Origin of the sequence: Streptomyces sp. NPDC058001 (assembly GCF_042886315.1) — a bacterium.
Classification (GTDB): domain Bacteria; phylum Actinomycetota; class Actinomycetes; order Streptomycetales; family Streptomycetaceae; genus Streptomyces.
This window is the reverse complement of the sequence record NZ_JBHVQT010000004.1, coordinates 423,463-536,166: the sequence shown is the minus strand read 5'-3', so window position 1 is coordinate 536,166 and position 112,704 is coordinate 423,463. Positions and strand designations below refer to the sequence as shown.

At 70.9% G+C, this 112,704-nt stretch carries 103 protein-coding genes, 1 tRNA gene and 2 riboswitches (2 of these 106 cut by a window edge); of the genes, 55 read left to right on the top strand and 49 right to left on the bottom strand.

The window, feature by feature from the left end:
* The 7 genes from ACFVT5_RS12205 to ACFVT5_RS12175 form a co-directional block, all read left to right on the top strand.
* On the top strand, positions 1-46 hold the final stretch of the coding sequence (locus ACFVT5_RS12205) for a CarD family transcriptional regulator (RefSeq protein ID WP_003953493.1). 437 nt of this gene lie to the left of the window's left edge; the window shows 46 of its 483 coding nt (coding positions 438-483); its start codon lies off the left edge, out of view; the stop codon is at positions 44-46.
* A gap of 366 nt (positions 47-412) precedes the next feature.
* The gene (gene ispD, locus ACFVT5_RS12200) at positions 413-1,171 is read left to right on the top strand and encodes a 2-C-methyl-D-erythritol 4-phosphate cytidylyltransferase (RefSeq protein ID WP_389884903.1); all 759 of its coding nucleotides are present in this window, start codon (positions 413-415) and stop codon (positions 1,169-1,171) included.
* The gene (gene ispF / locus ACFVT5_RS12195; protein WP_389884900.1) at positions 1,161-1,673 is read left to right on the top strand and encodes a 2-C-methyl-D-erythritol 2,4-cyclodiphosphate synthase; all 513 of its coding nucleotides are present in this window, start codon (positions 1,161-1,163) and stop codon (positions 1,671-1,673) included. The genes ispD and ispF overlap by 11 nt, the downstream gene beginning before the upstream one ends.
* Positions 1,674-1,792: 119 nt before the next feature.
* Positions 1,793-2,197 carry a PPOX class F420-dependent oxidoreductase gene (locus tag ACFVT5_RS12190; RefSeq protein WP_389884897.1) on the top strand — a complete coding sequence of 135 codons (405 nt, stop codon included), beginning with the start codon at positions 1,793-1,795 and terminating at the stop codon, positions 2,195-2,197.
* Positions 2,198-2,279: 82 nt separating this feature from the next.
* Positions 2,280-3,680 (top strand): cysteine--tRNA ligase, encoded by a 1,401-nt coding sequence (gene cysS / locus ACFVT5_RS12185; protein ID WP_389884894.1) that lies wholly within the window; start codon positions 2,280-2,282, stop codon positions 3,678-3,680.
* A 55-nt stretch (positions 3,681-3,735) separates the two neighbouring features.
* A complete protein-coding gene (gene rlmB, locus ACFVT5_RS12180; protein WP_389884892.1) occupies positions 3,736-4,680 on the top strand; it encodes a 23S rRNA (guanosine(2251)-2'-O)-methyltransferase RlmB in 945 nt (314 codons plus the stop codon).
* Positions 4,681-4,796: 116 nt separating this feature from the next.
* Positions 4,797-6,458 (top strand): DoxX family membrane protein, encoded by a 1,662-nt coding sequence (locus ACFVT5_RS12175; protein WP_389884889.1) that lies wholly within the window; start codon positions 4,797-4,799, stop codon positions 6,456-6,458.
* A 129-nt stretch (positions 6,459-6,587) separates the two neighbouring features.
* Here ACFVT5_RS12175 and ACFVT5_RS12170 read toward each other — a convergent pair whose 3' ends face one another.
* The 3 genes from ACFVT5_RS12170 to ACFVT5_RS12160 all read right to left on the bottom strand — a co-directional run bounded on the left by ACFVT5_RS12170 (position 6,588) and on the right by ACFVT5_RS12160 (position 9,161).
* Positions 6,588-7,319: an NDP-sugar synthase gene (locus ACFVT5_RS12170; protein WP_389884886.1), complete on the bottom strand. Its 732-nt coding sequence runs from the start codon at positions 7,317-7,319 to the stop codon at positions 6,588-6,590.
* A gap of 50 nt (positions 7,320-7,369) precedes the next feature.
* The gene (locus ACFVT5_RS12165) at positions 7,370-7,813 is read right to left on the bottom strand and encodes a hypothetical protein (RefSeq protein WP_389884883.1); all 444 of its coding nucleotides are present in this window, start codon (positions 7,811-7,813) and stop codon (positions 7,370-7,372) included.
* 211 nt (positions 7,814-8,024) lie between these two features.
* Positions 8,025-9,161: an ABC transporter ATP-binding protein gene (locus ACFVT5_RS12160; RefSeq protein WP_389884880.1), complete on the bottom strand. Its 1,137-nt coding sequence runs from the start codon at positions 9,159-9,161 to the stop codon at positions 8,025-8,027.
* 218 nt (positions 9,162-9,379) lie between these two features.
* Between ACFVT5_RS12160 and ACFVT5_RS12155 the strand changes: the two genes are divergently transcribed.
* Both ACFVT5_RS12155 and ACFVT5_RS12150 read left to right on the top strand, forming a co-directional pair.
* Positions 9,380-9,456: transfer RNA gene (locus ACFVT5_RS12155), tRNA-Thr, on the top strand.
* Between the two features lie 173 nt (positions 9,457-9,629).
* Positions 9,630-10,106: a DUF2637 domain-containing protein gene (locus ACFVT5_RS12150; RefSeq protein ID WP_389884877.1), complete on the top strand. Its 477-nt coding sequence runs from the start codon at positions 9,630-9,632 to the stop codon at positions 10,104-10,106.
* A gap of 58 nt (positions 10,107-10,164) precedes the next feature.
* On the opposite strand, the gene ACFVT5_RS12145 is transcribed toward ACFVT5_RS12150, so the two are convergent.
* Positions 10,165-10,329 (bottom strand): hypothetical protein, encoded by a 165-nt coding sequence (locus ACFVT5_RS12145; RefSeq protein WP_389884875.1) that lies wholly within the window; start codon positions 10,327-10,329, stop codon positions 10,165-10,167.
* A gap of 322 nt (positions 10,330-10,651) precedes the next feature.
* On the opposite strand from ACFVT5_RS12145, the gene ACFVT5_RS12140 reads away from it, so the two are divergent.
* On the top strand, positions 10,652-11,221 hold the full coding sequence (locus ACFVT5_RS12140; RefSeq protein WP_389884872.1) for a hypothetical protein: 570 nt from the start codon (positions 10,652-10,654) through the stop codon (positions 11,219-11,221).
* Here the strand turns inward: ACFVT5_RS12140 and ACFVT5_RS12135 are convergent.
* Both ACFVT5_RS12135 and ACFVT5_RS12130 read right to left on the bottom strand, forming a co-directional pair.
* Positions 11,122-12,192: a GlxA family transcriptional regulator gene (locus ACFVT5_RS12135; protein WP_389884869.1), complete on the bottom strand. Its 1,071-nt coding sequence runs from the start codon at positions 12,190-12,192 to the stop codon at positions 11,122-11,124. The genes ACFVT5_RS12140 and ACFVT5_RS12135 overlap by 100 nt on opposite strands.
* Positions 12,193-12,642: 450 nt before the next feature.
* A complete protein-coding gene (locus ACFVT5_RS12130; RefSeq protein WP_389884866.1) occupies positions 12,643-14,892 on the bottom strand; it encodes an APC family permease in 2,250 nt (749 codons plus the stop codon).
* 177 nt (positions 14,893-15,069) lie between these two features.
* Positions 15,070-15,197, top strand: a riboswitch (cobalamin riboswitch).
* 256 nt (positions 15,198-15,453) lie between these two features.
* Between ACFVT5_RS12130 and ACFVT5_RS12125 the strand changes: the two genes are divergently transcribed.
* The 3 genes from ACFVT5_RS12125 to ACFVT5_RS12115 are packed head-to-tail and all read left to right on the top strand — an operon-like array spanning position 15,454 to position 18,379.
* A complete protein-coding gene (locus ACFVT5_RS12125) occupies positions 15,454-16,470 on the top strand; it encodes an ABC transporter substrate-binding protein (RefSeq protein WP_389884863.1) in 1,017 nt (338 codons plus the stop codon).
* A 59-nt stretch (positions 16,471-16,529) separates the two neighbouring features.
* The gene (locus ACFVT5_RS12120) at positions 16,530-17,597 is read left to right on the top strand and encodes a FecCD family ABC transporter permease (protein WP_389885290.1); all 1,068 of its coding nucleotides are present in this window, start codon (positions 16,530-16,532) and stop codon (positions 17,595-17,597) included.
* The gene (locus tag ACFVT5_RS12115; RefSeq protein WP_389884860.1) at positions 17,594-18,379 is read left to right on the top strand and encodes an ABC transporter ATP-binding protein; all 786 of its coding nucleotides are present in this window, start codon (positions 17,594-17,596) and stop codon (positions 18,377-18,379) included. Before ACFVT5_RS12120 ends, ACFVT5_RS12115 begins: the two co-directional genes overlap by 4 nt.
* Here the strand turns inward: ACFVT5_RS12115 and ACFVT5_RS12110 are convergent.
* Positions 18,376-18,660 (bottom strand): GNAT family N-acetyltransferase, encoded by a 285-nt coding sequence (locus ACFVT5_RS12110; protein WP_389884857.1) that lies wholly within the window; start codon positions 18,658-18,660, stop codon positions 18,376-18,378. The two genes, ACFVT5_RS12115 and ACFVT5_RS12110, sit on opposite strands and share 4 nt — an antisense overlap.
* A gap of 29 nt (positions 18,661-18,689) precedes the next feature.
* On the opposite strand from ACFVT5_RS12110, the gene ACFVT5_RS12105 reads away from it, so the two are divergent.
* The 5 genes from ACFVT5_RS12105 to ACFVT5_RS12085 all read left to right on the top strand — a co-directional run bounded on the left by ACFVT5_RS12105 (position 18,690) and on the right by ACFVT5_RS12085 (position 22,092).
* Positions 18,690-19,124, top strand: a complete 435-nt coding sequence (locus ACFVT5_RS12105) for a DNA-binding protein (RefSeq protein WP_389884855.1) — start codon at positions 18,690-18,692, stop codon at positions 19,122-19,124.
* 26 nt (positions 19,125-19,150) lie between these two features.
* Entirely contained in the window at positions 19,151-19,516 is a 366-nt protein-coding gene (locus ACFVT5_RS12100; RefSeq protein ID WP_389884852.1) for a hypothetical protein, read from the top strand.
* 129 nt (positions 19,517-19,645) lie between these two features.
* Complete coding sequence (locus ACFVT5_RS12095; RefSeq protein ID WP_389884850.1) at positions 19,646-20,170, top strand: Asp23/Gls24 family envelope stress response protein; 525 nt, start codon at positions 19,646-19,648, stop codon at positions 20,168-20,170.
* A gap of 106 nt (positions 20,171-20,276) precedes the next feature.
* Positions 20,277-21,071 carry a YihY/virulence factor BrkB family protein gene (locus ACFVT5_RS12090; RefSeq protein WP_389885287.1) on the top strand — a complete coding sequence of 265 codons (795 nt, stop codon included), beginning with the start codon at positions 20,277-20,279 and terminating at the stop codon, positions 21,069-21,071.
* 103 nt (positions 21,072-21,174) lie between these two features.
* Positions 21,175-22,092, top strand: a complete 918-nt coding sequence (locus ACFVT5_RS12085; protein WP_389884848.1) for an NADP-dependent oxidoreductase — start codon at positions 21,175-21,177, stop codon at positions 22,090-22,092.
* Here ACFVT5_RS12085 and ACFVT5_RS12080 read toward each other — a convergent pair.
* Positions 22,082-23,041 carry a LysR family transcriptional regulator gene (locus tag ACFVT5_RS12080; protein WP_389884846.1) on the bottom strand — a complete coding sequence of 320 codons (960 nt, stop codon included), beginning with the start codon at positions 23,039-23,041 and terminating at the stop codon, positions 22,082-22,084. The genes ACFVT5_RS12085 and ACFVT5_RS12080 overlap by 11 nt on opposite strands.
* A 70-nt stretch (positions 23,042-23,111) precedes the next feature.
* Between ACFVT5_RS12080 and ACFVT5_RS12075 the strand changes: the two genes are divergently transcribed.
* Positions 23,112-24,062, top strand: a complete 951-nt coding sequence (locus ACFVT5_RS12075) for a DMT family transporter (RefSeq protein ID WP_389884843.1) — start codon at positions 23,112-23,114, stop codon at positions 24,060-24,062.
* 17 nt (positions 24,063-24,079) lie between these two features.
* Here ACFVT5_RS12075 and dnaN read toward each other — a convergent pair whose 3' ends face one another.
* The 3 genes from dnaN to sigJ all read right to left on the bottom strand — a co-directional run bounded on the left by dnaN (position 24,080) and on the right by sigJ (position 28,914).
* Complete coding sequence (gene dnaN / locus ACFVT5_RS12070; protein ID WP_389884840.1) at positions 24,080-25,270, bottom strand: DNA polymerase III subunit beta; 1,191 nt, start codon at positions 25,268-25,270, stop codon at positions 24,080-24,082.
* A 473-nt stretch (positions 25,271-25,743) separates the two neighbouring features.
* Complete coding sequence (locus ACFVT5_RS12065; protein ID WP_389885284.1) at positions 25,744-27,903, bottom strand: MMPL family transporter; 2,160 nt, start codon at positions 27,901-27,903, stop codon at positions 25,744-25,746.
* Between the two features lie 27 nt (positions 27,904-27,930).
* Entirely contained in the window at positions 27,931-28,914 is a 984-nt protein-coding gene (sigJ, locus tag ACFVT5_RS12060) for an RNA polymerase sigma factor SigJ (RefSeq protein WP_389884837.1), read from the bottom strand.
* Between the two features lie 284 nt (positions 28,915-29,198).
* On the opposite strand from sigJ, the gene ACFVT5_RS12055 reads away from it, so the two are divergent.
* Positions 29,199-29,654 (top strand): hypothetical protein, encoded by a 456-nt coding sequence (locus ACFVT5_RS12055; RefSeq protein WP_389884834.1) that lies wholly within the window; start codon positions 29,199-29,201, stop codon positions 29,652-29,654.
* Between the two features lie 131 nt (positions 29,655-29,785).
* Here ACFVT5_RS12055 and ACFVT5_RS12050 read toward each other — a convergent pair whose 3' ends face one another.
* Positions 29,786-30,676, bottom strand: a complete 891-nt coding sequence (locus tag ACFVT5_RS12050) for an aminoglycoside phosphotransferase family protein (protein ID WP_389884831.1) — start codon at positions 30,674-30,676, stop codon at positions 29,786-29,788.
* Positions 30,677-30,683: 7 nt separating this feature from the next.
* Positions 30,684-33,233: a tetratricopeptide repeat protein gene (locus ACFVT5_RS12045; protein ID WP_389884829.1), complete on the bottom strand. Its 2,550-nt coding sequence runs from the start codon at positions 33,231-33,233 to the stop codon at positions 30,684-30,686.
* 150 nt (positions 33,234-33,383) lie between these two features.
* Here ACFVT5_RS12045 and ACFVT5_RS12040 point away from each other — a divergent pair, with 150 nt between their 5' ends.
* Positions 33,384-33,986 (top strand): hypothetical protein, encoded by a 603-nt coding sequence (locus ACFVT5_RS12040; protein WP_389884826.1) that lies wholly within the window; start codon positions 33,384-33,386, stop codon positions 33,984-33,986.
* Here ACFVT5_RS12040 and ACFVT5_RS12035 read toward each other — a convergent pair.
* On the bottom strand, positions 33,983-35,389 hold the full coding sequence (locus ACFVT5_RS12035) for an NAD(P)/FAD-dependent oxidoreductase (protein ID WP_389884823.1): 1,407 nt from the start codon (positions 35,387-35,389) through the stop codon (positions 33,983-33,985). The two genes, ACFVT5_RS12040 and ACFVT5_RS12035, sit on opposite strands and share 4 nt — an antisense overlap.
* Complete coding sequence (locus ACFVT5_RS12030; protein ID WP_389884820.1) at positions 35,386-36,129, bottom strand: rhomboid-like protein; 744 nt, start codon at positions 36,127-36,129, stop codon at positions 35,386-35,388. The genes ACFVT5_RS12035 and ACFVT5_RS12030 overlap by 4 nt, the downstream gene beginning before the upstream one ends.
* A gap of 125 nt (positions 36,130-36,254) precedes the next feature.
* On the opposite strand from ACFVT5_RS12030, the gene ACFVT5_RS12025 reads away from it, so the two are divergent.
* Positions 36,255-37,157: an aminoglycoside phosphotransferase family protein gene (locus ACFVT5_RS12025; protein WP_389884817.1), complete on the top strand. Its 903-nt coding sequence runs from the start codon at positions 36,255-36,257 to the stop codon at positions 37,155-37,157.
* A 37-nt stretch (positions 37,158-37,194) separates the two neighbouring features.
* Here the strand turns inward: ACFVT5_RS12025 and ACFVT5_RS12020 are convergent, their stop codons facing one another.
* The gene (locus ACFVT5_RS12020) at positions 37,195-37,800 is read right to left on the bottom strand and encodes a TetR/AcrR family transcriptional regulator (RefSeq protein ID WP_389884814.1); all 606 of its coding nucleotides are present in this window, start codon (positions 37,798-37,800) and stop codon (positions 37,195-37,197) included.
* A gap of 77 nt (positions 37,801-37,877) precedes the next feature.
* On the opposite strand from ACFVT5_RS12020, the gene ACFVT5_RS12015 reads away from it, so the two are divergent.
* Together ACFVT5_RS12015 and ACFVT5_RS12010 are read left to right on the top strand one after the other, a co-directional pair.
* Entirely contained in the window at positions 37,878-38,678 is an 801-nt protein-coding gene (locus ACFVT5_RS12015; RefSeq protein WP_389885281.1) for an epimerase, read from the top strand.
* A gap of 28 nt (positions 38,679-38,706) precedes the next feature.
* Positions 38,707-39,204, top strand: coding sequence for a GNAT family N-acetyltransferase (locus ACFVT5_RS12010; RefSeq protein ID WP_389884811.1), 498 nt, complete (start codon positions 38,707-38,709; stop codon positions 39,202-39,204).
* Here ACFVT5_RS12010 and ACFVT5_RS12005 read toward each other — a convergent pair.
* The 3 genes from ACFVT5_RS12005 to ACFVT5_RS11995 form a co-directional block, all read right to left on the bottom strand.
* Positions 39,185-40,681, bottom strand: a complete 1,497-nt coding sequence (locus ACFVT5_RS12005) for an MFS transporter (protein ID WP_389884808.1) — start codon at positions 40,679-40,681, stop codon at positions 39,185-39,187. The genes ACFVT5_RS12010 and ACFVT5_RS12005 overlap by 20 nt on opposite strands.
* Before the next feature lie 174 nt (positions 40,682-40,855).
* Positions 40,856-41,887, bottom strand: coding sequence for a zinc-binding dehydrogenase (locus ACFVT5_RS12000; RefSeq protein WP_389884805.1), 1,032 nt, complete (start codon positions 41,885-41,887; stop codon positions 40,856-40,858).
* 74 nt (positions 41,888-41,961) lie between these two features.
* A complete protein-coding gene (locus ACFVT5_RS11995) occupies positions 41,962-43,236 on the bottom strand; it encodes an FAD-dependent oxidoreductase (protein WP_389884802.1) in 1,275 nt (424 codons plus the stop codon).
* 315 nt (positions 43,237-43,551) lie between these two features.
* On the opposite strand from ACFVT5_RS11995, the gene ACFVT5_RS11990 reads away from it, so the two are divergent.
* Positions 43,552-44,220: a pentapeptide repeat-containing protein gene (locus ACFVT5_RS11990; RefSeq protein ID WP_389884799.1), complete on the top strand. Its 669-nt coding sequence runs from the start codon at positions 43,552-43,554 to the stop codon at positions 44,218-44,220.
* A 545-nt stretch (positions 44,221-44,765) separates the two neighbouring features.
* Here ACFVT5_RS11990 and ACFVT5_RS11985 read toward each other — a convergent pair.
* A complete protein-coding gene (locus ACFVT5_RS11985; protein ID WP_389884796.1) occupies positions 44,766-45,269 on the bottom strand; it encodes a hypothetical protein in 504 nt (167 codons plus the stop codon).
* A gap of 744 nt (positions 45,270-46,013) precedes the next feature.
* On the opposite strand from ACFVT5_RS11985, the gene ACFVT5_RS11980 reads away from it, so the two are divergent.
* The gene (locus ACFVT5_RS11980; protein ID WP_389884793.1) at positions 46,014-47,333 is read left to right on the top strand and encodes a M1 family metallopeptidase; all 1,320 of its coding nucleotides are present in this window, start codon (positions 46,014-46,016) and stop codon (positions 47,331-47,333) included.
* 137 nt (positions 47,334-47,470) lie between these two features.
* Here ACFVT5_RS11980 and ACFVT5_RS11975 read toward each other — a convergent pair whose 3' ends face one another.
* Positions 47,471-48,046: a TerD family protein gene (locus ACFVT5_RS11975; RefSeq protein WP_389884790.1), complete on the bottom strand. Its 576-nt coding sequence runs from the start codon at positions 48,044-48,046 to the stop codon at positions 47,471-47,473.
* 228 nt (positions 48,047-48,274) lie between these two features.
* Here ACFVT5_RS11975 and arfB point away from each other — a divergent pair, with 228 nt between their 5' ends.
* The 4 genes from arfB (at position 48,275) to ACFVT5_RS11955 (ending at position 52,609) form a co-directional block, all read left to right on the top strand.
* On the top strand, positions 48,275-48,706 hold the full coding sequence (arfB, locus tag ACFVT5_RS11970) for an alternative ribosome rescue aminoacyl-tRNA hydrolase ArfB (protein WP_389884787.1): 432 nt from the start codon (positions 48,275-48,277) through the stop codon (positions 48,704-48,706).
* A gap of 105 nt (positions 48,707-48,811) precedes the next feature.
* Positions 48,812-49,396 (top strand): flavin reductase family protein, encoded by a 585-nt coding sequence (locus ACFVT5_RS11965; RefSeq protein WP_389884784.1) that lies wholly within the window; start codon positions 48,812-48,814, stop codon positions 49,394-49,396.
* 331 nt (positions 49,397-49,727) lie between these two features.
* Positions 49,728-51,392, top strand: a complete 1,665-nt coding sequence (gene cdgB, locus ACFVT5_RS11960; protein ID WP_389884781.1) for a diguanylate cyclase CdgB — start codon at positions 49,728-49,730, stop codon at positions 51,390-51,392.
* 206 nt (positions 51,393-51,598) lie between these two features.
* Positions 51,599-52,609 (top strand): CBM35 domain-containing protein, encoded by a 1,011-nt coding sequence (locus tag ACFVT5_RS11955; RefSeq protein ID WP_389884778.1) that lies wholly within the window; start codon positions 51,599-51,601, stop codon positions 52,607-52,609.
* Between the two features lie 52 nt (positions 52,610-52,661).
* Here the strand turns inward: ACFVT5_RS11955 and ACFVT5_RS11950 are convergent, their stop codons facing one another.
* From ACFVT5_RS11950 to ACFVT5_RS11940, 3 genes are all read right to left on the bottom strand, one after another.
* Positions 52,662-53,603, bottom strand: a complete 942-nt coding sequence (locus ACFVT5_RS11950) for a 1-phosphofructokinase family hexose kinase (RefSeq protein ID WP_389884775.1) — start codon at positions 53,601-53,603, stop codon at positions 52,662-52,664.
* A gap of 168 nt (positions 53,604-53,771) precedes the next feature.
* Positions 53,772-54,929 carry an N-acetylglucosamine-6-phosphate deacetylase gene (nagA, locus tag ACFVT5_RS11945; RefSeq protein ID WP_389884772.1) on the bottom strand — a complete coding sequence of 386 codons (1,158 nt, stop codon included), beginning with the start codon at positions 54,927-54,929 and terminating at the stop codon, positions 53,772-53,774.
* A complete protein-coding gene (locus ACFVT5_RS11940) occupies positions 54,929-55,948 on the bottom strand; it encodes an ROK family protein (RefSeq protein WP_389884769.1) in 1,020 nt (339 codons plus the stop codon). The genes nagA and ACFVT5_RS11940 overlap by 1 nt, the downstream gene beginning before the upstream one ends.
* A gap of 203 nt (positions 55,949-56,151) precedes the next feature.
* Here ACFVT5_RS11940 and ACFVT5_RS11935 point away from each other — a divergent pair, with 203 nt between their 5' ends.
* The 3 genes from ACFVT5_RS11935 to otsB all read left to right on the top strand — a co-directional run bounded on the left by ACFVT5_RS11935 (position 56,152) and on the right by otsB (position 58,689).
* On the top strand, positions 56,152-57,408 hold the full coding sequence (locus ACFVT5_RS11935) for an ABC transporter substrate-binding protein (protein WP_389884766.1): 1,257 nt from the start codon (positions 56,152-56,154) through the stop codon (positions 57,406-57,408).
* Between the two features lie 59 nt (positions 57,409-57,467).
* A complete protein-coding gene (locus ACFVT5_RS11930) occupies positions 57,468-57,719 on the top strand; it encodes a DUF3263 domain-containing protein (RefSeq protein WP_389884763.1) in 252 nt (83 codons plus the stop codon).
* Positions 57,720-57,819: 100 nt separating this feature from the next.
* Positions 57,820-58,689 carry a trehalose-phosphatase gene (gene otsB, locus ACFVT5_RS11925; RefSeq protein WP_389884760.1) on the top strand — a complete coding sequence of 290 codons (870 nt, stop codon included), beginning with the start codon at positions 57,820-57,822 and terminating at the stop codon, positions 58,687-58,689.
* 18 nt (positions 58,690-58,707) lie between these two features.
* Here the strand turns inward: otsB and ACFVT5_RS11920 are convergent, their stop codons facing one another.
* Both ACFVT5_RS11920 and ACFVT5_RS11915 read right to left on the bottom strand, forming a co-directional pair.
* Complete coding sequence (locus ACFVT5_RS11920) at positions 58,708-60,132, bottom strand: trehalose-6-phosphate synthase (protein ID WP_389884757.1); 1,425 nt, start codon at positions 60,130-60,132, stop codon at positions 58,708-58,710.
* 148 nt (positions 60,133-60,280) lie between these two features.
* Positions 60,281-61,228 carry a glucosyl-3-phosphoglycerate synthase gene (locus ACFVT5_RS11915; protein ID WP_389884754.1) on the bottom strand — a complete coding sequence of 316 codons (948 nt, stop codon included), beginning with the start codon at positions 61,226-61,228 and terminating at the stop codon, positions 60,281-60,283.
* Positions 61,229-61,407: 179 nt separating this feature from the next.
* Positions 61,408-61,572: riboswitch (SAM riboswitch) on the top strand.
* A 17-nt stretch (positions 61,573-61,589) separates the two neighbouring features.
* Between ACFVT5_RS11915 and thrC the strand changes: the two genes are divergently transcribed.
* From thrC to groL, 4 genes are all read left to right on the top strand, one after another.
* Entirely contained in the window at positions 61,590-62,879 is a 1,290-nt protein-coding gene (gene thrC / locus ACFVT5_RS11910; protein WP_389884751.1) for a threonine synthase, read from the top strand.
* 34 nt (positions 62,880-62,913) lie between these two features.
* On the top strand, positions 62,914-63,189 hold the full coding sequence (locus tag ACFVT5_RS11905) for a MoaD/ThiS family protein (RefSeq protein ID WP_389884748.1): 276 nt from the start codon (positions 62,914-62,916) through the stop codon (positions 63,187-63,189).
* 456 nt (positions 63,190-63,645) lie between these two features.
* Entirely contained in the window at positions 63,646-63,849 is a 204-nt protein-coding gene (locus tag ACFVT5_RS11900) for a cold-shock protein (protein WP_005315736.1), read from the top strand.
* A gap of 394 nt (positions 63,850-64,243) precedes the next feature.
* Positions 64,244-65,866 (top strand): chaperonin GroEL, encoded by a 1,623-nt coding sequence (gene groL / locus ACFVT5_RS11895; RefSeq protein ID WP_389884745.1) that lies wholly within the window; start codon positions 64,244-64,246, stop codon positions 65,864-65,866.
* A gap of 133 nt (positions 65,867-65,999) precedes the next feature.
* Here the strand turns inward: groL and ACFVT5_RS11890 are convergent, their stop codons facing one another.
* From ACFVT5_RS11890 to ACFVT5_RS11870, 5 genes are all read right to left on the bottom strand, one after another.
* Positions 66,000-67,544, bottom strand: coding sequence for an MFS transporter (locus ACFVT5_RS11890; RefSeq protein WP_389884742.1), 1,545 nt, complete (start codon positions 67,542-67,544; stop codon positions 66,000-66,002).
* On the bottom strand, positions 67,541-68,107 hold the full coding sequence (locus ACFVT5_RS11885) for a TetR/AcrR family transcriptional regulator (RefSeq protein ID WP_389884739.1): 567 nt from the start codon (positions 68,105-68,107) through the stop codon (positions 67,541-67,543). The genes ACFVT5_RS11890 and ACFVT5_RS11885 overlap by 4 nt, the downstream gene beginning before the upstream one ends.
* 93 nt (positions 68,108-68,200) lie before the next feature.
* On the bottom strand, positions 68,201-69,694 hold the full coding sequence (locus ACFVT5_RS11880) for a PTS transporter subunit EIIC (protein ID WP_389884736.1): 1,494 nt from the start codon (positions 69,692-69,694) through the stop codon (positions 68,201-68,203).
* Positions 69,695-69,740: 46 nt separating this feature from the next.
* Complete coding sequence (murQ, locus tag ACFVT5_RS11875; protein ID WP_389884733.1) at positions 69,741-70,691, bottom strand: N-acetylmuramic acid 6-phosphate etherase; 951 nt, start codon at positions 70,689-70,691, stop codon at positions 69,741-69,743.
* Positions 70,692-70,840: 149 nt separating this feature from the next.
* Positions 70,841-71,764 (bottom strand): MurR/RpiR family transcriptional regulator, encoded by a 924-nt coding sequence (locus ACFVT5_RS11870; protein ID WP_389884730.1) that lies wholly within the window; start codon positions 71,762-71,764, stop codon positions 70,841-70,843.
* Positions 71,765-71,850: 86 nt separating this feature from the next.
* On the opposite strand from ACFVT5_RS11870, the gene ACFVT5_RS11865 reads away from it, so the two are divergent.
* The 5 genes from ACFVT5_RS11865 to ACFVT5_RS11845 all read left to right on the top strand — a co-directional run bounded on the left by ACFVT5_RS11865 (position 71,851) and on the right by ACFVT5_RS11845 (position 75,197).
* Positions 71,851-72,228: a hypothetical protein gene (locus tag ACFVT5_RS11865; protein ID WP_389884727.1), complete on the top strand. Its 378-nt coding sequence runs from the start codon at positions 71,851-71,853 to the stop codon at positions 72,226-72,228.
* Positions 72,225-72,491, top strand: coding sequence for a DUF4031 domain-containing protein (locus ACFVT5_RS11860; protein WP_389884724.1), 267 nt, complete (start codon positions 72,225-72,227; stop codon positions 72,489-72,491). The genes ACFVT5_RS11865 and ACFVT5_RS11860 overlap by 4 nt, the downstream gene beginning before the upstream one ends.
* Positions 72,492-72,705: 214 nt before the next feature.
* Positions 72,706-73,008 (top strand): hypothetical protein, encoded by a 303-nt coding sequence (locus ACFVT5_RS11855; protein WP_389884721.1) that lies wholly within the window; start codon positions 72,706-72,708, stop codon positions 73,006-73,008.
* 1 nt (position 73,009) lies between these two features.
* Positions 73,010-74,287 (top strand): enoyl-CoA hydratase/isomerase family protein, encoded by a 1,278-nt coding sequence (locus tag ACFVT5_RS11850; protein WP_389884719.1) that lies wholly within the window; start codon positions 73,010-73,012, stop codon positions 74,285-74,287.
* Positions 74,280-75,197: a hypothetical protein gene (locus ACFVT5_RS11845; protein ID WP_389884716.1), complete on the top strand. Its 918-nt coding sequence runs from the start codon at positions 74,280-74,282 to the stop codon at positions 75,195-75,197. Before ACFVT5_RS11850 ends, ACFVT5_RS11845 begins: the two co-directional genes overlap by 8 nt.
* Positions 75,198-75,778: 581 nt before the next feature.
* Here ACFVT5_RS11845 and ACFVT5_RS11840 read toward each other — a convergent pair.
* Together ACFVT5_RS11840 and ACFVT5_RS11835 are read right to left on the bottom strand one after the other, a co-directional pair.
* A complete protein-coding gene (locus tag ACFVT5_RS11840; protein WP_389885278.1) occupies positions 75,779-77,062 on the bottom strand; it encodes a Cmx/CmrA family chloramphenicol efflux MFS transporter in 1,284 nt (427 codons plus the stop codon).
* A 126-nt stretch (positions 77,063-77,188) separates the two neighbouring features.
* Positions 77,189-77,845, bottom strand: a complete 657-nt coding sequence (locus tag ACFVT5_RS11835; protein WP_389884712.1) for a hypothetical protein — start codon at positions 77,843-77,845, stop codon at positions 77,189-77,191.
* A 204-nt stretch (positions 77,846-78,049) separates the two neighbouring features.
* Between ACFVT5_RS11835 and ACFVT5_RS11830 the strand changes: the two genes are divergently transcribed.
* Complete coding sequence (locus tag ACFVT5_RS11830; protein ID WP_389884709.1) at positions 78,050-78,718, top strand: maleylpyruvate isomerase family mycothiol-dependent enzyme; 669 nt, start codon at positions 78,050-78,052, stop codon at positions 78,716-78,718.
* 157 nt (positions 78,719-78,875) lie between these two features.
* The gene (locus ACFVT5_RS11825) at positions 78,876-79,565 is read left to right on the top strand and encodes a copper homeostasis protein CutC (protein WP_389884706.1); all 690 of its coding nucleotides are present in this window, start codon (positions 78,876-78,878) and stop codon (positions 79,563-79,565) included.
* Positions 79,566-79,893: 328 nt separating this feature from the next.
* On the opposite strand, the gene ACFVT5_RS11820 is transcribed toward ACFVT5_RS11825, so the two are convergent.
* Complete coding sequence (locus tag ACFVT5_RS11820; protein ID WP_389884703.1) at positions 79,894-81,945, bottom strand: HelD family protein; 2,052 nt, start codon at positions 81,943-81,945, stop codon at positions 79,894-79,896.
* 427 nt (positions 81,946-82,372) lie between these two features.
* On the opposite strand from ACFVT5_RS11820, the gene ACFVT5_RS11815 reads away from it, so the two are divergent.
* The gene (locus tag ACFVT5_RS11815; protein ID WP_389884701.1) at positions 82,373-82,780 is read left to right on the top strand and encodes an ArsR/SmtB family transcription factor; all 408 of its coding nucleotides are present in this window, start codon (positions 82,373-82,375) and stop codon (positions 82,778-82,780) included.
* Complete coding sequence (locus tag ACFVT5_RS11810; protein ID WP_389884698.1) at positions 82,777-83,295, top strand: SRPBCC family protein; 519 nt, start codon at positions 82,777-82,779, stop codon at positions 83,293-83,295. Before ACFVT5_RS11815 ends, ACFVT5_RS11810 begins: the two co-directional genes overlap by 4 nt.
* 9 nt (positions 83,296-83,304) lie before the next feature.
* On the opposite strand, the gene ACFVT5_RS11805 is transcribed toward ACFVT5_RS11810, so the two are convergent.
* Entirely contained in the window at positions 83,305-84,285 is a 981-nt protein-coding gene (locus ACFVT5_RS11805) for an NAD(P)/FAD-dependent oxidoreductase (RefSeq protein ID WP_389884695.1), read from the bottom strand.
* Between the two features lie 91 nt (positions 84,286-84,376).
* Between ACFVT5_RS11805 and ACFVT5_RS11800 the strand changes: the two genes are divergently transcribed.
* Together ACFVT5_RS11800 and ACFVT5_RS11795 are read left to right on the top strand one after the other, a co-directional pair.
* Complete coding sequence (locus tag ACFVT5_RS11800) at positions 84,377-84,967, top strand: helix-turn-helix domain-containing protein (RefSeq protein WP_389884692.1); 591 nt, start codon at positions 84,377-84,379, stop codon at positions 84,965-84,967.
* A 123-nt stretch (positions 84,968-85,090) separates the two neighbouring features.
* Positions 85,091-85,279 (top strand): hypothetical protein, encoded by a 189-nt coding sequence (locus tag ACFVT5_RS11795; protein ID WP_389884689.1) that lies wholly within the window; start codon positions 85,091-85,093, stop codon positions 85,277-85,279.
* 279 nt (positions 85,280-85,558) lie between these two features.
* Here the strand turns inward: ACFVT5_RS11795 and ACFVT5_RS11790 are convergent, their stop codons facing one another.
* Both ACFVT5_RS11790 and ACFVT5_RS11785 read right to left on the bottom strand, forming a co-directional pair.
* Positions 85,559-86,932: an MFS transporter gene (locus tag ACFVT5_RS11790; RefSeq protein WP_389885275.1), complete on the bottom strand. Its 1,374-nt coding sequence runs from the start codon at positions 86,930-86,932 to the stop codon at positions 85,559-85,561.
* A 93-nt stretch (positions 86,933-87,025) separates the two neighbouring features.
* Positions 87,026-88,885 carry a glycoside hydrolase family 15 protein gene (locus tag ACFVT5_RS11785; RefSeq protein WP_389884686.1) on the bottom strand — a complete coding sequence of 620 codons (1,860 nt, stop codon included), beginning with the start codon at positions 88,883-88,885 and terminating at the stop codon, positions 87,026-87,028.
* A 324-nt stretch (positions 88,886-89,209) separates the two neighbouring features.
* Here ACFVT5_RS11785 and ACFVT5_RS11780 point away from each other — a divergent pair, with 324 nt between their 5' ends.
* On the top strand, positions 89,210-90,478 hold the full coding sequence (locus ACFVT5_RS11780) for a glycosyltransferase 87 family protein (protein WP_389884683.1): 1,269 nt from the start codon (positions 89,210-89,212) through the stop codon (positions 90,476-90,478).
* Here the strand turns inward: ACFVT5_RS11780 and ACFVT5_RS11775 are convergent.
* Together ACFVT5_RS11775 and ACFVT5_RS11770 are read right to left on the bottom strand one after the other, a co-directional pair.
* Entirely contained in the window at positions 90,444-92,108 is a 1,665-nt protein-coding gene (locus ACFVT5_RS11775) for a DNA repair helicase XPB (RefSeq protein ID WP_389884680.1), read from the bottom strand. The two genes, ACFVT5_RS11780 and ACFVT5_RS11775, sit on opposite strands and share 35 nt — an antisense overlap.
* A gap of 162 nt (positions 92,109-92,270) precedes the next feature.
* Positions 92,271-94,838 (bottom strand): helicase-associated domain-containing protein, encoded by a 2,568-nt coding sequence (locus ACFVT5_RS11770; protein WP_389884677.1) that lies wholly within the window; start codon positions 94,836-94,838, stop codon positions 92,271-92,273.
* 208 nt (positions 94,839-95,046) lie between these two features.
* Here ACFVT5_RS11770 and ACFVT5_RS11765 point away from each other — a divergent pair, with 208 nt between their 5' ends.
* Complete coding sequence (locus tag ACFVT5_RS11765; protein ID WP_389884674.1) at positions 95,047-96,045, top strand: hypothetical protein; 999 nt, start codon at positions 95,047-95,049, stop codon at positions 96,043-96,045.
* A gap of 7 nt (positions 96,046-96,052) precedes the next feature.
* On the opposite strand, the gene ACFVT5_RS11760 is transcribed toward ACFVT5_RS11765, so the two are convergent.
* Genes ACFVT5_RS11760 through ACFVT5_RS11745 form a run of 4 tightly spaced genes read right to left on the bottom strand, consistent with a single transcriptional unit; the run spans position 96,053 to position 100,027 of the window.
* Entirely contained in the window at positions 96,053-97,030 is a 978-nt protein-coding gene (locus tag ACFVT5_RS11760; protein WP_389884672.1) for an ABC transporter substrate-binding protein, read from the bottom strand.
* Between the two features lie 50 nt (positions 97,031-97,080).
* Positions 97,081-97,926, bottom strand: a complete 846-nt coding sequence (locus ACFVT5_RS11755; RefSeq protein WP_389885272.1) for an ABC transporter ATP-binding protein — start codon at positions 97,924-97,926, stop codon at positions 97,081-97,083.
* A 20-nt stretch (positions 97,927-97,946) separates the two neighbouring features.
* Positions 97,947-99,038, bottom strand: a complete 1,092-nt coding sequence (locus tag ACFVT5_RS11750; protein ID WP_389884669.1) for a FecCD family ABC transporter permease — start codon at positions 99,036-99,038, stop codon at positions 97,947-97,949.
* Positions 99,035-100,027: a FecCD family ABC transporter permease gene (locus ACFVT5_RS11745; protein ID WP_389884666.1), complete on the bottom strand. Its 993-nt coding sequence runs from the start codon at positions 100,025-100,027 to the stop codon at positions 99,035-99,037. The genes ACFVT5_RS11750 and ACFVT5_RS11745 overlap by 4 nt, the downstream gene beginning before the upstream one ends.
* A 105-nt stretch (positions 100,028-100,132) precedes the next feature.
* On the opposite strand from ACFVT5_RS11745, the gene ACFVT5_RS11740 reads away from it, so the two are divergent.
* Positions 100,133-100,744 carry an HAD family hydrolase gene (locus ACFVT5_RS11740; RefSeq protein WP_389884663.1) on the top strand — a complete coding sequence of 204 codons (612 nt, stop codon included), beginning with the start codon at positions 100,133-100,135 and terminating at the stop codon, positions 100,742-100,744.
* Between the two features lie 79 nt (positions 100,745-100,823).
* On the opposite strand, the gene ACFVT5_RS11735 is transcribed toward ACFVT5_RS11740, so the two are convergent.
* Complete coding sequence (locus ACFVT5_RS11735; RefSeq protein ID WP_389884660.1) at positions 100,824-101,054, bottom strand: hypothetical protein; 231 nt, start codon at positions 101,052-101,054, stop codon at positions 100,824-100,826.
* A 207-nt stretch (positions 101,055-101,261) separates the two neighbouring features.
* Here ACFVT5_RS11735 and ACFVT5_RS11730 point away from each other — a divergent pair, with 207 nt between their 5' ends.
* Positions 101,262-101,645 (top strand): cold-shock protein, encoded by a 384-nt coding sequence (locus tag ACFVT5_RS11730; protein ID WP_190034300.1) that lies wholly within the window; start codon positions 101,262-101,264, stop codon positions 101,643-101,645.
* A 27-nt stretch (positions 101,646-101,672) separates the two neighbouring features.
* Here the strand turns inward: ACFVT5_RS11730 and ACFVT5_RS11725 are convergent, their stop codons facing one another.
* The 4 genes from ACFVT5_RS11725 to ACFVT5_RS11710 all read right to left on the bottom strand — a co-directional run bounded on the left by ACFVT5_RS11725 (position 101,673) and on the right by ACFVT5_RS11710 (position 105,425).
* Positions 101,673-102,584, bottom strand: coding sequence for a 1,4-dihydroxy-6-naphthoate synthase (locus ACFVT5_RS11725; protein ID WP_389884656.1), 912 nt, complete (start codon positions 102,582-102,584; stop codon positions 101,673-101,675).
* Positions 102,556-103,314 carry a futalosine hydrolase gene (locus tag ACFVT5_RS11720; RefSeq protein ID WP_389884654.1) on the bottom strand — a complete coding sequence of 253 codons (759 nt, stop codon included), beginning with the start codon at positions 103,312-103,314 and terminating at the stop codon, positions 102,556-102,558. The genes ACFVT5_RS11725 and ACFVT5_RS11720 overlap by 29 nt, the downstream gene beginning before the upstream one ends.
* Complete coding sequence (locus ACFVT5_RS11715; protein ID WP_389884651.1) at positions 103,311-103,811, bottom strand: DUF2771 domain-containing protein; 501 nt, start codon at positions 103,809-103,811, stop codon at positions 103,311-103,313. Before ACFVT5_RS11715 ends, ACFVT5_RS11720 begins: the two co-directional genes overlap by 4 nt.
* Before the next feature lie 213 nt (positions 103,812-104,024).
* On the bottom strand, positions 104,025-105,425 hold the full coding sequence (locus ACFVT5_RS11710) for an MFS transporter (protein ID WP_389884648.1): 1,401 nt from the start codon (positions 105,423-105,425) through the stop codon (positions 104,025-104,027).
* A gap of 436 nt (positions 105,426-105,861) precedes the next feature.
* Between ACFVT5_RS11710 and ACFVT5_RS11705 the strand changes: the two genes are divergently transcribed.
* The 3 genes from ACFVT5_RS11705 to ACFVT5_RS11695 all read left to right on the top strand — a co-directional run bounded on the left by ACFVT5_RS11705 (position 105,862) and on the right by ACFVT5_RS11695 (position 111,071).
* Positions 105,862-106,782, top strand: a complete 921-nt coding sequence (locus ACFVT5_RS11705) for a DUF3027 domain-containing protein (protein WP_389884645.1) — start codon at positions 105,862-105,864, stop codon at positions 106,780-106,782.
* A gap of 102 nt (positions 106,783-106,884) precedes the next feature.
* Complete coding sequence (locus tag ACFVT5_RS11700) at positions 106,885-110,097, top strand: sacsin N-terminal ATP-binding-like domain-containing protein (RefSeq protein ID WP_389884642.1); 3,213 nt, start codon at positions 106,885-106,887, stop codon at positions 110,095-110,097.
* A gap of 140 nt (positions 110,098-110,237) precedes the next feature.
* The gene (locus tag ACFVT5_RS11695) at positions 110,238-111,071 is read left to right on the top strand and encodes a DUF5707 domain-containing protein (protein WP_389884639.1); all 834 of its coding nucleotides are present in this window, start codon (positions 110,238-110,240) and stop codon (positions 111,069-111,071) included.
* A gap of 28 nt (positions 111,072-111,099) precedes the next feature.
* On the opposite strand, the gene ACFVT5_RS11690 is transcribed toward ACFVT5_RS11695, so the two are convergent.
* On the bottom strand, positions 111,100-112,704 hold the 3' portion of the coding sequence (locus ACFVT5_RS11690; RefSeq protein ID WP_389884636.1) for an HAD-IC family P-type ATPase. It continues 801 nt past the right edge of the window; the window shows 1,605 of its 2,406 coding nt (coding positions 802-2,406); its start codon lies beyond the right edge, outside the window; the stop codon is at positions 111,100-111,102.

Below are 112,704 nucleotides of genomic sequence, written 5' to 3'. Positions count from 1 at the left end.
CGAGGACAAGGCCGAGGCACTTCTCGACGAGGTCCTCGCGTCCTGACGCAGCGGATCCGCTGCCCGGATCCGATACGCCCCGACGCATAGCGATGCCGCGGTGCCCGATGACGCCTGTGCTGGGAAGCACGGTCTGTCGCCGGGCGCTGCGGCATGTTCGTACACCCGCCACGGCCCTGATCTGCTACGGGTCACGGTGCTGAGTCGTGACCCCGCGTGCCGGCCCCGCCCCTTGTGCCATGACCTGTGTCATGTGTTCTGACTGTGCCCTTGCCCTGACACTTGCGTGCCGGGCCCGGACGCTCACTCGACCGTGTCACGGAAGGGTTCGGTCGAGGTGTCGCGCCCGGCACGCTGTGGCCATACCCATGTCGGCCGAGCAAACAAACCTGAACGGAACCGATGTCTGCCGATGTCTGACGATTCGCGCCCGTCACCGCCGCTCCCGCGTACCGCGGCCGTGATTCCCGCCGCCGGCCGGGGCGTGCGCCTCGGCCCCGGCGCCCCCAAAGCGCTCCGCACCCTGGGCGGCACTCCGATGCTGGTCCACGCGGTGCGCGCGATGGCCGCGTCGCGGTCCGTGTCCCTGGTCGTCGTGGTCGCACCGTCCGACGGCGCGCCCGAGGTCAAGGCCCTGCTCGACGCGAACGCGCTGCCGGACCGCACCGATTTTCTCGTCGTGCCCGGCGGTGAGACCCGCCAGGAGTCCGTCCGGCTCGGTCTGGACGCGCTGCCGCCCGGTATCGGCATCGTCCTCGTCCATGACGCGGCCCGCCCGCTGGTGCCGGTCGACACGGTCGACGCGGTCATCGAGGCGGTACGGGACGGCGCCCCCGCCGTCGTACCGGCGCTGCCGCTCGCCGACACCGTCAAGGAGGTCGAGCCGCGTCCGTACGGTGAGCCCGAGCCGGTCGTCGCGACGCCGGAGCGGGCCCGGCTGCGGGCCGTGCAGACCCCGCAGGGCTTCGACCACGACACACTCGTACGCGCGCACGCCGGCGTCACCGTCGACGGTGAGGGCGCGACGGACTGCGCGGGGCTGGTGGAGCGCATGGGCGAGCCGGTGGTCCTGGTTCCCGGCCACGAGGAGGCGTTCAAGGTGACCCGGCCGCTGGACCTCGTCCTCGCCGAGGCGGTCCTGGCTCGCAGGAGGGCGAACGATGGCTACTGAGACCTCCGGGACCGCGGGCATCCCGCTGCCACGGATCGGCGTCGGCACCGATGTGCACGCCTTCGAGCGGGGCCGCGAACTGTGGTGCGCGGGCCTGCTCTGGCCCGACGAGGAGTACGGGCTCGCCGGGCACTCCGACGGGGACGTCGCCGCGCACGCCGCCTGCGACGCCCTGTTCTCGGCCGCGGGCGTCGGCGACCTCGGCGCCCACTTCGGTACGTCGCGGCCCGAGTGGTCCGGTGCGTCGGGCGTGACGCTGCTCGCCGAGGCCGCCCGGATCGTCCGTGCCGAAGGCTTCGAGATCGGCAACATCGCCGTCCAGGTCATCGGCGTACGCCCCAAGATCGGCAAGCGGCGCGACGAGGCCCAGCAGGCCCTGACCAAGGCCGCCGGCGCCCCCGTCTCCGTCTCGGGCACCACAACGGACGGCCTCGGCCTGACCGGCCGGGAAGAGGGACTGGCAGCCATCGCAACGGCCTTGGTCGTCCCCGCGACGCCCTGACCGATCGGGTGCCCGGCACGCGATGACCCGCCGGAACCCGCCGGGAGCCAATGCGGTGCCGGGATTCGGGGGCGCGGCAGGATCGGGGGCCGGAACTCCGTACCCGTGGAAAGGTCGTCATGTCCGCCCAGTTGTCCGCCCAGCTCAAGGAACTCCTCGACACCCCCGTGTTCCTCACGGTCGCCACCATCCAGCCCGACGGGAGCCCGCAGGTGTCCCCGGTCTGGGTGAAGCGTGACGGTGACGACGTGCTGTTCTCCACCATCGTCGGGCGTCGCAAGGAGCAGAACCTCCGACGTGACCCCCGGCTCACGGTCGTCGTCCAGCCCGTCGACGCCCCGTACAGCTACGCCGAGATCCGTGGCACCGCCGATCTCACCACCGAGGGCGGCCAGGAGCTGATCGATGAGCTGTCGGTGAAGTACACGGGTAAGCCGTACGGTGAGTTCAACCCGGACTCCCCCGAGGACGAGGTCCGTGTCGTCGTCCGGATCACGCCCCGCAAGGTCGTCGGCCGGATCTGACCCCTCCAAGGCGCGGTCACGAATCGGTGCCCCTCGGCCCAAGGGTCGCGGGGCACTGCCCTGCGCCCACTACCCTGGAGGGGTGACCATTCGCCTGTACGACACCAGCGCCCGGCAGATCCGTGACTTCGTCCCGCTCACCCCGGGCTGTGTCTCGATCTACCTCTGTGGCGCCACCGTGCAGGCCGCCCCGCACATCGGGCACATCAGGTCCGGGCTGAATTTCGACATCATGCGCCGCTGGTTCGAGTACCGCGGGTACGACGTGACGTTCATCCGCAATGTGACCGACATCGACGACAAGATCATCCGGAAGTCGGCCGAACAGCACCGCCCCTGGTGGTCGATCGGGTACAAGAACGAGCGCGCGTTCAACGACGGCTATGCCGCGCTCGGCTGCCTCCCGCCCAGCTATGAGCCCCGCGCCACCGGCCACATCACCGAGATGGTCGAGATGATGCGCGGCCTCATCGAGCGCGGCCACGCCTATGAGTCCGAGGGCAACGTCTACTTCGACGTGAAGTCCTTCCCCGGCTATCTCCAGCTGTCGAACCAGGAACTCGACAATCTGCTTCAGCCGGAGAGCGAGGGCGAGACCGGCAAGCGCGACTCCCGCGACTTCGCGATGTGGAAGGCCGCCAAGCCGGGCGAGCCGTCCTGGGAGACCCCGTGGGGCCGTGGCCGCCCCGGCTGGCACCTGGAGTGCTCGGCCATGGCGCACAAGTACCTGGGCACCGCCTTCGACATCCACGGCGGCGGCATCGACCTGATCTTCCCGCACCACGAGAACGAGATCGCGCAGGCCAAGGCGTACGGCGACGAGTTCGCGCGGTACTGGGTGCACAACTCGTGGGTCACCATGAGCGGCGAGAAGATGTCCAAGTCGCTCGGCAATTCGGTGCTCGTGAGCGAGATGGTCAAGCACTGGCGGCCCATCGTCCTGCGGTACTACCTGGGCACCCCGCACTACCGCTCGACCATCGAGTACAGCGAGGAAGCCCTGCGCGAGGCCGAGTCGGCGTTCGCCCGGATCGAGGGGTTCATCCAGCGCGTCAGCGAGAAGGCCGGGGAGACCGTTCCGGCCGCCGCCGAGGTGCCGCCCGCGTTCGCCGAGGCGATGGACGACGACCTCGGGGTGCCGCAGGCGCTCGCCGTGGTGCACACCACGGTCCGGCAGGGCAACAGCGCGCTGGCCGCCGACGACAAGGAAGCCGCCGTCGCCCGGCTCGCCGAGGTCCGTGCGATGCTCGGTGTCCTCGGGCTCGACCCGCTCGACCCGCACTGGTCAGGGGAGACGGACCGGGGCGAGGACCTGCACGGCGTGGTCGACACCCTCGTACGCCTGGTGCTCCAGCAGCGCGAGTCCGCCAGGACCCGTAAGGACTGGACGACCGCCGACGCCATCCGCGACCAGCTCAACCAGACGGGACTCGTCATCGAGGACTCCCCGCAGGGCCCGCGCTGGACCCTCGGCCCGCGCTGACGCACACCGACAGCTGTTCCATCAGTTGTTCCATCATCCAGAGAACAGGTAGGTCATGGCCGCTCACAACCGCCGCATGTCCGGCAAGAAGGGCGCGCAGGTCGGCAGTGGCGGCCAGCGGCGCAGGGGACTCGAAGGCAAGGGCCCCACTCCGCCCGCGGAGATGCGTAAGGGGCACGCCAAGCAGCGCGCCGCGAATGCCAAGGTCCGCCGCGCGACCGGCCGTCCCGCGACCCCCCGGGGCCGGGGCGGCAAGGGCACGTCCGAGTTCGTCGTCGGCCGCAACCCGGTGGTCGAGGCGCTGCGCGAGGGCGTGCCCGCCACGATGCTCTACGTCCAGCAGTTCGTGGACAACGACGAGCGGGTCCGCGAAGCGCTCCAGCTCGCCGCTGAGCGCGGCGGCATCCACCTCATGGAAGCCCCCCGCGCCGAACTCGACCGGATGACCAACGGCCTCAACCACCAGGGCCTCGTCCTCCAGGTCCCGCCGTACGAGTACGCGCACCCGGAGGACCTCGCGTCCGCCGCGTACGACGAGGGCGCCGACCCGCTGATCGTCGCCCTCGACGGCGTCACCGACCCGCGCAACCTCGGTGCCGTGGTCCGGTCCGTCTCCGCGTTCGGCGGCCACGGTGTCGTCGTACCCGAGCGGCGCGCCGCCGGGATGACCGCCGGTGCCTGGAAGACCTCGGCCGGCGCCGCGGCCCGTACGCCGGTGGCGCGGGCGACGAATCTGACGCGGGCCCTGGAGGCGTACAAGAAGGCGGGCATCGTCGTCGTCGGACTCGCCGCCGACGGGGACACCGAGGTCGGTGAACTCGACGCGCTCGGTGGGCCGGTCGTCATCGTCGTCGGCAGCGAGGGCAAGGGCCTGTCCCGACTCGTGGGCGAGACCTGTGACTACCGGGTCCGGATCCCGATGCCGGGCGGCGCCGAGTCGCTGAACGCCGGTGTGGCGGCGGGAGTTGTGCTGTACGAGGCCGCCCGACGCCGGGCCTGAAGGTCCTTTCCCGAGTCCGGATCAACCGGTCCGGAGGGGGTGTAACTGATCTTTGACGCGGCCCGGACATTTGGGCCGGGTCAAGGCAGTGTCCAAACCTCGCGTCACTCGGTTAGATGAGTGTGGACACCAGAACACCCCGCACACCCACGGGGGACCGCTCGTCGGGATTCGACGACGCTCCCGCGCTGAGCATGGTGAAGGTGCCGAGCGATCCGGCGCAGGTCATCGTCAATCATGCGAGTTTCCGCGTGCAGCTCCCCACCGCGCCGCAGACGCGGTCCCCGCGCATCGCGCGGCACCAGAGCGCCGCCCAGGAGAGCGCGCGTATCCCCGCCGCCGGCGCGGGCCGCGCGCGCCGTCGCGCCCCCGTCGTCTGGAGCGGCCGGTCCGCCCCTGGCGACCCCGGCGCCACCGGACTGCTCCAGGCCGTACGGGGCAGCAGCGTGCGCCACGCCGACGGCGAGCCGGTCGGCGACGGCGGAGCCACGCAGGTCATCCCGCGGATCGCCTTCGACGACACCGTCGAGACCCCCGGCCTCACCGAGCCCTACCGCGCGGCCTCACCCGAGACCCGGCTGCTCCCCGCGCAGATGCGCAGCGCGGGCAGCGCCTACGACGAACTCCCTTACGAGACCGACCAGTTCGACGAGTTCGAGGACTCCTACGGACTCGACCAGGTGGGCGAGGAGCCCACCAGCCGCAGGCACGGCGCCGACCCGGTACGGCACGCCTACTACCCGGGCCGCCGGATGAACCTGGGCGTGGTGCTGCTTCCGCTCCGCGTCTTCCTCGGCTTCATCTCCATCTACGCGGGCATGGGCAAGCTGTGCGACCCCGTCTACTTCGACGGCGGCGAACGCGGCTCCATGGTCAAGTGGCTGAACTCGCTGCACCCTTGGGCGCTCGCCGAGCCGCTGCGCGACTTCGCGCTCCAGCACCCGGTCGGCGCCGGACTGTGCATCGCGTTCTTCCAGGTCATCGTCGGCGTACTGACGGTGCTCGGGCTCTGGCAGCGGGTCGCGGCCGTCGTGGGCGCGCTGCTCTCGGCCGCGCTCATCCTCACCGTGAGCTGGAAGACCGTACCGGCGTACGACGCGCCCGACATCATCTACCTGGCCGCCTGGTCCCCTCTGATCATCGCGGGTGCCCCGGTGTACTCGGTCGACGGAAGGCTCGCGTCCGAGGCATGGCGCACGCTCGGGCCGCGGGCCGAACTGTGGGAGCTGCGACGGCGCGTACTGCGGCGCGGCGGGCTCGTCGCGGCCGTCGTTGTCGGCGTGACGCTGCTCATCGGCTCGCTGCTCGGCGGCGCCGTACGGGACGCGGACCGGGTCACGGTGCCGGGTCCCGGCGAGTCCCCGCGCAACCAACTCCCCGGCTCCCCGCTGCCGCAGGAGCCCGGTCGGCCGGACGAGGGCAGTCAGAGCCCGTCCGCGTCCGGTACGCCGACGCAGGGCCAGCAGGGCGGCGCGTCCGCCCCTCCCTCCAAGTCCGCGTCCGCGCCCGGCGATACGGCGCGCGAGACGGCGGGCGCGACGACTGCCGGGCAGCCCAGCCAGACACAGGGCACCGCGGGCCAGGCGCCGCCCCAGCAGACGGCCCCGCCGCAGCAGGCCCCGGCGACCAGTGCCGGGCCCGATACGGGCGGCGGCAGCGACGGCGGTACGGGATCGGGCGGCTCCACCGGGGGCGGCACCGGCGGATCGGGCGGTTCCGGGGGCGACTCCGGGCGTAAGCCGGGTCTGGTGGGCGGTCTGATCGGCGGAGGCGGCTGACGGTCCCGACGACGGACGGCGAGAAGGGCCCGGCACGGGTGTGCCGGGCCCTTCTCGGTGTTCAGGTTCTCGGTGTTCAGCTCTCGATGTTCGGATCGCGGTGTTCGGCTCTCGGTGTGCGGAGAGTGCTCAGGAGCGGGCGGCGGCCAGTTCCTTCGACGCCTCGGTGAGGTCCTTGGCGGTGTCGATGGCCCGCCAGTACGCGCCCTGCGGCAGCGGGAAGCCGGCCAGGCGCTTCTCCCGGGCCAGGCGGGGGAAGGTGGTCCGCTCATGGTCGCCGCGGTCGGGCAGCAACTCGGTGAAGGCGGCGGAGAACACGTACACACCGGCGTTGATCAGATACGGGGACGGCGGGGCCTCTACGAAGTCCGTGATGTGACCGAAGGTGTCGGTCTCGACGGCGCCCCACGGAATGCGGGGGCGGGCCAGGGCCAGGGTCGCGGTCGCGTCACGCTCGGTGTGGAAGGCGGCCATCTCGCGCAGTGAGAAACGCGTCCAGATGTCGCCGTTCGTCGCGTACCACGGCTCGTCGGTGTGCGGCAGGTGGGCGGCGGCGTACTTGAGTCCGCCGCCGCGGCCCAGCGGCTCCGTCTCGACCACCGTGGTGACGCGCAGGGGGAGGTCCGCCGAGTCCAGCCACTTCTGGAGCACCTCGGCGAGGTGGCCGCACGAGACGACCGCGTCCGTCACCCCCTCCTCGGCGAGCCAGGCGAGCTGATGGCCGATGATCGGGGTCCCGGTGCCGGGAATCTCGACCATCGGCTTCGGCCGGTCGTCGGTGTACGGGCGCAGCCGTGAGCCCTGGCCGCCTGCCAGGACCACGGCTTGCGTCGGACGCGCGTGGGCGTTCGGATCGGTCATGCCCGAACTGTACGGGGGGACTGATACCGGGGGACTGTTACCGGTGCGGGTCAGGTCTGGGCGGCGACGCCCGAGGCGAAGGAGGTGTCGCAGACCGGGCGGGCGTACGACTGGGCGCGGGACGGTCCGTAGGTGCGGACGGCGGCGCGGCCCAGCGCGCGGGCGATGGAGACGCAGTGCTCGGCCAGCGAGGGCTTGCGGTTGATCTCCTCCTGGAGGTGCGTCAGGGCCACGCCCGGGTCCTTCTCCTGGAGTTCCAGGAGAAGCCGGTCGCGCAGAACGTCCTGCGGCGCGCGGGACTTGGCCCGGCTCGATACATTCTCCGCGGAGGCGGTGAGCACCGAGTCCGATGAGTTGCCCGACCAGTTGACACTGGTGACCGCGAGGGTGCCCGAGAGCACCAGAACGACGGGCAGGACGAAGGCGAGGGAGCGGCCGATACGGCGGGCGGGGCCGCGCCGAGGCTGCGTCTTGTAGGAGTGCGAAGGCGTCACGCGTGTGAGCGTAGCGGCCAGTGATGATTTGGCGACATTTAGTCACTCGGTAGAGGGACGGCAACGCGTCCTTTTCTTCGCGGGTGTTGACGCACGGTACTCGAAATGTCCCCTGTGCCGGGGTATTTGTCGACAACGCAAGGGAGCCCCGCGCGGTGTGCGCGGGGCTCCTGAGGGCTGCGTGGCCCTGAGTTACGTGTTTCTGCGGGGCTCAGTCGGAGAGGCGCTCGCCCGTCGACGTCGAGAACACATGGGTCTCACCGGGCCGCGGCACGACGTGCAGCTCGACACCCTTGTCCGGGACCTCACGGCCGCCGACGCGGACGACGAGGTCCTTCTGCTCGCCGTTCACCTCGGCGGTGCCGTAGACGTAGCCGTCGGCGCCGAGTTCCTCGACGACGTTCACGCGGACGGCGAGGCCGGCCGGGGCGTCGTCGGCCTCCTTGGTGAGGGCCTTGGCGGCGGCGCCGTTGTGCTCGACCACGTCGAAGTGCTCGGGGCGGATGCCGACCGTGACGGTGGTGTCACCCTTGTCGGCCGCGGCGGCGAGGGCCTCGCGGTTGACCGGCACGACCGAGTTGCCGAACTTCACGCCGCCGTCGGTGATCGGGACCTCGACCAGGTTCATCGCGGGGGAGCCGATGAAGCCGGCGACGAAGAGGTTGGCGGGCTTGTCGTACATGTTGCGCGGCGACTCGACCTGCTGGAGCAGCCCGTCCTTGAGTACGGCGACCCGGTCGCCCATGGTCAGGGCCTCGACCTGGTCGTGGGTGACGTACACGGTGGTGACGCCGAGGCGGCGCTGGAGCGACGCGATCTGCGTACGGGTCGAGACACGGAGCTTGGCGTCGAGGTTCGACAGCGGCTCGTCCATGAGGAACACCTGCGGCTCACGGACGATCGCGCGGCCCATCGCGACGCGCTGGCGCTGACCGCCGGAGAGCGCCTTCGGCTTGCGGCCGAGGTACTCGGTGAGGTCGAGGATCTTCGCGGCGTCCTCGACCTTCTGGCGGATCTCGGCCTTGTTGACGCCGGCGATCTTCAGGGCGAAGCCCATGTTGTCGGCGACGGTCATGTGCGGGTACAGCGCGTAGTTCTGGAACACCATCGCGATGTCCCGGTCCTTCGGCGGGAGGTGCGTGACGTCGCGCTCACCGATGCGGATGGCGCCGGCGTTGACGTCCTCCAGGCCGGCCAGCATGCGGAGCGAGGTCGACTTGCCGCAACCGGACGGGCCGACCAGGACGAGGAACTCGCCGTCCTCGATCTCGATTTCCAGGCCGTCGACGGCGGGCTTTTCGGAGCCCGGGTAGATCCGGGTCGCCTTGTCGAACGAGACAGTTGCCATGGCTGTGAAGCCCCCTTCACCGGCAGGAACGTGCCGGACGATCCGAGTAAAGAAGGTGAGCCACCGCGGGGTGTTCCGCAGTGGTGTAGTCCACCTGGGTGGACCGACTCTGGACGCTACCTGGCGTTCACCCGATCTGTCAGTAGCCGGGACCCTGTGAACTTCGACGTAATTCCCGTCGGGACCGCTCCCGGCTCTGGGTACACTGCTCGGGCAACGCCTCCTTAGCTCAGCTGGTCAGAGCGCCGCTCTTGTAAAGCGAAGGTCGTCGGTTCGAATCCGACAGGGGGCTCCAACTGCGTGGACAACTCGTGGGCAGGCCCGTGAGCTGGTGGTTTCGGCGACGGTTCGGCTGCCGAAGCCCCGCCGCAGGGGCGGTGATCCACAGTGACCGCGCCCAGAAAGTCCGATGTGGGCGTTTTTCGGGCTGTTGGTCTTGAGCAATGGGTGCGGCGAGGCTGTGCCCTGGTGGTCGCGTCTGTGGCCGCGTACGCCTCCTACATCCATCAGCGAGCCTTCGCCTTTCAGGGCGGGGCCGACGGCACCAGCGCCACGCTGTGGCCGCTGTCCGTCGACGGTCTGCTGCTGCTCGCGACGGTCGGCCTGCTGAAGCCCGCCCATCAGACCGGCCGCCGGACGCGGAGCATGGTCTGGATGGCGTTCTTGCTGGGCATCCAGCGGCGGCGGGCCGAGGGAGGTACGCCGACGGGTGCGGAACTCGACCGGGCGGCGGGCACCAATAACTACGGGCGCGGTCCTTGCTCGCTGGCGACGGACAGGTCGAATCCAGCCCTCCCGGAGCTAGTTGCGATGACCTCTCCGCCACGCCTTCAACGCCGTGGTCTGCCATTCGAGGAACGGCCATGGCCCTTCCATGCCCGTTGTCCCCTCGCCACCGGGAGTACCCCGTCCGGGCAGCTACGCGGGGTGGCACCGTGCAGTTGATGTCCGCCACCAGCGTCCTGAGCGGGCGGCGCGAGGCGTTCCGTGAAGGGGTGCGGAGTCAGACCAGAGTGTCCGTGCGGCCTACGCATGCGAGCGCGTACGCGGCGTCGAGCAGTTCGACCATGAGGTCGTGCTGACCGAACGTCCCTGAGATACCGAGGATATCGGGGGTGTCGTCGGTGATCCGTCCGATCAGGCTGGACAAGGTCGTGCCGAGCTGCATGTCGGCGAGGGAGACCTCCCCCCAGGGGTTCCAAGACAGCTGTCGCGCTGTCGTTGGGGTGGAGCGACGGGGCCACGAGTTGCCGCACTGGTCCGCGTGGCGACGCCAACACCAGCACCGGGCGACCGACGCACACCGCCACTGGAACAACGTCGCCTCCGCCGCGACGACGTGACGAGACCAGCGTGATCAAGAACCGCAACTGCTGTGTCCGTGCGGCTGGACGCCGCGTACGGGTCTGGCTGACAGCTTTCCCAGGATTCCGGACCGCTGATCGGTGTGGACTCGACGCGGCGGCCGCGTGGCGGGCACGGTCGTCGGCATGACAACTGCGAAACCCGTGGCCGCGACTGCTGAAGCACGCGGCCGACACGCTGTCCTGTACCGCTGGCCGAGTGCGCTCGGGCTGGCGGCCGCTGTCTTCCAGCTCGCCACCGGCGTTCAGCGGGAATCGGTGGCGATCGTGCTGTGCGTGGCCACGCTCTGCTACCTCGGCGCGGCGGCGTTGAACCGGCCGTGGATGGCCTGGGCCGGAGTCGCCGGCGGCTCTGCAGTGGTCGTCGTCAGCGAACTGGCCGGCCTGGTGTGGTGGGGCGGTGTCGGGATCGCGGCCCTGACGCTCGTTGTCGTCGGCCTGGTCACACGCGTGTCCCGCCCTGCTCTCACCGCGCAGACCGTCGCCCTGCTCGGGTACGGCTGCCTAGCGGTGGCCGCGCTCTTCCTTGCGCCACGGCTCGGACTGGCGCTGGCCGGGCTGGTGCTGGTGGCGCACGCCGCATGGGATCTGCTCCACTACCTGCGCAATGAGGTGGTGCCCAAGTCGTTGGCCGAGTTCTGCATGCTGCTGGACGTGCCGTTGGGGTTTGGCGCCGTTGTGGTGGCGGTGGCCTGACCGACCGGCTTGCTCACCTGGGAGGCCCGATAGTGCGAGGGCGTGACGCCGTACCGGGCCACGAAAGCCTGGCGCAGCGTCTCGGCGGACGTGAAGCCGCAGCGGGCGGCGATCCGAGCCAGGGACAGCCGGCTCGACGCGAGGAGACGCGCGGCGGCTTCGGTCCGCGCGAGACGCACATAGCGGGCCGGGGTCTGCCCCGTGTGGGCGAGGAAGAGACGGGTGAGGTGGCGTTCGCTCACGCCGACGCGGGTGGCGAGCGCGGTGATCCGCAGGTCGGCGTCCGGCGCGTTGCGTATCATCGCCGCCACCTCGCGTATCAGGTCGTTGGCTGGGGCCGGAGCGGCGACAAACATACTCATCTGTGCCTGGTTTCCCGGTCGTTGGAGGTATGTGACCAGGCCACGTGCCACTTGGCGGGCCAGCTCCCCGCCGTGGTCCTCCTCGATGAACGCCAACGCCAGGTCCAGCGCGCTGCTGACCCCGGCCGCCGTTGTCACGCGGCCGTCGCGGATGTAAATGGGCGCCGGGTCCACGCGGACCGCGGGATAGCTGGCGGCAAGCAGGTCGGCGAACAGCCAGTGCGTGGTGGCGCGACGACCGTCGAGCAGTCCGGCCGCGGCGAGTACCGAGGCGCCCGTGCACACCGACGCGACACGTCGGGCCACATGCGCCAGCCGGCGGACATGCGCGACCAGTCCGCTGTTCGCAGCGGCCGCCTCGTGCCCCTCACCGCCCGACACGACGACCGTGTCCACCGGTCCGCGAAGCCGCTCAAGGGCGCCTTGCGCCTGCAGTGTCAGTCCGGACTGGCAGCCGATCGGCCGACCTGCCGGTGTCACCACACGCACCCGATAGGCCGGCGTGGCTCCAGCTCGGTTCGCATAGTCGAACGCCGTGGTCAGGCAGGCGATGTCGAGCAGCTCTGCGCCGGGATAGCCGACGACGACCACGGCTGTGTGCTCGTCCATGCGATGACCGTACTGCGACCGACCAAGCCGCGACCACGGAGTCGGGAGATGTTGCTGCGGCTGGTTGACCACCGCGGTCGGATGATCACCGAACCGTAAGATCACGAACTACAGCTGCCGTGACTGTAAAGCCCAGAAGTTCAGGCCCGGTGCCGAATGCCGTCCGCAGCGCCGCTACGCAGTCCTGCCGTGGCCACCCCGGGATTGCGGACTCCCACCCGCGGTACGTGCGCTCGGAGACCTCGAAACGACCGTCACCCGGGGCTGCGCGGCCGGCGCGGCTTACTTCCGCGGCGCCTTTCCCCTGGGTCAGCCATCCCCGTTCAAGCCCGGCCGCCCGTATCCGCTCATTGATCATCACGCCGCCTTCCCCGGTATGCGAAGAGTCCACAGCTAGTAGCGACGGGGATGGGATCACCCATCAGCTACGCACGCCTACTCACCGAACGCCTACACATGGAACGGCACCGTCGTGATCACGATTTTCGGGACCGGGCGCAGGGACCGGCGCAGGCGGGTGGCGGTGCGGCTGTGGAGGAGTTGGTGGCGGCGGTGGCGGGTGACGAGTTCCGGGAGGATCACCGTGAGGGTGAGGTCGGGGTGCTGGCGGTGCAGGGCCTCGATGTAGTGGACGAGGGGGGCGACGGTCGCCCGGTAGGGGGAGACCACGATCTCCAGGGGGAGGTGGTCGCCCCACAACGTCCAGTACGCGCGCACCCGTTCGGCCTCCTCGGGCGTGAGGCTGATGTGGAGGGCGAGTACCGGTTGCCGGAGTGACGCCGCGTAGGCGAGGGCGCGCATGCCCGCCAGGTCGAGGGTCGCGAGGGCGACGACCGACAGGTTCCGGATCTCCTCGGGCGACTCCTCGTTCTCACCGTTGTCCCCCTTGTCTCCCTTGTCCCCGCCCTTCTCGGTTCCCTCCGGAGGCTCGTCATGGCGCACCGGTACGCAAGGCGGGCCCTCCGCGCCGGGTGCCGGCAGTTCCACCGTGTGCGGGCGCAGCCGCAACGCCTCCCGGACCGTCGCGTAATGGTGGCGGATCCGCAGCGTCACCAGCAGGAAGAGGCCGACGGCGACGATCGCCACCCACGCGCCCGAGGTGAACTTGCTGATACCCGCGGTGATGAACACCACGGCCGACAGGAGACCCCCCACCGCGTTGAAGCACATGCTCTTGCGCCAGTGCCGGTCCCGCAGCCGCCACCAGTGCACGACCATCCCGGCCTGCGAGAGCGTGAAGGCGAGGAAGACGCCGACCGCGTACAGCGGGATCAGCGCCCCCGTCTGCCCGTTGAACGCCACGAAGACCAGGGCGGCGGCCAGCGACAGGACGATGATGCCGTTGCTGTAGGCGAGGCGGTCGCCCAGGCGCATGAAGGTCCGGGGCGCGTAGTCGTCCCGCGCCAGGAGGGACAGTACGCGCGGGAAGTCGTTGTACGCCGTGTTCGCGGCGAGGAGCAGCACGGCCGCGGTGGCCGCCTGCACGAAGACGTACATCCAGCCGGATCCGAAGCTGAGGTGCGCCAGTTGGGAGAGGATCGTCTCCTTGCCGCTGGGCACCACACCGGTGAGATGGATGACGACGATGATCCCGGCGAACATCGCGATGAGCAGCCCGACCATCCAGGTCAGCGTCGTACGGGCCTGCCGCCACTCGACGGGCTTGAACGCCGGTACCGCGTTGGAGATCGCCTCGATACCGGTCATCGCGGTGGCGCCGGACGAGAAGGCCCGCATGATCAGGAACAGCGTCGCGCCCTCGGTGGCTGTGACCGCCGGGGTCGGCTGCGGCCGGAAGTCAGTCCCCGCCGAGTCGACGAGCCCGGCCACGATGAGCGCGAACATCGCGACGATGAACGCGTACGTCGGCGCGGCGAACAGCGCGCCCGCCTGCCGGATACCGCGCAGATTGCCCGCGAGCAGAACGACGATCACGACGACGCCGATGAGCACCGTGTCCGAGGCCAGCGAGGGAATCGCCGAGGTGATGGCCGCCACGCCCGAGGCGATCGACACCGCGACGGTCAGCACGTAGTCGGTCATCAGACCCGCCGCGGCGACCAGACCGGCCACCGGGCCCAGATTGTCGCCGGCCACGATGTACGAGCCACCGCCGTGCGGGTACGCGCGGATCGTCTGCCGGTACGACAGGCCGACCGCCAGCATCAGGAACACGATCGCGGCGGAGATCGGGAACGAGTACGCGAGCCCCGCCGTGCCCGCGAGCACGAGGACCGCGAGCATCGCCTCGGGACCGTACGCGACCGACGACAGCGCGTCGGCGGACAGCACGGGCAGCGCGACGAGCTTGCGCATCCGCTCGGACACCAGGGCGGAACTCTTCAGCGGTGTACCGAGGAGGATCCGCCGGCTCCACGCCCCGGCGCGCCCCAGCCGCCCGGCGGGCGGCTCCTCCTCCTCGTCGATCTGCTCGCCCGGCATACGCGCCCCCAAGGGCGTCAGGGCCACCAGACGTCCGAACCGGGCGGGTTGGAGCTGCGCCCGCGGCGGGAACTTCCCCAGGTCGGGGTCCACGGGCAGCGCGCGACGCCATGTCTCGGGCGGCGCGGACACCTCACCCCACTCGCGGCCCACCTGGCGCAGGGCGCGTTGCTGTTCCTCGTCCAGTTCCAGCAGTCGCGCGGCGGGTCCGGGCGGCCCCGCCGACGCCGCGTCCCGACCTCCGGATGTTTCGGTCACGAGCGGCAGTGTGGTCGATCAAGGTCACGCGGGCGTCCTGACATGCCGTAGGCCGGACCGGGAGCCGGGAGCCGGGAGCCGGGAGCCGGGAGCCGGGAGCCGGGAGCCGGGAGCCATGGCCGGATGACGGGGCGTGTGCGCCGGGTGCGATGATGCTCGGCGACAAGGCGACGGCGGACGAGGAAGCCGGTGTGAATCCGGCGCGGTCCCGCCACTGTGATCGGCGAGCGAGTCCCATACGAGGCCACTGCCCGGAAACGGGTGGGAAGGCCGGGACGAGCCTCGACCCGAGAGCCAGGAGACTCACGCGGTCGCCACCTCGATGAACCCAGGGCGGATTTCCCTGGAGGAGGGTGGTTCGGCATGCCTGCTAGGCAACCCGGGGACGGGACCGCCGACAGACCGATCGCCGCGAAACCGATCGCCGCGAAACCGCCGGGGCCATTGGTGCCCGTGCCCGTGCCAGTGCCCCTGCTTGTGCCCGTGCCGTGTGGCCCGCCCTTCGTCCAGGGACGCGCGATGACCGCCGGAACCCCCCTCCGCCCTGAGAGGAACCGTCCCATGACGACGGGCATACGCTCGCTCTCCCTGCCCCGGCGCCTGCGCCTGCCGCTCCCCCTGCTCCTGGCCTCGGTCCTGCTGGCATCCGGCTGCGGCGGAAGCGCCGGGGAGAAATCCGGCGACGCGGAGGGACCGGCCGTGAAGGGCTTCCCGGTCACCGTCTCCAACTGCGGTGTGAAGACGACGTACGAGCGACCGCCCCGGCGCGCGGTCTCGCTGAACCAGCACGCGACCGAGGTGATGCTCGCCCTCGGTCTGGAGAAGTCGGTGATCGGTACGGGCTATCTCGACGACGCGGTCCTCCCCGCGTACCGACCCGCGTACGACAAGATCAAGGTGCTCGCCAAGGAGTACCCGTCCTACGAGGCGCTGCTCGCCGCCGAACCCGACTTCGTGTACGGCGGTTTCGCGTCCACCTTCGACGAGAAGGAGGGGCGCAGCCGGGACACGTTCACCAAGGCGGGGATCAACACCCGGCTGAATGGGGAGAGTTGTGCGTCCGGGGCCGTGACGATGTCCATGGTGGACAAGGAGATCCGGGATGTCGCCAAGGTTTTCGGCGTCCCGGAGCGGGCCGAGCGGCAGGTGAAGGCGCTGCACACCACGCTGGACGGAGTCGACGGCCGCCTCGACGGCGTGGATCCGGTCAAGCTCTTCGTGTACGACAGCGGCGACAAGACCGCCTTCACCGCGGGCGGTACGGGCATCGGCAACGCCATGATCGAGCGGGCCGGCGCGACGAACCTCTTCGCCGACGTCGACAAGGCGTTCGGTGATGTGTCGTTCGAGCAGGTGGCCGATCGGGCGCCGGACGTCATCCTCATCTATGACTACGGTGACCAGACCGTCGAGCAGAAGAAGAAGTTCCTGCTCACCAACCCGGCGTTGCGGGATGTGCCCGCGATCAAGAACGAGCGGTTCGCGGTGCTGCCCCTGTCGTCCACCGTGCTGGGCGTACGGGTACCCGCGGCGGTGGAGTCGCTGGCCCGGCAACTCCATCCGGAACGCTTCCGGTGACCGGAGCGAGCGAGACGACCGGAGTGGGGGAGACGACCGGGGCGGCCGGGACGACCGAGGTGCCGGTACCCATACCCGTACCGGCTTCGGCACCCACGTACCGCCGTCGTCGGATTCCCTACCCCCTGGTCCTGGCCGGGCTCGGTGCCCTCGTGCTGGTCGCGGCGACCTTCGGTATCGCGGCCGGTTCGATCGGCATTCCGGCGGGGGACGTCTGGGGCATCCTGCTCCACCAGGTCCATCCCGGTCTGGTCGAACCGACCTGGTCGGCGGCGCGCGAGACCATCGTCACGGATGTCCGGCTGCCCCGCGTGCTGCTCTGCGCGGTGGTCGGGGCGGGTCTTTCGGTGGCCGGTATGGCGTTGCAGGCGCTGGTCCGCAATCCGCTCGCCGACCCGATGCTGCTTGGCGTGTCCTCCGGCGCGAGCGTCGGCGCGGTTCTCGTCCTGGTCTTCAACCTGACGCTGTTCGGTGCGTTCTCGCTGCCGATCGCCGCCTTCTGCGGTGCGCTGGCGGCGCTGATCGCGGTGTACTTCCTCGCCCGTTCCGGCGGCCGGATGACCACCGTACGGCTTGTGTTGGCGGGCGTGGCCATGGCCGAGGTGCTGTCGGCGGTGGCCAGCTTCCTCATCGTCACCTCGAACGATCCGCACAAGACGCAGTCGGCGCTCCGCTGGATGCTCGGCGGGGTGGCCGGCACCACCTGGACGATGGTGTGGATTCCGGCGGGCGCGGTGCTGCTCGGCACCGCCGTACTGCTGGGTGTCTGCCGCCCGTTGAATCTGCTGCTCGCGGGGGAGGAGGCGGCCACGGCGCTGGGCCTGGACGTGCACCGCTTCCGGGCCGCGCTGTTCACGCTGGTCGCGCTGATGATCGGCACGATCGTCGCGGTCAGCGGCCAGATCGGTTTCGTCGGCCTGATCATGCCGCATGTCGTACGGCTCCTGGTGGGCGCCGACCATCGCCGTGCGCTGCCGGCCGCCGCACTGCTGGGCGCCGCGTTCCTGATCGCCGCCGATCTGGCCGCGCGCACGCTGATGAGGCCCGAGGAGATTCCCGTAGGCATTCTCACGGCGCTGGTCGGCGGCCCGTTCTTCCTCTGGCTGATGCGCGGGAGGTCGGTATGACGGACTCACTCGAACCCGGCACGCTGGACATCGACGCCGTCTCGGTGGTCGTCGACGGCCGGCCCCTCGTCCACGAGGTGTCCTTGGCGGTGGCTCCGGGCGAGGTGGTCGGTCTGGTCGGTCCGAACGGCGCCGGCAAATCCACCCTCCTGCGGACGGTGTACCGCGCGCTGCGCCCCACGTACGGGCGGGTCCTCGTGGACGGCGCCGATGTCTGGCGGACGCCCGGCAAACGCCTGGCCCGGCGACTGGCCGCCGTACCGCAGGACCACGCGGGCGACTTCGAACTCACCGTGTACGAGGTGGTCGCCATGGGCCGTACCCCGCACAAACGCCCCTTCGAGGGCGACGACTCCGACGACCGCGCCCTCGTCACGGCCGCGCTGACGGAACTCGACGCCGCCCACCTCGCGGACGCGCCCTTCGACCGGCTGTCGGGCGGTGAGAAGCAACGCGTCCTGATCGCCCGCGCGCTTGCCCAGCGGGCCGGGACGATGGTCCTTGACGAGCCGACCAACCACCTTGATCTGCGGCACCAGTTGGACGCGCTCCGGCTCGTCCGCCGCCTCGGTGTCACGGCCGTCGTCGCGCTGCACGACCTCAATCTCGCCGCGACGTTCTGCGACCGGCTCTGTGTCCTGGACGCCGGCCGGGTGGTCACCATGGGCACTCCCGCGGAGGTCCTGACCCCCGCGCTGCTGTCGGAGGTGTACCGGGTCGAGGCGGACATCACCGCGCACCCGCGCACGGGTGTGCCCCAGGTGACGCTGCTCTCCGGCTAGCGATCCGTCCGGAGCGGGCGGCGGTAGCGGAGTTTGTTGAGGGGGGCTCCGCCGGTGGTGTCGATGACGGCCGTGCCGTCCGCGTGCCAGCCGGCGGCCTCGTAGAAGCGCCGGGCGCGTTCATTGCGTTCCAGGACCCAGAGGGTGGCGTGCGGGTACGCGGCCTCTTCGAGCGCCGTCAACACGGCTCCCATCAGCTGCCGTCCGACGCCGGTGCCCCAATTACCGGGCAGGGCGTAGAGCGTACTTTGAACAGATTGTTCAACATAATTCGTTGACATCGGTTCGTGTGCAGCCGCATTCTTGTCCCATGGAAGCCATCGATCCCTTCACGCCCCCGAGGCCCGAACAGGCGCGTGCGCAGCGTGTGTACGCGGCTCTGTTCCGGATCGCCGAGCGGCACGCGGCCACCGATGAGCAGCGCCGTAGGCAGGTGCACCCGTCGGTCCTCGGTCCGCATGAGGCTGTACGGCTCGTGGCGTTCCTGCTCAGTGGGGCCGCGCTGCCCGATGACGGTGAACCGGCCGTGGACCACGCCGACATCACCGCCGCGTTGAGCCTCGTACCGCTGGTGCGGGGCGAGTTGGACGAACTCGAAGCCGGGCTCCTGAGGATGGCCAGGGGGCGCGACATGACGTGGCAGGAGATCGCCTTCGGGCTCGGGCTCGGCACTCCGCAGGCGGCCCGGCAGCGGTACGAACGGTTGGCGAGCCGCGTCAACAGCGAGGCGGAGGGCTCCGTTTAGGGCCCTGGTCTTCGGTCGGGGGAGTGGTGCCGAGGTCGTGTTCCTCACCGGTTCCGAACTGCTTCCGTACCGGCATCCGGTCCCTAGTAGCGCGGGAAAAGCCCTTCGCGGTCACCGAGTTCGGGTGCACCACCCATCGCGGGGCGGCCGACAAGGGTGGACGTGGGGACCTGATCATCCAGTGGGGCGCGGACGGCAGGGCGGTCCGGCTGGACGGTGAGTACATCCGGGACGAGGACGAACAGGCCGCGTATCTGGGCGAGTTGCTGGACATCTTCGATGCCGAAGGGGTCGACACCGCGTTCGTGAACACCTTCGCCCGCTACGACCTGCTATCGCGAGGGCGCGCACGATCCGCCGAGCTGACCGAGCCCATGAGCCCCGAGCCCTGAACCCGCTGCTGAGTCGAGCGCCCTCGCGCGTGCGCGGAAGTTTTCGGGGAATCCGCGTAACAGGGCCCCCGCCCTGGTGTCCTAGGCGGTGGCAGAAGCGCACAGCACGCGAAGCGAGGAGACCCCGACATGACCACGCAGGCAGAGCCGCAGGCCCCTTCGAACGTCAAGAACCTGTCTGCTGAAGCGAGTTCGCCCCGGGCGTCGGCGAACCAGGGATCCACGACCCTCAGCGGCGGCACGGCGGGCGTGAGCGAACCGGCCGCCGACCGGGGCAAGACGTCCATCGCCGATGCCGTGGTCGTCAAGATCGCCGGACTGGCGGCGCGGGAGATCCCCGGGGTGTACGCGATGGGCGGCGGCCTGTCCCGTACGCTCGGCGCGGTCCGTGACCGGGTTCCGGGCGGCCGGCCCAATGTCGGACGCGGCGTCAAGGTCGAGGTGGGGGAGCGGCAGACGGCGCTCGATCTCGACCTGGTCGTGGAGTACGGGGTGGCCATCAGGGACGTCGCCCGCGATGTGCGCGAGAACGTCATCGCGGCGGTGGAACGGATCACCGGCTTGGAGGTCGTCGAGGTCAATGTCACCGTGAACGACGTCCACCTGCCCGACGACGACACGGAGTCCGGCGCCGCCGAAGGCCGGGTGGAGTGACCTGGGGGTCCAGGGGGTCCAGGGGGTCCGGGGGGTGACCAGCGCGATCCTGCGGGCGCCGGCGCGTGCGAGGTGGCGCGCCGCCCTGCGCCGTACGCCGGTCGCGATGTGGAACGACGACGCGTCCGACTGGGCGGCGGCGCTCACCTACTACGCCATCCTCGGCCTGCTGCCCGCGATGCTGGTGACCGTCACCGCGTTCGGGCTCATCAGCCCCGGCACGGCGGAGGACTTCACCGCCCACATCACCGCGTACGCGCCCGCCCAGTCCGGGGCCGAACTGCACCAGGCGCTCGGCGAGACGGTGCGTCAGCGGTCGGCCGCGTGGACGGTGCTGATCGCGGGCACGGGCAGCGCGCTGTGGTCCGCCTCCAGCTATCTGGCCGTCTTCCGCCGCGCGCTGCACCGGATGCACCGGCTGGACGACGAACGTTCGGTGTGGCGCCGGGCCCACCGGGTGGTGCTCACCGCGCTCGCCGTGCTCGGTCTGCTCGTCGTCAGCGCGCTGACCCTGCTGCTGACGGGACCGCTGGCCGAATCCCTCGGCGGACTGCTCGGCCTCGGGCACACGGCCGCCGTGGCGTGGTCCGTGCTGAGGTGGCCGTTCCTCGGCTGTCTGGTGGCCCTGCTCGTCGTGGTCGTCTTCCACACCGGCCCACCGCAGGCGCGGGCCCGCCGCTACAGCGTGCCCGGCGGGGTGCTCGCGGCCGGACTGTGGCTGTCCGCGTCGGCGGTGTTCGCGCTGTACGCGTCCACCCTGAGCGCGTACAGCAGGCTCTACGGGTCGCTGGCCGGGGTCGTCGTCTTCCTCGTCTGGCTCTGGCTGTCCAACCTGGCCCTACTGGCGGGTGCCCAGTTCACGGCCGAACTCCGGCGGGGGAACCGGGGGCCGGACCTCTGAATGGCCCAGTACCCGGTCCGCCGAATGGCCCACCTGTCCGGTGCGCTGCGCGCCTACGGTCGCAAGGGTGACCTCAACAGCGCCGACCGCCCGGGAACCCCTCATGCGAGCCATCACCGTCCAGGACCGCGACGCCGGTGTCAGCGGTCTCACCCTCACCGAACTGCCGCACCCGCACGCCGCCGAGAACGACGTCGTCGTGCGCGTCCACGCCGCCGGGTTCACCCCCGGCGAGCTGACCTGGCCCGGCACCTGGACCGACCGGGCCGGCCGTGACCGTACCCCGAGCGTGCCCGGTCACGAGCTGTCCGGCGTCGTCACCGAGCTGGGCTACGGAACCACAGGGCTGACCATCGGCCAGCGAGTGTTCGGCCTCGCGGACTGGACGCGCGACGGTTCACTGGCCGAGTACACCGCCGTCGAGGCCCGTAACCTCGCCCCGCTCCCGGCGGACGTCGACCACGTCATGGCTGCCGCCCTGCCGATCTCCGGGCTCACCGCCTGGCAGGCACTCTTCGACCACGCCCACCTCGCCACGGGGCAGACCGTGCTCGTCCACGGCGCCGCGGGCGGCGTCGGCTCCCTCGCCGTGCAGCTCGCCCGTGAGGTCGGCGCGCGGGTGATCGGCACCGGCCGGGCCGGCGACCGGGACACCGCGCTCGGGCTGGGCGTGGACACCTTCGTCGACCTCCAGGCCGAGGGCCTTGAGGACATCGATGACGTCGACGTGGTGTTCGACGTGATCGGCGGCGACATCCTCGACCGGTCCGCCGCGCTGGTCCGTCCCGGCGGCACGCTGGTCACCATCGCCCGGCCGGTGACCGTTCGGCCCGTGGACGGGCGAGCCGTCTTCTTCGTGGTCGAGTCCGACCGGGCCCGGCTCGCCGACCTCGCCCGGCGGCTGCGGGACGGGCGGCTCACACCGATCGTCGGTTCGGTCCGGCCGCTCACCGAGGCCGCCGCCGCGTTCGCCCCCGGCACCCGCACTCCCGGCAAGACGATCATCCGCGTCACGGACTGAGCAGGCGTGATCGGGCCTGATCGGGCGTGATCAGGCCGTGCGTATGGCTGCGGCTTGGCTTTTCAGGGTGGCCAGCAGGGCGCGGGACGTCTGGTTCGGTGGGGTGCCGGGGGCGGTGTAGGCGCCGATGTACCGCTTCGCCGTGGGGGTCACGGTCAGGGTGTGGGTGGCGGGGTGTGGCTCGACGGTGAGGGGGGGGGATGAACGCGATACCGACGCCCGCCGCGACCAGTGCCTGCATGAAGCGGAAGTCGCTGGACCGGCAGACCACTTTGGGACGGATGCCGTGCGCGGCGGCGAGCGCGTCGAGGGCGTTGCCCGGGAGGTCCCAGCCCTGGATCCACGGGTCGTCGGCCACCGCGTCGAGCCGGGCCGTGGAGCGCCGGGCGAGTGCGTGCCCCGACGGCACGACGAGGCGCAACTCGTCCTCCAGGAGCGGGTGATACGCGCACCGGCGCGCGGCCTCCGCCCAGCTCGGCGGGGGCCGTTCGCTCTGGAAGTGGTAGACGAGGGCCACATTGGCGCTGCCGTCGTTCAGCGCGGCGAGCGCCCGTACGGGCTCGGCCTCGATCACCGTCGTGTCCACCTGCGGTTCCGCACCGCTGTTGAGCGCGGCCAGCGCGGGTGCGACCAGGAGCACGCCCGCGCTGGGGAAGGTGGCGACGGTCAGCGAGGGCGGCCCCTCCTCCCGTAGCCGCGCGAGTGTTTTCTCCGCGCGGTGGAGTTCGCCGTGGATCGTGTCCGCCGTGCGGAGCAGGGCCTCGCCGGCCACGGTGAGCGTGACGCCTCGGGTGCTGCGCTCGAAGAGCCGGGTCCGCGCGGCACGTTCGAGGGCCGCCATCTGCTGGGAGACCGCCGAGGGAGTCAGCCGCAGGGCACCCGCCGCCTGAGCGAAGCTTCCCCGCCGGGCGACCTCGCGGAACAGCGCCAGCCGCTGTGCCTCGATCATTAGTTCTCCTTACGACGGGGTCAGTAATACCGTACTTCTGCTTAACGCCTGACGCTGCCAGCCTGGCGACATGACGGCAACGACAACGACGGCAACGACGGCAACGAAGTCCGTGAAGTCCCTGAAGGCGAGGATGCTGAGTTCGCGAGAGCGCTCCGGGGTCGCTCTGGCTCTGGCGGCGGTGTGTCTCATCGGAGGTTCCGTGGCCGCCGCGGGGCGGCTCCGCGACTTCCCGGTCATGGGCGGGCAGGCCGCGCGCTACGCGCTGGCGACCGTGTTCCTGATCCTCTGGGCCCGCATACGCGGACACACCTTCGTCCGCCCGACCCCCGTTCAGGCGCTGTGGATCGTCCTGCTGGCCGCGATGGGCATGGCCGGATACGGCGTCGTCCTGCTCCATGCCGTCTCGCTCACGGCGCCGGGCAATGTCGGCGTCGTCATCGGCGCCTCACCGCTGGTCATCGTCCTGGTCCGGGCTCTGCTCACGCGCACCCGCCCGTCACGGAATCTGATGGCCGGCGCGCTGTGTGTGGCGGCCGGTTCCGCCGTGCCCCAGCTGACCACCGGCGGTCAAGTGCAGTGGAGCGCGGCGGGGTTCGCGTGGTCGTGCCTCGCCCTGGCCTGCGGCGCCGCGATCACGCTGCTCGGCGCACCGCCCACCGAACAACTGGGAGCGCTGACCGTCACCACGTACGCGTGCGGGCTCGCGGCGGTGATGCTCTTCGTCGCCGCCCTGATCACGCGGACGGTCACCGGGACACCCGTGCTGCGCGCCCCGACAGCCGTCGAGTTCGCGGCACTCGCCTTCCTCGCCCTCGGCGTGACCACCGTGGTCTTTCTGCTCTGGTACGGAGCGATCGAACGGCTCGGCGCGGGCCGGACGGGACTCTTCAACGGCCTGACACCCGTGGCGTCCCTCATCGCCCTCTCCGTGACCGGAACAGCCACGGCCACCGTGCACCAGGCCGCAGGCGCCGCGCTGGTCCTCTTCGGAGTCGTCCTCGGACTCCGAAGGGCATGACCTCCGATCAGCTCAGCTCAGCTCAACTGTCGTACCGACATGAGGAGATGACGGTGGTCTTCGCGCGGAGTGTCGTCCCCGTTTCCGTCCCCCTCCTCGTGCCCTTCCGTCGCACCGCTGAGCAGCGCCCGCTGTCCCGGGCCCAGCAACTCGAAGCGCACGGCGGGGGCGTTGAAGGAGTTCAGGGCCTCCAGCAGATACACGGGGTTGAATGCGACCGTGATGTCCTCGGTGCCGGTCAGCGTTGCCGCGAGCCGCTGTGAGGCGATGTCGTCCTCGTAGCCCGCCTGGAGGAGGACCGTCCCACCGGCGGAGAAGTCGAGCCTGATCGGGCTGTTCGGCTCCGCGACGACCGCGACCCGGCGGACCGCGTCGGCCAGCGCTTCCCGCCGCGTGACCGCGACGGCCGGGCTCCCCAGCGCGAACAAGCCGTCGTAGCGCGGTAGCCGCCCTTCCAGCAACCGCAACGTCGTGCGCATCCCCTCCCCTTCGAAGGCGATCAGGCTCCCGCCCGAGCCACCCGAGCCACCCGAACCGCCCGAGCCACCCGAGTCGTTCAGCCCGATACGGATCAGTCCTGACTTCGCCAGGGAGCGGGACAGCTCGGTCAGTCTGCGGCCCGGAACCACCACCTCCGCACCCTCCGGCGCCGTCCCGTCCGGCTTCCACGGCACCGTACGCACCGCATACCGGTACCGGTCCGACGCGGCGAGGGTCATCGACTCGCCGTGCAGCCGGATCTGGATCCCCGTGAGGACCGGAAGCGAGTCGTCACGGCCCGCGGCGATGGCCACCTGCGCGACCGCCGCGGCGAACTCCGCCGCGTCCACCAATCCTCGGAAGGCGGGGAGTTCGGGCAGGGCCGGGTACTCGTCGGTGGGCAGGGTCGAAAGCCCGAAGCTCGTACCGCCGCCTTCGATCGTGAAGCGCGACCCCGCCAACGCGCAGGTCACCGTCGCATCGGGCAGCACCTTGCAGATGTCGAGCAGTCTGCGGCCCAGGACGAGTACCTGACCGGTGGCCGTGGTCTCCGCCGCCACCTCGATGTTCGCGGACGCCTCGTAGTCGAAGCCCGAGATACGGAGCCGGCCTTCCCCGACGTCCAGCAGCAGCCCGCCAAGCACGGGCACCGGCGAACGCGCCGGCAGCGACCTGGCCGCCCAGGCGACAGCCTCCACCAGGGCGCTTCGCTCGATCCGGAACTCCATCCGTCCATCCCCATCCGTCGTGCCAACCGGTCCGGGCACGCTATACGGCACCACTGACAATGGAGTCGCTCGCTGCTGGTCACGACCCGTACGGCAGGGGATCAGCCGCAGCCGCAAGTGGCGTGCGCGGTCGCGTAATCCCGCCCAAATGAGGGGCAGTTAGCCTCTGGAGTCCCGAGTACGCCGGTCTCGTACCGGCTGAATGGGTCAACTATCCGCCCAACCCGGCTGTAAGGCGTGTACCTGGGCAGGCTGGGGCCGTCCGTACCACCATGACGTTGGGATTCCCCCCATGCGCCGTCGCAATGCCGAGGCCCGCCGAGAACGGCGGATACACGATCAGCTCCACCACGTTCCCGAGGGCGAGTTGGGCGGTTCGGGAACGGACCATCGCCGACCGCCGGTGCCGTGTCAGTAAAGCCGAGCCCCGACATTCCCTGGGCGGGAATGCCGGGGCTCGGCGCTCGGCTCGGTCACGTACGCGCCGAGGGTCCCGCTGTCGCGCCCGCGGGTTCGAGGTCAGGCGTGCCCTTCTCCCTTTGCTGGGGCGTGAGTTGGCGCCTGAACAGCGCGCTGGGCCACCACATCCATCGGTCCGCGTCCAGGGTCAGCGCGGTGACCAGGACCGAGCGGACGATCATGGTGTCGAGCAGCACGCCGAACGCGACCGCGAACCCCAGCTCGGCCGCGAACACCAGCGGCAGCGAGGCCATCGCGGCGAAGGTTCCGGCCAGCACCAGACCCGCTGAGGTGATCACACCCCCGGTGGTGGACAGGCCGGTCAGCGCGCCGCGCCGGGTGCCGTGCAGCAGGGCGACCTCGCGTACCCGGGTGACCAGGAAGATGTTGTAGTCGATGCCCAGGGCGACCAGGAACACGAAGGTCAGAAGGGGGAAGTTGGCGTCCGCACCGGCGAAGTGGAACACATGGTTGAACACCAGGCTGCTCACGCCCATGGCCGCCGCGAACGACAGCACCACCGTCGCCATCAGCAGCAGCGGCGCGACGATGGCCCGTAGCAGCAGCGCGAGGATCAGGAACACCACGACCAGCACGATGGGGATGATCAACTTCGAGTCGTGGGTGGCCGCTTCGCGTGTGTCGAGCATGATCGCCGTGTTGCCGCCGACCTGGGCGTCGGCGCCGTCGATCGTGTGGACCGCGGTTCTGGCCCGTTCGACGGTGCGCATCGCGGTCGTGCTGGTGGGAGAGTCCGCCAACTCCCCCAGAATCATGGCCTCGTCACCCTTGACCACCGGCGGCGAGACCTCGGCGACTCCTGGTACGCCGGACAGCGCGGTCCTCACCTGCTCGGCCGACGCCGCCTTGGCCACGACGTAGACGGGGTCGCCCGATCCGGCCGGGAAGTGCCTGTTCTTGATCTCCTCGCCTACGGCCATCTGCGGCTTGTCGGTGAACTGGTCCGTGTTGGAGAGCCCGTCGGCCTTGAGCCCGAACGCTCCGATCGCCATGACGCCGAGGGCGAGAGCGGTGCCGATCCACACGATGCGGGGGCGGCCGGCGACGGCGTTGCCGACCCGGGTCCAGATGCCCTCCTTGGTCGCCCCGGCCGATCCGTACGCCGGCTTCACCGGCCAGAAGATCCAGCGGTCGCAGATGACCAGCAGCGCCGGCATCAGGGTGACCATGGCGAGCAGTCCGACGAGGATGCCGATGGCGCAGGCGGGGCCGAGCCCCTGGGTGGAGTTGAGGGTGGCCAGCATCAGTAGCATCAGGCTGACCGCGACGGTCGCGGCGCTGGCGATGATCGCGGGACCTGAGCGGTGCAGGGCCTCCGCCATCGCCTCGTGCCGGTCCTCGTGCCGCCGCAACTCCTCCCGGTACCGCGAGGTGAGCAGGAGCGCGTAGTCGGTGGCGGCGCCGAACACCAGCACCGTCAGTATGAAGCTGGTCTGTGTGTTGACGACGAGTCCGGCGTTCTTCGCCAGGAGATAGATCACCGCCTCCGAAGTGATCAGCGCGCCGCCGGCGGTCAGCAGGGGCAGCAGAGGCAGTACGGGGCTGCGGTAGGTGAGCAGCAGGATCACGACCACGACCGCCGCCGTGATCGCGGTGAGGCCGCCTCCGCCGCCGAATGCCTTGATCGAGTCGGCCGCGTAGCCGGCCGGTCCGGTGACGTGGAACCCGAGCCCGCCCGTGTCCTCCTCCTCGCCGACCCCTCCGTTCTTGCCGACCTCGGTGATCGCGTCGACGACCTTGTTGATCCCGGCCCAGCCGCTCTTGTCCTTCTGCACCTGGACCGCGGTCTGGATGGCCTTGCCGTCCTCGGACTTCAGTGGGCCCTGTGGCTCCCCGACGACCTTCTCGACGTCCTGGAAGGCCGCCGCGTCGGCTCGGGCCTTGGCCATGTCGGCGGAGGTGATGCCGCCGGGCCGGTCGTAGACGACCAGCGCGAGCACGGTGTCGGTGGACCCGAACTTCTCGGCCCGCTCGACCACCGCGGTCGACTCCGCGTCACCGGGCAACCAGGCCGAGTTGTCGTTCTCCTGAACGTCGCCGAGCTTGCCGGCCAGCATGAGGGCCGGGATCAGCAGGGCCACCCAGAGGGCGAGGACGACCCATTTCGCCCTCCTGCCACTGGGGAGGGACGCCAGTTTTCGCATCGTGTGCATTCCTCTCATGAGCAGTGTCCTCGGCGTTCAGTCGACGCGAGAGAGCTTGTCGGGGTTGGCGATGGCGTAGATCCCGCACACCTGGTCGCCCTCCGGGGTGAGGTCGATGACGACGACGGCGTAGGGGGCGTCGTCGTCCAGGAGCAGGACCGCCGGGTCGCCGTTGACGCTGCGGAAGGCGATGTCGAGGTCCATGCCGGAACTGGGGGCGACGGCGGCGAGCAGGCGGGCGACCTTGTCGCGGCCACGGACCGGCCGCGAGCCCACGGCTCCCTGAGCCTTGCCTCCGCCGTCGCTCCACATGGTCACGTCCGGCGCGAGGATCTCTAGGAGGGCGTCCAGGTCACCGCCGAGCGCGGCGGCCACGAACCGTTCGGTCACCTGCTGCCGGACATGCGGGGCGGGCTGGTAGCGGGGGCGTCGGGCCTGGACGTGCTCGCGGGCACGATGGGCGAGTTGGCGGATCGCGGCGGGACTGCGGTCGAGGATCTCCGCGATCTCGGTGTGGGCGTAGCCGAACACCTCGTGCAGGACGAACACCCCGCGCTCCAGCGGAGTGAGGGTCTGGAGGATCACCAGCAGCGCCATCGACACCGATTCGGTGCGTACGGCGATATCCGCGGCGTCCTCGGTGACGGGAGCGCCGGGGAGGGAGCTGACCAGCGGTTCGGGAAGCCACGGTCCCGTGTAGGTCTCACGGCGCCGGCTGATGGCGGCCTGGTGGGCGAGGGCCCGGTTGACCGCGATCCGCACCAGGTAGGCGCGTGGGCTGTCGATCGGGTCCGTGTTCGGTGTCTGGTTCCTGCTCGTCCAGGCCAGCCAGGTCTCCTGGAGTACGTCCTCGGTGTCGGCGATTTCGCCGAGCATGTTGTACACGAGGGAGAACAGCAGCTCACGGTGCTCGTGGAACACCTGCGTCGCGGCATTCGCCACCGGATCCGACACCGCCGTCCACGGGCAGCCTTCGGACAGGGCGGGCTGGGGGTCTGGCGGGCGGTGGTGGTGCGTCATGGGTCCTCCCGTCGCGGATACGTTCTGGCGTTGGGAGCGATTTGGGTGCTCGGAGTGTGACATCCATTCCGGGAATGTGACTCGCATCACAAGGTGTGGGCGGCGGATCCAGGGCGGCGGATCGGCGAGGGCGCGGTCGTAGCGGAACGATTACATCCGCAACTCTTGATCGGGTACTGTCTGCCCGCGTGAGAGCGGGCACCGTCCGTAACTCACCTTGTGGTCCTGTGAATTGGGGCGAACCACGTGCCTGGCAGGACCGTTCTACGGGGAAGGCAATGACCATGAAGACCCATTTGCTCAAGCGATGTGCAGCCGTCCTGGGTGGCGTCGCGCTGATCGGTACGGTCGGTGTCTCGACCGCGTCCGCCGAGCCGGCCTCGGCACAGGGCGGCCTCTACACGGTGTGTTCCAACAAGCTGTTGCCCGACTACAGGTTCTGCGCGGCGGAGGCGGACTGGTGGTGGGGCATGAACGAGGTGATGGTCTTCGACAAGGCGGACGACGGTCAGGACGCGTTGGTGCGTTACATCCGGCACGACAAGGGGACGACCGTGCGGACCGCCTGGGACCACAACTACGCCGACAAGCAGGGCACGCACGTCCAGTTGACCGATCTCGCGCCGACGACGGAGATCAGCATTCAGGCGTGCCTGGGTGACTACACGACGAAGAGGGTGATCGAGGAGACGTGCAGCAGGTGGGGCACGACCGTCGCCGACCCGTCGCCCCTGAAGTGAACACCTGCCTCTGACCCTCTCGGCTGACCCCGGGGGTCGGCGGCGGATGTGATGACCGCGATCTCCGGTCCCCACCCCTGGACGGGACCGGAGTTCTCGCGGCGACGGAGACCACCGAGGAACCGGCGTGATCAACCGGTCAGCGTCTCCGTGATCTGACGTGTGGTCGCGGTGGCGATACGGGGGCTGACGGCCGCGTACGACGTGTACGCGTTCAGGCCGGTCGTCAGTGCCCAGCCCCGCCCCCGGGCCCAGGTCGCGTCGTCCACGTCGAGTGCGGTGCGGAACACCGACCGGCTCGCCGCCGACATCAGTGTGAACGCGATCATCAAGTCGGGGGCGGGGTCGCCGATTCCCAGGCTCCCGAAGTCGATGACCGCGCTGAGCCGGCCGTCCACCGTCAGCAGATTGCCGGTATGGAAGTCGCCGTGGAACCAGACCGGGTCGCGGTCCCAGGCGGGGGCGTCGAGTGCCGCGTCCCAGAGTTCGGTGAGGGCCGCCGTGTCGAAGACGCCGTCCACTTCGGCGAGGGCGGTGCGGGTCGCCTCGTCCCGGTCGGCCAGAGATTCGGCGGTGAGGTCGTCGCCTGAGGTGCCCGGGGCTTCATCGGTCGCGTATCGCTGAAGGGCGGTCAGGAACTCGGCCAGTTCCAGAGCCACTTCGGCGGAGTCCGCCAGCGCGTCGACGGTGGCCACCTTGCCGTCCAGCCAGCGGGACACCGCCCACGGCCACGGGTATCCGAAGTCGGGCTCACCGACACCGACCGGTTCCGGGACGGCCAGCGGCAGTTGCGGGGCGAGCCGGGGGAGCCAGGCGTACTCCTTCCTGGCCTGCCCGATCGCCCCTGCGTGACGCGGCAGCCGCACGGACAGCCGCTCGCCCAGCCGGTAGATCACATGGTCCGAACCGGCCGGGTCCAGCAAGTCGAGGGGCTGGTCGGCCCATTGGGGGAACTGGCTGCCGACGAGACGTCGTACGAGGTCGGCGTCGATCTTCGGACGCATCGGAGGCTTCGGACGCATGGCCCTATCAGAGCCCGTGAGCCTCATCCCCGTCGACCGGATTTCCGCTGACGCCCGGGGAACGGGTTCGCGCGTTGGCCAGATTCGACCGCACGGTCCGGGTCAACGGGTGGTCCTCGCCCAACACCCGTACGCAGTCGGCCGCGACACTCTCGAAGAGCGGGACGGCCCGGTCCAGGTCCCCCAAGATCTCGTGGACACCGGCGAGGTTGTTGCGGCTGGCCAGGAGGTCGGGGTGGTCCTTGCTCAGCACGCGTGCGCGGTCCTTCAGGACGCCCTCGAAGAGGGATATCGCCCGGTCCACGTCGCCCGTCGCCTGACAGGCGTAGGCGAGATTGCTCAGGGTGGTCAGGGTGTGAGGGTGGTCCTTGCCCAGGAGGCGTACGTAGTCATGGACCAGATCGTCCAACAGGCTCACTGCCCGACCCGGATCGCCTGCCGCTTCGTAGGCGAGGGCGAGATTGCCGCGACTGAGCAGAAGGTCCGGGTGGTCCTCGCTCAGGATGCGGTCGCGATCCTTGAGGATGTCCTCGAACAGGGTGACGGCGCGGTCCAGATCACCGGTCGCCTGACAGGCGGCGGCGAGGTTGTTGCGCGCGCTCAGATTCCAGGGATCATCCTCGGCCGCGATCCGTGTGCCGTCCCTCACGAGGGCTTCGTAGAGCCGGACGGCTCGGTCGACGTGTCCGGCTTCCTGGTAGGCGTTGGCGAGGTTGTTACGGGCCGCCAGGGTGTTGAAGTCGTCCTCGCCCAGCACCCGCGCGCAGTCCGTGACGATGCGCTCATGCGCCGGTATGGCCCGGTCCAGATCACCGGCCCTCACGTACACGCTCGCGAGGTTCATCCGGGCGACCAGGGTGTGGGGGTCGTCCTCGTCCAGGAGGCGCGCGCAGTCGCTGACGACGGCGTCGAGCAGAGTCATCGCCCGATCCAACTCGCCGGCCGTGAGGTGGGCGATGCCGAGACCGGTGCGGGCGGACAGGACCTGGCGGTGGTCCTTGCCCCGGACGCGGGTGAGGTCTTTGACGAGGTCTTTGTGGGACCGGAGGGCGCGGTCCAGTTGTCCGGCCTGCTGATAGGCGTGGGCGAGGTTCTTGCGGGCCGCCAGGGTGTTGGGATGGTCCTCGCCCAGGGCCCGTACGCAGTAGTCGTGCGCGCGGTGAAGGTGGTGCAGGGCTTCTTTGGGGGCCCCTTGCGCGGCGAGGAACTGCCCCGCGTGGTACAGCAGTTCAGCCGCTTGCGACCGGTCGTCGTCGGGCCGGCTGTGCTTCGCCAGATCGACCACGTGAGGAGTGAGCGCCCGGCACAGGGGCCACGCCCACAGCGCATGAGGGGTCGCGGGATAGGCCGAGGACAGCAAGAAGGTGGCCGTATGGCGCGCGGCTTCGATGTCCTCGCTCCGGCGGTAAGGGTCATCGGCATCGGGCGTGCGGGCAAGGGCCTGGACCAGGCGATGGACACTCAAGGTCCCGTCCCCGTTGTCGGTGACCATGTTGTAGGCGAACAACGGGCCTACAGACTTGGCGAGTTCCCGGGCCGGTACCAGAACCTCGAACAGGGAACGGGGAATCGCGTCGGGTGCGAACCACGCGAGGACGCGGAGCAGGATGCGGGAGCCCTCGGGCAGCCGGTCCAAGGTGATCCGCCAGACCCGCGCGATCGTCCGGTCCGTGTCACCGCCCTCGGTGGTGTCCGCCAGTACCTCACCCGGCGCTTCCGCAAGCATCCCCCGGTACTCCCGGGGCCCCGTACCGGTCTCGGCGCAGAAGGCGGCGGCCTGCTCCACGGCGAGCGGGAGGAACCCCAACTCGGCACAGAGTAGAGCGACTTCAAGCAGGGATACGGATGTGCTGGGTCGCCCGTGCGTCACGATCCGCGTGAACAGGTCCACGGCCTCGTCCCGTTCCAGGACATCCAGGCGTAACGGCGTCGCGGTGCCGTGCCATCCGGTGGCGCGGCGCGTCGTGATCAGGAAACGCCCCGTACCCGTCCGGTCGAGTAACCGCCGCACGTGCTCGGGCCGGTCCACGTTGTCCAGGACGATCAGCCAGTCGTCGTGCGCGGTGAGCCACTGGAGCGCCCGCTCGACCAGGAAGGACTCGGGCAGCCCGGTGAGGGCGGGCTGAAGGGCGAGGGCGAGCGCGGCTAGCCCCGAGTCGACGGCGGACTCGCTGTCGGCGGTGATCCACCAGCGGGGATTACGGGCGCACCGGTGACCGGCCCAGCGCGCGGCGAGCGCGGACTTGCCGATGCCCCCGAGTCCGTGCACGGCCTGGATCACGACATCGCCGGGCGAGGCGAAAGCGGCGTCCAGCGCGTCGAGTTCACCCTCGCGTCCGACGAACAGATCCGCCCTGGGCACATTGCACAGCCGCTCCGGCGCCGGCACCTCCGTGACCGGCCGGTACGCGTCCGGCGGCAGGACGACCGCGTTCTCGATGTGCTGGGCGACCGCGCTGCCGATGTCGCCGCCCGCCGCTATCGAGCCCCGGTCCGCTTCGACATGCCGTCCCCCCGGGCGCCCGTCGCCCCCGGAACGCCGGAAGTTTCCCGTCATGCCGTCCATCATGGGGCACCGCACTGTGGCCGGTCAGCCGATGGCCGTACCGGCGTCTCGCGGGGCATCATCGTCCGTCAGGGCAACGGCAGTTCGTAAGCCCCGAGAACTTCGAGAGCGTCAGGGCGCGTCAGAGAGCGAGGCATCACCGTGGGAGGCTCCGCCAAGCCCCGACGTCCGAAGGCGGCACCGGCGGCGCTGCGGTACGAGCGGCGGCGGTCCGTACCCCGGCGGGGCGCCGCGCGTACGAAGTCCGGGAAGGCACGGCGGTTCGGCTTCGGGCTCCTCGTCTTCCTGGTGTTCGCGGGCGGCATCGTGCTGCTGGCGCTCGTCGACTCGCTCTGGGGCGACGACACCTGGCGCTGGGCGGCCGACACCTGGCCCGGCGGCGCCTACGGTTTCGCCCTGACCATCGGTGCCGTGGCCCCCTGCCTCGTCGCCCTGTCGGCGTGGGCGGTGAGCCGACCGGGCCGCCGGTCGTGGAAGACCCGTTCCGCCCGCTCCCTGGGCCACTTCGCTCTGGCGGTCGTGGCGGCGGCACCCCTGCTGCCCTTCGTGGTCCTCGCCTTCAACGCCGCGAATGACGGTGAGACCAGGCGGGGCCCCTCCGGCACCCCGAGCTGGGCGTTCCGCCATTACGACTGGCTGTGGGCGGTGGGCCTGACCGCGACCGTCATCGTCACCGTCCTGCTCATATGGGTCACCGCGACCCTGGGCCGACGCGACCCCGGCCCACTGGGTGCCGGCCGCTAGGACCGCCCCGCCACCCGGTCCGCGATCCGTGCCAGCCGTGACGAGTCCGTCGAGCGCGTGGTGAGTTCGTGACGGTCGGCCGCGCTGTACGTGGCGTACATGCCGTGCACCCCCAGCCACCGCAGCGGCTCCGGCTCCCACTTGCGGACCTTGTGGTTCACCCAGGGGAGCGCGGTCAGATCGGTGGGGCCCGACTGGGCCGAGTCCTGCTGGACCAGGTCCCGCAGGGTACGCGCCGCGAGGTTGGCGGTCGCGACACCGGAACCGACGTATCCGCCCGCCCAGCCGAGGCCCGTGGCCCGGTCGAGGGTGACCGTGGCGCACCAGTCACGCGGCACGCCCAGCACACCCGACCACGCGTGGGCCACCTCGACCCCCGCCAGCTGCGGGAAGAAACGGGTCAGGATCCCGCGGAGCGCCTCGATCGTCCCGGCCTGGGTGCGCCCGTCGTTGTCGGTGCGCGAACCGAAGCGGTACGGGACGCCCCGGCCGCCCAGCGCGATCCGGCCGTCGGCGGTGCGCTGGGCGTACATATAGGCGTGCGCCATGTCGCCGAGGGTCTCGCGGCCCGCCCAGCCGATGGACTCCCACTGTTCGTCGGTGAGCGGCTCGGTGGCGATCATCGAGGAGTTCATCGGCAGCCAGGTGCGGCGCTGACCCTTGAGCGAGGCCGTGAAACCCTCCGTACAGCGCAGCACATAGGGCGCGCGGACCGTGCCGTACGGGGTGACCGCGTGCTTCGGCCTGATCTCCGTGACGGGCGTCGACTCGTGGATCGTCACGCCCAGCGCCTCCACCGCCCGCGCCAGGCCCCGTACCAGCTTCACGGGGTGCAGCCGGGCGCCGTGCGGGGTCCAGGAGGAGCCGAGTGCGCCGCTCACCCTGATCCGCTCGGCGGTCTCGTCGGCGTCGGCGAGCACCCGCTCCTTCTCGCCGTACCCGACCTCCGCCTCGTGGTACGCCTTCAGCCGGGCCAACTGCGCGGGTGTCAGGGCGACTTCGAGGACGCCGCCGTGGTGGATGTCGGCGTCGATGCCCTCGTCGCCCGCGACCCGGATGACCTCGCCGACCGTGTCGTTCATGGCCCGCTGGAGCCGGGCGGCGCTCTCCCTGCCGTGCAGCTTGGCGTACCGGTCACGGCCCGCGACCCCGTTGTACAGCCAGCCGCCGTTGCGGCCCGAGGCCCCGTAGCCGCAGAACTTCTGCTCCAGGACGGTGATCCGGAGGAAGGGCGCCGCCTTCTTCAGGTAGTACGCCGTCCACAGTCCGGTGTAGCCGCCGCCGACGATGACCACGTCGGCGCTCGCGTCGCCGGGGAAGGGTTCGCGCGGGGCGGGGATGCCCTCCCGCGCGTACCAGAACGATATGCCGCCGTTCACCGTGCTGCTGGTCGTGCTGCTCATGGGCGGGACGTTACCCGGTGTACGCGCCGTCTGCCCCGGGCGAGGGTGACCATCGGATTCCAGGCCGGACCCCGGCCCCGGGTCAGCGGATAGCAGGCCAGACCGATCAGGACGGAGGTGAAGTGCCCGAGGTCCGTGAAGGTGCGGCCGGTGATCAGCGGGGTGCCGTACACGAGCAGGACGCCGAGGAGGTAGAGATACCGCCAGGGGGACGCGATGCGGTACGTCAGGACGCCGACGACCCCGGCGAGCGCGTAACTCACGCCCACGTCCAGGGTGTTGACGGCCGAATGCGGCGCGATGCCGTGCCGGATCGCCCACAGCAGGGCGCCCTCGCTGATGAAGGTGGCCAGGATGTGCGCCGAGGCGGCGACCGTGAGCCAGCGAACGGTGCCGAGCCAGTGTTCCGCCTGCGCGTGGAAGACGGTGTAGAGGACGGCGTACGGGAGCCAGCGGCCCCCGTCGATCCACAGGGCACTGGAGAACAGGACCCGGACCGGGTCGCTCGACAGCTCGTGCAGATTGGTGGACCGCTGCCGCAGGAAGTCCTCCTCGAAGTCCGGCGACATCTGGTGCAGCGCGACGGTCGTCACGAACAGGATCGCCAGCCAGATGTACGTACCCGGCGCACGCCGCACATAGGACGCGACGGCGCGCGCCGCGACCTTGGCGGCGGAACGGAGGGTACGCAGACGGCCGCGCCGGTGCCGGTCGGCGCGGGCGTCGGGTGGGGGGCCCATGGGGTGATTCACGCATGGCGGGGGGCGGGGCGCATGTCAGGAGGGCGGGGTGGGGGTACGGGGGGATTCCGGGGCCGGACTTCAGTGGGTGGGGCGTGGGGCGCGGGATATCTAGGATCGGGAGGATGACCCGCCTCCCTGACATCGAGATTCCGGGCGAGCTGGCCGCCACGCAGACGAAGATCAACGGTGCGGCGGGCCGGGCGTTCATCGAGGGGCTGCCCGGGCGGGCGGCGGAGTACCTGGACCGGTGGGACCTGACCGTCACCGGGCCCTCGATGAACGGGATGGCCGCCCTGGTCCTGCCGGTCGTACGGTCCGACGGGACGCCCGCCGCGCTGAAGATGCAGATCAGGGACAGCGAGAGCGAGCACGAGTGGCTGGCTCTGCGGCTCTGGGACGGCGCCGGGACCGCCCGGCTGCTCGACCACGACAAGGACACCGCGACCCTGCTCCTCGAACGGCTGGACGAGTCCCGCCATCTCTCCGACGTCGAGGACTCCCGCGCGGCCGTACGGATCCTCGCCGATCTGCTGGCCCGGCTCACCGCCCTGCCGGGGCCTGTCGGGGTGCGGCGGCTCGCGGACATCGCGACGGACATGCTCACCGGACTGCCGGACGCGCTGCCCCGCGTACCGGACCTCGCGGCCCGGCGGATCGTCGCGGACTGCGGAGCCGCCGTACGCGAGGTGCTCGGCGAGCCCGGCGACCGGCTGCTGCACTGGGACCTGCACTACGACAACATCCTCGCCGCCGCACGCGAACCCTGGCTCGCCATTGACCCGAAACCGCTGGTCGGCGACCCGGGCTTCGACCTGCTGCCCGCCCTCGGCAACCGGTACGACGAGGACGAGGTGCTGTGGCGCTTCGACCTGATGACGGACGTACTGGACCTGGACCGGCGGCGCGCGGCGGCCTGGACGCTCGGCCGGGTGCTCCAGAACACGCTGTGGGACATCCAGGACGGCGAGCCCGTACAGGCGACGCAGATGCGGATCGGGGAGTTGTTGGTGGCGGGGCGGTTGTAGCGGCGCCACGGTGGGGTGAGGTGGCGGTTGAGGTGGCTCAGCCGGTTGAGCCGCGCAGGAGGCGTCGGACGGCGTCGGTCACGAGGTCGTCGGGGTGGTGCGCGGGGGGCAGGGCGCCGCCGGCGGTCAGGGCGGCGATGCCCTGGAGCGTGGCGAGGAGGATCACGCCGAAGCGTTCGGGGTCACCGATCTCCGTATCGCTGTCGGCGAGGAGACCGAGCAGGATCACGCCGCAGGCGTCGGAGGCCGTGCGGAGGTCGGCGCTCGGTTCACGGTGCTTGCGCGCGTGCATCAGCTCAAGGAGCGCCGGGTGGTCGGTGGCGAAACGGACGTAGGCGAGCGCGGTGCCGATCACGCGGTCCGTGAATGCCCCGCTGCCGGAGGTGGCTTCCGTCGTCGGTTCGGAGGCGGCGTCCTTCGAGGCGGCTTCCTTCAGTTGCGTGCCGAGCCGGTCGAAACCTTCGACGGCGAGTGCGTCGAGCAGGTCCTGCTTGTCCGGGAAGTGCCGGCCGGGGGCCGCGTGGGACACCCCGATGTCGCGGGCCAGGGAGCGCAGGGACAGAGCATCGACGCCGTCCGTGGCGATGACGGCTTCGGCGCGGGCCAGCAACTCGGTCCGCAGGTTTCCGTGGTGGTACGCCATGCCGGGCACCCTAGCAGCCGATGTTGTCATTGACAGCATTGTAGTCACCGCCTACATTGAATGCTCGGCCAGTGCGTATGACCGAGTGGGAACCCACGACAAGAAAGTTGGGCACACGGATGAAGGCGATCATCTTCGGGGCGACCGGCATGGTCGGTCAGGGCGTTCTGCGCGAGTGTCTGCGCGACCCCGCCGTGACCGAGGTGCTCGCCATCGGGCGAACCCCCACCGGTGTCGACCACCCGAAACTGCGGGAGATCACGGACCCGGACGTCGCACGGTTGATGGCGCGGTACGGATCGGCGGCCGAAGAGGCGGCCGGATCGGCGGACGCGAACGAGCCTGCGGCCGACGAATCGGCCGACGAGTTGCCCAGTGAACTGTCCGGCGAACTGTCCGGCTACGACGCCTGCTTCTTCTGCCTCGGCGTCTCCTCCGTCGGCCAGTCGGAAGAGGCGTACCGGCGCGTCACCCACGACCTCACCCTGACCGCGGCCCGCACCCTGTCCGCCGCCAACCCGAACCTGACGTTCGTCTACGTCTCCGGGCAGGGCAGCGACAGCAGCGAACAGGGCCGCGTCATGTGGGCCCGGGTCAAGGGCGAGACCGAGAACCATCTGCTCGCCCTCCCCATGAACACCTACCTCTTCCGCCCCGGATACATCCAGCCCCTGCACGGCATCACCTCGAAGACCCCTCTGTACCGCGCGCTGTACGCGGTGGCCCGCCCCCTCTACCCCCTGATCCGGAGGCTGGCGCCGAGCCATGTCACCACCACCGAACAGCTCGCCCGCGCGATGATCAACATCGCCACCACCGGCGCTCCCCAACGCCACCTGGACAGCCGTCGGATCAACGCCGTGGCCCGCGGCCTGTGACCGGATGCGCGGAGGCTAGCGTGAGGCCATGATTCGTACCGCTGTCCCCGCCGACGTCCCCGTCATCCACGCCATGGTCCGTGAGCTGGCCGTGTACGAGAAGGCCGAGCACGAGGCGCGCGCGAGCGAGGCGCAGCTCCACGAGGCGCTGTTCGGGGAGCGGCCCGCCGCGTACGCGCATCTCGCGGTCGACGACGGGACCGGCGAACCGGTCGGCTTCGCGCTCTGGTTCCTCAACTTCTCGACCTGGCGCGGCGTGCACGGCATCTACCTGGAGGACCTCTACGTACGTCCCGACCGGCGCGGCGGCGGCCACGGCAAGGCGCTCCTGAGCGAACTGGCACGGATCTGCGTCGCGCGCGGCTACGAGCGCCTGGAGTGGTCGGTCCTCAACTGGAACCAGCCCTCGATCGACTTCTACCGCTCCCTCGGCGCACAGCCCCAGGACGAGTGGACGGTGTACCGGATGACGGACGCGTCCCTGGCCGCCCTGGGGACCTCCGGGGTCACGTCGCCGGTTCGGTGACCGGGCCCTCCCGGGCCGCCGGGTGCTTCGGCGGGGGTTTCACGGTGACCATAAGGCCGGCCATGACCGCGGCGGCGAGCATGATGGCGACCGCACACCAGATGGCGACGGTGTAGCCGTGCACCACACCCACCCGGGTGATCTCCTCGACCTGGGTCGGGTTCCGCAGATGGGCGACCACATACGCCGCCGCCGTACTCGTCGCGATCGTGTTGAGCAGCGCCGTACCGATGGAACCGCCCACCTGCTGCGAGGTGTTGACGGTGGCCGACGTGACTCCCGAGTCCTGCGGCGCCACACCCTGTGTCGCGGTCGCCATCACCGGCATGAAGGTCATGCCCATGCCCAGGCCGATCAGCAACTCGGCGGGCAGCAGATGGGTGGCGTACTCGGCCTGCACGGTGAGCTGCGTGAGGATCGCCAGCCCACCCGACGCGAGCAGCAGCCCCGGGACCATCAGGAAGCGGGGCGGCAGACGCCCCATCAGCCGGGCCGACACCTGGGTCGACCCGATGATGATCATCACCGTCATCGGCAGGAACGCCATCCCCGTCTTCAGCGGCGAGTACCCCAGCACCGTCTGGAAGTAGTACGTCATGAACAGGAATGTGCCGAACAGCCCGATCGTCGTCAGCCCCATCGTCAGGAAGCAGCCCGCGCGGTTGCGGTCCCGGATGATGTGCAGCGGCAGCAGGGGATGAGTGGCCCGGGTCTGCCACCAGACGAACGCGAGCAACAGCGCGACCCCTCCGGCGAGCAGCCCCAGGACGAGCGGGTCCGTCCAGCCCCGCGGCTCCGCCTCGCTGAACCCGTACACGATGGCGACCAGACCCCCGCACCCCAGCACCACACCCGGTATGTCGAGCCGCGCCTCGGCATGTCCCGGCCGGTCGTGCAGCAGCGCGGACGCCCCGAACACGGCGATGATCGCGATCGGCACGTTCACATACAGACACCAGCGCCAGTCCAGGTACTCGGTCAGCACACCACCCGCGATCAGGCCGATCGCCGAGCCGGCGCCCGCGATGGCACCGTAGATACCGAAGGCTTTCGCGCGCTCCTTTGGATCCGAGAACGACGTCGTCAGCAGCGACAGCGCCGACGGCGCGAGCAGCGCGGCGAACGTGCCCTGGAGCGCACGCGCACCGAACAGCATCCCGCTGTTGACCGCCGCCCCGCCCAACCCGCTCGCCGCCGCGAACCCGATCAGCCCGATCACGAACGTCCGCTTGCGGCCCACGTAGTCGGCGATCCGCCCACCGAGCAGCAGCAGCCCGCCGAACGCCAGCGTGTACGCCGTGATGACCCACTGCCGGTTGCCGTTGGAGATGTGCAGGTCCATCTGGGCCGAGGGGAGGGCGATGTTCACGATGGTGGCGTCGAGCACCACCATCAGCTGCGCCAGCGCGATGATCACGAGCCCCCACCAGCGGTGCGGGTCCTGCCCCTCGTAGGCGCCCCGCGTTCCCTCGGCCATTCCCTCGGCCGTTCCCCGGGCGACTCCCTCGGGCTCGCGCCCCGGGGTATCGCCTGGTCGGCGGATGCTCATCCAGCCAGAACACCACGGAAAGGGACGGGTCGCATCCGGACCGGGACGGGGTGACGGGCCGTGTGTCGGGCCCTGTGTCGGGCCCTGTGCCAAAGGCCCTCGCTACGGTTCCAGGACGACCTTGCCCGTGGTGGCTCGGGACTCCAGGTCGCGGTGGGCGGTGGCGGCGTCCGCGAGGGGGTAGCGCTGGGTCGCCGGTACGAGACGGCCGGCCGCCGCCCCGGCCAGGGCCCTCAGCTCCAGGGTACGAATCGGGCTGACACCCCCCGCCTTCCGCATCATCACCGGGCCCAGTACCTGCTCCGACGTGATGTCCCGGCTGTCGAGATACTCCTCCGAGAACGTCAGCGGCCCACCGTCGTGCAAGCCCTTCCCCGACCAGCCGAACACCACATGGTGGCCGCCGGGCCCGAGCAGATCGACCGCTTCCCGCCCCGCGTCACCCCCGACCCCGTCGAACACGATCGTCGCCGCCCGCCCCTGCCCGGACGGACTCACCGGCAACTCCCGCAGAAACTCCCTTACCTTCTCCGGCCATCCCGCCTCCTTGTAGTCGACCGCCAGATCCGCCCCGTTCTCCCGTACCCTCCTCACCTTCTCCGGACCGCCCGCCAACCCGACCACCACGGCGCCGGCGTGCTTCGCGTACTGCGTCAGCAGCGTCCCGATTCCTCCCGCCGCGGCGGGAATCACCACGACGTCCTCGGCCGACGGCTCCGCGAACTGCACGATCCCCATCGCCGTACGCCCCGTACCGATCATCGCGACCGCCTCCGCGTAGTCCAGCCGCCCCGGTATCTCATGCAGACGGTCGGCATCCGCGACGGCGAGTTCGGCATACCCGCCCGGGGCGAACCCGAGATGGGCGACCACCCGCTTGCCCAGCCACTCCCCGGCGACCCCGTCCCCGAGCGCCGTGACCGTACCCGCGACCTCCCGGCCCGGGATCGTCGGCAACTCGGGCGGCTCCGGCAGCGGCCCCCGCATCCCCTCCCGTATCGCCGTGTCCAGCAGATGCACCCCGGCCGCGGCGACGGCGATCACGACCTGACCCGGCCCCGGCACCGGATCGTCGGTCTTCTCATACCTCAGGTTCGCGGCCGGACCGAAGGCGTGCAGACGGATGGCATGCATGGCGGAATCTCCCTAGAGACGGATGACAGGGACGATCTGACACCCGAACTCTCATACCTCAAGCTCACTTGAGGTCAAGCCCGGGACCAGCCGATGTCCCGAGCCGACTCCGCCCGCCCATCGCCAGCCCCTTTTCCTGTACCGGTCCCTGTCCCGGTCCCTGTCTCTGTTCCTGCACTGGTTCCTGTATCGGTGCCTGTTCCTGTACCGGTCCCGAGCCGCAGTGCCAGCGTCGCCGCCTCGATGCCGCTGGTGAACGACACCTCGGACAGCACCCCCGGCGCCGCCACCTGGTCACCGGCCAGGAACACCCCGTCTCCCCGGTCCACGGCCGGCCGGTCCCGCCAGGTCGTACCCGGCCGGTCGACCGCGCCCGTACGGCCCTGGGCCAGCGCCTCCCGGCGCCAGACCGTACGCTCCCGCCATCCATGGAAGCCCAGGTCGAGCAACTCCTCGGCGCGCGCGACGCCTTGGGCCTTGCTCTCGTCGGGGGCAATCGGGAACTGTCCCTGGAGCAACTGCTCCCCGTGCGGTGCCAGATCGCGGTCCTGGGCGGTGAACCGCTCGATCCAGCCCGGCGCGTCCAGGTCGGACACGACGAACGGGTCGCCCTTGCGGGTACGCAGCGCCAGATCGAGCAGCGCCGTGCGCCCGCTGTCCCACGTCAGCGAGAGGTCACGGAGGAGGCGGCGGGCAGCCTCCAGCGACGTCGCGACGATGACCGGGGTGTCCGTGGGCAGGGTGTCGACGCGGGACTGCGTCTCCACCCGGACCCCCAGGTTCCAGGCGTGGGCGGCCATCCGCTCGATGACGGTCGCCCAGCCGCCGCGCGGATAGTGGGCCTCCGGCGGCAGCTTCATGGCACGGCGCAACCGCTCCTGCACGAACGCGGCCGACAGGGAGCCCGGATCGTGATGGAACAGCGCGACCGCCGAGTAGTGCGCGGCGGCGAGCGCGCACTCCTCTCCTATGAGAGCTGCCGCCCAGGTGCGGAAGTCCGAGTCGACAGGGGCCTGTTCGGACCGGTGGCGCAGCAGTCTCAACATGGGGAACGGAGGGGTGCGGCGCAGAGTTCCCCGGCGCCGGAAACGCATTCGGGTGGCTTCCAGGGGCGGGATCGGGGCGAGCGGTCCGAGCAGGTCGCGCTGTCGTAGCCAGGTCCAGTGGGGTCCGCCGTTGTAGAGGGCGTGCGGGCCTTCGTTGGTCCGGTACGGGCCGTCGGCCGTCCGTGCCCGGCCGCCCAGGGTGTGGTGGGCCTCGTACACGGTGACCTTGGCGCCCGCCTCGGCGGCGGTGATCGCGGCGGTGAGTCCGGCGAAGCCGCCGCCGATGACGGTGATCGGGTGCATGGCTGGGGGTCTCCCTCGCGGTCGCGGGTGCTGTCCGGAGTACGACGGCGGAGGGGGGTGGAAATGTGACATCGGGGTGGCGGCGTGGCGGGGTGGGGCTGAGGTCGGGGGTGGGGGTGGCGGGGCAGTCGGCGGTGCGGCGGATGGTGCGGCCGGCGGTCCGGGTGGCGAGGGGTCTTCGAGGGTGTGGCCGGGGAGCGGTCGATGGGTGGTCGATGGGTGGTCGCGGCCGTGATCGGAGGAGTGATCAGGTGCGTGATCGGGGCGTCTGTGCTGGTCAGGGCGATTGTCAGTGGTGGGGTGCAGCATGGGGGCATGGTGCGAGGTGCGGCGGTGAAGAAGGCGCGGCGGCCCGAATTGCGGTTGCCGCCGTTGGTGGCGTACGAGAAAGGGGAGTTGGAGCCGGACGGGGATTACGACGGGGTGGAGTTCCGTGACCTCGACCTGGTGGGGCAGGACGGGGCGGGCGCCCGTTTCATGGACTGCGCGGTGACGGGCTGCGCGCTCGATGAGACCAGGCTGACCCGGGCCCGCTTCCTCGACTCGCGGCTCACGGAGGTGCGGGGAGTGGGGACGGACCTCGCCGGGGCGACGCTGCGGGACGTCGAGCTGGTCGATGCGCGGTTGGGCGGGGTGCAGTTGCACGGAGCGGTACTGGAAAGGGTGGTGGTGCGTGGCGGAAAGATCGACTATCTGAATCTGCGGCAGGCCCGGCTCAAGGACGTCGTCTTCGAGTCCTGCGTCCTCGCCGAGCCGGATTTCGGCGGCGCCGTGCTGGAGCGGGTGGAGTTCCAGGACTGCACACTCAAGGCGGCGGACCTGGGCGCCGCCAAGATGACGGACGTGGACCTACGGGGCGCGGCCCACCTGGAGATCACCCGAGGAGTACGGGGGCTTACGGGCGCGGTGATCTCTCCTCACCAGTTGCTGGATCTGGCCGAGTTGTTCGCGGGGGAGTTGGGGGTGCGGGTGGAGTCGGACTAGAGCCCGACGGCCAAAGACCGGGGCTTGGTCCCGTCGAACCTGGGGCGGCCGGCGGCCGGGCGGTGCTCCGGCGGGGGCGGTCGGGGTGGGGCGATGGCCAGAGGTGGGAGGCGGGGAGGTTGCGGATAGGGAGGTCGGAGATAGGGAGCACGGAGGTAAGACGGTTGGGCGGTGGGGCGGTGGGGCGGGTCTCCATGCCGCCGGACCCGGATGGCGGTGGCTGGGCGCCGTGGCGGCGGGATTCAACCTCGGGGTCTCGGTCTGACGGGGGCCGACCTCGGGTGAACGGGGTGACTCCTGGCCGGGGGATGGGTGTGGGTTCGGCGGGACGGGGGCTGCGGGATGCGGTGGTGGCTCGCCGGTGTCGCGGAGGGGTGTCCTTGCCAGGGGTGCGGGTGGGGTGATTCCCGGCTCGGGGGATGGGCGCCGTGGTGCGACGTGATGGGGTGGTCGGGCGGTGCCTGGGCGGTTTGGGCGAGGGCACTTCGCCGCAGGTTGGTCCGGGCAGTGCGCCGGTGGTGCGCGACGGGGTGGGGGACCTCGGGTTAGCGGGGGAGGCGGGGGAAGCGGGACTGGAGGGTCCAGGTGATGGGGTTGTCCGCCAAGCCCTCGTGGAGGTCGGTCAGGTCTGCCAGTAGGTCGTTCAGGAAGTCGCGTGCCTCGCGGCGGAGTTCGGTGTGGGAGAAGGTCAGCGGGGGTTCGTCCGCCGGCAGCCACTCGGCCTCGATGTCCACCCACCCGAAGCGGCGCTCGAAGAGAAGGCGGTCGGTGGACTCGGTGAAGTCCAGTTCGGCGTACTGGGGACGCGAGGCGCGGCTGCCGCGTGGGTCCTGGTCGAGCGTCTCCACGATGTCGCACAGCGCCCACGCGAAGTCGAGTACGGGTACCCATCCCCAGGCTGTGGACAGTTCCCGGTCCGCCTTGGTGTCGGCGAGGTAGACGTCACCGCAGAACAGATCGTGCCGCAGCGCGTGGACGTCGGCGCGGCGGTAGTCGGTCTGCGGGGGGTCCGGGAAACGGTTGGAGAGGGCGTATCCGATGTCGAGCACACGGGTGATGGTGTCACGGGGGTGAAGGCCCCCTGACGCGGGCGCGACCCCACCGCTCCGGTACCGGCCGCCGCATAGGATCTGCCCGTGGATCCGCACCCCACCGAGCCCCGTCCGACATCGGCCCACCGCAGCGACACGCTCCGCACCGACCCCCGCCCTGCCGAGCCCCGCCCCGCTGACATCCGTCCTGCCGAGCCCGGCACCAGCGACCCCGGCCGCACCGAGTCCCGTCCCAGCGACGCCGGTCCCGCCAGTGCTTGCCCCACTGGTGCCCGTTCGGCAGAGACCGATCCCAGCGGTACCGACCCTGCCAAGCCCCGCCCCACCGACCCCCGTCCCGCCGAGGCCGACACCGTCGACATCGACCACGCCGAACCGCGCCTCACCGACATGGGTCGCACCGAGTCCCGTCCCGCCGACCCTCCCCGCGACACCAACCCCACCGACCCCCGCCCCAACAGCCGCACCGACTCCCGCCCCCGCGTAGCTCCTCCCACCGCGCCGCGAGGCACCGCTTCCCGCCTCACCTCCCCCCACCACACCGACCCCCGCCTACCCCCTCCCCACCACACCCCTCCCCACCCGGCGAACACCCGCCCCCCGAAGCCCCGCCCCCCGGTCGCCCGTCGCACCCGGTCCCGGGCCGTTGTTCTAGGGGTTGGGCTTGGGTTGGTGCTGGTGGGGTGTGGGGGTGGGGGGACTCCTGGAAGTGTGGGGGTGCGGGATCCGTATTTTTCGGGGATGGGGAATGGGGGGTACGACGTCGCTCACTACGGGCTCACCCTCGCCTATGAACCGAAGTCGCAGCAGTTGACCGGTACCGCCGAGATCACGGCGCGGGCGACCAAGGAGCTCAGCGCGTTCAACCTCGACCTCAAGGGGCTGGACGTCCGGTCCGTGACCGTGGACGGCAGGACGGCGGAGACCGCACGTGCCGGGCAGGAGCTGACGGTCCGGCCGCATGACGACATCGGCAAGGGGGTGGAGTTCCGTACGACGGTCCGGTACGCGGGGAAGCCGGTGACGATCACCGATCCCGACGGTTCCGAGGAGGGCTGGCTGCGGAGCGGGGACGGTGCGCTCGGCCTGGGCGAACCCACCGGCTCGATGGCCTGGTACCCCGGCAATCACCACCCGTCCGACAAGGCGTCGTACGACATCGCGATCACGGTCCCGGAGGGGCTGAAGGCCGTGTCGAACGGGGAGTTGAGGAGCGAGCGGACCTCGGGCGGCCGGACGACGTTCCGCTGGCACGCCGGCGAACCGGTCGCGAGCTATGTGGCGACGGTGGCGATCGGCCCGTACGAGACGAAGACGTACGAGATCAAGGCGGCGGACGGGCGGAAGCTGCCCGTGTACGTCGCCGTCGACCCGGCGGAGGCGAAGACGAGCGAGAAGGTCCTCGACCGGATTCCGGAGATCGTGGCGTGGGAGGAGAAGAACTTCGGGGCGTACCCGTTCTCGTCGACCGGGGCCGTCGTCGCCCGGGACGGGGCCGCGGGCTACGCGCTGGAGACCCAGAACCGGCCCGTCTTCCCCGGCGCCCCCGACCTCGGCACCCTCATCCATGAGATGGCCCACCAGTGGTGCGGCGACTCCGTGACCCCGAAGTCCTGGCGGGACATGTGGCTGAACGAAGGGTTCGCGACATACGCCGAGTGGATGTGGGACGAGGACCACGGAGGCGACAGCGCGCAGCACACCTTCGACGCGCTCTACCGCGGCGACTACTACGACGACGCCAAGGAAGGCAAGGCGGTCTGGGCCTACCCGCCCGCCACTCCGTCGAGCGCCGCGCACATCTCCGACAGTCCCGTCTACGAGCGGGGCGCGATGGTGCTGCACAAGGTGCGGCAGACCGTCGGCGACGACACCTTCCACTCGATCCTGAAGGGCTGGGCCGCCGCGCACCGGCACGGCAACGCCGGCACCGCCGACTTCATCGCCTATGTGGAGAAGGTGGCGGGGGGCGACGCGGGACCGACGTCGTCAAGGATGTCGAAGTTGCGGTACATCTGGGCGAGTTGGCTGTACGGGGACGGTAAGCCGAGTAGTCCGTAGCCAAGACAGGATCAAGACAAGACACGTCAAGGTAAGCCAGAGCCTCGGTGGGGCGGGCCGGGTGGCCTGCCCCACCGAGGCTCACGTGACCGGTGTCCCGATCAGACGTCGAGTCGGACGTCGAGTGAGACGTCGAATCAGACGTTGACGCCGAAGTCCTGGGCGATGCCGACCAGGCCCGAGGCATAGCCCTGGCCTACGGCGCGGAACTTCCACTCGGCGCCGTTGCGGTACAGCTCGCCGAAGACCATCGCCGTCTCCGTCGCGGCGTCCTCGCTCAGGTCGTAGCGCGCGATCTCGGTGCCGCCGGCCTGGTTGACGATGCGGATGTAGGCATTCCGCACCTGGCCGAAGTTCTGGCTGCGGCTCTCCGCCTCGTAGATCGAGACTGGGAAGACGATCTTGTCGATGTCGGCGGGGAGGCCGGCCAGGTTGACGTTGATCGCCTCGTCGTCGCCCGCGCCCTCGCCCGTGCGGTTGTCGCCGGTGTGGACGATGGTCTGGTCCGGCGTCTGCTTGTTGTTGAAGAAGATGAAGTGGGCGTCCGAATAGACCTTGCCCTCGGTGTTCACCGCGATGGCAGAGGCGTCGAGGTCGAAGTCGGTACCGGTCGTGCTCCGGACGTCCCAGCCGAGGCCGACGGTGACGGCGGTCAGGCCCGGTGCCTCCTTGGTGAGCGAGACATTGCCGCCCTTGGACAGGCTTACAGCCATGGGAAGTCCCTTTCCTTTGGTGTGCGGGCTCCGTACTGATGACGAAGCTACCGTCACCCCTATGAACGCCAAGGGGGGACCTGGAGGTTCCGGGTGTCTTTACTTTCTTTACTCGGCCTGATTTCGCCGTACGGGTGCCTCGGTTAGGCGTACGGGTTCGGCGTACAGGTTCGTCACACGCGTGGAAAAGCGGGTGACGCGAGGCGTTCGGGACGGGACCATGGAGCCATGCCTGGTCCTTACGTCATCCGTGGCTCGGTCGTCCTGCCGGACGCCGAGCTGATGTGGCGTTTCTCGCGTTCGTCGGGGCCCGGCGGACAGCATGTCAACACCAGCGACACACAGGTGGAGCTGCGGTTCGACGTCGCCGGTACGGACGCGCTGCCGCCGGTGTGGAAGGAGCGCGCGCTCGAACGGCTCGCGGACCGGTTGGTCGACGGGGTCGTGAGCGTACGGGCGTCGGAGCACCGGTCCCAGTGGCGGAACCGGGAGACGGCGGCTGTCCGCCTCGCGGGGCTCCTCGCGGAGGCGACGGCACCGCCACCCCGGCCCCGGAAGGCGACCCGGATCCCACGCGGGATCAATGAGCGGCGCCTGAGGGAGAAGAAGCAGCGTTCCGACACGAAGCGGGGGCGCTCGGGCCAGGGTTGGGGCACCTGAGGGACACCTGAGTGACACCTGAGGGCGCGCCCCTTCCTTGGACCTAGGTCCCATATCGGGCGGAGGCCCGATGTGAGGGCGGGCGGGCGCGGATAGCGTTTGGCCGTGCTGAACACGTTGAACACCCCCGCCGTCCCCGACACCGCCCTCGGTCGCCCGTCGGGCGGGCATGCTGAGGGGGTGAGCAACGAGGAGTTCCGCGCCGCGATGTCCCGGCTGGCCGCGGGTGTGGTGCTGGTGACCGCGCATGAACCCCAGCCCGACCCGGAAGGCCCGCGCGGCGAGGACGTCGGCATGACGGCGACCGCGTTCCTGTCGGTCTCGCTGGACCCGCCGCTGGTCCTGGTCAGTCTGCGCGAGGGCTCCCGCATGGATGACCTCCTCGCCGAACAGCCCCTGTGGGCGGTGTCCGTCCTGACGGAGAGCCAGCGGCACATCGCCGGGCGCTTCGCCATGAAGGGCCGTATCAGCGACCGTCTGCTGTTCGAGGACATCCCCTACATACGCGGTGAGGTGTCCGGCGCCCCGCTGGTCGGCGGCGCCCTCGCCACCCTGGAGTGCCGGACCGAGCAGCGGGTGGCGGCCGGTGACCACACCCTGGTCGTCGCCCGGGTCCTGACGGCGACGCTACCGAGCGCGGACAGCGACCCCCTGGCGTACTTCCGTGGCCGCTACCGCCAACTCGGCTGAGCGACACCAGCCACCGACACCAGCCCCTCGGCACCAGCCCCTCGGCACCGACCTCACCCGGCACCCCCCCACCCCACGGCACCCGAACCCGGCACCCCCGTACCCTCCACCCCCCGCCCGCCCCCCAAAGGGCTTTGCGGTAGTAATTCGTGCCCCCTTCACATACACGTGCCACCGCCCACCCCTCCCGACCTGTGACTTGAGTCACAGGGGCCATATTTTGTTGACCCTGTGTACCGAGTGGACAGCTCGCTGTGATTCAGTGGCGGGAACGCTGTATCTGGCCGAAGAGAATCCTGGAGTTGCTGTCGAGGTCTCGGGGAGAGCGAGCATGGAGACCGAGTCGGAGCCGTACGTCCGTCTTGCGACCCTGCGGCAGCTGCATCAGGTCATGGCCGACATGAATACGGCGCGAAGCCTGGCCGATACCTTGCAGACCGTCGCGGACGGCGTCGTGACGGGCCTCGGTTTCGAGCTGGCGTGCGTCAACCTCGTACGCCCGGACGGCGATCTCGTGGTCGCCGCCTTCTCCGGCAACGCCGCGGCGGAAGCCCTCATCACCGGCCGGGTCGGCCCCCGTACCTCCTGGGACCGCCGCCTGACCATGGGCGAGGCGTGGGGCACCCTCCGCTTCATTCCGCACAACGAGGGCTGGATCCTCGACGAGGACGACGTACCGCAGTGGTACACCGACGGTCCCGCACCCCGCTTCGAGGACGAGTGGCACCCCGCGGACCGGCTCTTCGCGCCCATGTGGGCCACCGGCAGATCCGGCGGCGAACTCATCGGCGTACTCTCCGTGGACCGGCCCCGGAATGGGCGGCTCCCCGGCGCATGGGGGCGCGAAGCGCTCCAGATGTACGCCTTCCAAGCCGCCATTGCGATCAGCAACGCCCGGCTGCGAGCAAACATGCAGCGCGCCCTGGTCCGCCTGGAGCGTGAACAGCAGGCGCTGCGGGCCAGCGAGGAGTCCTTCCGGCAGGCGTTCGAGTACGCGCCCAGCGGTATGGCCATCGCCGAGATGGGCGGGGATCAGCACGGGCGGATCCTGCGGACGAACGACGCCCTGTGCCGACTGCTCGGGCGGCCCGCCTCCGCCATGCGCCGGTACTCCTTCTCCGATCTCGTGCACCCCGAGGACATCGGCACCCTGCTGCGCACCTCCGCCGAAGGAGGCCGTGCCGAACTGCGGCTCGGGCGGCGCGACAACTCGTACGTCTGGGTCTCGCTGCGCAACTCCGTCGTCGCGGACGCCGCCGACGGCCCCCGCTTCCTGCTGACCCACGTCGAGGACATCGAGGAGCGCAAGGGCCGCGAACTCCAGCTCGCGCACCGCGCCAGCCACGACGCGCTCACCGGACTTCCGAACTCCGCCGAACTCCGCGCCCGCCTCTCGTCCCGGCTCTGCCGCCGCCCCCAGAGCACCCCGGCCGGTGCGGCGGAGTCGCTGGACGCGGCGTACGGCGGGCCCGGCCTCATCGCCTACGAGGGTCCCGCACCGGAATTCGGCGCCCTCGGTGATGTGCCGGGACTGCCGGTCGGCGGCTACGACCACCATGTGCACACCGTCGCGCCCGCCGACGACACCGACGACGGCACCAAGGGCCTCGCGGTGCTCTTCTGCGACCTCGACGGCTTCAAGTCCATCAACGACCGGTTCGGCCACCACACCGGTGACGCCGTCCTCATCGAGGTCGCCCGCCGCCTCACCAGCGGCGTGCGGGACGGGGACACCGTCGCCCGGCTCGGCGGCGACGAGTTCGTGGTGCTCGCCGACGGCCTCGGCCGCGCCGACGCCCAGGACCTCGCGGTACGCCTGCGGAACGCGATCATCCCGCCGATCCGGGTCGACGGCCGCGCGGTCCGCGTCGGCGCCAGTTTCGGCATCGGCTGGGCGCACTGCGGTATGTCGGCGGAAGAGGTCCTGCAATCCGCCGACCAGCGGATGTATATCGAGAAGCGGTCCCGCGCCAAGCAGCACCGGCGGGCCGGCTGACCATCGGACCCACACCGGCCGACCATCGGGCCCGCGCCCGCTGACCACCGGACCGACCGCCCGCCGACCACCGGACGCACCGCTCGCCGACCGGCGGGCCCACCGCCCGTGGCGATCACCCCCGCTCGACGTCACCCATTCGGGTCATCCGGAGCGGGTAGGCTCGCCCGCATCACAGACCGCACGCGCTGAGGAGTGACCAAGGGATGACGGCCGGCAACAACGGCGCGAGCACGCCCGAGGACGACGACCCGTTCGGCTACCTCTACGAGGACGGCCGGGCCGCCGGAGCCACCCCACCCAGCGGTGGCGGCGGATACGGATATCCGGGTCCGCGCTCCTACAACCAGGTGCGTCCCGTGGGCGAGCGCCAGTACGGGCAGCAGGGACAGCAGGCCCAGCAGGCGCCCCCCGCGTACGGCCAGGCCCCGACCGCCGCGTACGGGCAGCAGCAGCAGTACGGGCAGCAGCAGCAGTACGGGCAGCCGCACCCGCAGTACGCGGCGCCCGAGACCCAGCCCGGCGGTCACCAGCCCGGCGGCCCAGGTTCCGGCTTCGGCGCCGGACAGGGCGGCGGCGGGCGCGGGCGTGGGCCCAATCACAAGGGTCTGCTGATCGGTGCCGTCGCGGTCGTCGCCGTGGTCGTCGTCGGCATCGTCGTCGCGATCACCACCAGCGGCAACGGCGACGACAACAAGAAGGGTGACCAGGCGGGCCCGACCACCTCCACCTCCCAGTCGGCCAAGCCGAGCGAGACGGCGACCGGCAAGGCCGAGGCCCCCGGCGAACTGCCGAAGATCGACGCGAAGGCGCTGAAGCTGGCGGGCGGCACCACCACCGCGTCCGACATAGAGGGCGCCGGCGCCGACGGCGGTGTCTATGTCGCCGGGTTCAACCAGGTCGGCGCCTCCGTGACCTGGACCGTCGACGACATCCCCAAGGGCGGCAAGTACACGCTCCACATCGGCTACGGCGTGCCCGGCAAGGACGCCAACGCCACCCTCACCATCAACGGCACCGCGCAGAGCAACCCGCTGGGCCTGAAGAACTGGGCGAACGCGCCGGAGGGCGACTACAAAAAGGGCTGGACCAAGTCCTACGCCTACATCCAGCTCAACAAGGGCACGAACACCGTCACCATCTCCTGCGGGGACGGCAACCAGTGCGACGCCAACCTCGACCAGCTCTGGCTGGAACAGGGCTGGAAGAACAGCTGAGTCACACCGCCTGCTGAGTCACACCGTCTACTCAGTCACACCCTCTCCTGGGTCACACCGCCGTCTGCGCGGGGCCCGTCAGCTCCGTGACCCGCACCCGTTCCCGCAGCTCCGCATAGGTCCGCGCGTCGAACTCGCCCGCCACGGGCGCCCGTACGGTCGCCGCCGACAGGGCCACCGCGCGGGCCAGCCGGTCCGGCCACGGGAGCCGCTCCACCAGGCCCGACAGCAGCCCGGCGACCGCCGAGTCGCCCGCGCCCGTCGGATTGCCCTTCACTCTTTCGGGGGGCGCCGCCCGCCAGCAGCCCTCGGCGGTGAGCGCCAGCAGCCCCTCCGCGCCCAGCGAGGCCACCACCGCGTGCGCGCCCCTGCGCCGCGCGTCCCGGGTCGCCTGCCCCGGCTCATGGGAACCCGTCAGCTCCGCCAGTTCGTCCGCGTTCGGCTTGACGATGTCCGGGCGCGCCGCGACCCCGCGCCGCAGCGGCTCCCCGCTGGTGTCGAGCAGCACCGGCACCGAGGCGCCGTGCGCGACCCGTACCAACTGCCCGTACGCGCCGACCGGTACGCCCGGCGGGAGGCTGCCGCACAGGGCCACCGCGGACGCTGAGCGGACCAACTCCTCGTAACCCGCCGTGAAGGCGTTCCATTCGGCCGGGGAGACCACCGGTCCCGGCTCGTTGAGCTGGGTGGTGTCGCCGGTCGTGGCGTCCACGACGGCGATCGTGCGGCGGGTGGCCCCGGCGACCGGTACGAGGGCGTCCGTGACCCCCTGGACGCCCGTGAGCCCGGCGCGGACCGCGTGCCCGGTGTCGCCGCCCGCGAAGCCCGTGACGGTGACCTCATGGCCGAGGGCCGCCAGGACCCGCGCCACGTTGAGGCCCTTGCCGCCGGGCCGCTCGACTACCTCGGTGATCCGGTGCGAGGCGTGCGGGCGCAGGGACGGCACGCGATAGGTGATGTCCAGCGCGGTGTTGAGCGTGACCGTCAGAATCACCGGAACCGCCTCCTCCCGATCACCCGAACCGCCTCCTCCCGATCACCGGAACCGCCCTCTCCCGTTCACCGGAACCGCCTTCCCCCGTCCGCTGTCGTTCTGATCATGCCAAAGAGACGGCGCCCAGCCCAGACCACCTAGCGGGCGCCGTCCCAACAGCGGGGTCGGTCAGTCCACTGCGGGCTCCACGATCCAGGCGCCCTTGCGCATCACGCCCTTGACTTCGAAGTCCGCGTCGAGGACCACCAGATCGGCGTCCTTGCCGGGCTCCAGGGACCCCACGGTGGCGTCCAGGCCGAGGAGCTTCGCCGGATTGGCGGAGATCGCCCGGACGACGTCCTCGACGGGCAGCCGGTCCACGGTGACGGCGCGCTGGAAGGCACGGTCCAGGGTGAGCGTCGAGCCCGCGATCGAGCCGCCCTCGACGAGCCGCGCGACGCCGTGCGTCACCTCGACCTCCAGCGGCCCGAGCAGATAGCGGCCGTCGCCGAAGCCCGCCGCGTCCATGGCGTCCGTGATGAACGCCACCCGGCCCGCGCCCGCGTGGTGGAAGGCCAGCTCCAGGGCCGCCGGGTGCAGATGCGTGCCGTCGTTGATCAGCTCGACGGTGACCCGCTCGTCCTCCAGGAGCGCGGCGATCGGCCCCGGGGACCGGTGCCCGAGCACCGGCATCGCGTTGAACAGGTGCGTCGCCACGGTCGCCCCCGCGTCGATCGCCTCGACGGTCTGCTCGTACGTGGCGTCGGTGTGCCCGATGGCCGCGATGACACCGTGCTCGGCGAGTAGACGTACGGAGTCGATGCCGCCCGGCAGTTCGGTCGCGAGGGTCACCATGCGGGCCCGGCCGCGCGCCGCGTCGACCAGCTTGCGGACCTCCGCCGGGTCCGGGTCGCGCAGCAGCGCCTCGGCGTGCGCGCCTTTGCGGCACGGCGAGATGAACGGGCCCTCGAAGTGGATGCCCGCGATGTCGCCCTGCTCGGCCAGCTCCGACAGCAGACCCGCGCGCTGCGCGAGGGCGTCCATCTCACCGGTGACGGTCGAGGCGACGAGGGTGGTGGTGCCGTGCAGACGGTGCGTGTGGACACCGCGCAGGATGTCGTCCACGGTGCCGTTGGTGAAGGAGGCGCCGCCCCCGCCGTGGTTGTGGGTGTCCACGAAGCCGGGGACCAGCCAGTGGCCGGACAGATCGAGTGCCGGGGTGCCGTCCCGGGCGTCACCGGGTCCGGGGTCGGCGATCCGGGTGCCGTCGACGATCAGGCGTCCGTCGGGGACGATCCCGCTGGGCAGTACCACCCGGGCACCGGCGAGAACCTTGCGAGCGGCCATCAGGCGGATACCTCCGAGGAGTCGTGGGGTCCGTCACCGGATACGGACGGTGCGGACACGGGGGAAGCGGACGCGGACGAAGCGGTGCCGACGAGGTCCCAGGCGAGGAGTCCCGCGCCCAGGCAGCCCGCGGTGTCCCCGAGCGCCGCGGGGACGATCTCGGGCAGCTTCTGGAACGTGACGCGACGGGCGACGGCGGCCCGTAGCGGTGTGAACAAGGTTTCCCCGGCCTCGGCGAGCCCGCCACCGATGATCAGCAGCCGGGGGTCGAGCAGGGTGAGCGCGGTGACCAGACCGTCGGCGAGCGCGTCCACCGCGTCCTGCCAGACGGCGAGGGCCCGCGCGTCCCCGGAACCGACCGCCTTCGCGCAGTCCGCCGCGTCCGCGTCCGGGTCGCCCGAAGCCTCCGCCCAGGCACGGCTGACCGCGCTCGCCGACGCCAGCCGCTCCAGACAGCCGCGCTGCCCGCAGCCGCACTCGGGCCCGCCGGGGCGGACGACGATATGGCCGATCTCGCCCGCGGAGCCGTGCGCGCCCGGCTCGATGCGCCCGTCGATGCCGATGGCGCCGGCGATCCCGGTGCCGAGCGGCACGAACACGAACCGGTCGGCGCCCCGGCCCGCGCCGATCCGCCCCTCGGCGAGCCCACCGGTGCGCACGTCGTGGTCGAGCGCGACGGGGACGCCATCGAGCCGGGCGCTGAGCAGTTCGCGCATCGGTACGTCGCGCCAGCCGAGGTTCGCCGCGTACACCGCGATGCCGTGCTCGGTGTCGATGATGCCGGGGACGGCGACCCCGGCCGCCGACGCGGGCCGCCCGAAGTGCTCGACGCCGTACGCGCGCAGGTCCGCGGCGAAGTCGAGGATGCCCTCCACGACGGCGTCGGGGCCGCGCTCCCGCCCGGTCGCCCTGCGCGCTTCGTGCAGAAGCGTTCCGTCGGGGGCCACCAGGGCGGCCTTCATCCCGGTGCCGCCCACGTCGAGGGCGATGACATGTTCCTGGCGGATCGATGCAGTCACAGGAGACAGTCTCGCGCGTCTACCAGGGAGAGGTCTAGTCCAGTTGCGCTACCGACCTCAAGTGAACCTCTGTTGCCGAAGTGATACGCGGCTGGTGTAGACCTTGGGCGACGGCTCGGAACATACTCGCGGCTTAACACTTCAGGACGTCACGGGGGACCGACTGGGAACAACGAGGGTGGGAATCAGGCGTGCAGCGGCGCATGACGGGTCTGACCGCGGCGGCTGCCGCACTCTGCATGGCGGCGACACTCGCCGGTTGCGGTGCCACCGGGGGGTCGGGCGACACCACCCTCACCCTGGTCGCCGCCGACTACGGTGACTCGGCGGACAACAGCTCCAAGAAGTACTGGGCCGACCTCGTCAAGGAGTTCGAGTCCGAGCACCCCGGCATCAAGGTCGACGTCGACGTCGTCTCCTGGAACGACGTGGACGCCCAGGTCAAGAGCATGGTCGACAAAGGCAACGCCCCCGACCTCGCCCAGATCGGCGCCTACGCCGACTACGCCGCCGCGGACAAGCTGTACAGCGCCGACGAACTCCTCTCCATCCCCGTACAGGCCGACTTCCTGCCCTCGTTGAGCGCGGCGGGCGAGGTCGCCCGGGTGCAGTACGGCATGCCGTTCGCGTCGTCGACCCGGCTGCTCTTCTACAACAAGAAGCTCTTCAAGGACGCCGGCATCAGCAAGGCGCCGGAGAGCTGGACCCAGCTCCAGACCGACGCCGAACTCCTCAAGGGGCAGGGCGTGAAGTACCCGTACGCGCTGCCGCTCGGCCCGGAGGAGGCGCAGGCGGAGAGCATGATGTGGCTGCTCAGCGGCGGCGACGGCTACACCGACAACGTCGGTACGTACAGCCTCGACTCCAAGGCGAACATCACCACCTTCACCTGGCTCAAGGACGAACTCGTCGGCAAGGGCCTGACCGGCCCCACCACACCCTCGAAGCTGAACCGCGCCCAGGCGTTCTCGGCGTTCACGAGCGGCGACGTCGGCATGCTCAACGGGCATCCGACGCTGATGCAGATGGCCGCCAAGAAGGGCATCGACTTCGGGATGGTCCCGATGCCCGGGATCAACGGCAAGTCCAAGGCCACGATGGGTGTCGCCGACTGGATGATGGCGTTCAGGCAGAACGGCCACCGCAAGGAGATCGGCACCTTCCTGGACTTCGTGTACCAGGAGAAGAACGTGCTCACCTTCTCCAGCGAGTACGACCTGCTGCCGGTCACCACCTCCGCGTCGGAGGCGATGGCCGAGGACAAGAGCCAGCGGGACCTGGTCCAGTTCCTCGACGAACTGCCCAACTCGCAGCTCCCCCCGGTCGGCAAGACGTCCTGGGCGAAGGTCAGCGCGGACATCAAGCGCCAGATCGGCAAGGCCGTCGAGTCGGGCGGCAACCCGGAGTCCGTCCTCACCCAGCTCCAGAGCGCGGCGACGACGGAGGAGAACTCCGCGTAGCGCCGAACGGCTTCCCAGGGGCGGGGGCGATGTCGGAGCCCGGCGGTACGGTGCCTCACATGGACGACGTGGAGGGTTCCGGGGACCGGGGTCTGAGTGGGCGGCAGCGGGCCGTGCTCGCTCTGGAGGGCCGCGGCTGGCCGGCTCCCGGCGCCAAGGAGCGGGCGATACGGGAGGAGCTGGGGCTCGCCCCGGTGCGCTACTACCAGATCCTCAACGCCCTCCTGGACGACCGGCGCGCCCTGGAGCACGCGCCGGTGACGGTCAACCGGCTGCGCAGGGTCCGCGAGGCCCGGCGCGGCGAGCGGTAGCGGCAGGTGGACGCGGCGGGGTGGCGGCCGGTGGACGGAGCGGGTGGCGGGCAGCGGGCGTGCCATGGCCGTGCCCGCGCGCGCTGGATAGGGTCGGCCCATGGGCAGCCCTACGGAATCCTCCCCGTCCTCCCCATCCCCTCTGCCGACGCCGGTGACCGCGGCCGGACGTGACGGTCTCGACGTGCTCCTGACCCACCCCGACCGCGCCGTGATCGGACTCGACTTCGACGGCACGCTCGCGCCGATCGTGGCCGACCCCGAGCAGGCCCGCGCCCACCCCGGCGCCGTACCCGCGCTCGCCGCGCTCGCCCCCCTCGTCCGGTCCGTCGCCGTGATCACCGGCCGGCCCCCGGACATCGCCGTACACAACGGCGGCTTCGCCGGGGTACCGGGCCTCGAACACCTGGTGGTACTCGGGCACTACGGCGCCGAACGCTGGGACGCCGTCACCGGTACGGTCACCGCCCCGCCCCCGCACCCCGGGGTCGCCGCCGCCCGCGCCGAACTCCCCGGGTTCCTGGAGACCGTCGGCGCCTCGCGCGGTATCTGGATCGAGGAGAAGGGCCGGGCCGTCGCGGTGCACACCCGGCGCGCGGACGATCCGCAGGCCGCGTTCGACGCGCTGCGGGAGCCGCTGGGCCGGCTCGCCGCCCGGCACGGCCTGATCGTGGAGCCCGGCCGGCTCGTCCTGGAGCTGCGGCCCCCCGGCATGGACAAAGGCGTGGCACTCACCGAGTACGTCAGGTCGGTCGGCGCCGCGTGCGTGCTGTACGCCGGGGACGACCTGGGGGACCTGCCCGCCTTCGCGGCGGTCGAGAAGCTGCGGTCCGACGGGGTGCCGGGACTACTGGTGTGCAGCGGCAACGCGGAGACCACGGAGGTCGCGGACCGCGCCGACCTGGTGGTGGACGGCCCGGCGGGCCTGGTGTCGTTCCTCGCGACGCTGGCGCAGACGATCAACCGCTGAGCCCTGGGGCCCTGGGGGCTACTTCTTCTCCAGGGCGCGCAACTGGTCCAGGAACCACTGCGTGGGCGGCAGCGCGGTGGCCGCGGCGGCGAGCCGTTTCGTCCGCTCGGCGCGCTCGGCGTCGCCCATGGTGAGGGCCGTGTGCAGGGCGGCGGCGGTGCCGGACACGTCGTACGGGTTCACCACGATCGCGTCGTCGCCCATCTCCTCGTAGGCACCGGCCTCGCGGGACAGGACCAGCGCGCAGCCCGCGTCCGAGACGACCGGCACCTCCTTGGCGACCAGATTCATGCCGTCGCGCACCGGGTTGACCAGGGCGACGTCCGCGATGCGGTACGCGGCCAGGGAGCGGGCGAAGTCGTCGTCCAGGCGGAGCATGACCGGGGTCCAGCCGTCCGTCCCGTACGCGGAGTTGATCTCCTCGGCGACGCGGCTGACCTCGGTCATGTAGTCCCGGTACACGGCGAGGTCCTGGCGCGAGGGGTAGGCGAACGCGACATGCACGACGCGCCCGTGCCACTCCGGCCGCGTGTCGAGCAGCTCACGATAGGCGTGCAGCCCCCGGACGATGTTCTTCGACAGCTCCGTCCGGTCGACGCGGACGACGGTCCTGCGGGGGGTGCCGTCGGGGGCGGTGCCGAGCTGGTCGCGGAGGGTGGCGATGCGGTCGTCCACATCGGCGCGGTGGGCGCGTTCGCGCAGGAAGTCGGCGTCGGCGCCGAGGCCGTGGACGCCGACACGGGTCGTGCCCGTACCGCCGACGGCGTCCTTGCAGCAGGCCGTGAAGGCGCCGGCCCAGCGGTGCGTGAGGAAAGCGGCGCGGTCGGCGCCGAGGATGCCGCGCAGCAACTGCGCCGCGATGTCGTCCGGGAGCAGCCGGAAGTACTCGACGGGGGCCCACGGGGTGTGCGAGAAGTGCCCGATCCGCAGATCGGGGCGGAGTTCGCGGAGCATGCCGGGGACCAGGGCGAGGTGATAGTCCTGCACCAGGACCGCGGCGCCCTCGGCGGCCTCGTCAGCGAGAGCCTCGGCGAAGGCGCGGTTGTACGTCTCGTACGCGGCCCACTGCTCGCGGAACTCGGTGCCGAAGGCCGGCTCGACGGGGATGTCGTAGAGCATGTGGTGCACGAACCACAGCACGGAGTTGGCGATGCCGTTGTACGCGGCGGCGTACACGTCCGGGGGGATGCCGAGCATCCGTACGCGCTGGCCGCCGGTGTCGGCGGGGTCGAGCGCGCCGCCGGTGCGGCGCACGGCCTCGCGGTCTCCCTCGCCGAGGGCGGCGCACACCCACACGGCGTCGGCGTCCGGGCCGATCGCGGAGAGCCCCGACACGAGCCCGCCGCCACCTCGCCGCACACCGAGGGAACCGTCCTCACGGACGTCGTACGAGACCGGACCGCGGTTCGACGCCACGAGGACGTGCCCTTGCGCAAAACCCATATCCGCATACCTGGCCCACCCCACCGCTCCTCAAACACCCCCAACCTGTATACGACCCAGGCCAAGCCCCACAGGAACCGCTTCGCCCGCCCGCCCGCGCGTCGCCCCGCCCCGCTCCGGTCCCGCAGAGACCCGCGAGGCCCGGTTACTACGCCACGCGTCGCGTCGCGTACTCCGATATGTCCGCCATCGGAGGGCGTTCCTCCGTGTCCACCCGGTATGTGCGGGGTTCGAAGCCGCTCTCGCCGCGTTCGAACTGGGTGAGTTCGGGGCGGACCAGATGGCCCCGGGCCAGCCGGAGCTGGGCCGTGCGGTAGATCGCGGCGGCCATCCGGCCGAGGGCCTGGCCGTCCTGGTGGCGGTGCTTGCGGACGCCGACGTCGACCTGGGCGAGCGCGTCCAGGCCCACGGTGTGCAGCGCGTCCACCAACAGACCCAGCTCCACGCCGTAGCCCACAGGGAACGGGAGCCGTTCCAGGAGGCCGCGGCGCACCGCGTACTCGCCGCCCAGCGGCTGCACGAAACCCGCGAGCAGCGGCCAGTGCATGTTCAGCAGCGGGCGCGCCATCAGTTCGGTGACCCGGCCGCCCTGCCCCTCGGCAGAGCCCAGCGGCCGGTCGTACATCGCCTTGACGAACTGCACCTCCGGCTCGGTCAGCAGCGGCCCGACGATCCCGGAGACGAAGTCCGCGGAGAACTCCCGCAGGTCCGCGTCGACGAAACAGACGATGTCGCCCCCGGTGACCAGGAGCGACCGCCACAACACCTCACCCTTGCCGGGCACGGCGGGCAGCCGCGGCAGGATCTCGTCCCGGTGCACCACCCGCGCCCCGGCGGCCGACGCCACCTCGGCGGTCCGGTCCGTGGAACCGGAGTCGATCACCACCAGCTCGTCCACGAGCGGCACGGACCGCGTCATCAGCTCACGCCGGATCACCGCGACGATCTCGCCGACCGTCTCCTCCTCGTCCAGGGCGGGCAGCACCACACTCACCGACGCCCCGGCGGCCCGCTTCGCCGCCACCAACTGGCGCAGCGGGCGGTCGGACACGGACCAGGAGCGTTCGGTCAGCCAGCGCTCGACATCTTCCAGCACGGTCAGCGGCTCCTTCGCGGTCGCCAGGGGGGCGGTGCCACCGCGCGGGTGGCGGGTTTGTTACGTTCGTCTCGGGGTTCGGACGACTATCTCAACTGTCCTGGCCTTCGGTTACAGTCTTGAACAACGCCGGTGACCATCGCATGTCGGGGGTCACCGCCGACCACACAACTTCATACCGCTCATCCAGAGGGGCAGAGGGATACGGCCCGTTGAAGCCCCGGCAACCCTCCAGCCGGTCTCGTCCGTGATCATGGTCAGTGCCGATCACGCCCGCGAGGCTCCCGGCTAGGGAAGGTGCCAAATCCGTCTCACGGCGAGATGCGTCGTGAGGAAGATGAGGAGAAAGGGCCTCGCCTCCATGGCTGTACAGACTGTTGCACCCACCACCGACACCGTAGACCTGGGCCCCGCAGCGGCCCTCTCGTGTCGTGAGTGCGGCGAGAAGTTCCCCCTCGGCCCGATCTTCGCCTGCGAACTGTGTTTCGGCCCCCTCGAAGTGGCGTACGACCTGCCGCTCGGCGACCCGGAAGCGCTCCGTAAGAAGATCGAGTCGGGCCCGGACAACATCTGGCGGTACGCACCGCTGCTGCCCGTCCCCGCCGACGTCGCGTCCAAGCCGAATCTGAACCCCGGCTGGACCAAGCTCGTCAAGGCCGACAACCTGGCCCGTGAACTCGGCGTCCAGCAGGGCAAGTTGTTCATCAAGGACGACTCCGGCAACCCCACGCACTCCTTCAAGGACCGTGTCGTCGCGCAGGCCATCGAGGCCGCCCGCGCCTTCGGCTTCACCACCCTGTCCTGCTCCTCGACGGGCAATCTGGCCGGCGCGGTCGGCGCCGCAGCCGCCCGCGCGGGCTTCCGCTCCTGCGTGTTCATCCCGCACGACCTGGAGCAGGGCAAGGTCGTCATGGCCGCGGTCTACGGCGGCGAGCTGATCGGCATCGAGGGCACGTACGACGATGTGAACCGCTTCTGCTCCGAGCTGATCGGCGACCCGCTGGGCGAGGGCTGGGGCTTCGTCAACGTCAATCTGCGCCCGTACTACGGCGAGGGCTCCAAGACCCTGGCGTACGAGATCTGTGAGCAGCTCGGCTGGGAGATCCCGGACCAGTTGGTCATCCCGATCGCCTCGGGCTCCCAGCTCACGAAGATCGACAAGGGCCTTCAGGAGCTGATCAAGCTCGGGCTGGTCGCCGACAAGCCGTACAAGATCTTCGGTGCCCAGGCCGAGGGCTGCTCGCCGGTGTCCGTCGCCTTCAAGGCCGGGCACGACGTGGTGAAGCCGCAGAAGCCGAACACCATCGCCAAGTCCCTCGCCATCGGCAACCCGGCCGACGGCCCCTATGTCCTCGACATCGCCCGTCGCACCGGCGGCGCCGTGGACGACGTGAACGACGAGCAGGTGGTCGACGCGATCAAGCTGCTCGCGCAGACCGAGGGCATCTTCGCCGAGACGGCGGGCGGGGTGACCGTCGGCGTGACCAAGAAGCTCATCGAGGCGGGTCTGATCGACCCCACGCTGACGACGGTCGTGCTGAACACGGGCGACGGCCTGAAGACCCTGGACGCGGTGGCGCCGACGACCGGCCCGACCGCGACCATCCGCCCGAGCCTGGACGCGTTCCGCGACGCGGGCCTGGCCGGATAACGCCTGTACGACGGATCGACCGGAAAGGCCGAACATGAGCGTCAACGTCCGCATCCCCACCATTCTGCGTACCTACACCGGCGGCCGGGCCGAGGTCGCCGCCGAGGGCACGACCCTCGGGGAGGTCATCGCCGACCTGGAGAAGAACCACGCCGGGATCTCCGCCCGCGTCCTGGACGACGAGGGCAAGCTCCGCCGCTTCGTCAACGTGTACGTGAACGACGACGACGTCCGCTTCGAGCAGGGCCTCCAGACGGCCACGCCGGACGGTGCCGGTGTCTCGATCATCCCGGCGGTCGCGGGCGGCTGACCCGGCACCGGAGCCCGACTCCCGACCGGAGCGCGACTCCCGTAACGACTGCGCAGCGTGACCTCTGTTGCCCCCTCCGCGAGAGAAGCGGAGGGGGCAATTCTGTAGGGTTGAGCGCGATAGAGTTGGGGAAATGGCGCCGCCGCCAGTGCCGCGCGCATATGAGTTCTCGGTCGAACGGCGACAAGAAGTAGCCAAAGCGCCCCGCCAATTTGCGTCCTAAATGGCCTTTGTCGGGCCCGAGTTGCCCTGAATTCCATTCAATCCGCCGGAAATTTCCGATCACGCGTGCCCAGATTTCTCGTCCGATTGACCTGTTGCAGACGGCAGTTGGGCAGATACATTCAGCGGCGGTCGACGCGTTCCGGCGCACACCCCCAGCCGTTGGGGGGTGAGGTCTGACCCGGGTCCGCGAAGTGTGGTCCCGTGCAAGGGCCAGTAATAGGGGAGTTAGGCATGGCTCAGGGCACCGTCAAGTGGTTCAACGCGGAGAAGGGCTACGGCTTCATCGCGGTCGACGGTGGTGCGGATGTTTTCGTCCACTACAGCGCGATTCAAATGGACGGCTATCGCACCCTGGAAGAAGGCCAGCGGGTCGAGTTCGAGATCTCGCAGGGTCAGAAGGGGCCGCAGGCGGACATGGTCAAGCTCGCCGTCTGATCTCGGCGCGATCGACCACCGACGCACTCACGCGACACACTCACGCGAAAGGTCCGCGTCCCAGACATGGGGCGCGGACCTTTCGCGTGTGCGCCCCCCCGACGTCGCCCAATCGCCCCCGCTGAGCCGCGCCCGAGCCGCGTCCGGCGCGTGCCCGGTGTACCGGTACGTACCGGCTTGCGGGTGTCCGGGTCTGCCCAAGCCGCTTGCACTCGGGTGGGGCGAGTGCTAATCATTGGCGTTAGCACTCTCCCAGTGAGAGTGACAGAACTTGGATCGGGTCAGCGAGGTCCCGGGACCGGGTGGAGCAAGGAACCACCAGGGCCGGGACCGTCCGTCGCGGGCGCCGACACGATCCGGAGCAATCCACCCCTGTCCGGGAGGACCACTTCACATGGCCAAGATCATCGCGTTCGACGAGGAGGCACGGCGCGGTCTCGAGCGCGGGATGAACCAGCTCGCCGACGCCGTCAAGGTCACCCTTGGCCCCAAGGGCCGCAACGTCGTCCTTGAGAAGAAGTGGGGCGCCCCCACGATCACCAACGATGGTGTCTCCATCGCCAAGGAGATCGAGCTCGAGGACCCGTACGAGAAGATCGGCGCCGAGCTGGTCAAGGAGGTCGCGAAGAAGACGGACGACGTCGCCGGTGACGGCACGACGACCGCGACCGTCCTGGCCCAGGCGCTCGTCCGCGAAGGTCTGCGGAACGTAGCGGCCGGTGCCAACCCGATGGCCCTCAAGCGCGGTATCGAGAAGGCCGTCGAGGCCGTCTCCGCCGCCCTGCTTGAGCAGGCCAAGGACGTGGAGACCAAGGAGCAGATCGCTTCGACGGCCTCCATCTCCGCCGCCGACACCCAGATCGGCGAGCTGATCGCCGAGGCGATGGACAAGGTCGGCAAGGAAGGCGTCATCACCGTCGAGGAGGCCCAGACCTTCGGTCTGGAGCTGGAACTCACCGAGGGTATGCGCTTCGACAAGGGCTACATCTCGGCCTACTTCGCCACCGACATGGAGCGGATGGAGGCGTCGCTCGACGACCCGTACATCCTGATCGCCAACTCCAAGATCGGCAGCGTCAAGGACCTGATCCCGCTCCTGGAGAAGGTCATGCAGTCGGGCAAGCCGCTGCTGATCATCGCCGAGGACGTCGAGGGCGAGGCCCTGTCGACCCTGGTCGTCAACAAGATCAAGGGCACCTTCAAGTCCGTCGCCGTCAAGGCCCCGGGCTTCGGTGACCGCCGCAAGGCCATGCTCGGCGACATCGCGATCCTCACGGGTGGCGAGGTCATCTCCGAGGAGGTCGGCCTCAAGCTGGAGAACGCCGGGATCGACCTGCTCGGCCGCGCCCGCAAGGTCGTCATCACCAAGGACGAGACCACGATCGTCGACGGCGCCGGCTCCGCCGACCAGGTCGCGGGACGGGTCAACCAGATCCGCGCCGAGATCGAGAACAGCGACTCGGACTACGACCGCGAGAAGCTCCAGGAGCGTCTGGCGAAGCTGGCCGGCGGCGTGGCCGTCATCAAGGCCGGTGCCGCCACCGAGGTGGAGCTGAAGGAGCGCAAGCACCGCATCGAGGACGCGGTGCGCAACGCCAAGGCCGCCGTCGAGGAGGGCATCGTCGCCGGTGGTGGCGTGGCCCTGCTCCAGGCGTCCGCGGTCTTCGACAAGCTGGAGCTGGAGGGCGACGAGGCCACCGGTGCCAACGCGGTGAAGCTCGCCCTGGAGGCCCCGCTCAAGCAGATCGCCGTCAATGGTGGCCTTGAGGGTGGCGTCGTCGTGGAGAAGGTGCGCAACCTGGCCGTCGGCCACGGTCTGAACGCCGCCACGGGTGAGTACGTCGACATGATCGCCGAGGGCATCATCGACCCGGCGAAGGTGACGCGTTCCGCGCTGCAGAACGCCGCCTCCATCGCGGCGCTCTTCCTCACCACCGAGGCCGTCATCGCCGACAAGCCGGAGAAGGCCGGGGCCGCGGCTCCGGGCGGCATGCCGGGCGGAGACATGGACTTCTGACCGACCCTCAGGTCGATCACCCGTCCTACCGAACCTGAAGGCGGCACCCCTCTCCCAGGGGGTGCCGCCTTCGGGCGTTTCCGGGGCGCGACGAGCGCTTCGGGCGGGCCTGACGTTCGGGCGGGCCTGATGGTTACGCGGTCTGGTCGGCCGGTTCCGTCTGCTCGTTGGGGGCCGGGGTGCCCCGCCGGAGACTGCGGTACGTGAACAGGCCGCCGGCCGCGAGGGCCGCCGCGGCGATGGTCAGGGTGAGGGTGTAGCCGTTGTCGAAGGCGTCAGTGGCGGACTCCAGAAGGGACCGGGAGTCGGCCGACGACAGGTGTTCGGCTGTGGCGCGGGCCTCGTCGAGGCTGTCGGACGCCGTGGCGGGCGCGCCCGAGGGAAGGGTGACGGTCGAGGTGTAGACGGCGGTCAGGATACTTCCGAGGACGGCGACACCGGTGAGGCTGCCCAACTCGTACGAGACCTCTTCGACGGAGGAGGCCATACCGGCGCGGTGCGGTGGGGCGCCGCCGATGATCGCGGCCGACGCCGCCGTCATGACGGTGCCGAGACCGGCGCCGGACAGGAGCAGAGCGGGGATGATCCAGGCCGAACCGCGCCCGTCGGCGAGGAGTGGTCCCGCCCCTGGTGTGAACAGGATCGTGAGCGCGGTGCCCACGGCGCTGACCAGCAGACCGCCGCCGATCAGGGTACGGACCGGCACGCGGTAGACCAGACCGCCGGTGACGATGCCCGCCGGAAGCGCGCCCAGGGCGAACGAGGCGACGAGGAGCCCGGACTCCAGCGGGGTGAGGCCGAGGACGAGTTGGAGCCGCTGGGTCAGGACGAGTTCGACGCCGGCGGTGGCGAACATCGACAGGCCCGCGCCGAGCACCCCGATGAGCAGGTGACGGTTGCGGAAGAGGGCGAAGTCGATCAGCGGGTAGGTCTGGGTGCGCTGGCGTCGTACGAAGGCGGTGAAGCCGATCGCAGACATCAGCAACGCCCCTGCGAAGTACGGGAGTTCGCGGCCTTCCGGCTTGGCGATCTCCTTGATCGCGTAGACCAGGCCGACCAGACCGACCATCACCTGGAGCGAGGCGATCGCGTCCCAGGGCCGCTCCTTGCTGCCCGAGCCGCCCGGCGCGAGCAGCACCGTCGCCACCAGGGCGGCCAGCACCACGGGGACGTTGACCAGGAACACCGAGCCCCACCAGAAGTGGTTGAGCAGCAGCCCGCCCACGACGGGACCCAGCGCGCTGCCGACCACCGCCGTGGTCCCCCAGACGCCGATCGCGATGCCGCGCTCACGTTCGTCCTCGAAGGTGATGCGGATCAGCGACAGCGTCGCCGGCATCATCGCCGCCGCGCCGATCGCGAGGAAGGCCCGTGCGGCGATCAGGACCGCCGCCGAAGGGGCGAACGCGGCCAGCGTGGACGCCGTACCGAACAGGACGAGTCCGGTCAGGAACATGCGTTTGTGGCCCACGCGGTCGCCCAGGGTTCCGGCGCCGAGCAGCAGTCCGGCCATCACCAGCGGATAGGCGTTGATGATCCACAGCTTGTGCGAGGCGTCGGCGTGCAGGTCGGAGGTGAGCGTGGGCAGGGCGGTGTAGAGGATGGTCATGTCCACCGAGATCAGCAGCAGCCCTGCCGAGACGGTGCCCAGGACCCACCAGCGTCGTGCCTTGCTCATGACGCACCGGACTTTCCTCGGGGAGCGGTCAGCGGTTCGGTGAGCGCGATCATCCGGCGGCACAGGGCTTCCTCGACCTCGGGCGCGAGCGTGATCCGGGTTGTCGCCCGCAGCAGCCACAGGCCGTCGGCGGCCATCCGTGCCAGGAACAGTTCGATCGCGTCCGGGTCCGGACCGGATGGTTCCGGCACCCAGCGCTCCGCCAACTCCTCCCACACCCGTGCCAGCTCCGGGTCGGTCGCCGACTGCACCATGAAGGCCAACTCCGCCTTGCTCGCACCACTCTTCGCGCCGAACCGCACATAGGCGGCGGCCCGCTCGCGGGACGTCGACTCGCCGAACGGCTTGCCCAACTCGGCGAGGAGGAGCGCGTGCAGCGCCTCGGTCAGATGCCGCTGGATCGCCACCAGGAGCGCGTCCCGGGTGCGGAAGTGATACATCAGGCCGGGTTTGGTCAGGCCGGCTTCCTCGGCCGCCGCCTCCAGGGTCAGCGCGGTGATGCCAGCGCGCTCGACCACGCGGACGGCCGCGTCAAGGATCTGGATCTTGGAACTCGGTCGCATAGCCGGTTACTTTACCATCCAGAAGGTAAAGTAACCGGCCATGTGGGAGCGGTTGTGCGACGCGGCTATACGGGGTTCACGCGGGGGTCACGGTCAGGCGTTCGCCGGTTCCGGTTCCGGAGTCGGGGTACGGGAGTCCGGGACCCGCTCGTCCGGGGTGTCCGCGTTCAGGTCCGTCAGCATCTGGGTGCTGAAGCCGAAGAAGTACGTCGCCAGGAAGCCCGCGAGGTACCCGGTCAGGAGACCGCCGCCGTAGATGGCGACCGTCGTGCCGAGGCCGTGGTTGCCGTCCAAGAGCGGGAACAGCGCCCAGCCCGAAGGGCCGATCGCGGTCGAGCCGACCTTGTCGCCCAGCATCGAGAAGAAGCCGACGAACGCGCCGCCCGCCGCGCCGCCCACGCACGCCGTGATGAACGGGCGGCCGAGGGGCAGCGAGACACCGTAGATAAGAGGTTCGCCGACGCCCAGGAAACCGGCCGGCAGCGCCGACTTGATCGTGTTCCGGATCGACCGGTTGTGGCGCAGCCGCAGGTAGACCGCGATCGCCGCGCCGACCTGGCCCGCGCCCGCCATCGCCAGGATGGGGAGCAGAACGGTGTAGCCCTGCTGCTCGATCAGGGTGGTGTGGATGGGGATCAGGGCCTGGTGCAGCCCCAGCATCACCAGCGGCAGGAACAGTCCGCCGAGGACCAGGCCCGCGAACGCGCCCGTGCTGTCGAGGAGCCAGTTCGCCGCCGTGCCGATACCCGTCGACACCTCGCCCGCCACGTACATCAGGCCGAAGATCGTGACCAGGCCGGTGAGCAGCACGGTGATCGTCGGGGTGACCAGGACGTCGATCGCCTCCGGCACCCACTTGCGGCACCACTTCTCGATGTACGTCGCCAGGACCGCCGCGCCCAGCGCACCGAGCACTCCGCCCTGGCCAGGGGACAGTTTCTGGCCGAACGCCGTGATGTTGGCGATGCCTGGGAACACGATGATCGCGGCGACGGCACCGCCCAGGATCGGCGTTCCGCCGAACTCCTTCGCCGTGTTGAGGCCCACGAAGACCGCGATCAGGGCCATGAAGCCGGAGGCCATCGCGGCCAGGGCCGGGGTGATGCCCGGCAGCCAACCGAGGTTGACGAGAAGGCCGTTGAGTCCCGCGATGATGCCGCAGCCGATGAGGGCCGGGATCAACGGGACGAAGATGTTCGCGATACGGCGGAGGAAGAGCTTGAACGGGGTCGCGTTCTTCTGCTTGCGGGCCGCCTTCAGGGCGGCGCCCTGGGACGCCAGTTCCTGAGCCGACGCGGGGACCGCCTTGGCCTTGGCGCGCTCCCCTTCGACCAGGGACTCGAACTCCGGGGTGACGCGGGCGACCGTGCCGGGGCCCAGGACAATCTGGTACGTGTCGTCCTCGACTACTCCCAGGACCGCCGGGAGTGCCCTCAGTTCGTCGTCCTGGACCAGGGTTCGGTCGGTCAGGGTCAGGCGGAGGCGGGTCATGCAGTGGGTGACCGAGACGATGTTGGCTGCGCCGCCTACCAGGGGGAGGATCGCCTCCGCCGTGGCTCTGTTCTTGTTGCCGGGGGGTGTGCTCATGGGTTGCGCCTTGCTGTACGGGGTTACGGGTGCGGGTGGTCGTCCTCTACTGGGCGGTGTGCAGGGCCTTGCGTAGGTGGCCGTTGGCCTGGGTGAGCAGGTCGGCCGCCGTGGTGGCGTCCGTGTGGGCGAGGACGATCAGGATGGCGTTCTTGACCTCGCCGTCGGCCTCGGTGAGGGCCGCGTCGATCGTGGCGTCGTCCGCCCCCGTCGCCAGGGAGACGATCCGCCGGGAACGGGCGCGGAGTTTGTCGTTGGACGCGCGTACGTCGACCATCAGGTTCCCGTACGTCTTGCCCAGGCGGATCATCGTGATCGTCGACAGCATGTTCAGGACGAGTTTCTGCGCCGTGCCCGCCTTGAGCCGGGTCGAACCGGTGAGGAGTTCGGGGCCGACGACGACCTCGATGCCGTGGTCCGCCGCCGCCGCGAGCGCGCTGCCCGCGTTGCAGGACAGCCCGATCGTCAGTGCGCCGTAGCGCGCGCGGGCGTGTTCCACGGCGCCGATCGCGTACGGCGTGCGGCCCGACGCGGAGATGCCGACCACCACGTCGTCGGCGGTGAGGGTGAGCGCGTCGAGGTCGGCCGCCGCCAGTTCCTTCGAGTCCTCGGCGCCCTCGACCGCCGTGATGATCGCGGACGGCCCGCCCGCGATCAGGCCGAGCACCTCGGACGGGTCCGTGTTGAAGGTGGGCGGGCACTCGCTGGCGTCCAGGACGCCGAGGCGGCCCGCCGTGCCCGCGCCCGCGTAGATCAGCCGGCCGCCCCGGGCCATCCGGTCCGCCGTGCCGTCGATCGCGGCGGCGATAGCGGGCAGCTCCTTGGCCACGGCGGCCGGGACGGTCGCGTCCTCACCGTTCATGATCCGTGCGATCTCCAGCGTGGAGAGCCGGTCGATCTCGGACAGCTCGGGCCGGAACGCCTCGGTGGTCAGCGTGGCGAGCTGGGCCGTGAGGTCACGGTACTGATCGGGGTGCTGGTCGGTGGTGTCGGTCATCGAAGGCGGCTCTCTCCGGTGCTTTCCAAAGGGGTGACGTAAGGCGGTGGTGACGTATGCGGTGGTGGCGTAACGCGGTGTCGTAAGAGGTGACGTAAGCGTTTACGTGGTGCGGCTCGGGGTGCCGTACGAGTGGGGGGTCGGACGGGTCAGCGGGGGATGCTGCGGGGGCTGTGGCGGTGCGCGAGTGCCTCGTACGACGCGGAGAGCGCGGGCGCCGCCGTCTCGTACGTACGCTGGGCGACCCCCACGAACAGGCAGTCCACGACCAGCAGTTGACTCGTACGGGACGACATCGCGGCGGGCCGCAGCTCGCTCTCGCGGGCGGTGGACGTGGTGAGGACGTGGTCCGCGTACTGCGAGACCGGTCCGTCCGGGCGGCCGGTGATCGCGATCGTGGTCGCGCCGTGCTCGAAGGCGACGCGGAGCGGTTCGATGACGTCCCCCGTGGAGCCGGAGTGCGTGATCGCGATGGCGACGTCCTTGGCGCGCAGTTGCACGGCGTTGGTGATCGCGAGGTGCGGGTCGCCGTGGGCGTGCGCGATGAGGCCGATACGGGCCAGCTTCTGGGCGAGGTCCTGGCCGACGAGGCAGGAGGCGCCGATGCCGTAGATATCGGTGCGGCGGGCGCCCGCGAGCGCGGTGACGGCGGCGCCGAGCTGCACGGTGTCCAGCGCGGCGGCCGTGTCGGCGAGGGTCTGCTGCTCGTCGTAGGCCAGCTTGGCGACGACGTCCGCGATCGGGTCGTCAACCGCGATGTCCGCCGTGACGGCCGGGGCGCGGCCCGACTGCTGCTGGGCGGCGAGGCCCGCGAGCGCGAGGCGCAGATCGCGGTAGCCGGGGTAGCCGAGGAGGCGGGCCGTGCGGACGACGGTCGCCTCGCTGGTGCCAGTGAGTTCCGCGAGGCCGGTGACGGTCAGGGCGGCACAGCCGGCCGGGTCGCCCGCGACGGCCTCGGCGACCCGCTGCATCGAACGCGTCATCGACGGCGCGAGGGTCCGCACCTTCGCGGCGAGGGCCGCCGGGGCGGGCGGGGCGTCGCCCGCGAAAATTTCCTTCACGTCTTGGGTCACGATTGAAAGTTACTTTCGGACCCGCTGGTCGGTCAAGGGTGCAGTGGTTGTGACCTGTGGCGGAGGTTTCCGGCGACAATGGGCGCATGAATGCGGAGCTGGAGCGGGCCCTGCACGCCGCGCGGGCGCTCGTCCTCGCCGACCTGGTCGCCGGGGATGTCGCCGAGGCCGACGTCGTGTCGATGGTCGAGGACGCCGTGGCGTCGCGGCGGTGGTGGGTGGAGCAGTGGCCGGCGGGTGCGGAGTACGTGGCCGGGCTCGTGGCACAGGATGTGCAGGACGCCCTCCTGGAGGCGTACGGGCGGTGGCCGCTCTGTCCGGTCTGCGGTTCGGGCGACCCGCACGCGCTGGACGTCGAACCCGAACTGGGCGCCGACCCGCACTGGGTGTGCGGCAAGGCGGGCGTGAAGGTGGCGGCGGTCGGCTCGCTGGGGAGACTGCCGGGCGCCGGAACGTCGTCGTGACGGTGTACATCGACCCACCGACCTGGCCGGGCCACGGGCGCCTCTGGTCCCACCTGGTCAGCGACGACTCATACACCGAACTGCACGCCTTCGCCGAACGCCTGGGTGTCCCGCCCCGCGCCTTCGAACGCGACCACTACGACGTACCGTCCGAGCGGTACGGGGACGCGGTGCGCCTCGGCGCCCTGGAAATAGGCTCCAAGGAACTGGTCAGGAGACTCACGGATGCGGGCCTGCGCCGACCGAAGGGGCGCCCGGCCTGAAGGTGTCAGCGGGGCATTGCATCCGTGAATACTTCACCCGATCTCCACCGCGCCGACGCATTCGGGGCGGGTCTCCCCGTGAAGTCCTCACTCCCTGGAACCTCTTGAGTGACGGGGGATAGTCTCGTGCCACGGAAGTCGGCACCGGAGGCCGGAGACAGTCGCAAACGGGGGCTGTTGTCCGCAGATTTCACAGGGGAACCGGACTAACGACATGAGCGACCTACGTCTTGACGACACGATTTTCGAGGACCTGAAGAACACCTTCTCCACGATCAGCGACCGTATGGACACCGCCCGTCGCACCCTCAAGGGAGCGGACGGCTCAGCTGTTGGCGCGGGCAAACTCGTAGACGAAGTGCACGACTTCGCCGACGAGTGGGGCTACGGCATCAAACAGCTCGGCAAACACACCCAGGGCGCCGTCAAGATGATCAACAAAATCGGCGACGAGTTCAGCAAGCTCGACCAGGACCTGGCCGAATCCCTCAAGTCCACGCAGAAGAAGGGCAAGTGAGGTGGCCGGCAAGCGCCCCGCGTACCCGAACATAGGCTGGGACCCCACCCCCGGCGACGTGGACGACACCCGGGACCTCGCGAGGAAGCTCGGCGGTCTGGCATCGGAACTCGGCTCCTCACTGCGGGACTTGGAGCGGATCGAGTGCGGCGCCTGGAAGGGCAAGGCCGCGTACGCCTTCATCGAGTACCTGGGGAAGGACGTCACACCGCTCGTCCGCAAGAGCCATGACTCCTTCGACAAGGCGTCACGCGCGCTGCACAAGTGGTCAGGCGAGCTGAAGGACTTCCAGGACGAGGCCGACCGTCTGGAGAAGGCGGCGGGCGAGAAACTCGACGCCAAGCAGGAGGCCGAGCAGAAGGCCGAGGGCAAGGGCAGCGAGGAACTCGGCAAGGCGTCGGGCGCGGTGGACGACATCATCAACAAGGTCAACGACCTCGAAGACCGTTACAACCGTGCCGCCGGGCTGATCAGCAAGGAACTCGACAAGGCCGGCGACATCGCGCCCAACGAGCCCGGTTTCTGGGACAAGCTCACCAAGGGCGTCGCCGACGCGTGGAACGCGACCGGACAGTGGATCAAGGACCACGCGGATCTCATCAAACTGATCGGCGACCTGCTGAGCGACCTGACGGCCATCCTGGCCCTGCTCGCCATCGTCACCCTCCCGTTCCCGCCCCTCGCGGCCATCTTCGGCGCCGCCGCCCTCATCACGACCGGCCTCGCCCTGGTGGCCCACGGTGTCGCCAAGGCGGCGGGGGCGGACGTGAGTTGGATGCAGATCGGGTTGGACGCGGTGGGGTTGCTGCCGGGGATCGGGGCGTTCAGTAAGGGGATCAAGGTGGTGGGCAAGGCCGCGGCGGGTGCCAAGGCCGGTGCGTTGGGCAAGGGATTCCAGGCGACCGAGCTGGGAAACGCGCGCATGCTGCTGTCCGTCGGTAAGGCGGCGAAGGATGCGACGGGCGGGTTCAAGCTGCTGCCCGGCAAGGTGGTGCTCGGCGGCAGCTTTGACGAGGTCTACTCGGTCGCGCACAGCACCAGCGGCCTCATGTCCCGTATGGGAGGCATCGCCAGCCAGGGTTACCACGCGGGGCAGTGGCTGGGTTCGAAGGGGGCCAACTTGATCCCGGGTGTGGCCATGAACCCCATGGGCGCGGGGGCCATCGCTCTCGACGGTGCGCTGAAGATCGCCCCGAAGCTCGTGAGCATTCCCCAGCACATTGGTGAGGCCATCAATCCCGGTGACCAGTTCGAGAAATCGGCGGCAGGGAATGGATAACGACATCTGGCAGCCCGAGGCGGGCGAGACGCTGCTCACGCGTAGGTACGTCACCTTCGCGACCGGCGCGGCCACGCGGGTCTCCGGTAAGCGCTGGTTCCGGGACACCGAACGTCAAGACATTCAGGGGGAGTTGCCGGGCTGGCCGGAAGGGCCGGTCCACGAGGCTCGCTCGACGGGCGACACCGTGGCCCGGAACACGGTGAAGGGCGTGTTCATGGGCATCGGCGTTGCGATCATGGGCGTCCTCTCGTCCCAGGGCGGCAGTGTCGGCCCGAGCGCCGGCGGTTCCAACAAGTCCCAGGACCGTGCCGACGAGGTCGAGGACTTCCCGGTCCTGTGGGCCGCCCCCGGCACCATCGCCCGTACCCTGCCGTGGCAGTTGGACCCGGGCCGTGTGGACCTCAAGCACTACCGCACACACGCGATCGTCACGGACCGCCGTCTGGTCATCGTGGGACTCCGGTACTACAAAGAGGACGAAACGGATATCGAGGATGAATTCCTGTGGGAGATTCCTCGATCGCGCATTGTGCGGACGGAGCTGAAGGACTTCAAGGACGGGAGTGATGTCCGCTTCGTCTTCGACGACGGCTCGTGGTGCAGGCTGGAAGCCCGGTCCCGGGAATCATTCGTCCAGCACCTCATCTACCCCGAAGAACTGCTGCCGCTGGAATCCCTCACCCCGGCGCAGCGGAAGACTCTGGACGGCTTCATCGCGGACATGCACCAGCGTGGCCTTGACACCGGAACGCCCGTGGTCAGTCGTCGTGCCTGCGGCCACTACATGGTCAAGGTTCCCGTCCCGAGCCGGCTGACCTCGTCCTTCGGCTGCTCCATGCACGACCTGAGCTTGAACGCTGACGGCACCAAGCTCGAAATCACGGACTACCACCCGGAAGACTACTGAGCCCCCATGACGACTCCCGCAGACCAGCCGCCCCCCTTCTCCTTCCGTACCCCCGAAGGGTTCTTCGTTCTGCCGCTCGGCGATACCGCCGAGGAACGTGCCGAGCGGTCCGAGACCTTCGTACGGGTGCTGTACTCCGAAGGCGACGAAAGCATCTGGGAGCCCGCCGCCCCCTACTACGCGGCCATCGCCGAGATGATGGGTGCCACCGGAGTCTCGTACTCCGCGATGGGGCTGTTCGCCACCACGGAGGAGGAGCAGGCCCTCGGCGCCGACGGGGTCGCGCAGTGTGCCTTCACCGTGGCCACCGTTCCGACCGACCAGGAGGACGGCGACACCGACATCGTGGCGCAGGGCATCCTCGCCGTGCTCTCCGCGGACCCGAACAACGACGCCCGGTGGCTCGACCTGCCGTGCGGTCCCGCCGTGTCCCGTATCACGCTGAAGCAGTACACGTTCCCCGCCGAGGCGACGGCCAACGGTGAGGAGATGGAACTCCTCACCGGACAGATACAGGTCCATGTCCCGTGCCCCACAGGCCCGTTCACGGCGGTGTTCACGCTCGACACCGCGTCCATGGACTACTGGTCGGAGTTCTGTGACGTGATGGCGGCCGTACTGCGGACGGTGTCCTTCACGGACACCGACCCGGACCCGGAACCGGACACGGACCCGGAAGACGCGACCGGCACCGACGCCGAGGACCGGGACACCGTCGTGCTCCGCTGATGCAGCCGCAGTGACACCGTGACCACGGCGATGGCCGCCAGCATGATGGCCGCGCCCGCCCACGCCGTCGCCGCGAAACCGAGCCCCGCGTCGATGACGGTGCCGCCGAGCCAGGGGCCACCCGTGTTGCCGAGGTTGAAGGCCGCCGTCGTGGTCGCGCCGGCCAGTGTGGGGGCGGCGCCGGCGACATTGAACATACGGGCGTTCAGGGCGGGTGCCGTGTAGAACGCGGAGAGGCCCAGCAGGAACGACAGACCCACCGCCGCCACCGCGAACTGGCCGAGAAGGGCCAGCAGCGTCAGGAGCACGGTCGATGCCGCGATGCCCGACAGCAGCACGCCGAACAGGTGCGCGTCCGCGACCCGGCCGCCGATCGCCGTACCGATCAGGGCGCCGACCCCGAACAGCCCGAGCACCATCGGCACCCAACTGTCGTCCAGCCCGGCGACATCCGTCAGGAGCGGCGCCAGATAGCTGAAGGTGCAGAACACGCCGCCCGCCGCCAGCGCGGTGATCACGATCGACAGCCACACCTGTCGGTCCCGGTAGATCCGTACCTCGTTGCGCAGACGCGGGCGCTCGGCGGGGAGCGGTATGCGGGGGATCAGGGTGACCACGCCGACCAGGGCGATCGCCGACGCCAGGGCCACCGCCCAGAACGCGGAGCGCCAGCCCAGGTGCTCGCCGAGGAAGGCGCCCGCCGGGACACCGAGCACGTTCGCGATCGACAGACCGCCGATCATCACGGCCATCGCCCGCGCCCGCGCGTTCAGCGGCACCATCGCGATGGCCACCGCGGCGCCCACCGCCCAGAAGCCGGCGCACGCCAGGGCGCTCACCACCCGGGACGCGAACAGCACCCCGTACGTCGGAGCCAGCGCGCCCGCGATCTGACCGACCCCGAACACCGTGATCAGGGTGATCAGAGTCGTCCGGCGGGGCAGCCGCAGGGTCGCCACCGCGAGCAGCGGAGCGCCCACCACCATGCCCACCGCGAACGCCGATATCAGCAGGCCCGCCTGCGGAATCGTTACGTCCATGTCGTCGGCGATCGGTGGCAGCAGGCCCGACAGCATGAACTCGCTGGTGCCCAGGGCGAACACCGAGAGGCCGAGGATGTACACGGCCAGCGGCATGCGCTGCGAGGAGGGTCGGAGGGAGCGGGTCATGGCGTCAGGGTCGGCGTCGGGCACAACAGTCGTCAACCGACCCGTCACACCTGACATTCCGACCGGAATCCGGAAACCGGAGAGCGCCGCCGGTCACGCGGTGAGTCGCGCCAGCTCCGCCGCCATGTTCCGGCGCGCGTCCGCCTCCCAGTTCCCGGTGCCGTACGGGGTACGGAACAGCCGTGGCAGGGCGAGGAGTTGGCGCAGCACATCGGCCCGGCCCGCGCGGAAGGCGTCGTCGGGTACGAACCCGTACTCCTCGCGGACGGCGGCGGCGTACGCGGCGTACGCCTCCGGTTCCCCCGCGAGCACCGCGAGATCCGCGTCACACAGCACCGCGCCGTTGCCGTCGCCGTCGGCCGCGTCGTGTGTGACGGTCAGCCGGACCAGCCGGGCCACCTCGCCGGTGCGGGACGCGTCGACGCCGAGTTCGGGCAGCGCGCGCTCGGCGAGCCGGGCACTGCGCTCCTCGTTCTCGGACCGGTCCGGCAGATACACGGCGTCGTGGAACCAGGCGGCGAGCCGTACGAGGGCGGGCTCGGCCGCGTACACCTCAAGTACGTCGATGTGACGCAGGACCGCGAGCAGATGGTCGGTGGTGTGGTACCGGCGCTGGGGTTCGCCCCAGCGGGCGAGCAGCGCGTCGGCGTACGGCTCGGGCGACACGGTCCCCCCGGCCGCCGCGACGGCCGCGGCCCACCGGTCGCGGAGTTCGTGGTGGGCGGGGTGCGGGGAGAGTGCGGGCGCCATGGGGGTCATTCTCGCGCCGTCCGGGCCTAGGGGGCTTCTGATGGATCTCCGCGGCGTCGCGACGCCCGGCACGCCCTCTCGCCGCACCGGGCGAAAACCCAAGTACGCCCAGTACGAGGGCTTCCGCCCGGCACGCCGAGAGCACGCACCGAACGCCGCTCCTTCTCCCACGGAGATCCATCAGAAACCCCCTAGCGTGGGTCCATGACTCTTACTGACGAGATCGTCCGGGACCCCGAACTGCCGGGGACGCTGCTGGCCACCGAACGGGACGCCCTGATTCCGCTGCTGCGGAGCAGGCCCGACGAGGACTTCGCGCTGCGGACCGCGTGTCCCGGCTGGACCGTGCGGCATGTCCTGGCGCACTGCGGTTCCGCGTTGATGCGGGTGGTCGAGAGCCGTTTCGAGCGGGGCGTGTTCTCGCCCGAGTCGAACGACCGTGACATCGCCGAGCGCGCCGACTGGGCGGTGTCCCGGATCGTGGACGAACTGGAGCACGGTATGACCGAGGCCGGTCCGGTGATCGCCAAGGCGGGCGGCGTCCTCGACATGGTCGCGGTGGGCGAGTGGGTACACGCGGGAGACGTACGGGAAGCCTTCGGGGAGCCCGGCGCGTACGCCGGCGCCGGGCTCGCGTACGCGCTGCCGCTGCTCGCGCGGATCAGCCGTGAGAAGGACCACGTACCGCTCCACGCCGACCTGGACGACCGGGACGAGCCGCTCCGCTTCGGCGGGGTGCCGGGGGACCGGCCGCCGGCGCGGTACCTCGGTGACGCGGCCACGCTGATCCGGCTGTACTCGGGGCGTCCGCTGGTCGGGACGCGGTACGAACTCGCGGGCGCGGGCGAGAAGGAGCTGAACCTCTTCGGGTGACCCGGGTCTCCCGGCTCGGGGTGGGTTTGGCGCGGGTACTCTGGGATATTGGACTAGACCTATAGGTGTACGTGCAGCTAGACCTATAGGCAGACCTATAGCTGGGTCTCTGGCTGGACCTGAAGCCCGCCCGAGCCGCACCGAGAGATGGGGTCCCATGAGCAAGCGTGCAGTCCTGGAGGTGATCGCCCTCGACGCGGGGGACGCGGTTGCCGCCGAGGCCGGAGGCGCGGACCGGCTGGAGCTGGTCACCGACATGGCCGCCGACGGGCTGACGCCGTCACGCGAGACCTTCGCCGCGATCCGCGCCGCCGTGGACATCCCGCTGCGCGTGATGCTCCGGCTGGCGGACGGGTTCGCGGCGGGGGACGTGGACGCGCTGGTACGGGCCGCGGGGGCGCTCCGCTCGGAGGGTGCCGACGAGTTCGTACTCGGCTTCCTCACCGAGGCCGGGGACGCGGACGTTCCGGTGGTGGAGACGCTGGTCGCCGAGTTGGGCGGGTGCCGGTGGACCTTCCACCGGGCGATCGACCGCGCCGGCGACCGGGACGCGGTGCGCAAGCAGCTCGCGGATCTGCCGGGGCTCGACACGTATCTGACCGCCGGTTCGGCGGTCGGGGTCGACGACGGGATGACAACGTTGCTCGCGGAGTCCGCGCGGGACGGCGAGCCCGGCTACACCCCGCACCTCCTCGTCGGCGGCGGCCTCCGCCTCGACCATGTCTCCCGCCTGAAGTCGGGCGGCGTGACGGGTTTCCACATCGGCGGAGCGGCTCGCCCCGCGGGTTGGGCGGGACCGGTGTCGACGCCGGCGGTCGAGGAGTGGCGGCGCGTACTGGACCGCTAGGCCCTTACCGGGCACCGCAGCGCCGTGGAGCAAGCGGCCTGCCGCCGCCAGTGCGGTGCCGGTCACTGCTTCCCGCCCGGACGGGCACAGGCACAGGCCACCGGCACCCCATCCCGCCGCAGCGGTGCTCAGCCACAAGTAGCTGTGTCCGGCGGTGTGGGGTAATCGCCGGGCCGGGTCAGGCCAGCTGGGGCGCCAGCGCCGTGGGGCAGGCGGGCTGCCGCCGCCACTGCTCCCCGCCCGGAGGGCACTCGCACCCCATCCCGCCGCAGCGGTGCTCAGGCACAAGCACCTCGTTCCGGCGGTGTGGGGTGATCGGCCGGACCGGTCAGGCCAGTTCGGGCGGCAGCGCAGTCGTGTGCAGCACCGTCAGCCCCGAGACCGCCCGGGTCAAAGCCACGTACAAGCGCCGCAGGCCCGTGCGGAGGTCGGGTTCGCCGTCCACCACCGCCGCCGGCTCGTCCAGGACCACGTAGTCGTACTCAAGGCCCTTCGCCAGCGTCGCCGGTACCAGCGTCAGGCGGGTCTCCTGTGTCGTCTCCTCGCCGGGTGAGAGGTAGGTGAAGCCGGCGGCGGTCAGGGCTTCCGCCAGGGCCGGTACCCGGGCGTCCGCCGCGATCAGGCCGGTCGACCCCTCCCGGCCCAGCGCCTCGCGGCACGCGTCGACCACCGCCGCGTCCAACTCCCCTGCCGAGCCCACCTCGTGGACCGCCAGCGCCCCCGGCGCCTCCCGTACCGACTCCACCTCCGCGAGGCCCGGCGCGATCGACGGCAGCAGCCGCGACGCGTACGCGATCACCTCGCGCGGTACGCGGAACCCCGCCGTCAGCTCCTCCACCACCGCGTCGTCCTTGCCGAGGTGCCGCAGCGCCTCGTCCCAACTCCGCGTCGCCCAGGGCGTGGTGCCCTGCGCCAGGTCACCGAGCACTGTCGCGGACCCCGTCGTACAGCGGCGGCCCACCGCCCGGTACTGCATCGGCGACAGGTCCTGCGCCTCGTCCAGGACCACATGCCCGAGCGACTGCGTACGCGCGACCAGGTCCGACGCCTCGTCGATGAGGACCGCGTCCGCCATCGACCAGCGCGCCGTCTTCACCCCGCGCGGCACCTTCCCGGTCCACAGGATCGCCTTCTGTTCCTCGTCCGAGAGGAGCCCGTCGGCGTGCGCGGCGAGGAACGCGTCGTCCGTCAGCAGCCGCAGCACCAGCTTCGCCGGGTCGACCGGCGGCCACACCGCCTTGACGGCCGTCTTCACCGCGCTGTTGCGCGCCACCGCGTCCTGCACCCGGTCGTCGGGCGCCTCGCCCGCCCGTTCCATCTGGACGAGCACCGCGTGCGCGATCCGCCGGGGCAGTGCCTCGCGCGCCGCCCCGTACCGCATGTCGCGGGCCTGCAACTCCCGGACGATCTCCTCCAGTTCGTACGCGGGCACCCGCCACCGCCGGGACCCCCGCACCACGACCACCGGCTCGGTCGGGGGCGTGACATGTGAGCGGATCGCCCGCCGTAGCACCTCCGCCATCCGCGCGTCGCCCTTCACCAACGCCGCCGACGCCTCGTCCCGGCCGCGTACCTCGACGCGGGCCACCAGGTCCTCGACGGTCGCCTGCTGGACCTCCAGCTCACCGAGCGCGGGCAGCACCTGCTCGATGTAGTGCAGGAAGGAACGGTTCGGCCCGATCACCAGCGTGCCGGTACGGGCCAGGCGGTCGCGGTGCGCGTACAGCAGATATGCCACCCGGTGCAGGCCCACCGCCGTCTTGCCGGTGCCGGGCCCGCCCTGGACGCACACCGTGCCGCCGAGACCGCTCCGTACGATCTCGTCCTGCTCCGGCTGGATCGTCGCCACGATGTCCCGCATCGGGCCGACGCGCGGGCGCTCGATCTCGCGTTGCAGCAGTGCGCTGGTACGGGCCGTCTCCGTCGGGTCCGACAGACGCTCGTCCTCGTACGCGGTGAGGTCGCCGCCGGTGTAGCCGAAGCGGCGGCGCAGCCTGATGTCCATCGGGTCCTTCTTCGAGGCCCGGTAGAACGGCTGCGAGACCGGTGCCCGCCAGTCGATGACCATCGGGTCACCGCCGGCGTCGTGCACATGGCGGCGCCCGATGTAGAAGCGCTCGCCGTCGGCGCCCTCCGCCTGGTCGGCGCCGGGGGCGTGCAGGTAGTCGAGGCGGCCGAAGAAGAGGGGGGTGTGGGCGAGGTCGGCGAGGGACTTGATCCGCTCGTCGATCTGGTTGCGGAGGACTGCGGCGTTCACCCAGTTCGCGGTGACGTCGCGGATGTCGAGGGCTTCGGCGTCCTCGCGCATGGCGCGGAGCGCGGAGCGGGAGTCGGCGAGGTGGGTGCGTTCGTGGGTGAGGGGGTCGGGAGGGGTGGACACGGGTTGCCTTCCGGGGGCGGTGCGGGGTGTGGGTTGCCGCCCGGTTTCCGTCCGGGTGACGGCCCCCTTTATCGGAGGCGGGACAAGAGCGGAGATTTTAGACCCCGCGAACTCCGAGGGCCACCGAATATTTCCCCCGCCCGCCCGCCCGCCCGCCCGTGGGCCCGGGTTCCGTTTTCCGGCGGCGGCGGTGGCGGTGCTGCATGCGAGCGGGGGGCGGTCCGGGCCTGCGGGCCCGGGTTTCTTTCCCGCCGCAGCGGCGATCAGTTGGCGTGGTGTGTTTCGGCGGTGTTCCAGCCCGTCCCTGCCCGGGGGGTGTCGCCGTCAGGCGAGAGCGCGGCGCTCAGCCGTCATGGGGGCGCGCCCTGCCACGCCCGGTAGGGCCAACCGCTTGATGGAAGCGTAACCGCGAGGTTACGCTTCCCCCGTGGAAGACATAGTCGCCGCCATCTCCGACCCCCTGCGTCGGGAAATCCTGGTCATGCTGCGCGGCAACCCGCTCAGCGTCGGGGAGATCGCCGGACGGTTTCCGGTGAGTCGGCCCGCCGTGAGTCGGCACCTCAGGGTGTTGCGGGAGAGCGGGCTTGTCCGGGACGAACTGGTCGGGCGGCAGCGGCGCTACACCCTCACCCCCGCCCCCCTCGCCGAACTCGCCGACTGGATCGCCCGCCTCCGCGCCCCGTCCGGCTGGGAGCACCGCCTCGACGCTCTGGACACCGAGGTCCGCCGCACCAGCCGCGAGCGCACCCGACGTGAGCCAAGTAGTCCGAGTAACCCGAGTAACCCGAGTAACCCGAGTAGCCAAGGTCGCCAAGCCGATAAGGACTCCGCATGACAGTCACACCCGTACCCCGGCCCCGCCCCACCGGCCGCCTCCACGCCACCCCCGACGGAGTCGACCTCGTGCTGCTCCGTACTTTCCGCGCCCCCATCGAAGACGTGTGGGCGAGCGTCACCGAGTCCGAGCGGACGGCACGCTGGTTCGGGCCCTGGGAGGGTGACGCGGCGCCGGGAGCCACCGTCCGGGTCCAGCTCTCGTACGAGGAGGGGGCGCCCTGGTCCGAGATGCGGATCGAGACCTGCGAACCGCCCCTCCGGCTCGCCGTCACCACCCTGGACGAGGCCGGTTCCTGGCACCTGGAACTGCTCCTGTCCGAGGTCGACGGCCGCACCGAACTGCGCCTCGTGCAGCACCTCGCGGACGCGAAGGGCGTCGGCGAGATCGGACCCGGCTGGGAGTACTACCTCGATCGCCTGGTCTCCTCGCGCGACGGCACAGAGGCCCAGGACTTCGACGCCTACTACCCGGCCCAGAAGGCGTACTTCGAGGACCTGATCAGCACGATCTGATCGGCACGGTCACCGACCCTCACGGCGGGCGGTGACCGCCGCCCGGGTCTCCTCGGTGATCAGATCCGCGTTGATCTGCGCCCCCGCCGCCGCACCGGCCGCCGCCGCGCTCCCCACCTGCGCGGACAGGTCGGTGACATTGCCCGCCGCCCACACCCCGGGCACCTCGGTACGTCCCGTCGGATCGGCGGGTACGTACTCCCCGGCCCCTGACTGATGCTCCACCGGCACCAGCCCGAGCGCCTTCAGGAACCCGGCACGCGCCACCATCCTCGGCGCCGTCGCCACCGCCTCGCGGGCGACCACCGTGCCGTCGGCCAGCCGGACGCCGGTGAGCCGGTCGTCGGTGATCTCCAGGGCCGCCACCTCACCGTCCACCACCCGGACATCCCGTGCGGCCAGCTCCTCCGCCTGCTCGTCGGTGAGCGCGGGCAGGGTGTGCGCGAAGAACGTGACGTCGTCGCTCCACTGCCGGAACAGCAGCGCCTGGTGCACCGACAGCGGGCCGCTGCCCAGTACGCCGATGGCCCGGTCGCGGATCTCCCAGCCGTGGCAGTACGGGCAGTGCACCACGTCCCGCCCGAACCGCTCCCGCAGCCCCGACACGTCCGGCAACTCGTCCACCAGGCCGGTCGTCACCAGCAGCCTCCGCGCCCGTACGGACCCACCGTCGGCCAGCTCCACGGTGAACAGCCCGTCGTCGTCCCGTACCGCTCCCGTCACCTCGCCCGACACCACGTGCCCGCCGTAGCCGCGGACCTCGGCCCGGCCGCGCTCCAGCAGCTCGCCAGGCGGCATTCCCTCGCGCGCGAGCAGCCCGTGCACGCCGGCCGCCGGGGCGTTGCGCGGCGCGCCCGAGTCGATCACCGCCACCGAGCGCCGGGCCCGCGCCAGCATCAGCGCCCCGTTCAGCCCCGCGGCGCCCCCGCCGAGCACCACCACGTCATAGCCGTCCCTCAAACGATCGAAGCCATCGAACCGATCGGTCACCTTGACCACCTCCACGTCCGACCCTGCGCGCCGACCCACACGGACCGCAAACTAAGTTGCCGATCCGGCAAGCTCTGGCAGACTCGACACCATGGACCAGGACATCGATCAGGCGCTGAGCGCGGTCGCCCCCCGCCTCCGGGCCCTCCGCAAGCAGCGCGACACCACCCTCGCCGACCTGTCCGAGGCGACCGGTATCTCGGTGAGCACCCTCTCCCGCCTGGAGTCCGGCTCCCGCCGGCCCAACCTCGACCTGCTGCTCCCGCTCGCCAAGGCGTACGGCGTCACGCTCGACGAACTCGTGGGCGCCCCGCCGACCGGCGACCCGCGCATCCACCTGCGCCCGGTCACGTACCACGGCATGACGATGGTGCCGCTGACCCGGCGGGCCGGCGGGATCCAGGCGTACAAGCTCGTGATCCCGGCCGGCAGTCGTCGCAGGGAACCCGACCCCAAGACCCATGAGGGTTACGAATGGCTCTACGTACTCAACGGGCGGCTCCGCATCGTCCTCGGCGAGCAGGATCTGGTCCTCGCCCCCGGTGAGGCCGCCGAGTTCGACACCCGCGTACCGCACTGGTTCGGCGCGTTCGACGCCGAACCGGTCGAGTTCCTCAGCCTGTTCGGCAGCCAGGGCGAGCGCGCCCACCTCCGCGCCCGCCCGAGGGCAAACGCCGCCTAGCGCCCTGGGGGGACTCCTGGGGGATTCCTAGGGGTCGGGTCCGCCGCTGGGACTACCGGAGACCGGCGGAGGTTACATCCGGCGGCCGATGTGGCTGTCATGCCGGGAATCCAGACTGGAGGTATGAGTAGCGCAGCCATCAACCCAGGTCCTGCCCGTATCGGCCCCCCTGGCGCCACCGCCGCCAGTAGCGGCCACCGGGCCCACCTCGTCGGCGACGCCCTGCGCGCCGTCAAGGTCTTCGTCTCCGCCGCGTTCGGTGTGGCGGTGCTCGGGGAGTACGCGGAGGAGGCGGGCGTCCGCCGCCGCTGACTCCTTACGTCACGCGCGTACCGGTCACCCGGGCCCGCGCCCGTGACCGAACGGACCGTCATCGTCCGCATGCGGAGCGCCACGAAGGCTCTCCGGGCGGCGGCCCCCTGCCCCGCGTTCCGCCGCACTTCTCTCCGTCTCGGCCCTCCCGCTCGCCGCGCTGTGTCCGCTCCAGCGCGTGCGCATGTCCGACGCCCCGGCCCGTCGGGCCGAGGACGCGCCGTCGCCGGTGGTCTCCAGGGGTTCACGGTCACTGAACGGCACGCCGCGGCCCATTGGTCACGTTCGCGGTCGGCGTGGGGTGTCGGCCGGAGCCCGCGCGGTCGGGGTGGTGCGGGGGAGACGTGTGGCGGTGACGAGGCCGGCGAGTGCCGCGAGGGCGAGGGTGGCCATGGCGGCGGCGTAGGCGTTCTTGGTGAGGTTGGCGACGAGGATGGTGCCGGCGACGGCGGTGCCGAAGGAGGAGCCGAGGTTCGAGACGCTCCGGGACAGGCCGGAGATCTCGCCCTGCCGGTTCTCGGGGAAGGCGGACTGGACCACGTTCACGGACGGGGTGAGCATGACGCCGAGTCCGAGTCCGATCAGCAGCAGGCCGGGGGCGAACGCCCACGGGCTGGGCGAGCCGGCGACCAGAGCGATCAGGGTGCCGATGCCGACGACGGCGAACGCGAACCCGGCGGTGATCAGGGTCCGCTGTGGCAGGCGTTTGGCGAGGCGTTCCGCTGCGAGTGAGGAGACCAGCACTCCGAGGGTGGCGGCGGTGAAGATGACGCCGGTCTGGATGGCGTCGTAGCCGCGTACGACCTGGAGGTAGGTGGCGACGGTGAACGAGGTGCCCATGAGCAGCAGCCACTGGGCGTTCTGGGTGACCAGGCCGAGGTTGGAGGCGCGGTTACGGAACAGGCTGGTGGACAGCAGCGGTTCTCCTCCGGCGCGCTCCACGCCGCGGATCCAGTGCACGAACCAGGCCAGTACGAGGAGGCCGGCGGCGATCAGGCCGAGCGTCAGCCACAGGTTGTTGTCGGCGGCGAGGATGCCCATGACGATCAGGACAAGGCCGCCGGCGGACAGGACAGCGCCGCGGACGTCGAACGAGCGGCTGGGATCCGGCGGCAACGGGTCGTCCAGCGAGCGGCTCAGCACGATGATGAGCGCGATCACCAGGGCTTGGAAGACGAACGCGGCGCGCCAGCTGATCGCGGAGGTGATCAACCCGCCGATCAGCGGCCCCGCTGCCGCGCCGACGCCTCCGGCGGCCATGACGACTCCGAACGCGCGGGCCCGGGAGGTCAGGTCGGTGAACAGCAGCGTGGTGAGGATGTAGACCGGGGGGATGAGCAGGGCCGTGCCGACGCCTTCGAGGATGGAGTTGCCGAGGATCAGCACGCCGAGTCCGGGGGACGCGGCGCTGAGGATCGCGCCGATGCCGTAGACGGTGAGGCCCGCGAGGAAGCAGCGCTTGCGGCCGAACCGGTCGGTGGCCTTGCCGCCAGGGATCATGAGCGCGGCCATGACGAGCAGGAACAGGGTGATCGCGACCTGCACGCCCTGGACGGTGGTGTCCAGGTCGTGGCTGATGTCGTTGATCATCACGTTCATGTTGGAGCCGGCGAAGCTGCAGATGAACTGCGCCAGCGCGAGCGGTGCCAGCATCCGGGAGCCGGCACCCGAACGGGCGGGGCTGGCGGGTCCTTGAGCGGCGGTGTCCTCGGTCACGGGACCGGGCCTCTCTGTGCGGCGGGCGGCTCAGACGTCCGGCGACCTTTCGGCGCGGTCGAGTTCCTCGTCGAGGGCGAGTGCCGCGGCGACGAGCGCGAGATGTGTGAAGGCTTGCGGGAAGTTGCCGAGTTGCTCTCCGGAGGGGCCGATCTCCTCGGCGAACAGGCCGACGTGGTTGGCGTAGGTGAGCATCTTGTCGAACGCGTAGCGGGCCTGATGGCCGCGGCCGGAGCGGGCGAGGGCCTCGACGTACAGGAAGCTGCACAGGCTGAAGGTGCCCTCGGAGCCCCGCAGGCCGTCCGGGGACGCTTCGGGGTCGTAGCGGTAGACCAGGCTGTCGCTGACGAGTTCGTCGGTCATCGCGTCGAGGGTGCTGAGCCAGTCCGGGTCGGTGGGGGACAGGAATCCGACGCGCGGCATCAGGAGCAGCGAGGCGTCGAGGACGTCGGTGTCGTAGTGCTGGACGAAGGCCCGGCGTTTCTCGCTCCAGCCGCGCTCGGTGATCTGCCGGAAGACGGTGTCGCGGGATGCGCGCCAGCGGGAGAGGTCGGCGGGCCGGGCGTGGGTGGTGGCCAGCCGGATCGCCCGGTCGAAGGCGACCCAGGTCATCAGGCGGCTGTAGGTGAAGTTCTGGTGGCCGCCGCGGGTTTCCCAGATGCCCGCGTCCGGACGGTCCCAGTGGTCGCACAGCCAGTCGATGAGCCCGGCGAACACGCGCCAGCCGCGGATGCCGCCGATGTCGTCGGTCTGGGCGACGGCGTAGGCCGCCTCGCCGTAGATGTCGAGCTGGATCTGGCCGGCCGCCGCGTTGCCGGCCCGGACGGGGGCGGAACGCCGGTAGCCCTCCAGGTGCTCAAGGACCTCTTCGGTCAGGTGCGGCTCCCCGTCCACCCGGTACATGATCTGCAACGGCTCACCGGAGGCGGTGCCGCCGGCCTGGAGCCGCTCACGCATCCACCGGCGGAACGCCTCCGCCTCGGCGGTGAAGCCGAGGTCGATCAGCGCGCGCACGGACAAGGACGCGTCCCGCACCCAGGTGTAGCGGTAGTCCCAGTTGCGTTCGCCGCCGATCTGCTCGGGCAGGCCCATGGTGGCCGCCGCGATCGGGGCACCCGTGGGGGCGTAGGTGAGCAGTTTGAGGGTGATGGCGGAGCGCACCACCATCTCGTGCCAGCGGCCTGTGTAGCGGCAGGACCGCAGCCAGGTGAGCCAGAAGTCACGGCAGGCATTGAACGCCGCCGTCACCTCCTTGATGGTCGGTGGCGGCCCGCCCGGTCGCCCGGTGCGCGCGCCTGGCTCGCCCGACTCGCCGGTGAGGACGACCGCGGCGCTCTCGCCGGCGCGCAGGGTGAAGCGGGCGGAGACATCCGGGCCGTCGGTGTGGAGCGGGACCTGTGCGGTTGCCTGGAGGTGCAGGTCGGTGTCGGGGCCGTGGAGGACGACGCTGCCGTCATCGAGGTGGCCGAGCGTGTGCGAGGCGCGGCCGTAGTCGAAGCGGGGCCTGCAGATCAGCTCGAAAGGGAGGCTGCCGCGGACCACCCGGGCGACCCGGATCAGCCGGTGCCGGGCGGCGGGAGCACTTGAGGCGATGGGCTCCATGAAGTCGATGACTTCTCCGACACCTTCCGGGGCCATGAAGCGGGTGATGAGAATGGGCGTGTGCGGCAGATACAGCTGGCGCACCGTGGCCTGCTCCCCGAGCCCCCCGAGATCCGCGGCAAGGCGACAGTGGCCGCCCCGGTCGCTGTCGAGCAGTGACGCGAACAGGCTCGGCGAGTCGAACCGCGGCGTGCACCACCAGTCCACCGTCCCGTCGGAGGAGACCAGCGCCGCGGTCTGCAGATCGCCGACCAGCCCGTGGTCGGCGATCGGGGGGTAGTCGTTCATGACCTCTCCAGCCAGGAGACCGTGATCACCGCCGGCGACGACCGGCATCGCCGGACCTGGCGAGACCGGCGATCTGTCTTGGCACACAGCCGTTTCTCCAAGCTGACCGCCATCTCCGGTTCACCGCATCCCGGGGGCAGGGGACGCGAACGGCGTCCGGGCCGCGCCGAGCGGCCCGTGATCCGCGTCGCCGGTGGAACGGACGCCCCGGCCGGACGGAGAGCCTTCCCGCTCCTGCCCGAGGGCGGGCACATCCCCCTCCGCGCCCCAGGGAACCTCCGCGCCTGGCGCGGGCCGATCCACGGTATCCACTAAGGTCGCGCCGTGATCGAACGGACCGTGACCATTCGTGCGCGGAGCGCCACCGGCTACTTCCGTGCGCGGAGCGCCACCAATGACTCGCGTGCGCGGAGCGCCATCAGGACCCTGCCGGTGGTGGCCCCGCCGGCCGCGCCCCTCGCCCGGCGCGCCACTCCCCTTCCCGCCGCCGCCCTCCTCGCCCTCTCCGTCCTGTCCCTCGCCGCGCTGTGTTTCCTCCAGCGCGTGCCCATGGCCGACGCGTTGGTCTACCGGGCCGAGGGTGCCGCCGTCGCCGGTGGTGGTGATCTCTACGGGTTCACGGTCACGGAATGGCGGCTGCCCGCGACCTATCCGCCTTTTGCCGCCCTGCTGTTCGTGCCGACGACCTGGCTCCCCGTAGGGATCATGAAGGCCCTGTTCGTCGCCGCGAACATCGCCCTCACGGCCCTGCTCGTACGGCTCTCCTGCCGGCTCGCCGGACTGCCCGCGCGCGGGGCGCTCGTCTGCGCCGCGACATCCGGCGCGCTCTGGCTCGAACCCGTCTTCCAGACCGTCGTGTTCGGGCAGATCAACCTCGCCCTGATCTGTCTCGTGCTGTGGGACCTGACCCGGCCGCCGGGCGCGCTCGGCAAGGGCTTCGCGCTCGGGGTCGCCGTCGGCGTCAAGCTGACGCCCGCCGTGTTCATCATCTATCTGCTGCTGACCCGGCGGGTGCGGGAAGCGGTCGTCGCGAGCGCCGCGTTCGTCGGGACCGTGCTGCTCGGGGCGCTGGTCCTGCCCGCCGCCAGCGTCGAGTTCTGGACCCGGCGGCTCTACGAGACGGGCCGCGTCGGCAAGGCGTGGATCGTCGACAACCAGTCACTCCAGGGGCTGATCGCCCGCCTGACCGGCGACCCCGCACCGGGCCTCGTGTGGCTGCTGCCCGCACTCGCCGTGGCCGCCACCGGCCTGTGGCTCGCGCAACGAGCCCACCGAGCGCACCCCGCGCGACACCCGGAGGCGCACGGCGTGCTCCTCGCCGCCGGTACCGCCCTGCTCGTCTCGCCCATCAGCTGGTCCCACCACTGGGTGTGGTGCGTACCGCTCCTCGCGCTCCTGGTGGCCCAGGGGCACCGGTGGTGGGCGGCCGGGGTCGCCGCCGTGTTCGCCGCGCGCAGCCTCTGGCTCGTACCGCACCAGGGGGACCTGGACCTCCATGTCCCGTGGTGGCAGCAGCCGTTGGCGTCCCCGTACCCGCTCCTCGCGCTGGCGCTCCTGGCTACTGCTGTGCCGTGGGCTCGTCGTCTCCGCTGAGGAGTTCGTCGGCGTCCACGATCCGGTACGCGTACCCCTGTTCGGCGAGGAACCGCTGCCGGTGGGCGGCGAAGTCCTGGTCGATGGTGTCGCGGGCGACCACGGAGTAGAACCGGGCCTCGTGACCGTCCGCCTTCGGGCGCAGTACCCGGCCCAGCCGCTGGGCCTCCTCCTGGCGGGAGCCGAAGGTGCCGGACACCTGGATCGCGACGGTCGCCTCGGGCAGATCGATGGAGAAGTTGGCGACCTTCGACACCACGAGCACCGACAACTCGCCCTGCCGGAACGCCTCGAACAGCTTCTCGCGCTGCGCGTTGGACGTCTCGCCCTTGATGACCGGCGCGGCCAAGTGCTCGCCCAGCTCGTCGAGTTGGTCGATGTACTGGCCGATGACGAGGGTCTGTTCGCCCTGGTGCTTGCGTACCAGCGCCTCCGTCACCTTCCGCTTGGTCTCCGTCGTGGCGCAGTAGCGGTACTTCTCCTCGGTCTCGGCGGTCGCGTACGCGAGGCGTTCGCCGTCGGTGAGGTTGACGCGTACCTCGACGCAGTCAGCGGGCGCGATGTAGCCCTGCGCCTCGATCTCCTTCCAGGGCGCGTCGAAGCGCTTGGGGCCGATGAGCGAGAACACGTCGGACTCGCGGCCGTCCTCGCGGACGAGCGTCGCGGTCAGCCCGAGCCGCCGCCGGGCCTGGAGGTCGGCCGTGAACTTGAAGACGGGCGCGGGCAGCAGATGCACCTCGTCGTAGACGATGAGGCCCCAGTCGCGCGAGTCGAAGAGTTCCAGGTGCGGATAGACACCCTTCCGCTTCGTCGTCAGCACTTGGTAGGTGGCGATGGTGACGGGTCGGATCTCTTTCCTCGTCCCGCTGTACTCGCCGATCTCCTCCTCGGTCAGCGAGGTGCGCCGTACCAGTTCGTGCTTCCACTGGCGGGCCGAGACCGTGTTCGTGACGAGGATCAGCGTCGTCGCCTTCGCCTCCGCCATCGCGCCGGCGCCGACGAGGGTCTTGCCCGCGCCGCACGGCAGCACCACGACACCGGAGCCGCCGTGCCAGAAGCCCTCGACGGCCTGCTTCTGGTACGGGCGCAGCGCCCAGCCGTTCTCCGCCAGCTCGATCGGATGGGCCTCCCCGTCCACATACCCGGCGAGGTCCTCGGCGGGCCAGCCCAGCTTGAGGAGGGTCTGCTTGATCTGGCCGCGCTCCGAGGGGTGCACGGCGACCGTGTCCGGGTCGATCCGGTTGCCGACCAGCGGCATGATCCGCTTCGAGCGGAGGATCTCCTCCAGGACCGGCCGGTCGGTGCTTGTCAGGACCAGACCGTGCGCCGGGTGCTTGCTGAGCGTGAGACGGCCGTACCGGTCCATCGTCTCGGCGATGTCGACCAGCAGCGCGTGCGGGACCGGATAGCGGCTGTACTGGACCAGGGCGTCGACGACCTGCTCGGCGTCGTGCCCGGCCGCGCGGGCGTTCCACAGGCCGAGCGGGGTCACCCGATAGGTGTGGATGTGCTCGGGGGCGCGCTCCAGCTCGGCGAACGGCGCGATGGCACGCCGGCACGCACCGGCCTGCTCGTGGTCGACCTCCAGGAGCAGGGTCTTGTCGGACTGGACGATGAGGGGTCCGTTCACGCGCGTCCCTTTCTGCACGGCTGCGCGGACCCCGGGGGACGGCCCGCACGGGCTGCACGCGAGGGCAGCCAAACGTCCAGTGTGCCGCACCCGGCGGCGATCACGCCGGGGTGCGGGTCGTCGGGTCCGGCGGTGGGCCGGTCGGACCGTGCGGCGGGGCGGTCAGACCTTGCGGTGAGGTGGTTGGCCCAGGCCGCCCAGGCCCTGGTTGTCGGCCAGCTCGGCGACGCCTGTGATGCGGTGCAGCGGATACGTCCGTACCTCGTCGGCGGTGTGGTCGTACGCCGTGACGAAGCCGCCCTCGACCCGGATCGGGGCGATCACGCGCTGGGTCGCGGTGCCCTCCGCGTTCACGTACCCGATCCACAGGGCCTCGCCGGTGAGGACCGCCGCCTGCATGGTGGCGAGGGTGTCGGCCGATGACGTACGCGGCAGTTCGCCCGCGCGGTCCGCGGTGGTCTTGCGGGGGGCCGTGGTGGCGAGGTCACCGGCGCGGATCGCCCGGACGGCGGCCGTCAGGAGGGTGCCGCCGGGCAGCGGCGGGCCCTCCGGGACCGGGACCGGGGCGGTGCGCGGCGGGGTGCGGTGCGCGTGGGCGCGGGCCACCAGGACATCGCCCTCCGGGCTCTCGGCGGCGGGCGCGAAGCCCATCTGGCGCAGCCCGTCGAGCAGCGCCACCGGGTCGGCCTGGGCCGCGAGCACGGTGGGCGCCAGGCGCCGCAGCCGCAGACCCTGGGCGCGCTTGTCGGCCAGGATCTCGTTCAGTACGGCCTCGTCGTCGCACCGGACGTACGCCGACGCGCCCCCGATCCGCAGATGCCCGTGCTTCCGCGCGACATCGTCGATGAGGTACGCGAGCGGCTGGGGCACCGGGGTCCGTGAGTGGGCGGCGAGGAACGCGTGCAGATCGGCGGCGGCACGTCCCGAGTCGAGGGCCCGCCGCACCGAGCCCGGTGTGAACCGGTACACGGTCGCGGCGCCCTTCGACTCGACGTCGGCGATCACGGCGAGTGTCTCCGCCAGGGGACGGAGCAGCGGGCCGGGCGCCACGGCGGTGAGGTCGGCCTGGAGGAGGACGTGGTCGAGGGGTTGGGGGAGGAGGGGGGTGAGGAGGGCGGCGGCCCTCTCCTGGGCGGCGGCGGCATCCGCGCTGCCGGTGTCCTCGGTATCGGCTGCTTCGGCCGTTACGGCTGCCTCCGTCGGGCTCCGGTCCGGCAGCAGGGCCCTGGCGTGGGTCGACAGGGCGCCGCGGCCCGTCAGGCCGAGGAGTTCCGCGTCGCCCAGGGTCCAGCGGGCCAGGCGGGTGCGGAGGTCCGGCTGGTTCTGCGCGGTGGACGCGGCGGTACGCGATGCCGTGCCACGCGGCGGGCGCTCCCAGCGCAGCCGGGCGAGCAGGGACTCCGGGTCGGCGGAAGCGCCGGGCGGCAGGGTCGCGAGCAGGGTGAGTACCCGGTGCCGGACCTCCGGGGCGTCCGAGCGGTCCAGGCCGGGGCCGAGGGCGGCCAGGGCGCGTTCCTTGACGTCCCGCCCGCCGACCAGACCCGAGGTCCGTGTCGCCGTCAGCCAGGCCCCGGCGAGCACGGCCCACCGCTCGGCCGGGGGACGCTCCAGCCAGGTGTCGTACGCGGGCGTCGCCGCGTACCGCTCGTCGGCCTCGCCGTCGGATGCCAGCAGGCCCGCCGCGTACGCCAGCTCCACCCAGAACGCGGCCAGCGGCTCCGACACGTCGAGCGCGATGGCCGTCCGCTTCAGGTCACGGACGCTGAGCCCACCCGAACGGAGCACGGCGGGGCCGCCCTCGTGCCACTCGTGCAGCAGGTCCTCGATCGTCATCAGCGCCTGATACGCCTGCCCGGCCGCCGTCGCGTCCGCGACCTGCGGGGGGTGCTCCCGGTCCGCGAGGACCGCCGGAGGCAGCGGCTCCGCCGCCCGGTGGGCGCGGCCACCGCGCAGATGCAACGCCGCCTCACGCGGCAGTACGACGGTGCCCGGCGCGGTCGCGAGGAGGAGCCCCCGGTCGAGCAGCCAGCGCAGATGCTTCGCGGGCGCGGCCGTGACCTGCCCGTACGGCGGCCCCCAGACCAGCCGGGAGAGTACGTCGACGGATTCCGGCGGCGCCTCGTCCAGCAGCGCCGACATCCGGCGCCGGTCGCCGAACAGCCCGGTCAGGGACGCCACGGCGGACACCGCGTCATGCGTCCTGGGCAGCCCGGCCGTCGTCACGATCTCCTGGATACGGCCCGGGGACATGCCCGCCGTGGCCTCCGCGACGGTCGGGCCGAGGCCGGTCGGCGACGGGTTCTGCGGGGACGGCGCGAGGAGTTCCCGCGCCGTACGCACCAGCCGCAGACGGTCGTCGGCGCCCCAGATCAGGGCCTGTTCGCGCAGGCTGTGCACGGCACCCGGGAGCGCCGCCTCGATCTCCGGGTCACCGTCGTCACCGGCGAGCAGCCCCAGCAGATCCCCGTACGCCGCCGGGTCCGGTGCGATGGCGAGGGTCTCGGCGGTCTGGAGCGTGAACCTGTCCAGGCGTTCCAGGGCGCGGACCACGCTGGCGCGGGTGCCGGCCCGGGTGGCGAGCTGGCCGAGGTCGGTGGGGACGGGCGTAAGGAGGTCGGGCCTGGCCCGGAGAAGGGCGGCGAGGGACGCGTCGGTGCGGCCCCTCAGGGCCTCAGCGAGGGAGCGCGGGACCGTGGGGCTTGGTAGGGCACCTCTAGCGTCACTGCTCATCCGGCTCACGTTAGTGGGTGCGGGTGACATCGCGGGCCCCCGGCACAGGTGGTTGCCGGACCGATACCGACCGCTACCACCCGCCCCGACACACGCCGGACGCTCCACGGGGACCCGCACCGGGTGCGCATCGGTCCCGTACCCGCCCCCGCGGGCCTGTACCGTCGGAACCGGTGGTTTTCAACAGGTGCGTCCCGGAGGGGACTTCGTGGGGATCGAGAGTGACCAGCTCGTTTTTGACTATCTGAGCAAGGTCGGGGACCTCGCTCAGCAGCGGAAGTTGCCGTCCGGTACGCGGATGCGGCTCGTCACCGAGTTGCGCAACGAGATCGACAAGCGGCGCGCCAAGTCACTCGTGGACACCCCCGCCGCCGTCAGCCGCATTCTCTCCCACCTCGGCACGCCGCAAGATCTGGTCGAGGCCGCAGGCTCCGGGACCGGCGACGGGGACGCCCCCCGGGCCGCCGTACCGGTGCAGCGGCAGCCCGAGGAGACCGGCGAGGGGACACGGCCCAAGGGGCTGCGGCGGATGGTGCCCAGGCCCCGGCCGACCGAACCGGCGCCCGAGCCGGAGCGGTACGTACCGTCGCCGCCGCACCTCGCGGGCGAGGACGAACTCGGGCCGCACGGCTCGGAACCCGACTGGTGGCGGGTCGACAGCAGCCCGTTCGGGCTGAGCGACAGCGTGCCGGGGTTCGTCGGCGGCGTGGAGATCCCGGAGATACTCAAGCCCCCGCCCAGCCGTGAAGGCGAGCCCGAACCTGTCCCGCTCGGCAAGGATGTCGCCGAACAGGAAGAGGGGGAGGGGCAGGACGCCGAGGGCTCGGAGAGCGGTGACGCCAAGAGGCGCCGGCCCCGACTCCGGCTCACCGGCTACGCGAACCCGCTGCTCCTCCTCGCCGCCGCCCTGCTGGTCGCGGGCGCCGTGCTCGGCAACTGGATCGCGCTCGGCGTGGGTTGGCTCATCGCCTGGGCGTCCCGGCGGCTGTCCGCCGCCGAATCCAAGTGGGCGGTCCTGGTCATGCCGGGCCTGGCGGTCGCGGGCGGCCTGGTCTGGCTGTGGGGCCGTAGCGACGGCCGCTGGGGCGAGCCGATCCCGCAGAGCCACATGGCCGACGCGATCGGCGAGACCTGGCCCTGGGTGGTACGGGCGGCGGCCCTCGCCTCGGCCGCCTACCTGGTGTGGCGCTCCCAACGGGCCAGGTGATCCGCCGTCACTTCGTCAGGGCCGCCCGCATCTCGTCCATGATCTTCGCCGCCGCCGTGTACCCGATGCCCTGGATCCAGAGTTCGTCGTCCACCTGATGGACCTGGTTCGACTTCGTGGCCTTGAGGTTCTTCCACAGGCCGCTCTTCATCGTGTCCGTCGCCTTGGCCTTCGCCGGGTCGCCGTACGTGGACGTGAAGATGACATCCGCGTCGGCCAGGTCGATCTTCTCGGGGCTCACGTCGTACGAGAAGCCGTCCGTCGCCTTGTCGGTGATCGCGGGGCGGCCCAGGCCCACATCGGCGAGGATCGTCGCGATGTAGTTCTTCTTGCCGTAGATGCGGATGTCGGCGCCCTCGATGAACCGGACGACGTTCACCTCGGTCGCCGCCGCCTTCTCCTTGCCGCCGAGCGCCTCGGTGACATCGGCGACCCGCTTGTCGTAGTCCGCGACGACCTTGTCCGCCTCAGCCGTCCGGCCGAGCGCGTCCGCGTGCGTCTGGAAGTTCTCCTTCCAGGGGTACCCGGTCGTCTCCGTCAGCACGGTCGGCGCGATGGCGCTGAGCTGTGCGTACCGCTTCTCGTCCCGCACCTTGCTGCTGAGGATCAGATCCGGCTTGAGCCCCGCGATCGTCTCCAGATTGGGATTGGCGATCTCGCCGACGCTCTTGATGCCCTTGACCGAGGACTCGGGCAGATAGTCGAGGAACCCGGCGCCCGCCGTCGCCTGGGTCGCGCCCACCGGCTTCACGCCCAGGGTGATCGCCGAGTCCAGTTCCGCCGTGTCCAGGACGACGACCCGCTTCGGCGCGTCCTTGACCTTCACGTCGCCCATCGCCGTCTTCACGGTGTGCGTACCGCCCCCGGAATCCCCGGACCCGGCCTCGTCGTTGCCGGAATCCGACGATCCGCAGGCCGTCAGGCCCAGCGAGCCGATCAGGACGAGGGAGCCGAGGGTGAGTGCCTTGCGGCGCGCCGCAGTCATGAGCAATGCCTTTCGTCGACATCGAGAACAGAGAAGTAGGTGCGTGCGATCTACTCCGTGGGCCGCCACGGCCGGCCGGGGACCACCAGCGGTGACCCCGTCACCGGGTCCGGGACCACGACACACTCAAGGCCGAAGACCTCCCGTACGAGTTCGGCCGTGACGACCTCGGACGGTGGGCCCTCGGCGACGATCCGTCCGGACTTCATCGCGACGAGATGGTCCGCGTACCGTGCCGCCTGGTTGAGGTCGTGCAGCACGACCACCACTGTCCGGCCCCGGTCATGGTTCAACTGCCGTACCAGATCGAGGACTTCGACCTGATGTGCGATGTCGAGATACGTCGTCGGCTCGTCCAGGAGGAGCAGTTCCGTCTCCTGCGCGAGCGCCATCGCGATCCATACGCGCTGCCGCTGCCCACCGGAGAGTTCGTCCACGGACCGTTCGGCGAGCGTGGCCACATCCGTACGCTCCATCGCCTCCGTCACGGCCCGCTCGTCCTCGTCGGACCACTGCTGCCACCAGTGCTGATGCGGCTGCCGGCCGCGCGCCACCAGATCGCCCACGGTGATCGCCTCGGGCGCGACCGGCGTCTGCGGCAGCAGCCCGATCCGCTGCGCGATCCGCTTCGTCGGCAGCTTCGCCAGCGCCGTACCGTCGAGCAGCACCGCGCCGCCGCGCGGCTTCAGCAGCCGTCCGAGCGCCCGCAACGTGGTCGACTTGCCGCAGGCGTTGGGCCCGACGATGACGGTGACCCGGCCGTCCGGGACGGCGAGGTCCAGGCCGTGGACGACGGTCCGGTCCTCGTAGGCGAGGGTCAGCTCGCGGGCCTCCAGGCGCGGGTTCCCGGGGTGGGGCCGGCCGTCGACCGGGGAGTCCGACACAGGTTCCGTCAGAGATCCCGTCAGCGGTTCCGTCACGAGGTGCCTCCACTGCGGCTGCGGACGATGAGCCAGATCAGATACGGCGCCCCGACGGCCGCCGTGAGGACACCCACCGGGAGTTCGGTGGGCGAGAACAGGCGCCGCGCCAGCAGATCGGCGAGCACGACGACGACCGCGCCGAGCAACGCCGAACACACCAGCGGGATCTGCGCGGTACGGGTCACCCGGCGGGCGATCTGCGGGGCCAGCAGCGCCACGAAGTCGACGGGGCCCGCCGCACCGGTGGCGGCCGAGGCGAGGACGACACCGAGCAGGACGAGACCGAGGCGTACGCGGTTCAGGCGCACCCCGAGCGCGGTCGCCGTGTCGTCGTCCAGGCTCACCGTGCGCTGCGCGCGGGCCGCCCAGGCGACGGCGGGCACCAGGGCGAGCAGGGTCCAGCCGAGCGGGGTCGCCTCCACCCAGCCACGGCCGTTGAGGGAACCCGTCATCCAGATCTGCGCCTGCTGGGCCACGAGATAGTCGCCCTTGGTCATGAACAGCGTCGTGACCGAGCGCAGCGCGATGGCGAAGCCGATGCCGATGAGCACGAACCGGGTCGCGTGCAGTCCGCCGCGCCACGCGAACACATAGACCAGGGCCGCCGCGATGAGGCCCCCGGCGACGCCCACGTACGGCAGCACCGAGTACGACGTCACGCCGAACGTCATCGCGCCGACCGTCAGTGCGCTCGCGCCCTGGCTGATGCCGATGATGTCGGGGCTGGCAAGGGGGTTGCGGGCGACGGTCTGGATCAGCGCGCCCGCGACGCCGAACGCGGCGCCGACCAGGAGGCCGACCACCAGGCGGGGGGCGCGCAGGGTTTCCACGACGAGTTGGTCCGGGGACTGGCCGCCGGTGAGGACCTTCAGGACCTCGGCCGGGGGGACGAAGGACTCGCCGGTGCAGAGGTAGGCCAGGGAGCAGACGGCCAGGGCGGCGGTCAGGGCGACGGCGACGGTTGTCGCCCGACGGTGGACCAGGATGTTCGCTCGGCCGATGCGCGCTACGGCGTACCCGGCGGGGCGCTGGCCTCGGGGGTGCCCGGTACTTGGGGCTGTGCCCACAGCAGTTGAGGGCTTCATGCCGGGACCGCCTTTCTGCGTACCAGGGCTATCAGGAAGGGAACTCCGATCAGGGCCGTCATCACGCCCGCCGGGATTTCGCTCGGGGGAAAGATCACGCGGCCGATCGTGTCCGAGACGAGCAGCATCACCGGACCGATCAGCGCCGCCATCGGCAGCACCCAACGATGGTCGGAACCGACGATCGCGCGGGCGATGTGCGGCACCGCCAGACCGACGAAGGCGACCGGGCCCGCCGCCGCGACACCGACCCCGGTCAGCACCGTCGCCCCCAGACCGCCCACGATCCGTACCGTCGCGACCCGTTGGCCGAGGCCCTTCGCGACGTCCGCGCCGAGCGCCAGCGCGTCCAGACCGCGCGCCACGGACAGCACCAGGACCACGCCGACGAGCAGGAACGGCCAGACCTGGCCCACCAGATCCGCGTCACGTCCGGACAGCGAACCGACCTGCCAGAACCGGAACTCGTCGAGCGCCGAAGCCCGTGTCGTCAGTACGCCCGTCGTCACCGAGACGAGCAGCGCGTTGATCGCGGCGCCACCGAGCGCCAGCTTCACGGGCGTCGCGCCGCCCCGCCCGCTCGACGCGATGGCGTACACCGCGACCGACGCGATCCCGGCGCCCGCGAACGCGAACCACACATATCCCGTGAGGGTGTGGACACCGGCGAACGCGATCGCGAGGACGACCCCGACCGACGCGCCCTGGCTGATCCCGAGGATGCCCGGGTCGGCGATGGGGTTACGGGTGATGCCCTGAAGGACCGTTCCGGCGAGGGCGAGCGCGGCGCCGACCATCACACCGACCACCGTGCGCGGCACCCGCAGCCCACGGACCACTTCGGCGGCGTCGCTGTGTCCGCCGTTCAGCAGGGCGTCGCACACGGCCGACGGCGCGATGGCGCGCGCGCCCACGGCGAGGCTGAACAGGACGGCGAGCAGCAGGGCCACGACGGCCGCCACCATCGCGACGACGCGTCTGACCGGCATCGGCTGGGCACTCCACGAACGAAGGGTTGGTTAGGCTTCGCTAAGTCTATGCGGAGGGGTGCGCGGGGCCGCCGGGCCCATGGGCGGCTGGGCACAATGACGTGTATGACCTCCAGCGTGCTGACCGTCGGATTCGACCTCGACATGACCCTCATCGACTCACGCCCCGGCATCAAGGCGTGCTACCAGGCACTTTCGGCCGAGACCGGCGTACACATCGACAGCGATCTGGTCATCACACGGCTCGGTCCGCCGCTGGAGGACGAGATGGTGAACTGGTTTCCGGCCGAGCGGATCCCGGACATCTGCGCCCGTTACCGTGAGATGTATCCCACACACGCCATCGCCCCCACCCCCGCGATGCGGGGCGCCGTGGCGGCGGTCGACGCGGTGCACGCCGCCGGCGGACGGGCCGTGGTCGTGACCGCGAAGTACGAGCCCAACGCCAAGTTGCATCTGAAGCATCTCGGGATCGCCGTGGACGCCGTCATCGGCGATCTGTGGGCGGAACAGAAGGCCGTGGCGCTGCGTGAGCACGGGGCCGGTGTGTACGTGGGGGATCACACCGGGGATGTCCGCGGTGCCCGCGCCGCCGGTGCCGTATCGGTGGCCGTCGCCACCGGGCCCTGTGACGAGGGGACCTTGCGTGACGCGGGCGCCGATGTGGTGCTGACCGACCTCACCGAGTTTCCCGATTGGCTGGCGGGCCACCGCTAAGCGCTCCGCTGGAAGACCGGTGTGGAAACCGTGGGTCGTCGGTGGCTGATCGCGCAGTTCCCCGCGCCCCTTCAGGGCGCTATTGCCGGTTGGCCGCGATTGACCTCAGCAATCCCGCCCCCGCCAACGCGAACCCCACCCCCATCAGCATGCTCAGCCCGAACATGTACGTGGGAAAGGGTTTTGTGTCGAGGAACAGCGGGGCCACGGTGACCAGAGTGGCCAACGCGCCGACGAGGAAGACGATCGCGCCGATCCGGATGAGTCCGTCACCGGGCACGGCGGAATTCGCTTGGGTTTTGTCACGCACTCGACCAGGGTAGTTCCCAGCGCGAAGGGACAACTCGCAGGAGCCGACAAGGGCCGTCTTGCCACCAGCTTCCGGACCATTAGCCTTGGTCCTGGCAGGCGGGTCGGACCGACCCGCCGAAGTGCTATTCAGAGCCGTTTTTCCCATTTTCCCAGTGCCGTCTGCCCTGGCGAGACGGATCGACGAGTACGAGGACGAGGACTTCACGTGCCTACCGGCAAGGTCAAGTGGTTCAACAGCGAGAAGGGTTTCGGCTTTCTCTCGCGCGACGACGGCGGAGACGTCTTCGTCCACTCCTCCGTCCTGCCCGCCGGTGTCGAAGCGCTGAAGCCCGGCCAGCGCGTCGAGTTCGGTGTGGTCGCCGGACAGCGCGGTGACCAGGCACTCTCCGTGACGATCCTGGACCCGACGCCCTCCGTGGCCGCCGCACAGCGCCGTAAGCCCGATGAACTGGCCTCGATCGTCCAGGATCTGACGACTCTTCTGGAGAACATCACACCGATGCTGGAGAAGGGCCGCTACCCCGACAAGGCGTCGGGGAAGCAGATCGCCGGGCTGCTCCGCGCGGTCGCCGACCAGCTCGACGTATGACCGTGTGACCCGCCCGGAGAGGGAACTTCAGGGGAACGCCAGCGCGTCCGGGCCGAGGGGCGGGACCAGTCCCTCGGCCGCCGCACGGGTGAGCAGACCGCGGACCGCCGCGTAACCGTCCTCGCCGAGGTCGGCGGTGAACTCGTTGACGTACAGGCCGATGTGCTGGTTCGCGACCGCCGGGTCCATCTCCTGGGCGTGCTCCATGACGTAGTCGCGGGACGCCTCCGGGTCGTCCCAGGCGGCGCGGACCGAGGCGCGCGCCGAGTCGGCGAGCAGCTTCAGCGTGTCGGTGCCCAGGGAGCGCTTCGCGATGATCGCGCCGAGCGGGATCGGCAGCCCGGTCGTCGACTCCCAGTGCTCGCCCAGATCGGCGAGGCGGTGCAGCCCGTACGTCTGATAGGTGAACCTGGCCTCGTGGATGACGAGTCCGGCGTCGACCTCGCCGTCCCGCACGGCGGGCATGATCCGGTCGAAGGGCATGACGACGATCTCGCCGACCCCGCCCGGCACCAGATCCGCGGCCCAGAGCCGGAAGAGGAGATACGCCGTCGACTTCTCGCTCGGCACCGCGACCGTCCGGCCGGTCAGCTCCGCCGCGTCGCCCGGCGCGCGGGTCAGCACCAGCGGGCCGCAGCCCCGGCCGAGCGCGCCACCGCACGGGAGCAGCGCGTACTCGTCGAGCACCCAGGGCAGCACCGCGTACGACACCTTCAGGACGTCGAACTCGCCTCGCTGAGCCATGCCGTTGGTGAGGTGGATGTCGGCGAACGTGACATCGAGGTCGGGCGCGCCGGCGAGGCGGCCGTGGGCCCAGGCGTCGAACACGAAGGTGTCGTTCGGACAGGGCGAGTAGGCGATACTCAGCGGCTTCCCGGTGCCCTTGCCGTCGGGGTCGGTGCCGTCGGGGTCAGTGCCGGGGTGCTCGTCGGTCGTCATGCTCGTTCCAACTCTCCAGTGCGGGCGCGCATTTCCCGAAGGCGGTGGTGAGTGCCGCGAGGGCGTCGCCGATCCGCCAGGCTCCCCGGTCGCGGGGGCCCACGGGGTTGGAGATCGCGCGGATCTCCAGGACCGGGCAGCCGTGCGCGGCGGCGGCCTCGGCGACCCCGAACCCCTCCATCGCCTCGGCGAGCGCGCCGGGGTGCCGGGCGCTCAGCAGGGCTGTGCGCTCGGCGGATCCGGTGACCGTGGAGACGGTGAGGACGGTGCCGGTGGGGCAGCCCACGGCGGCGGCGGTCTCCCGTACGAGGGACGGGGGCGGGGTGTGCGTGACGGTGCCGAAGCCGAGGTCGGTCACCGGCAGGAATCCTTCGGCGCTCTCGGCGCCCAGGTCGGCGACGGTGATCGCGTCGGCGACGACGAGGGAGCCGACCGGGGCACCCGGCGCGAAGCCGCCGCCGATACCGGCCGAGACGACCAGGTCGTACGGTTCACCGGCGAGCGCGGCGGCGGTCAGCGCCGTGGCCGTACCGGCAGCCGCGGCGGCGGGTCCGACGCCGACGGCGAGCAGGTCCCAGCGGCCGGCGGACCCACTGAGTACGCGGTGCAGGGCCGCTCCGGTCGCCGGCTGGAGCGGTATTTCCACGGGTGTCCCCGCGAACGCCTTTGCCACCGCGGTCCGTTCGGCGGGGACCGCGGTGGCGACGAGGATGCGTGCGGGACGCGTCAAGAGCTCTTGTTGAGCTTGAACGACCAGAGTCCGGTGACCTTGTTGTCGGAGCCCTCGACGATGCTGACGGTGGACGAGGAACCGGTCCCGCCGTACTGCGGGTTGAAGAAGACGCTGCCGGGGATCGTCTGGTACGTCTTCTTGCTGGAGTTGGTCAGCGGCGTGTCGTTCAGCAGGATCGTCCAGCCCTTGTCCGCGATCTCCGGGTCCACGCCGAAGCGGACCGTCTCGTCGGGGTCGAAGGTGAGGGACTTGAGGTTCTTGTTCTTCAGGCAGTTCGTGAGATCCGACGCCTGGATGATCTTGCCGTCGTTGTAGCAGACGGCTTCCGAGTTCACCGAGTTGTCGCCGACCGTGATGGTCGCCAGCGGCGTCGGCTTCTCGCACGCCGTGAGGACCAGAAGACCGGCGGCGACGGCGCCGACAGCGGCGGCGGTCCGGCGGCGGCCCGCCGTGGCTGACTTCATGTGCGGCTCCGCCGCGGGCAGGGAGGTCATGCGCGAAGGTTATCGGGCACCCGCCGAGGTCATGCCATGTGGGTACGGCGTGCCGTCAGGCCACGAGGAGACTGCCGTCAGGCCACGCGCGGATGTGCCGTGAGGTCGTGGGCGGGCGTGCCGTCGGGTCGCGGGCGGACTGCCGTGGGGCTGCGAGGAGACTGCCGTGAGGTCGCGGGCGGATGTGCCGTGAGGTCGTGGGCGGACGTGCCGTCAGGCCACGCGCGGGCGGGGCGCGCCTCCGTGTCGGGCCGCGCTCAGCAGGCCCTTCGCGGTGGTCAGCCAACCGGTGGCGACGATCGCCGCGCCCACCGAGAGCCCGAGGACCCCGTTCAGCGGCAGCGCGATCCCGATGGCGCCGCCCACCACCCACGCCATCTGGAGCAGCGTCTCGGACCGGGCGAACGCGGACGTCCGTACCGTCTCCGGCACGTCCCGCTGGATCAGCGCGTCCAGGGACAGCTTCGCCAGCGCCTGCGAGAAGCCCGCGACCGCCGCCAGGCACGCCACCAGGACCGCGCCGAAGAACACCGCCGCCGTGATCGCCATGCCCAGGACGCCGGCGACGACGGTCACGATGATGACCTCAGGCGCCCGCGCCTTCAGCCACGCGCCGAACGCCGTACCGATCGCGTTGCCCGCGCCCGCCGAGACCCCGACCAGACCGAGGGAGACCGCCGCGCTCTGGCCGGTCAGCGGATGCTCGCGCAGCAGGAACGCCAGGAAGAAGATCAGGAACCCGGAGAGACAGCGCAGTGCCGCGTTGGCGCCGAGCGCGTGGGTGACGGCCGGGCCGACCGTGCGCAGTCCGGGGCGGCGGGCCTTTTTCGTCGGATTCCTCGTGAGGGAACCGCGCAGATGGTCCTCGTCGGCGGCGAGCAGTGCCCTGTCCTCGCCCCGGGCCGAGTCGACCTTGCGGGGCAGCGATATCGACAGGAGCGTGCCCGCGACGAAGATCACGAAGGCACCGTAGAGCGGCCAGCGCACGCCCAGCATGTGCAGCCCGGCGCCGATCGGGGCCGCGACACCGGTGGCCAGGAGGCCGCCGAGCGTGACCCGCGAATTGGCCTTGACCAGCGAGAACCGGGGCGGCAGCAGCCGGGGTACGACGGCGCTGCGCACCACGCCGTACGCCTTCGACGCGACCAGTACGCCGAGCGCCGCCGGATACAGCTCCAGGCTGCCCGTGACGACCGCGCCCGACAGGATCAGCGCGAGCAGGGCGCGGGCGAACATCGCGCCCGCCATCGCCGCCCGGCGCCCGTGCGGCAGCCGGTCCAGGAGCGGGCCGATGACGGGGGCGAGGAGGGTGAAGGGGGCCATGGTGACCGCGAGGTACAGAGCGACCCGGCCGCGTGCCTCGTCGGTCGGCACCGAGAAGAACACCGTGGACGCGAGGGCCACGGTGATCATGACGTCGCCGGCGCCGTTCACGGCGTGCAGCTCGATCAGTTTGCCGAGCCCGGACTCGCCGGCGCCGTGCGCGTGCGTCGCCTTGCGGACTCCCCGCGCGGCGCTCGTGAACGGCATCCGCACGGCATGTCCGACCGCGCGTGCGGCCCGGCGGACCGGACCGGATCCGCCGGTTGAACGGGACGACCTCGCCGCTGCCACCCCGTCATAGTGCCCCCTGAACCTCGTTCGTAGTGCGGTTGCCGCGCGTACGGCGGTGGCACGGGGGTTGAACGGCCGTAGCCGTACCGCGGGCCGGGCGAAGAGGGACCGGACGACGAGACGAGGGGTCGGGCGACGAGGGACCATAGAACAAGGGACCGGACAACAAGCAGGACAACAAGAAGGACACGGCGCCGTACGCCGGTGTGGGCCCAGCGCCCCGGAGGGGGTAGCGTGCGTAGCGCGCCTGCGGCGGTTGGTCTTGGCCGCGCGCCTCTCCGTCATCGCGCAGAATGGATGATGTAGGCGCGCCCGAGGCGATCGGGCGCGGACGTCGACGCGGCCCTCCGGTCCGCTCCGTCCGTGTTCCCGATGGTTCCGGCTCTTCCGTCCGGGGGGCGCACCCGTCAGACGGCGTAGGAGAGAAGCGATACCTGTGAGCGCAGCGACAACGCGAAGCCGCACCCCCGACCGCCTGTGCGCCGAGGCGGTGGGGCTTGCCCGGGACGCGGCCGAGGAGGCCGCGGCGCCTGGTGTCGTCGGCGAACATGTCGCGACGCTCGCCGAGGGCGACCGGGTCGTCACCCACCTGTTCGAATGCAAGGAGCCCGGGTACCGGGGCTGGCGGTGGGCCGTGACCGTCGCCCGCGCGTCCCGCGCCAAGGTCGTCACGCTGGACGAGACCGTCCTGCTGCCCGGCTCCGACGCGCTGCTCGCGCCGGAGTGGGTGCCGTGGAGCGAGCGGCTGCGCCCCGGTGACCTGGGGCCCGGTGACCTGCTGCCCACCGAGGCCGACGACCTGCGGCTCGAACCCGGGTACACCGGCGAGGACGAGCCCGTGCCGAACGCGGCCGTGTCCGAGGAGATGGCGGAACTCGCCGAGGCCGAGGACGCCGATCTGACCGCCGGTTCACCCGCCGTGCTCCCCGTCGTGCCGTCCCGTGGCTCGATCGCGTCCGTCGCCGAGGAACTGGGCATGCGCCGCGCCCGCGTCCTGTCGCGGTACGGGCTGCACATCGCCGCTGACCGCTGGGAGGAGTCGTACGGCGCGAAGACGCAGATGGCACAGGCCGCGCCCGCGACCTGTGTGTCCTGCGGGTTCCTCGCGCCGATCGGCGGCTCGCTCGGGCAGGCGTTCGGGGTCTGCGCGAACGAGTTCTCGCCCGCCGACGGTCATCTGGTCTCCCTCTCGTACGGCTGCGGGGGCCACTCGGAGGCCGCCGTGATGCCGGTGCCGCCGCGGCCCGCCCCGCCGGTGATCGACGAGACCCAGGTGGACGTGCTCCCGCTGCGCCCCGAGCCGGACTCGGGCTCCGTCGAGACGGGTTCGCCTGCCGAGGAACTGGGCCATTCCTGAGGTCACCCCGGGGCGCGGTACCTTCGGGCGCTGACGCGAGTAGCGTCGGCCCTGTGCCGAGCGAGGGCAGCGTCCCGAGCGTCCCGCGACAAGGAGTGACCCGTGAGCAAGTTCGTGCGGCCGGCCCCCGAAGGGGCGGACCCGTTCGGGACGGCCCGGCTGCGGCGCGGGGTGCTCGACGCCTGGGGCGCCAGTCCCGCGCGGTTCCGTGAGGACGCCAACGCCGAGGAGGACCTCGCGCTCGGCGGCTACCGGGACCGTCTCGTCGTGGAACTGGCGCAGAACGCCGCCGACGCCGCGGCCCGCGCCGGCGCCCCCGGCCGGCTCCGCCTCACGCTCCACGAGGACGTCCTCGTCGCCGCCAACACCGGCGCCCCGCTGGACGCGGCCGGTGTCGAATCCCTCGCCACGCTGCGCGCGTCGGCGAAGCGCGACGACGCGCCGCAGGGCGCCGTCGGCCGGTTCGGTGTCGGTTTCGCCGCCGTGCTCGCCGTCTCCGACGAACCCGCCGTCGTCGGCCGCTCCGGAGGCGTCCGCTGGTCGCTCGCCGAGGCCCGCGCCCTCGCCGCCGAGCACGCGCAGCGAGCCGCCGGGGGCCCCGGACTCACCGAGGAATTGCGCCGCCGCGACGGCCATGTCCCGCTGCTGAGGCTCCCGTTCCCCGCCGAGGGCACCGCCCCGGACCCGTACGACACGGTCGTGATCCTGCCGCTGCGGGACGCCGCCGCGCGGGATCTCGTGGAGCGGCTGCTCGACGCCGTGGACGACGCGCTGCTGCTCGCCCTGCCGGGCCTGGAGGAGGTCGTCGTGGAGGCCGGGGGAGCGGTCCGTACGCTGCGCCGTCGCCTCGCGGAGCCTTACACGGTCGTGGAGGACACCCGGGACGGGATCTCGCGCTGGCGCACCGTCGCACGGCACGGCTCGCTGGCGTCCGAGCTGCTGGTGGGGCGGCCCGTCGAGGAGCGGCTACGGCCCTTCTGGTCCGTCACCTGGGCCGTCCCGGTCGACGGCGACGGCGCCCCGCAACGGCCCCGTACGGCACCGGTCGTACACGCCCCGACCCCCAGCGACGAGGCCCTCGGCGTCCCGGCGCTGCTCATCGCGTCGTTTCCGCTGGACCCCACCCGGCGGCACGCGGCGCCGGGCGCGCTGACCGACTTCCTGGTGGACCGCGCCGCCGACGCGTACGCCGAACTCCTCGCCGCCTGGCGCCCCGTCGGGCCCGGCGTCATCGACCTGGTGCCGGGGCCGCTCGGCAAGGGCGAGCTGGACGGCGCCCTGCGACAGGCGGTCCTCGCACGACTGCCCCGCACCCCTTTCCTGCCGCCCGCCCTGCCCGGCCGGCCCGATGGGGAAGTGCCCCAGGACTGGGAACGTCTCGACGCACTGGACGGGGATCCCGTATCGGCGACCGCGTCCGAGGGCACCGCCCTGCGCCCCCGTGACGCCGAGGTGGTCGAGGGCGCCGGCGCCGACACCGTGCGGGTCCTCGCCGAGGTGCTGACCGGCCTGCTGCCCGCCGGGCTCGAACGCCGCGTCGAACTGCGCACCCTCGGGGTCGCCCGCGTCCCGCTGACCGAGGCCGTCGACCGGCTCGCGGGTCTGGAGCGCGAACCCGAGTGGTGGTGGCGCCTGTACGACAGCCTCGCGGGCGTCGACCCGGACCGGCTCAGCGGCCTGCCCGTGCCGCTCGCCGACGGCTCGACCAGGATCGGGCCCCGGCAGATCCTGCTGCCCGCGCCGGGCGTGAGCGGCGCCGACGATCTCACCGGACCGGCGTCCCTCGCCCGGCTCGGTCTGAAGGTCGCCCATCCGGACGCCGTCCATCCGCTGCTCGAAAAGCTCGGCGCGCTCCCCGCCACACCCCGCTCCGTACTGACGACCCCGCAGGTACGCGCCGCCGTCGCGGCATCCCTCGACGACGACACCTGGGCGCTCGACGAGGACGGTACGGGGGCGCTCGGTGCCGACGAACTGGCCGAGGTCGTCCTCGCGCTGGTCCGGGACGCCGGTCTGGAACCGGGTGACGAGCCCTGGCTCGGCGCCCTCGCCCTCGCCGACGAGTCCGGCGAACTCGCCCCGGCCGGTGAACTGGTGCTGCCCGGTAGCGCCTTCGCCTCCGTTCTGCGCGAGGGCGAGATCGAAGCGGTGGACGGGGAACTGGCCGACCGCTGGGGAGAACAGCCCCTGGCCGCGTGCGGAGTCCTCGCCGACTTCGCGCTCGTCCGCGCCACCGATGTCGTCCTCGACCCCGATGAACTGGAGCCCCGCGAAGGCGACTTCGCCCAGCCCGACGATCCCGGGCTGCTCGACGCCGTCGACGTCTGGTGCGAGGACGTCCTCGACCGGCTCCCGGACACACCGGTCCCGCCGGTCGCCACCGAGATCGTCGCCGTACGGGACCTCGACCTGGTGGACGACGACCGCTGGCCGCAGGCGCTCGCGCTGCTCTCCCGCCCACCGCTGCGCGACGCGCTCACCGAGCCCGTACGGATCCTGCTGCCCGACGGCACCACGGAGATTGTCCGCCCGTACACCGCGTGGTGGCTGCGCGGCCACCCCGTGCTCGAAGGGCGCAGGCCCGCCGGACTCCGCTCGGCCGGCGGCGACCCGCTGCTCGCCGGTCTGTACGAGTCGGCGGACGCTGCGGGCTTCGACGACGAGCAGGTCCTGCGTGCCCTCGGCGTCCGCACCTCGGTCGCCGCGCTCCTTGACGAGCCCGGCGGCGCCGCCGAACTCCTCGACCGGCTCGCCGACCCCGACCGGGATGTCACGGCCGCCCAACTCCACGCCCTCTACAGTGCGCTGGCCGACCTCGACCCCGAACAGGTGACCCTCCCGGAGGAGCTGCGGGCCGTCGTGGACGGCCGGGTCACGGTGGTGGACGCGGCGGACGCCGTCGTCGCCGACTCACCGGACCTGTTGCCGCTCGCCACCGGCGTCCCGCTGCTCCCGGTCCGCCCGTCCCGCGCGGCCGACCTCGCCGAACTGTTCCAGGTACGACGCCTCGGCGAGACGGTCACCGCCGAGGTCACGGGTGACGGCGTGGAGCATCCGGTGCCCGGGTCGGTCCGTACGCTGCTCGGTCCCGCGACCCCGGTCACGTACACCGAGCACGAGGAACTCCTCGTCGGCGGGGTCGAGTTGGACTGGCACCGGACGGCGGACGGCACCGTGCACGCCGCGACCCTGGAGGGCGTCGCCGCGGGCCTCGCCTGGGCAGCGGGCCAGTGGCCCCGCCGCTTCGAGGTGGCCGCCCTCCTCGAAGACCCGTCCCGCACCGACGAACTGGCCCGCGACCGCTGGTTCGACTGACGACCCCGACCGTCACCGGCACCGTCACCCAAACCTCGATTCATACAATCTGCACATCCGTGTACAACCGTTTACACCCGTCGCAGGTCTCGTCTGTGGAGTCACCAGACTCCACCGACGACTCTGTAACTGGGGAACCCATGCGCATACGTGCCTCTGTCGCCGTCGTGACCGGCGCTCTGGCCCTGACCGCCCTGACCGTGCCCGCTGCGCAGGCGGACGGCCCGGGTGCCGTCACCAAGAGGGTGACTCCGTTCGCGGCCCAGGGCCCGGCGGACGACTCCTACGGCGACACCAAGGTTTCCAACGTCGTGGTCAACGGCGGCAAGAACGTCGTCCTCGGCACCGCCACGAAGAAGACCTTCACGGTCAGTTTCACGGCCACCGACAACACGGGCATCGCTTTCGGGGACATCATCCTGTGGCACGGCCCGGACCTCGACCACCTCGACAATGTCGTCTTCTCCAACGAGGACGAGTCGACGTGCACCAAGGTCAACGCGACCACCTCCACCTGCAAGAGCACCTTCACGGTCGACGTGAAGACGGACTACTTCTACAACTCCGAAGCGGGCAGCTGGAAGACCTCGGTCTTCGCCCAGGCCAACGACGGTGACTACATCGACAAGGACAACGCGAAGACCTGGCGTCTTCAGCGCGCGTCCAAGCTCACCGTGAACGCCTCCCCCGAGCCCGTCAAGAAGGGCAAGACGCTCACTGTCACCGGCGCCCTGACCCGGGCCAACTGGGAGTCCCTGAAGTACGCGGGCTACACCCAGCAGTCCGTGCAGCTGCAGTTCCGCAAGAAGGGCAGCAGCACCTACTCGACGATCAAGACGATCAAGTCGGACACCAAGGGCAACCTGAAGACCACGGTCAAGGCGTCCACCTCCGGTTACTGGCGCTATGTCTTCGCCGGCACCTCGACCACCCCGGCCGTCAAGGCCACCGGTGACTACGTCGCGGTGAACTGACGCACGTCACACGGTGACCTGACACAGGTCACACCCGGACGCGGCGGTCGACCACTCTCCACAGGAGTTCCAGGACGGCCGCCGCGACCGCGGCGATCCCCACCGCCACCCACGGCATCGTGGTCCCGACGAGCTTCAGCGCGAAGAAGTGCTGGAGCCAGGGCACGACCAGTACCAGCAGGAACCCGGCGCCCATCGCGGCGACCAGGCAGACCCGCCACCAGGTGTATGGGCGGGCGATGATGCCAAGCACCCACATCGAGATCAGGAACAGCGTGAGGGTCGCCGCGCTGGTCTCGGCGTCGAGGGAGCCGGCCCCGCTGTAGTGGTGCCGGGCCACCAGATACGTCACGAAGGTCGCGACCGCCGCGATGACACCGCCCGGAATCGCGTACCGCATCACCCGCCGTACGAAGTGGGGCTGGGCCCGTTCCTTGTTGGGCGCGAGGGCCAGGAAGAACGCCGGGACGCCGATGGTGAGCGTCGACAGCAGCGTCAGATGCCGGGGCAGGAACGGGTACTCGACCTGCCAGCACACCACGAAGATCGCGAGCAGCACCGAGTACACCGTCTTGACCAGGAACAGTGTCGCCACGCGCGTGATGTTGCCGATGACGCGGCGGCCCTCCGCGACGACGGACGGCAGCGTCGCGAAGCTGTTGTTGAGCAGCACGATCTGGGCGACCGCGCGGGTCGCCTCGGACCCGGAGCCCATCGCGACACCGATGTCGGCGTCCTTGAGCGCCAGCACGTCGTTGACGCCGTCGCCGGTCATCGCGACGGTGTGCCCGCGGGACTGGAGCGCGCCGACCATGTCCCGCTTCTGCTGCGGCGTGACCCGGCCGAACACGGTGTGCTCGTCCAGGGCCTCAGCCATCGCGTCCCGCTCATCGGGCAGGGTCCGCGCGTCGACGGTGTTCGCGGCGCCCGGCAGCCCCAGCTTCCCGGCGACCGCGCCGACCGACACGGCGTTGTCGCCGGAGATGACCTTGGCGCGGACGTCCTGGTCGGCGAAGTAGCGCAGGGTGTCGCCCGCGTCGGGCCGCAGCCGCTGCTCCAGGACGACCAGGGCGGTGGGCCGGGCGCCCTCCTTCACCTCGGGGTCGTCCAGCTCCTTGGTGGCGCGGGTGAGCAGCAGGACCCGCAGACCCTGCTCGTTGAGGTGCTCGATCTCGGCGAGCGCCGGATCATCGGCGGGCAGCAGCACATCGGGCGCGCCGAGCAGCCAGGTGCTGGTGTCCCCGTCGCTCTCGCCGAAGCTCGCGCCGCTGTACTTACGGGCCGACGAGAACGGCAGCGACTCGGTGCAGCGCCATCCGGTGGCGTCCGGGTAGGCGTCGATGATGGCCTGGAGGGACGCGTTGGGCCGGGGATCGGACGCGCCGAGGGCGCCGAGCACGGTGTGGACGTACCCCTCGTCCGAGCCGTTCAGGGCGCGCAGCTCGGTGACGTCCATGCCGCCCTCGGTGAGCGTGCCCGTCTTGTCGAGGCAGACGGTGTCCACGCGCGCGAGACCCTCGATGGCGGGAAGTTCCTGCACGAGGCACTGTTTCCGGCCGAGCCGGATGACGCCGATCGCGAAGGCGACGCTCGTCAGCAGCACCAGCCCCTCGGGCACCATCGGCACGATGCC

Bases quoted from the DNA above. Each gene is read 5' to 3' on its own strand.
- groL (WP_389884745.1), top strand. From the start codon at position 64,244: ATGGCCAAGATCATCGCGTTCGACGAGGAGGCACGGCGCGGTCTCGAG.
- ACFVT5_RS11865 (WP_389884727.1), top strand. From the start codon at position 71,851: ATGAATGCGGAGCTGGAGCGGGCCCTGCACGCCGCGCGGGCGCTCGTC.
- ACFVT5_RS11760 (WP_389884672.1), bottom strand. From the start codon at position 97,030: ATGACTGCGGCGCGCCGCAAGGCACTCACCCTCGGCTCCCTCGTCCTG.
- ispF (WP_389884900.1), top strand. From the start codon at position 1,161: ATGGCTACTGAGACCTCCGGGACCGCGGGCATCCCGCTGCCACGGATC.
- ACFVT5_RS12045 (WP_389884829.1), bottom strand. From the start codon at position 33,233: ATGACGGGAAACTTCCGGCGTTCCGGGGGCGACGGGCGCCCGGGGGGA.
- ACFVT5_RS12005 (WP_389884808.1), bottom strand. From the start codon at position 40,681: ATGGCCGAGGGAACGCGGGGCGCCTACGAGGGGCAGGACCCGCACCGC.
- ACFVT5_RS11975 (WP_389884790.1), bottom strand. From the start codon at position 48,046: ATGGCTGTAAGCCTGTCCAAGGGCGGCAATGTCTCGCTCACCAAGGAG.
- ACFVT5_RS11715 (WP_389884651.1), bottom strand. From the start codon at position 103,811: ATGACCTCCCTGCCCGCGGCGGAGCCGCACATGAAGTCAGCCACGGCG.
- ACFVT5_RS11750 (WP_389884669.1), bottom strand. From the start codon at position 99,038: ATGAAGCCCTCAACTGCTGTGGGCACAGCCCCAAGTACCGGGCACCCC.
- ACFVT5_RS11745 (WP_389884666.1), bottom strand. From the start codon at position 100,027: ATGCCGGTCAGACGCGTCGTCGCGATGGTGGCGGCCGTCGTGGCCCTG.
- ACFVT5_RS11790 (WP_389885275.1), bottom strand. From the start codon at position 86,932: ATGCTGGCACCGCTCGCGCTGGCGCAGTTCATCTGCAGCTTCGCCGGC.
- ACFVT5_RS12170 (WP_389884886.1), bottom strand. From the start codon at position 7,319: ATGACCGATCCGAACGCCCACGCGCGTCCGACGCAAGCCGTGGTCCTG.
- otsB (WP_389884760.1), top strand. From the start codon at position 57,820: ATGGGCAGCCCTACGGAATCCTCCCCGTCCTCCCCATCCCCTCTGCCG.
- ACFVT5_RS11900 (WP_005315736.1), top strand. From the start codon at position 63,646: ATGGCTCAGGGCACCGTCAAGTGGTTCAACGCGGAGAAGGGCTACGGC.
- dnaN (WP_389884840.1), bottom strand. From the start codon at position 25,270: ATGGAGTTCCGGATCGAGCGAAGCGCCCTGGTGGAGGCTGTCGCCTGG.
- ACFVT5_RS12190 (WP_389884897.1), top strand. From the start codon at position 1,793: ATGTCCGCCCAGTTGTCCGCCCAGCTCAAGGAACTCCTCGACACCCCC.
- ACFVT5_RS12125 (WP_389884863.1), top strand. From the start codon at position 15,454: ATGACGACGGGCATACGCTCGCTCTCCCTGCCCCGGCGCCTGCGCCTG.
- ACFVT5_RS11920 (WP_389884757.1), bottom strand. From the start codon at position 60,132: ATGGGTTTTGCGCAAGGGCACGTCCTCGTGGCGTCGAACCGCGGTCCG.
- ACFVT5_RS12035 (WP_389884823.1), bottom strand. From the start codon at position 35,389: ATGAGCAGCACGACCAGCAGCACGGTGAACGGCGGCATATCGTTCTGG.
- thrC (WP_389884751.1), top strand. From the start codon at position 61,590: ATGGCTGTACAGACTGTTGCACCCACCACCGACACCGTAGACCTGGGC.
- ACFVT5_RS12085 (WP_389884848.1), top strand. From the start codon at position 21,175: ATGCGAGCCATCACCGTCCAGGACCGCGACGCCGGTGTCAGCGGTCTC.
- ACFVT5_RS12115 (WP_389884860.1), top strand. From the start codon at position 17,594: ATGACGGACTCACTCGAACCCGGCACGCTGGACATCGACGCCGTCTCG.
- ACFVT5_RS11995 (WP_389884802.1), bottom strand. From the start codon at position 43,236: ATGCACCCGATCACCGTCATCGGCGGCGGCTTCGCCGGACTCACCGCC.
- ACFVT5_RS12075 (WP_389884843.1), top strand. From the start codon at position 23,112: ATGACGGCAACGACAACGACGGCAACGACGGCAACGAAGTCCGTGAAG.
- sigJ (WP_389884837.1), bottom strand. From the start codon at position 28,914: ATGACGCACCACCACCGCCCGCCAGACCCCCAGCCCGCCCTGTCCGAA.
- nagA (WP_389884772.1), bottom strand. From the start codon at position 54,929: ATGGCCGCTCGCAAGGTTCTCGCCGGTGCCCGGGTGGTACTGCCCAGC.
- ACFVT5_RS11905 (WP_389884748.1), top strand. From the start codon at position 62,914: ATGAGCGTCAACGTCCGCATCCCCACCATTCTGCGTACCTACACCGGC.
- ACFVT5_RS11830 (WP_389884709.1), top strand. From the start codon at position 78,050: ATGACTCTTACTGACGAGATCGTCCGGGACCCCGAACTGCCGGGGACG.
- ACFVT5_RS12140 (WP_389884872.1), top strand. From the start codon at position 10,652: ATGACAACTGCGAAACCCGTGGCCGCGACTGCTGAAGCACGCGGCCGA.
- ACFVT5_RS12025 (WP_389884817.1), top strand. From the start codon at position 36,255: ATGACCCGCCTCCCTGACATCGAGATTCCGGGCGAGCTGGCCGCCACG.
- ACFVT5_RS12175 (WP_389884889.1), top strand. From the start codon at position 4,797: ATGAGTGTGGACACCAGAACACCCCGCACACCCACGGGGGACCGCTCG.
- ACFVT5_RS12050 (WP_389884831.1), bottom strand. From the start codon at position 30,676: ATGCGTCCGAAGCCTCCGATGCGTCCGAAGATCGACGCCGACCTCGTA.
- ACFVT5_RS11835 (WP_389884712.1), bottom strand. From the start codon at position 77,845: ATGGCGCCCGCACTCTCCCCGCACCCCGCCCACCACGAACTCCGCGAC.
- ACFVT5_RS12010 (WP_389884811.1), top strand. From the start codon at position 38,707: ATGATTCGTACCGCTGTCCCCGCCGACGTCCCCGTCATCCACGCCATG.
- ACFVT5_RS12145 (WP_389884875.1), bottom strand. From the start codon at position 10,329: ATGCAGCTCGGCACGACCTTGTCCAGCCTGATCGGACGGATCACCGAC.
- ACFVT5_RS11855 (WP_389884721.1), top strand. From the start codon at position 72,706: ATGAGCGACCTACGTCTTGACGACACGATTTTCGAGGACCTGAAGAAC.
- ACFVT5_RS11840 (WP_389885278.1), bottom strand. From the start codon at position 77,062: ATGCCGCTGGCCGTGTACATCCTCGGCCTCTCGGTGTTCGCCCTGGGC.
- arfB (WP_389884787.1), top strand. From the start codon at position 48,275: ATGCCTGGTCCTTACGTCATCCGTGGCTCGGTCGTCCTGCCGGACGCC.
- rlmB (WP_389884892.1), top strand. From the start codon at position 3,736: ATGGCCGCTCACAACCGCCGCATGTCCGGCAAGAAGGGCGCGCAGGTC.
- ACFVT5_RS11785 (WP_389884686.1), bottom strand. From the start codon at position 88,885: ATGAACGACTACCCCCCGATCGCCGACCACGGGCTGGTCGGCGATCTG.
- ACFVT5_RS11770 (WP_389884677.1), bottom strand. From the start codon at position 94,838: ATGAGCAGTGACGCTAGAGGTGCCCTACCAAGCCCCACGGTCCCGCGC.
- ACFVT5_RS11695 (WP_389884639.1), top strand. From the start codon at position 110,238: ATGCGCATACGTGCCTCTGTCGCCGTCGTGACCGGCGCTCTGGCCCTG.
- ACFVT5_RS11825 (WP_389884706.1), top strand. From the start codon at position 78,876: ATGAGCAAGCGTGCAGTCCTGGAGGTGATCGCCCTCGACGCGGGGGAC.
- ACFVT5_RS11810 (WP_389884698.1), top strand. From the start codon at position 82,777: ATGACAGTCACACCCGTACCCCGGCCCCGCCCCACCGGCCGCCTCCAC.
- ispD (WP_389884903.1), top strand. From the start codon at position 413: ATGTCTGACGATTCGCGCCCGTCACCGCCGCTCCCGCGTACCGCGGCC.
- ACFVT5_RS11740 (WP_389884663.1), top strand. From the start codon at position 100,133: ATGACCTCCAGCGTGCTGACCGTCGGATTCGACCTCGACATGACCCTC.
- ACFVT5_RS12135 (WP_389884869.1), bottom strand. From the start codon at position 12,192: ATGGACGAGCACACAGCCGTGGTCGTCGTCGGCTATCCCGGCGCAGAG.
- ACFVT5_RS12065 (WP_389885284.1), bottom strand. From the start codon at position 27,903: ATGCACACGATGCGAAAACTGGCGTCCCTCCCCAGTGGCAGGAGGGCG.
- ACFVT5_RS12095 (WP_389884850.1), top strand. From the start codon at position 19,646: ATGACCACGCAGGCAGAGCCGCAGGCCCCTTCGAACGTCAAGAACCTG.
- ACFVT5_RS12055 (WP_389884834.1), top strand. From the start codon at position 29,199: ATGAAGACCCATTTGCTCAAGCGATGTGCAGCCGTCCTGGGTGGCGTC.
- ACFVT5_RS12105 (WP_389884855.1), top strand. From the start codon at position 18,690: ATGGAAGCCATCGATCCCTTCACGCCCCCGAGGCCCGAACAGGCGCGT.
- murQ (WP_389884733.1), bottom strand. From the start codon at position 70,691: ATGACCGACACCACCGACCAGCACCCCGATCAGTACCGTGACCTCACG.
- ACFVT5_RS12015 (WP_389885281.1), top strand. From the start codon at position 37,878: ATGACCGAGTGGGAACCCACGACAAGAAAGTTGGGCACACGGATGAAG.
- ACFVT5_RS12090 (WP_389885287.1), top strand. From the start codon at position 20,277: ATGTGGAACGACGACGCGTCCGACTGGGCGGCGGCGCTCACCTACTAC.
- ACFVT5_RS12160 (WP_389884880.1), bottom strand. From the start codon at position 9,161: ATGGCAACTGTCTCGTTCGACAAGGCGACCCGGATCTACCCGGGCTCC.
- ACFVT5_RS11890 (WP_389884742.1), bottom strand. From the start codon at position 67,544: ATGAGCAAGGCACGACGCTGGTGGGTCCTGGGCACCGTCTCGGCAGGG.
- ACFVT5_RS12080 (WP_389884846.1), bottom strand. From the start codon at position 23,041: ATGATCGAGGCACAGCGGCTGGCGCTGTTCCGCGAGGTCGCCCGGCGG.
- ACFVT5_RS11930 (WP_389884763.1), top strand. From the start codon at position 57,468: ATGGACGACGTGGAGGGTTCCGGGGACCGGGGTCTGAGTGGGCGGCAG.
- ACFVT5_RS11990 (WP_389884799.1), top strand. From the start codon at position 43,552: ATGGTGCGAGGTGCGGCGGTGAAGAAGGCGCGGCGGCCCGAATTGCGG.
- ACFVT5_RS12030 (WP_389884820.1), bottom strand. From the start codon at position 36,129: ATGGGCCCCCCACCCGACGCCCGCGCCGACCGGCACCGGCGCGGCCGT.
- ACFVT5_RS12110 (WP_389884857.1), bottom strand. From the start codon at position 18,660: ATGTCAACGAATTATGTTGAACAATCTGTTCAAAGTACGCTCTACGCC.
- ACFVT5_RS11845 (WP_389884716.1), top strand. From the start codon at position 74,280: ATGGATAACGACATCTGGCAGCCCGAGGCGGGCGAGACGCTGCTCACG.
- ACFVT5_RS11935 (WP_389884766.1), top strand. From the start codon at position 56,152: ATGACGGGTCTGACCGCGGCGGCTGCCGCACTCTGCATGGCGGCGACA.
- cdgB (WP_389884781.1), top strand. From the start codon at position 49,728: ATGGAGACCGAGTCGGAGCCGTACGTCCGTCTTGCGACCCTGCGGCAG.
- ACFVT5_RS11880 (WP_389884736.1), bottom strand. From the start codon at position 69,694: ATGAGCACACCCCCCGGCAACAAGAACAGAGCCACGGCGGAGGCGATC.
- ACFVT5_RS11795 (WP_389884689.1), top strand. From the start codon at position 85,091: ATGAGTAGCGCAGCCATCAACCCAGGTCCTGCCCGTATCGGCCCCCCT.
- ACFVT5_RS12000 (WP_389884805.1), bottom strand. From the start codon at position 41,887: ATGCATGCCATCCGTCTGCACGCCTTCGGTCCGGCCGCGAACCTGAGG.
- ACFVT5_RS11980 (WP_389884793.1), top strand. From the start codon at position 46,014: ATGGGGAATGGGGGGTACGACGTCGCTCACTACGGGCTCACCCTCGCC.
- ACFVT5_RS12020 (WP_389884814.1), bottom strand. From the start codon at position 37,800: ATGGCGTACCACCACGGAAACCTGCGGACCGAGTTGCTGGCCCGCGCC.
- ACFVT5_RS11885 (WP_389884739.1), bottom strand. From the start codon at position 68,107: ATGCGACCGAGTTCCAAGATCCAGATCCTTGACGCGGCCGTCCGCGTG.
- ACFVT5_RS11955 (WP_389884778.1), top strand. From the start codon at position 51,599: ATGACGGCCGGCAACAACGGCGCGAGCACGCCCGAGGACGACGACCCG.
- ACFVT5_RS11725 (WP_389884656.1), bottom strand. From the start codon at position 102,584: ATGACGACCGACGAGCACCCCGGCACTGACCCCGACGGCACCGACCCC.
- ACFVT5_RS11800 (WP_389884692.1), top strand. From the start codon at position 84,377: ATGGACCAGGACATCGATCAGGCGCTGAGCGCGGTCGCCCCCCGCCTC.